This window comes from Terriglobia bacterium (genome assembly GCA_020072565.1).
Taxonomy (GTDB): Bacteria; Acidobacteriota; UBA6911; order UBA6911; family UBA6911; genus JAFNAG01.
Genome location: JAIQGI010000013.1, coordinates 1 through 115,343 on the forward strand (window position 1 = coordinate 1; position 115,343 = coordinate 115,343).

The 115,343-nt window shown below is 60.0% G+C and carries 94 protein-coding genes and 1 pseudogene; 46 read left to right on the forward strand and 49 right to left on the reverse strand.

Annotated elements, in window-relative coordinates; translation table 11 throughout:
• From LAP85_09590 to LAP85_09660, 15 genes are all read left to right on the forward strand, one after another.
• A partial coding sequence (locus tag LAP85_09590; GenBank protein ID MBZ5496644.1) for a hypothetical protein occupies positions 1-2,120 on the forward strand: 2,120 nt, incomplete at its 5' end.
• Positions 2,121-2,217: 97 nt separating this feature from the next.
• A complete protein-coding gene (locus LAP85_09595; GenBank protein MBZ5496645.1) occupies positions 2,218-3,339 on the forward strand; it encodes a hypothetical protein in 1,122 nt (373 codons plus the stop codon).
• A gap of 95 nt (positions 3,340-3,434) precedes the next feature.
• The gene (locus LAP85_09600; GenBank protein MBZ5496646.1) at positions 3,435-3,668 is read left to right on the forward strand and encodes a hypothetical protein; all 234 of its coding nucleotides are present in this window, start codon (positions 3,435-3,437) and stop codon (positions 3,666-3,668) included.
• A 115-nt stretch (positions 3,669-3,783) separates the two neighbouring features.
• Complete coding sequence (locus tag LAP85_09605) at positions 3,784-3,987, forward strand: hypothetical protein (GenBank protein MBZ5496647.1); 204 nt, start codon at positions 3,784-3,786, stop codon at positions 3,985-3,987.
• A 447-nt stretch (positions 3,988-4,434) separates the two neighbouring features.
• Positions 4,435-4,905, forward strand: a complete 471-nt coding sequence (locus LAP85_09610; protein ID MBZ5496648.1) for a hypothetical protein — start codon at positions 4,435-4,437, stop codon at positions 4,903-4,905.
• Positions 4,906-4,975: 70 nt separating this feature from the next.
• The gene (locus LAP85_09615) at positions 4,976-5,125 is read left to right on the forward strand and encodes a DUF6364 family protein (GenBank protein MBZ5496649.1); all 150 of its coding nucleotides are present in this window, start codon (positions 4,976-4,978) and stop codon (positions 5,123-5,125) included.
• 74 nt (positions 5,126-5,199) lie between these two features.
• Entirely contained in the window at positions 5,200-5,448 is a 249-nt protein-coding gene (locus LAP85_09620; protein MBZ5496650.1) for a DUF4785 family protein, read from the forward strand.
• Complete coding sequence (locus LAP85_09625) at positions 5,445-5,942, forward strand: hypothetical protein (GenBank protein MBZ5496651.1); 498 nt, start codon at positions 5,445-5,447, stop codon at positions 5,940-5,942. The genes LAP85_09620 and LAP85_09625 overlap by 4 nt, the downstream gene beginning before the upstream one ends.
• 15 nt (positions 5,943-5,957) lie before the next feature.
• Positions 5,958-6,173, forward strand: coding sequence for a hypothetical protein (locus LAP85_09630; protein MBZ5496652.1), 216 nt, complete (start codon positions 5,958-5,960; stop codon positions 6,171-6,173).
• A gap of 44 nt (positions 6,174-6,217) precedes the next feature.
• A complete protein-coding gene (locus LAP85_09635) occupies positions 6,218-6,427 on the forward strand; it encodes a hypothetical protein (GenBank protein MBZ5496653.1) in 210 nt (69 codons plus the stop codon).
• A 46-nt stretch (positions 6,428-6,473) separates the two neighbouring features.
• Entirely contained in the window at positions 6,474-6,758 is a 285-nt protein-coding gene (locus tag LAP85_09640; GenBank protein MBZ5496654.1) for a hypothetical protein, read from the forward strand.
• Positions 6,759-6,761: 3 nt separating this feature from the next.
• Positions 6,762-8,000, forward strand: a complete 1,239-nt coding sequence (locus tag LAP85_09645) for a site-specific integrase (GenBank protein MBZ5496655.1) — start codon at positions 6,762-6,764, stop codon at positions 7,998-8,000.
• A gap of 95 nt (positions 8,001-8,095) precedes the next feature.
• Positions 8,096-8,287, forward strand: coding sequence for a hypothetical protein (locus LAP85_09650; GenBank protein MBZ5496656.1), 192 nt, complete (start codon positions 8,096-8,098; stop codon positions 8,285-8,287).
• 173 nt (positions 8,288-8,460) lie between these two features.
• Positions 8,461-10,143: a carboxypeptidase-like regulatory domain-containing protein gene (locus LAP85_09655; GenBank protein ID MBZ5496657.1), complete on the forward strand. Its 1,683-nt coding sequence runs from the start codon at positions 8,461-8,463 to the stop codon at positions 10,141-10,143.
• Between the two features lie 271 nt (positions 10,144-10,414).
• Positions 10,415-12,865, forward strand: a complete 2,451-nt coding sequence (locus LAP85_09660) for a VIT and VWA domain-containing protein (GenBank protein ID MBZ5496658.1) — start codon at positions 10,415-10,417, stop codon at positions 12,863-12,865.
• Positions 12,866-12,934: 69 nt separating this feature from the next.
• Here the strand turns inward: LAP85_09660 and LAP85_09665 are convergent, their stop codons facing one another.
• From LAP85_09665 to LAP85_09685, 5 genes are all read right to left on the reverse strand, one after another.
• Entirely contained in the window at positions 12,935-14,854 is a 1,920-nt protein-coding gene (locus tag LAP85_09665; protein ID MBZ5496659.1) for an IPT/TIG domain-containing protein, read from the reverse strand.
• Positions 14,855-15,090: 236 nt separating this feature from the next.
• On the reverse strand, positions 15,091-16,407 hold the full coding sequence (locus LAP85_09670) for an APC family permease (GenBank protein ID MBZ5496660.1): 1,317 nt from the start codon (positions 16,405-16,407) through the stop codon (positions 15,091-15,093).
• A gap of 329 nt (positions 16,408-16,736) precedes the next feature.
• On the reverse strand, positions 16,737-17,735 hold the full coding sequence (locus LAP85_09675) for a D-cysteine desulfhydrase (protein ID MBZ5496661.1): 999 nt from the start codon (positions 17,733-17,735) through the stop codon (positions 16,737-16,739).
• A 240-nt stretch (positions 17,736-17,975) separates the two neighbouring features.
• Positions 17,976-18,968: a zinc-dependent alcohol dehydrogenase family protein gene (locus LAP85_09680; protein MBZ5496662.1), complete on the reverse strand. Its 993-nt coding sequence runs from the start codon at positions 18,966-18,968 to the stop codon at positions 17,976-17,978.
• A gap of 237 nt (positions 18,969-19,205) precedes the next feature.
• On the reverse strand, positions 19,206-19,976 hold the full coding sequence (locus LAP85_09685) for a hypothetical protein (protein MBZ5496663.1): 771 nt from the start codon (positions 19,974-19,976) through the stop codon (positions 19,206-19,208).
• A 310-nt stretch (positions 19,977-20,286) separates the two neighbouring features.
• On the opposite strand from LAP85_09685, the gene LAP85_09690 reads away from it, so the two are divergent.
• The 3 genes and pseudogenes from LAP85_09690 to LAP85_09700 all read left to right on the forward strand — a co-directional run bounded on the left by LAP85_09690 (position 20,287) and on the right by LAP85_09700 (position 23,002).
• Positions 20,287-21,336, forward strand: a complete 1,050-nt coding sequence (locus LAP85_09690) for an OmpA family protein (protein MBZ5496664.1) — start codon at positions 20,287-20,289, stop codon at positions 21,334-21,336.
• A gap of 123 nt (positions 21,337-21,459) precedes the next feature.
• On the forward strand, positions 21,460-22,440 hold the full coding sequence (locus LAP85_09695) for a VWA domain-containing protein (protein MBZ5496665.1): 981 nt from the start codon (positions 21,460-21,462) through the stop codon (positions 22,438-22,440).
• 315 nt (positions 22,441-22,755) lie between these two features.
• Positions 22,756-23,002: pseudogene (locus tag LAP85_09700) on the forward strand (transposase).
• Between the two features lie 339 nt (positions 23,003-23,341).
• On the opposite strand, the gene LAP85_09705 reads toward LAP85_09700, so the two are convergent.
• The 16 genes from LAP85_09705 to LAP85_09780 form a co-directional block, all read right to left on the reverse strand.
• Positions 23,342-23,599, reverse strand: coding sequence for a carboxymuconolactone decarboxylase family protein (locus tag LAP85_09705; GenBank protein ID MBZ5496666.1), 258 nt, complete (start codon positions 23,597-23,599; stop codon positions 23,342-23,344).
• 69 nt (positions 23,600-23,668) lie between these two features.
• Positions 23,669-23,881: a zinc ribbon domain-containing protein gene (locus LAP85_09710; GenBank protein ID MBZ5496667.1), complete on the reverse strand. Its 213-nt coding sequence runs from the start codon at positions 23,879-23,881 to the stop codon at positions 23,669-23,671.
• Positions 23,882-24,034: 153 nt separating this feature from the next.
• Positions 24,035-24,301: a hypothetical protein gene (locus LAP85_09715; GenBank protein ID MBZ5496668.1), complete on the reverse strand. Its 267-nt coding sequence runs from the start codon at positions 24,299-24,301 to the stop codon at positions 24,035-24,037.
• Positions 24,302-24,584: 283 nt separating this feature from the next.
• Entirely contained in the window at positions 24,585-27,704 is a 3,120-nt protein-coding gene (locus LAP85_09720) for an efflux RND transporter permease subunit (GenBank protein MBZ5496669.1), read from the reverse strand.
• A 3-nt stretch (positions 27,705-27,707) separates the two neighbouring features.
• A complete protein-coding gene (locus LAP85_09725) occupies positions 27,708-28,874 on the reverse strand; it encodes an efflux RND transporter periplasmic adaptor subunit (protein MBZ5496670.1) in 1,167 nt (388 codons plus the stop codon).
• Positions 28,874-30,232, reverse strand: coding sequence for a TolC family protein (locus LAP85_09730; GenBank protein ID MBZ5496671.1), 1,359 nt, complete (start codon positions 30,230-30,232; stop codon positions 28,874-28,876). The genes LAP85_09725 and LAP85_09730 overlap by 1 nt, the downstream gene beginning before the upstream one ends.
• A gap of 17 nt (positions 30,233-30,249) precedes the next feature.
• The gene (locus tag LAP85_09735) at positions 30,250-30,843 is read right to left on the reverse strand and encodes a TetR/AcrR family transcriptional regulator (protein ID MBZ5496672.1); all 594 of its coding nucleotides are present in this window, start codon (positions 30,841-30,843) and stop codon (positions 30,250-30,252) included.
• 199 nt (positions 30,844-31,042) lie between these two features.
• Positions 31,043-31,864, reverse strand: coding sequence for a VWA domain-containing protein (locus LAP85_09740; GenBank protein MBZ5496673.1), 822 nt, complete (start codon positions 31,862-31,864; stop codon positions 31,043-31,045).
• Between the two features lie 169 nt (positions 31,865-32,033).
• Entirely contained in the window at positions 32,034-33,740 is a 1,707-nt protein-coding gene (locus LAP85_09745; GenBank protein MBZ5496674.1) for an OmpA family protein, read from the reverse strand.
• A gap of 96 nt (positions 33,741-33,836) precedes the next feature.
• Positions 33,837-34,595 (reverse strand): PspA/IM30 family protein, encoded by a 759-nt coding sequence (locus tag LAP85_09750; protein ID MBZ5496675.1) that lies wholly within the window; start codon positions 34,593-34,595, stop codon positions 33,837-33,839.
• A gap of 246 nt (positions 34,596-34,841) precedes the next feature.
• Positions 34,842-35,495, reverse strand: a complete 654-nt coding sequence (locus LAP85_09755; protein MBZ5496676.1) for a DUF4164 domain-containing protein — start codon at positions 35,493-35,495, stop codon at positions 34,842-34,844.
• A 3-nt stretch (positions 35,496-35,498) separates the two neighbouring features.
• Positions 35,499-37,229: an AAA family ATPase gene (locus tag LAP85_09760; protein MBZ5496677.1), complete on the reverse strand. Its 1,731-nt coding sequence runs from the start codon at positions 37,227-37,229 to the stop codon at positions 35,499-35,501.
• 43 nt (positions 37,230-37,272) lie between these two features.
• A complete protein-coding gene (locus tag LAP85_09765) occupies positions 37,273-38,127 on the reverse strand; it encodes a hypothetical protein (GenBank protein ID MBZ5496678.1) in 855 nt (284 codons plus the stop codon).
• The gene (locus LAP85_09770) at positions 38,124-38,999 is read right to left on the reverse strand and encodes an ABC transporter ATP-binding protein (protein ID MBZ5496679.1); all 876 of its coding nucleotides are present in this window, start codon (positions 38,997-38,999) and stop codon (positions 38,124-38,126) included. The genes LAP85_09765 and LAP85_09770 overlap by 4 nt, the downstream gene beginning before the upstream one ends.
• Positions 38,996-39,820, reverse strand: a complete 825-nt coding sequence (locus LAP85_09775) for an ABC transporter permease (GenBank protein ID MBZ5496680.1) — start codon at positions 39,818-39,820, stop codon at positions 38,996-38,998. The genes LAP85_09770 and LAP85_09775 overlap by 4 nt, the downstream gene beginning before the upstream one ends.
• Positions 39,821-39,852: 32 nt before the next feature.
• Positions 39,853-40,167, reverse strand: a complete 315-nt coding sequence (locus LAP85_09780) for a hypothetical protein (protein MBZ5496681.1) — start codon at positions 40,165-40,167, stop codon at positions 39,853-39,855.
• Positions 40,168-40,295: 128 nt separating this feature from the next.
• Between LAP85_09780 and LAP85_09785 the strand changes: the two genes are divergently transcribed.
• Positions 40,296-42,104 (forward strand): hypothetical protein, encoded by a 1,809-nt coding sequence (locus LAP85_09785; protein MBZ5496682.1) that lies wholly within the window; start codon positions 40,296-40,298, stop codon positions 42,102-42,104.
• 59 nt (positions 42,105-42,163) lie between these two features.
• Complete coding sequence (locus LAP85_09790; GenBank protein MBZ5496683.1) at positions 42,164-43,006, forward strand: hypothetical protein; 843 nt, start codon at positions 42,164-42,166, stop codon at positions 43,004-43,006.
• Between the two features lie 160 nt (positions 43,007-43,166).
• Here LAP85_09790 and LAP85_09795 read toward each other — a convergent pair whose 3' ends face one another.
• From LAP85_09795 to LAP85_09815, 5 genes are all read right to left on the reverse strand, one after another.
• Positions 43,167-46,289, reverse strand: coding sequence for a CusA/CzcA family heavy metal efflux RND transporter (locus LAP85_09795; protein ID MBZ5496684.1), 3,123 nt, complete (start codon positions 46,287-46,289; stop codon positions 43,167-43,169).
• Positions 46,286-46,558: a hypothetical protein gene (locus tag LAP85_09800; protein ID MBZ5496685.1), complete on the reverse strand. Its 273-nt coding sequence runs from the start codon at positions 46,556-46,558 to the stop codon at positions 46,286-46,288. The genes LAP85_09795 and LAP85_09800 overlap by 4 nt, the downstream gene beginning before the upstream one ends.
• 83 nt (positions 46,559-46,641) lie before the next feature.
• On the reverse strand, positions 46,642-47,835 hold the full coding sequence (locus tag LAP85_09805; protein MBZ5496686.1) for an efflux RND transporter periplasmic adaptor subunit: 1,194 nt from the start codon (positions 47,833-47,835) through the stop codon (positions 46,642-46,644).
• Positions 47,836-47,847: 12 nt separating this feature from the next.
• Entirely contained in the window at positions 47,848-49,143 is a 1,296-nt protein-coding gene (locus LAP85_09810) for a TolC family protein (GenBank protein MBZ5496687.1), read from the reverse strand.
• A gap of 134 nt (positions 49,144-49,277) precedes the next feature.
• Positions 49,278-49,733, reverse strand: a complete 456-nt coding sequence (locus LAP85_09815) for a hypothetical protein (GenBank protein ID MBZ5496688.1) — start codon at positions 49,731-49,733, stop codon at positions 49,278-49,280.
• Between the two features lie 251 nt (positions 49,734-49,984).
• Here LAP85_09815 and LAP85_09820 point away from each other — a divergent pair, with 251 nt between their 5' ends.
• Positions 49,985-50,836: a rhomboid family intramembrane serine protease gene (locus tag LAP85_09820; protein MBZ5496689.1), complete on the forward strand. Its 852-nt coding sequence runs from the start codon at positions 49,985-49,987 to the stop codon at positions 50,834-50,836.
• Here LAP85_09820 and moaA read toward each other — a convergent pair.
• On the reverse strand, positions 50,833-51,846 hold the full coding sequence (moaA, locus tag LAP85_09825) for a GTP 3',8-cyclase MoaA (protein MBZ5496690.1): 1,014 nt from the start codon (positions 51,844-51,846) through the stop codon (positions 50,833-50,835). The two genes, LAP85_09820 and moaA, sit on opposite strands and share 4 nt — an antisense overlap.
• Positions 51,847-52,028: 182 nt before the next feature.
• On the opposite strand from moaA, the gene LAP85_09830 reads away from it, so the two are divergent.
• The 3 genes from LAP85_09830 to LAP85_09840 all read left to right on the forward strand — a co-directional run bounded on the left by LAP85_09830 (position 52,029) and on the right by LAP85_09840 (position 56,319).
• Positions 52,029-52,748, forward strand: coding sequence for a CPBP family intramembrane metalloprotease (locus LAP85_09830; protein MBZ5496691.1), 720 nt, complete (start codon positions 52,029-52,031; stop codon positions 52,746-52,748).
• Positions 52,749-52,976: 228 nt separating this feature from the next.
• On the forward strand, positions 52,977-55,538 hold the full coding sequence (gene glgP, locus LAP85_09835; GenBank protein ID MBZ5496692.1) for an alpha-glucan family phosphorylase: 2,562 nt from the start codon (positions 52,977-52,979) through the stop codon (positions 55,536-55,538).
• Between the two features lie 100 nt (positions 55,539-55,638).
• Positions 55,639-56,319, forward strand: coding sequence for an HAD-IA family hydrolase (locus LAP85_09840; protein MBZ5496693.1), 681 nt, complete (start codon positions 55,639-55,641; stop codon positions 56,317-56,319).
• On the opposite strand, the gene trxB is transcribed toward LAP85_09840, so the two are convergent.
• From trxB to LAP85_09860, 4 genes are all read right to left on the reverse strand, one after another.
• On the reverse strand, positions 56,316-57,284 hold the full coding sequence (trxB, locus tag LAP85_09845) for a thioredoxin-disulfide reductase (protein MBZ5496694.1): 969 nt from the start codon (positions 57,282-57,284) through the stop codon (positions 56,316-56,318). The two genes, LAP85_09840 and trxB, sit on opposite strands and share 4 nt — an antisense overlap.
• 201 nt (positions 57,285-57,485) lie before the next feature.
• Positions 57,486-57,956, reverse strand: a complete 471-nt coding sequence (bfr, locus tag LAP85_09850) for a bacterioferritin (GenBank protein MBZ5496695.1) — start codon at positions 57,954-57,956, stop codon at positions 57,486-57,488.
• 122 nt (positions 57,957-58,078) lie between these two features.
• Entirely contained in the window at positions 58,079-59,962 is a 1,884-nt protein-coding gene (locus LAP85_09855; GenBank protein MBZ5496696.1) for a hypothetical protein, read from the reverse strand.
• Between the two features lie 14 nt (positions 59,963-59,976).
• Complete coding sequence (locus tag LAP85_09860; GenBank protein ID MBZ5496697.1) at positions 59,977-62,124, reverse strand: hypothetical protein; 2,148 nt, start codon at positions 62,122-62,124, stop codon at positions 59,977-59,979.
• A gap of 305 nt (positions 62,125-62,429) precedes the next feature.
• Here LAP85_09860 and LAP85_09865 point away from each other — a divergent pair, with 305 nt between their 5' ends.
• The gene (locus LAP85_09865; GenBank protein MBZ5496698.1) at positions 62,430-63,488 is read left to right on the forward strand and encodes a mannose-1-phosphate guanylyltransferase; all 1,059 of its coding nucleotides are present in this window, start codon (positions 62,430-62,432) and stop codon (positions 63,486-63,488) included.
• 88 nt (positions 63,489-63,576) lie between these two features.
• Positions 63,577-65,220 (forward strand): bacillithiol biosynthesis cysteine-adding enzyme BshC, encoded by a 1,644-nt coding sequence (gene bshC / locus LAP85_09870; GenBank protein ID MBZ5496699.1) that lies wholly within the window; start codon positions 63,577-63,579, stop codon positions 65,218-65,220.
• A 76-nt stretch (positions 65,221-65,296) separates the two neighbouring features.
• Here bshC and LAP85_09875 read toward each other — a convergent pair whose 3' ends face one another.
• From LAP85_09875 to LAP85_09890, 4 genes are all read right to left on the reverse strand, one after another.
• Positions 65,297-66,508 (reverse strand): MFS transporter, encoded by a 1,212-nt coding sequence (locus LAP85_09875; GenBank protein MBZ5496700.1) that lies wholly within the window; start codon positions 66,506-66,508, stop codon positions 65,297-65,299.
• Positions 66,509-66,669: 161 nt separating this feature from the next.
• Positions 66,670-68,241: a DHA2 family efflux MFS transporter permease subunit gene (locus tag LAP85_09880; GenBank protein MBZ5496701.1), complete on the reverse strand. Its 1,572-nt coding sequence runs from the start codon at positions 68,239-68,241 to the stop codon at positions 66,670-66,672.
• Between the two features lie 89 nt (positions 68,242-68,330).
• Complete coding sequence (locus LAP85_09885) at positions 68,331-69,602, reverse strand: HlyD family secretion protein (protein ID MBZ5496702.1); 1,272 nt, start codon at positions 69,600-69,602, stop codon at positions 68,331-68,333.
• Between the two features lie 41 nt (positions 69,603-69,643).
• On the reverse strand, positions 69,644-70,984 hold the full coding sequence (locus tag LAP85_09890; GenBank protein MBZ5496703.1) for a TolC family protein: 1,341 nt from the start codon (positions 70,982-70,984) through the stop codon (positions 69,644-69,646).
• Between the two features lie 368 nt (positions 70,985-71,352).
• On the opposite strand from LAP85_09890, the gene LAP85_09895 reads away from it, so the two are divergent.
• Both LAP85_09895 and LAP85_09900 read left to right on the forward strand, forming a co-directional pair.
• Positions 71,353-72,723, forward strand: coding sequence for an NAD-dependent succinate-semialdehyde dehydrogenase (locus LAP85_09895; GenBank protein ID MBZ5496704.1), 1,371 nt, complete (start codon positions 71,353-71,355; stop codon positions 72,721-72,723).
• 201 nt (positions 72,724-72,924) lie between these two features.
• On the forward strand, positions 72,925-73,515 hold the full coding sequence (locus LAP85_09900) for a Fe-Mn family superoxide dismutase (protein MBZ5496705.1): 591 nt from the start codon (positions 72,925-72,927) through the stop codon (positions 73,513-73,515).
• 23 nt (positions 73,516-73,538) lie between these two features.
• On the opposite strand, the gene LAP85_09905 is transcribed toward LAP85_09900, so the two are convergent.
• Positions 73,539-73,814: a hypothetical protein gene (locus tag LAP85_09905; protein MBZ5496706.1), complete on the reverse strand. Its 276-nt coding sequence runs from the start codon at positions 73,812-73,814 to the stop codon at positions 73,539-73,541.
• 114 nt (positions 73,815-73,928) lie between these two features.
• Between LAP85_09905 and LAP85_09910 the strand changes: the two genes are divergently transcribed.
• Together LAP85_09910 and LAP85_09915 are read left to right on the forward strand one after the other, a co-directional pair.
• Positions 73,929-75,278: an amino acid permease gene (locus LAP85_09910; protein MBZ5496707.1), complete on the forward strand. Its 1,350-nt coding sequence runs from the start codon at positions 73,929-73,931 to the stop codon at positions 75,276-75,278.
• Positions 75,265-76,260: an amidohydrolase gene (locus LAP85_09915; GenBank protein MBZ5496708.1), complete on the forward strand. Its 996-nt coding sequence runs from the start codon at positions 75,265-75,267 to the stop codon at positions 76,258-76,260. Before LAP85_09910 ends, LAP85_09915 begins: the two co-directional genes overlap by 14 nt.
• A 70-nt stretch (positions 76,261-76,330) precedes the next feature.
• Here LAP85_09915 and LAP85_09920 read toward each other — a convergent pair whose 3' ends face one another.
• Positions 76,331-77,068: a hypothetical protein gene (locus tag LAP85_09920; protein MBZ5496709.1), complete on the reverse strand. Its 738-nt coding sequence runs from the start codon at positions 77,066-77,068 to the stop codon at positions 76,331-76,333.
• A gap of 226 nt (positions 77,069-77,294) precedes the next feature.
• Positions 77,295-77,801, reverse strand: a complete 507-nt coding sequence (locus LAP85_09925) for a hypothetical protein (protein MBZ5496710.1) — start codon at positions 77,799-77,801, stop codon at positions 77,295-77,297.
• Positions 77,802-78,780: 979 nt separating this feature from the next.
• On the opposite strand from LAP85_09925, the gene LAP85_09930 reads away from it, so the two are divergent.
• The 4 genes from LAP85_09930 (at position 78,781) to LAP85_09945 (ending at position 84,676) form a co-directional block, all read left to right on the forward strand.
• Entirely contained in the window at positions 78,781-79,437 is a 657-nt protein-coding gene (locus tag LAP85_09930; GenBank protein ID MBZ5496711.1) for a hypothetical protein, read from the forward strand.
• A 6-nt stretch (positions 79,438-79,443) separates the two neighbouring features.
• Entirely contained in the window at positions 79,444-80,913 is a 1,470-nt protein-coding gene (locus LAP85_09935; protein ID MBZ5496712.1) for a hypothetical protein, read from the forward strand.
• The gene (locus LAP85_09940) at positions 80,910-82,271 is read left to right on the forward strand and encodes a sigma-54 dependent transcriptional regulator (GenBank protein MBZ5496713.1); all 1,362 of its coding nucleotides are present in this window, start codon (positions 80,910-80,912) and stop codon (positions 82,269-82,271) included. The genes LAP85_09935 and LAP85_09940 overlap by 4 nt, the downstream gene beginning before the upstream one ends.
• 197 nt (positions 82,272-82,468) lie before the next feature.
• On the forward strand, positions 82,469-84,676 hold the full coding sequence (locus LAP85_09945) for a peptidylprolyl isomerase (protein MBZ5496714.1): 2,208 nt from the start codon (positions 82,469-82,471) through the stop codon (positions 84,674-84,676).
• Positions 84,677-84,688: 12 nt separating this feature from the next.
• Here the strand turns inward: LAP85_09945 and LAP85_09950 are convergent, their stop codons facing one another.
• Entirely contained in the window at positions 84,689-85,792 is a 1,104-nt protein-coding gene (locus LAP85_09950; protein MBZ5496715.1) for a peptidylprolyl isomerase, read from the reverse strand.
• Between the two features lie 367 nt (positions 85,793-86,159).
• Here LAP85_09950 and LAP85_09955 point away from each other — a divergent pair, with 367 nt between their 5' ends.
• Positions 86,160-87,611, forward strand: coding sequence for a sodium:solute symporter (locus LAP85_09955; protein MBZ5496716.1), 1,452 nt, complete (start codon positions 86,160-86,162; stop codon positions 87,609-87,611).
• A gap of 3 nt (positions 87,612-87,614) precedes the next feature.
• Here LAP85_09955 and LAP85_09960 read toward each other — a convergent pair whose 3' ends face one another.
• The 3 genes from LAP85_09960 to LAP85_09970 are packed head-to-tail and all read right to left on the reverse strand — an operon-like array spanning position 87,615 to position 90,175.
• Complete coding sequence (locus tag LAP85_09960) at positions 87,615-88,997, reverse strand: sodium:alanine symporter family protein (protein MBZ5496717.1); 1,383 nt, start codon at positions 88,995-88,997, stop codon at positions 87,615-87,617.
• 5 nt (positions 88,998-89,002) lie between these two features.
• The gene (locus tag LAP85_09965) at positions 89,003-89,185 is read right to left on the reverse strand and encodes a hypothetical protein (protein MBZ5496718.1); all 183 of its coding nucleotides are present in this window, start codon (positions 89,183-89,185) and stop codon (positions 89,003-89,005) included.
• A 9-nt stretch (positions 89,186-89,194) separates the two neighbouring features.
• Entirely contained in the window at positions 89,195-90,175 is a 981-nt protein-coding gene (locus LAP85_09970; protein ID MBZ5496719.1) for an aldo/keto reductase, read from the reverse strand.
• 218 nt (positions 90,176-90,393) lie between these two features.
• Here LAP85_09970 and LAP85_09975 point away from each other — a divergent pair, with 218 nt between their 5' ends.
• Entirely contained in the window at positions 90,394-91,221 is an 828-nt protein-coding gene (locus LAP85_09975; protein MBZ5496720.1) for a hypothetical protein, read from the forward strand.
• A 127-nt stretch (positions 91,222-91,348) separates the two neighbouring features.
• Here the strand turns inward: LAP85_09975 and LAP85_09980 are convergent, their stop codons facing one another.
• Together LAP85_09980 and LAP85_09985 are read right to left on the reverse strand one after the other, a co-directional pair.
• Positions 91,349-93,802, reverse strand: a complete 2,454-nt coding sequence (locus LAP85_09980) for a TonB-dependent receptor (GenBank protein ID MBZ5496721.1) — start codon at positions 93,800-93,802, stop codon at positions 91,349-91,351.
• Between the two features lie 18 nt (positions 93,803-93,820).
• The gene (locus tag LAP85_09985; protein MBZ5496722.1) at positions 93,821-94,696 is read right to left on the reverse strand and encodes a CoA ester lyase; all 876 of its coding nucleotides are present in this window, start codon (positions 94,694-94,696) and stop codon (positions 93,821-93,823) included.
• 364 nt (positions 94,697-95,060) lie between these two features.
• Between LAP85_09985 and LAP85_09990 the strand changes: the two genes are divergently transcribed.
• The 6 genes from LAP85_09990 (at position 95,061) to LAP85_10015 (ending at position 99,338) form a co-directional block, all read left to right on the forward strand.
• Positions 95,061-96,044 (forward strand): cytidylate kinase family protein, encoded by a 984-nt coding sequence (locus LAP85_09990; GenBank protein ID MBZ5496723.1) that lies wholly within the window; start codon positions 95,061-95,063, stop codon positions 96,042-96,044.
• A gap of 9 nt (positions 96,045-96,053) precedes the next feature.
• Positions 96,054-96,596 (forward strand): hypoxanthine phosphoribosyltransferase, encoded by a 543-nt coding sequence (hpt, locus tag LAP85_09995; GenBank protein MBZ5496724.1) that lies wholly within the window; start codon positions 96,054-96,056, stop codon positions 96,594-96,596.
• Positions 96,597-96,904: 308 nt separating this feature from the next.
• Positions 96,905-97,192, forward strand: a complete 288-nt coding sequence (locus LAP85_10000; protein ID MBZ5496725.1) for a hypothetical protein — start codon at positions 96,905-96,907, stop codon at positions 97,190-97,192.
• A 69-nt stretch (positions 97,193-97,261) separates the two neighbouring features.
• Entirely contained in the window at positions 97,262-97,567 is a 306-nt protein-coding gene (locus LAP85_10005) for a hypothetical protein (protein ID MBZ5496726.1), read from the forward strand.
• 189 nt (positions 97,568-97,756) lie between these two features.
• On the forward strand, positions 97,757-98,626 hold the full coding sequence (locus tag LAP85_10010) for an ABC transporter ATP-binding protein (protein MBZ5496727.1): 870 nt from the start codon (positions 97,757-97,759) through the stop codon (positions 98,624-98,626).
• A gap of 13 nt (positions 98,627-98,639) precedes the next feature.
• A complete protein-coding gene (locus tag LAP85_10015) occupies positions 98,640-99,338 on the forward strand; it encodes an ABC transporter permease (protein MBZ5496728.1) in 699 nt (232 codons plus the stop codon).
• A gap of 393 nt (positions 99,339-99,731) precedes the next feature.
• On the opposite strand, the gene LAP85_10020 is transcribed toward LAP85_10015, so the two are convergent.
• Together LAP85_10020 and speY are read right to left on the reverse strand one after the other, a co-directional pair.
• On the reverse strand, positions 99,732-100,868 hold the full coding sequence (locus LAP85_10020) for a type III PLP-dependent enzyme (GenBank protein MBZ5496729.1): 1,137 nt from the start codon (positions 100,866-100,868) through the stop codon (positions 99,732-99,734).
• A 134-nt stretch (positions 100,869-101,002) separates the two neighbouring features.
• A complete protein-coding gene (gene speY, locus LAP85_10025; GenBank protein MBZ5496730.1) occupies positions 101,003-102,115 on the reverse strand; it encodes a deoxyhypusine synthase in 1,113 nt (370 codons plus the stop codon).
• Positions 102,116-102,428: 313 nt separating this feature from the next.
• On the opposite strand from speY, the gene LAP85_10030 reads away from it, so the two are divergent.
• The 3 genes from LAP85_10030 (at position 102,429) to LAP85_10040 (ending at position 109,211) form a co-directional block, all read left to right on the forward strand.
• Positions 102,429-103,553, forward strand: coding sequence for an agmatine deiminase family protein (locus tag LAP85_10030; protein MBZ5496731.1), 1,125 nt, complete (start codon positions 102,429-102,431; stop codon positions 103,551-103,553).
• Positions 103,554-103,571: 18 nt separating this feature from the next.
• The gene (locus tag LAP85_10035) at positions 103,572-106,280 is read left to right on the forward strand and encodes a beta-propeller fold lactonase family protein (GenBank protein ID MBZ5496732.1); all 2,709 of its coding nucleotides are present in this window, start codon (positions 103,572-103,574) and stop codon (positions 106,278-106,280) included.
• Positions 106,281-106,571: 291 nt separating this feature from the next.
• The gene (locus tag LAP85_10040; GenBank protein ID MBZ5496733.1) at positions 106,572-109,211 is read left to right on the forward strand and encodes a fused MFS/spermidine synthase; all 2,640 of its coding nucleotides are present in this window, start codon (positions 106,572-106,574) and stop codon (positions 109,209-109,211) included.
• A gap of 170 nt (positions 109,212-109,381) precedes the next feature.
• On the opposite strand, the gene LAP85_10045 is transcribed toward LAP85_10040, so the two are convergent.
• The 3 genes from LAP85_10045 to LAP85_10055 form a co-directional block, all read right to left on the reverse strand.
• Positions 109,382-110,836 carry a glycosyltransferase family 39 protein gene (locus LAP85_10045; protein MBZ5496734.1) on the reverse strand — a complete coding sequence of 485 codons (1,455 nt, stop codon included), beginning with the start codon at positions 110,834-110,836 and terminating at the stop codon, positions 109,382-109,384.
• A gap of 132 nt (positions 110,837-110,968) precedes the next feature.
• The gene (locus LAP85_10050) at positions 110,969-111,460 is read right to left on the reverse strand and encodes a DUF5658 family protein (protein MBZ5496735.1); all 492 of its coding nucleotides are present in this window, start codon (positions 111,458-111,460) and stop codon (positions 110,969-110,971) included.
• Positions 111,461-111,600: 140 nt separating this feature from the next.
• Positions 111,601-112,860 (reverse strand): tetratricopeptide repeat protein, encoded by a 1,260-nt coding sequence (locus LAP85_10055; protein ID MBZ5496736.1) that lies wholly within the window; start codon positions 112,858-112,860, stop codon positions 111,601-111,603.
• Between the two features lie 210 nt (positions 112,861-113,070).
• Here LAP85_10055 and selD point away from each other — a divergent pair, with 210 nt between their 5' ends.
• Positions 113,071-115,332: a selenide, water dikinase SelD gene (selD, locus tag LAP85_10060; GenBank protein ID MBZ5496737.1), complete on the forward strand. Its 2,262-nt coding sequence runs from the start codon at positions 113,071-113,073 to the stop codon at positions 115,330-115,332.
• Positions 115,333-115,343 lie beyond the last annotated feature (11 nt).

Below are 115,343 nucleotides of genomic sequence, written 5' to 3' on the forward strand. Positions count from 1 at the left end.
AGCACGAAACCGCCGTGAGAAGTGCGCTGGAAGCGGGAGAGTCTGTCCCGCCCGACGTCCTGAGAGATTACCCGGAACTCGCCAAGCCGCGCCCGGTCTCCGAAGCCGCCGGCCAGTTCGCACAGACTGAGGTGGACCGTCGCGCCGAAACGTCGGCCACCTTCGTTGACAGGGTAATCAATGGCAAGGGCAGTTGGTCCGACAAGCGCAAGCAACTCGGCCTTGAGAACTACGGTCGCTATGACATTCAGCGATTCCCGGATGTCCCTATCAGCAAGTATGAGCGGCAGAGCTTGATTGACAGGATGATGGCCGAGACGAAAGAAGTCACCGGCCTGACGCCCACGGGCGAGCGGGCAAAATCCGCTCCGGCCAAGCCGACCGTCCGCAGCCTCTTCGGGGACGATGCAGGGTTCTTCAAGTTCCGCGATCGGCCGGGAATAGACGATGATCCGCAAATGAAGGTGATCTTTGATCGGCTGGAACGAGCGGAAAAGAATGCCCGCCACCTGACGCTTGACGCGCTTCCACGGGCCGGGGAAGAGGATGTCCCGGGCTCACACATGCACGTGGTCAGCTGGATCAGGTCGGCGGATCAGGCTCTCTCTCGCCAACCGGAAACCGCTCCGGTTGCCAGGGAGATCAAGTATGCTGCGCGTGACAAGAAGCGGGCAATGCAGCATTACGACGACGTGGCGAACCGGATCATAAAAGGCAACGGCATCAAGAAAAACTCTCAAGAGGATCGGATGGTAAAGGACCTCCTGGACGAGTCCTACACTCACCTGACGCCCGACAAACTGCTCCGGAGCACAATCTACAGCGGCAACAAGCTGGCTGCCATCAAAGCGGCTGAGCAGCTGAGAAACGAGGTCTTCGAGCCGATCATCAACGAGATTCGCGGAGACGCCGAGCTTATCGAGATCATCGGCAAGCGCGGTTACATCCACGGCTATTTCCCGCACTGGGAGGCGGACATGCGCGCGAAGTTCGGCTCGGGTGCGCCCGCGATGATGCGGAATCTCCTGCCGCAGCGGTTCATGTCGGCTTTTCTCAAAGAGCGCGAGGCCGAGGACTGGACCGGGAACGTCTCAATTTATGACGTGGTGCCGGCCTACATCAACAGCACCATGAAGACCATCCACGACATCCCGGCCTATAACCGGGCACTTGAGCACATCAAGACCCTACCCGAGGGATCGGCCAGGGACTTCGCGCAGTGGTACGCGGATAACTACATCGGCCAGCCCAAGAAAGAGGGCCTGCTCCACAACTGGGACGCCTACCAGAAGTTCAGCCGATGGCTGGCGAACCGCTATTACGATAACCTGATCGGCCTGAACTATAAAACTTGGTTTCTGAACCTCGGGCAGACGATGACAAACACATTCCCGGAGCTGGGCGCGAGGTACACGGCCAAGGGCATCGCAGCGCTGTTTACCAAGGAAGGGCGCGAGAAGTTTCACGATAGCGGGCTTCTGTTCGACTATCCAGGCATTGAGTCGGGCATTCTCAAGGAAGGCCTGAAGAGAATAATCCTCCACGGAGGCATGGCAGCAGGCGAGTACGTCAATCGCGGGATCGCCTACCTCGGGGGACTGGAGCAGGCAAAGGACATACACTTGGTCGGCCGTGCGGCTGAGATGCACGCGATGGACGTTGTGGACAAGACCCAGTTTGCTTACGGCAAGGAATCCGCGATTCGATACCTCGAAAACATTCCGCCTGACCTGCGCACGTTCCAGACCTTCCCGCTTAAGGAAGCTGAGTTCGTGGGGAATCTGGTGTCTGATGCCGTCCACGGCGGCGCGAGGGAGCGGGCGAAGCTGACGCGATTCCTCATGGTGAACGTTGCGCTGCCCGTGGGCCTCGCGGCTGCCGGTGTGCCAGTGGGCAGGATGTTCATCGATATCTTCGATCTGATTCCAAAGCCGTTTCGCACGTTTCAGCTGCAAGCGAAGTTGATGGCCTGGTTGAGAGCCGTGGGCGTGGGCGTCAAGGAAGCAGTCACAGGTGAGCACGTCAAGGGGGTTCCAAAGGTGGACCCGGCTGACATACCGATGGACATTCTCATGGGGCTCTGGAACGCCTTCGGCCCGGCGGCCAACATAGCGAGATAGACGGCGCAGCAAACGGGATTGATCGAGCAGAAGAAAAAGGCGGCGAAGTGAACGAACGGTTTTTGTTAACAGAATTCGGACCGAAGGGAGTTGCCTAATGACTCAGATTCCGGCGCCGCCCCTGCGCACGCCGATCACGGTCAGCAAGAGCGGGCAGGTCGACCTCTCCGCAAATCAAGTGTGGGCGCGCTGGCTTCAGTCCATTTCGGCCTGGATCGCGGATAATGACGTTGATGTGTACACGGATGCCAACCATTTTGACGATAGCCATACGGACGGCCACGGCGACGTGGATCATGGAGACACAGCTCACAGTGACGGAGTCCATGGGGATGCGACCCACGGCGATACCCATTCGGACACGGCCCACAGCGACGTTGCCCATGGGGATGGAAGCCACAGCGACAGCCATACCGATGAGTCCCACAGCGACAGCCACACGGACACGGCGCACACCGACAGCCCCTATGTGGACACGCCCCACTGGGATGAGGTGCACTGCGATACGGCGCACACCGATACCCATGGCGACGAGGCTCACGATGATACGTCGCACTCGGATACGGCGCATTCAGACGAAGATCATGTGGATGACGCCTATCAGGATGTGGCCTATCAGGATGTGCCTTATGGCGATCACAACGACGGCGAGATGGTGCCGACTCATACGGACGACCCCTATGTCGATGTCCCCCATGATGACGTGGCCCATGGAGATACACCTCACTCGGATGTACCCCATGAGGATACGGCCCACAGCGACGGCGCGCCGCATTCGGACACCTACTTCGACGCGCCGCATTCCGACAATGCACATGAGGACGTGCCCCATGCCGACATCGGGTATTCAGACATCCCCCATGAAGACGTTTACTCCGATGGCGCTTATGGGGATAGTCACGAAGACAGTGCGCACCTTGACACCTCGCACCTCGATTCGGCCCACGTCGACACACCCCATAGCGACTCAGGGCACGCCGATGCGCATACGGACAGCGCCCACACCGATTCGGCGCATTCCGACAACCCGCACGCCGACCAGAGCCACACGGACGGGGCTTACACGGATACCGCCCACACCGACACGCCGCATGACGATGGGCATGGGGATGCCGTGCACATGGATCACACCGACACCGGGCATGAGGACGTGATCCATCAGGATTTCCATAACGACGCGGCCTATGACGACGTGGCGCACGGAGACAGTTACGCATGACTCTTGACCTAACCACCTATCGAGTGAAAAGGGGAGGTGCTCAGGTACAGGCGGGGGCGAGATCGCGCCTCCTGAGCCAGTACAGAGGCCAATTTATGGCAATTCGACAAGCAAAACTCTGCAGCACGCCCGGATGCGGCAAGTTGACTCATTCTGGGCTGTGCGTCGACTGCCGGCGGCGGAAGCGGGCGAGCTCGGGGAAAGACCGGCGCGGGGCCGTGGGGTACTGCCAGCACTGCGGGCAGAATATCTATGAAACGTTCAGCGCGCACCTGGACAAGTGCGAGGCATACCGCACCTGGTCGGGGCCGTCTCGAATTGTCGTGTAAAGCCCGCCACTGAATCGAGGCGACGAAGCCATATGATGAGCCGTAAAAAACGAGAAGTCTTCTCACAATGCGTAGCTACGCATTATTTCGATATTCTGGAGGCAGGCAGAGAGGTATGGAACCACAGAAAAAGATCCCGTGCGAGAATTGCGGCAAGCTTTTCTATCCCGAACGCCCCTGGCAGAGGTTCTGCTCGACGCACTGCCGGGTCATAGCCTGGGGCCGGCGACATCCCCGGTTGCCGATCGCAGAGGGTTTCCATGTAGAGGTGGTACCGGATGAGCCGGCCGGGAATCCGGCGGCAAAAGAGAGGACCTGACATGCGGGATTCTGTGATACGCTTCCGCCATGCCAGAAGCTGCCGCTTACACGCGCAGCACACCACAAGACCGCTGCTCTCTCTGCAGGAGCCGGGAGGGGCCTTTTCACTTCGAAGAGCGACCTACCGGGTTCAACCTGGAGTTGCAATCCTGGCCGTACTGCGGAAACTGCTGGACGGATAAAAACACTTCAGGAAAATTACCGGAAGTGAAGGTAACCTCTCGCCCGTGCGCGCGAAAAGAAATGCCCGCGATCCTTGGTCAAAATGCAATGGATACTTGTCATCCCGCGTCACCGGCAAGGCGGCGTTGGTGAAAGAAACAGCTTGAAAAACCTCAACCATGCGCATACCATCAACGCTAGTTCCTTCGCGTGTGACAACGCGGAGTGAATAGCGTCTGGCAGGCGCGAACCTCTCAGCCCCGTAAAGGGCAAGGAGGAATCCATGGAGGAATCCATGACAATCAACTTTTCCAACCTCGAAAAACTCTCCAAAAAGATTAACGAAGCCTCGGACGAACTCACAAAAGCGCTGACATGCATCAATGAAAAACTCAATTCACTGAATCTCGGCCTAGAGGTTTGGTGCAGTGCCCCTCTCGATTCTGAGCCCGAATCATCTCAAAATCCCGACGAAAACGAAATACCCACGGAACAGATTTTCTATCTCGGTTATGGAAAACTGGCTGATAAATGGGGAATTCTTGTCAGAAATGAGAGATGGACAGACCCATCAAATTATCGGGATAGAGAACGGGTTTGTACGATCGAAACATCTTTTCTTCTCAGCTCTTCGCGGGCGTTGAGAATAAAGGCTATCAACGAGATTCCCGCCCTGATTTCTCTTCTGGAGGAAGAGGGTGAGAGTTTCACCAAGTCAGTCAGCAAAGCCAAGGAATTGGCCGACGAACTCTAAACCATAATCCGGTTCGCGCCTGCCAGCGATTTCGCTTGACATACAACACGGGTACACGTATCGTTTAAGTATGAACAAACAAAAACTTACCCTAACCGTGGATGATCGCCTGATAGAGCCCATGAAGATCATGGCCGTGAAGCTCAAGCGCAGCCTGAGCGATATCACGGAGGAACTCTATCGGGAATTTCTGAAGCGCGAAGGAAAACCGAAACGATAACCGCAGAGAGCGGGCCTGCCAGCTGGCGAAACAGCCGACAAGCCCTAACCCTGCATTCCTCACGAAAGGAAAGCATGGCTAGACCCAGTTTACACAAAGTCACACCCGCAGCAGAAGCAAAACCGCAGCAGACCTCGTTTGAAGCCGAATGGCTCGAAAAGATCGGCCATCGCCTGGAATTCCTGGGCGACCTGATGTATGACCGGCAAGACGAACTCGGCACCAGCGACCTGAGCGTCGGCATTGAATCCCTGGTTTCGTACTTCAGCCACGAAATTCTGCGTGGCGCCGAATTGCTCAAGCAGAAGGGCGGCGCGGCATGAAAACCAAACTATCAAAATCCGCACCACCAACGCCACAAAAACCCGCAGCACCCGAACCCCCGGCAGAGAGCAAGGGGCGTCCTTACGTCTCGGCCTTTTTCCCGCCTGCCCGTAAGAAGATGCTGGATGAACTGCTACGCATTCTCGGCAAAGCGATGCCGAACAAACGCGCATCGGAAGCCGAGCCGATCATCACGAAATTCATGGAAGCCTTCAACAGGCACATGGAGGAGGCAACGGGAATTTTCGCCCTGGACGACGTTGGGATCAATATCACCGCCCTTGATGAAATTGTGCACCTTTATCACTGCCTCGATGGCCTGCTGGACATGCTGGACCAACTGCCACAGGATAGCGCGGAGAACAGTCTTGCCGATATTCTCCGGCCTGCCGTCCACTGGTTCTGGTGTGTTGTGTCGAGCGACTTTCCGGACCTGAAGTTGATCCGTGAGCGTCTGGTCGCTGCTGGCTACGGTCCCCACATTCAAGGTTAGGAAAGGCGGCGGCGCATGAGCAAACCCAAACGGAAAGCAAAAGGCAAATCCGCTCTGAAATCAAGGATGCTCGCCGTTCTCGCGCTTGATGCAGCTATCCAACGGGTCAGGGCGCTCGCAAAGCAATGCGCGAGTATGACCGACGAATTGAACGGCCTGAATGGCTTTCTCGGCAACATGATAATTGAGGGCAAAGGGAACATTGTCGGCTGGACCGACGAAAAAGAGTAAACGACATTCCGGGCCCGGGGCGACTCGGGCTCTGGAGGGCCTGCATGAAGATCCGCCTTTTCTGCGACGTCGGGGAAACGCTCATAATCGACCACGCCCGGGGCTGTCTGCGCTATCGCGGATCTTCCCGAGTGGTCGACGGCGCCACCCTGCATGCAGACCCGAAAGCCCGGATCTTCACGGATTCACCCGAGCGGGTCTGCCTGGCTCTCGGGATACCGTTTCCCGATCCGCAGGTGATTGAAGAGCAGTGAACCATCAACCGGGGCTCTGGCGCCGGGCTGGAGCCCCTGGAGGACTATGGGAAACCTAATCCAGTTCCCGAACATAGACCGCAGCAAGATCGCTGAATGGGAGGGTGGATGTCCGAAATGTGGCGGCGTTGATGGCTTGCTGAACATCGGGCCAGACCACTTCTGCGTATGCCACAAACACAAGGCGAAATGGTACCGGGGCTCAAATCTACTCAGCGGGTGGCAGCAGGAAACGGAAGAGGATTGGCAGAAAAACGCCGTCCTGCTTGCTGGCTATCGGGAAGTTGAACCTATATTCCCACCAAGAGCGGGAGAAAGTGTTGAGGTCTAACCCATGGGAGTCAAAGTCAGAGAGAAGGTGAAAGGATCGGGCGTGTGGTGGGTGTTCGTCAACCACGACGGCGAGCGCTCCTCGACCCAGGTCGGAAGCTTGAAGGCCGCGAACCGGACCAAGGAAGACTTCGAGCACAGGGTTGCCCTCGGGCTGGAGCTATTCCCGGAGCGGAAGCCGGCGCCCACGGTTCCGACCTTCGAGAAATACTACGAAAAGTTTGAGCGCACTTACTTGAGCGCGTCCTGCCGGGAATCGACGGTTGACAGATACGACCAGGATTTCAGGCTACACCTCAAGCCAAAGCTCGGAGCCGTACCGCTCAACGAAATCGCGCGCGAGCAAATCAAGGAACTCATTGCCGACATGATGGCGAAAGGGCTGTCGCGAAACTCGATCCGGAACACGATGGCGACTCTTCGCGTGACGCTGAATCAGGCGATCGAGGACGAACTCATAATAAGCAACCCCGCAACGAAGCTCAGCAAGTTCTTCAAGCAGGCAAAGGCGAAACGCAAGTTTGACTTTCTGACAGCGGAAGAGGTACCGCCGTTGCTTCGGGCAGCCAGGGACAGGGACGCCAGACGGAAAAGCGACGCTCCGGAATACTTTCCCCTGTTTCTCTGCGCGATCCATACGGGGATGCGCGAGGGCGAGCTCGCCGGCCTGCAGTGGGCCGATATCGACTGGAACGGCCGTTTCATCCTGGTCGAGCGCAGCGTGGCGGATGGGAAGGTAAGTCCCACCAAGACGGACAAGGCCCGGCGCGTCGACATGTCCGATGATCTCATTGAGGAACTGTCCGGATACCGCCGGCGCCGGCTTGAGGCCGCGATGAGGGACGGCAGGAACGAATTGCCGGAATGGGTCTTTTCCTCCAGCCGGGGGACGGCGCTCGATGTTCGCAACGTCTCGAAACGGGAGTTTCCGAGGTGCCTTGCAAAAGCAAAGCTGCGCCGGATTCGCTTCCATGACCTGCGCCATACCTTCGCCTCGTTGCTGATCCAGAACGGCGAATCCCTGGCCTACGTGAAGGAACAACTCGGGCACTCCAGCATCAAGATCACGGTCGACGTCTACGGCCACCTGGTTCCCGGGGCGAACCGGCAGGCGGTCTGCAAACTGCCATCTTTGAACGGATCGAAGGCGAAGGAAGAAACTACCCGAACGGAGCCTGAATCCGCACCCCAGGCGCACCCTGCGAAGTTGGCGGCTGTAAGTGATACGCCCGACAGGACTTGAACCAGTGACCACAGGTTAAGCAGTCCCTCGTTTCCATTGGAGTCCCGGTGACGAAACCGGCCTAACTTGAGGTAGGTTACGGTCTCGAAACCCCTGTGCGGGTGCTCGGGAAATCCGGCAATGTAATCGTCGGGCTGGTCACTCCTGAATTCATCGAGCAGCAGGAAAGGATCCACGTAGTCGAGCCGCGGCGTCCCCAGGAGGCCGCTCAACTTCACACCGGCCCCTTCCTGGGTGGGAATGCCCTCGAGTATTCGATTCGCAATTCTGTTAGTCATGTAGTGTAAGATGTTCCTTCGCCCCGCAGAGTTACAGCCATGCCGGGATCTGGTGCGGGAGATTCAAACGCGAAAACGGCAGGCCTCAAGAGCTTTGAGAGCCTGACTACCGGCATGTTCTTCAGAGAGCCTTTGAGTCTGGACGCCCCGGCAGTTTATACTGTGCGTGGAGAATTGACATAGTGCCTGCTTATGGCCGGGAAAGAAGACCTCTTCATTGGATCTGGCTGCTGGCCATCCTGATTCTGGCAGTCCTGTTGTTTCTCTCCTATCGACAGGGGCTCTTCACGGGCAGCCGCGGGACCCGAGAAAAGAGCGGCACTGAGCCGCTTCAGCCGGCCTCGAAATCCGTTGCTGAAGGCCCGTCCACTGCGGCTTTGCAGCCTCAGGATTCCACGCTGGGGCAACAGGCCGCCCCCGCTTCCCCGGCATCGGATACCTGGTATACGTCCGTTGCATTCAAGGGGGTCGTGCTGAACGAAACGAACCGCACCCCCGTCGACGGCGCCACGGTTCGCATATTCGCATATTCATCCCCGTCGTCCGTGGTTGATAAGACTACCAGTGCCGGCGGAAAATTCGAAATCGTCGCGCCTCCCGCGTATCGTTATGGAGTGAAAGCCGAGGCCGATGGATTCAGATCCTACCAGGAAGATTCGTTCGTGATCACTCGTCCCTACTACGATCTGGAAATCCTGCTCACGCCGACTCTGCTGCTGCGCGGGCGCGTAGTAGACAGCCTTAATGCTGGAGTCGGCGATGCGCTGGTGCAGCTGCGGCGGGAAGACGACCGAACCCCGGCATTTCTCTCGGTGACCACGGACCAACAGGGCGTTTTTACCTTTACCGAGGTCCCGCGTTATGGGCGTTTGCGGGCCGAAGCCTATCATCCGGCGTTTGACTCGCTGGGCGCGGTAGCCGTCACTCTTCCCGCCGAGAGTGACGTGGTCATTCGAATGACGGCGACCCGAATCACGGGATCCCTCGCGGGCATTGTGACCGACACCGTGCGCAAGCCTGTCGCCGCGGCCAGGATTTCACTCTTCGATCCCAACCAAGGCAGGTTATTGTCTACGGTCCAGACCGACACGCAGGGGCTGTACAGATTCGCCAGAATGCGCGAAGGAAACTACCTCGTGAGGTGCGCGGCGGACGGCTTCGTCGATGCCCGCACCAATCAAGGGATCGCCGCCATCTCAGCCAACAGAGAGGCGCGGCTCGACTTCAGCCTGGAGCCGGGACTGCAGATCCGGGGAGTTGTCGTCAATCAGAAGGAGGAGCCTGTCGTCCAGGCACAGGTGATGTGCTCTCCGGGCAGCATGCAAAGGGGCCGCCAGGCAGGCGACCCCGGCGCCGGTCGCATGGCGATCATGATGAGAGACATGGTCGGTGACCCACAAAGGGGCCGCGGCCTGGAGATCGCCACTACAGACAGCGAGGGACGTTTCCAGATCTCAGGCCTGACCGACACTCAATACCAGGTCACCGTGAGCCACCGGGACTATCAGTCTCTCCTCACGCGCGTCCGACCCTCCAATGAGCCCCAGAAGCTGGTCATGGACGCCGGGCTATCCCTGCGCGGCACCGTGAGCGACGTTCGAGGCGCCGCGGTCGAAAGGTTCACCCTGACTTTCCAGTCGACCGCAGGCAGAAGCGAAAAATCCTACTCATTTACGACCACCGACGGACATTTCGAAATCCGCGGCCTCGCCCGCGACACTTATCAAGTCAGCCTGCAGACATCCGGACGCGGGCGGTTCTCGGGAACCCTCGACCTTTCCGCTTCCACCGAGGTCTTTGTCGTCCTGGATCCCGCGAACGGCGGCAGAGGCCGGAGTCCCTTGAACTTCCTCAAGGCCAGGTAAGACCGCCGGGACGTCGGGAAAGCCGGCCTCGCGTGACAGCGTTCTGTCCGTCCCCGTACCTCAGTCCTCTGCCCCAAAAACATACTTTGCCAGACGCGACCCTCCTCATGTCCCCCAACATCGCCACGATTTTCATGCGCCGCAGCCGTGGCGGCTTGAATTGTTCAAAATGACCCTGCAAGCAGCTCCTCCGGCTGCGTCTTTATAGCAAGAGCCTTCAGAACCATCACTCAGGCTCCGGAGGTTCCTCGACTTCAGAAGGGAGGCTGTCATGCAACTAGGCTCGTTTGCCGCCGTTTTGCTGTCCGGCTCGATGGCACTCGCTACCCAAGGAAGGAATACAACCGGAAGGGTTGTGGTCCCCGCTCCGCCGGCGTCGGCCAGAGTCACTCAGGGGGCGCTTCAGGTCATCGACAAAGACGGCAATGCCACCGCGCTTTGCCCACTCAAGCACACTGACGTCAAAGCATCGATCAGCGGATTTCTCGCCCGCGTGATTGTGACTCAGCAGTTTGTCAACCCAAGCACAGAGAAGATCGAGGCCGTATACACTTTCCCTCTGCCCCAAAATGCCGCAGTCGACGACATGACGCTGACCGTAGGCAACCGGATCGTCCGGGGGCACATCAAGAGACGCGAGGAGGCCCAGGCCATTTATGAAGCCGCCCGATCTGCCGGACATGTGGCGGGCCTGCTCGACCAGGAGAGGCCGAACATCTTCACTCAGTCCGTCGCCAACATCACGCCCGGGGCGCAAGTAACGGTCGAGATCAGCTATGTTGAGGCATTGAAGTATGCGGACGGAACATATGAATTCGTATTCCCGATGGTGGTGGCTCCCCGCTATATCCCGGGCACGCCGACCGGCAGAACCGGCGGCGGCTGGGCCCAGGATACCAATAAGGTTCCGGACGCCTCGCGTATCACGCCCCCGGTCGCGGGCAACCCTGAGACCGCCATGCCTACGCGGGCCGGGCACGATATCTCGCTGGAGGTTCTGCTTGAGGCGGGGGTGACGATCGAAGATCTCAAATCGGTCTTGCATGAAGTGACCGTCGATAGACCCGGCCCCCACAGCGCCGCCGTGCGGCTCAAGGATCAATCTGAGATCCCCAACAGGGATTTCATCCTCCGCTACGGCGTCGCCGGAGGCAGCATCAAGGATGCGGTCCTTGCCCACCAGGGAGATCAGGGTGGCTTTTTCACTCTCGTGCTCCAACCGCCCGAGCGCGTGAACGTCCAGGATGTCACGCCGAAGGAACTGATCTTCGTGCTCGACAGTTCCGGATCGATGAGCGGCTTCCCAATCGAAAAGGCCAAAGAGACCATGCGGCTTGCCCTCAAAGGACTCTACCCCAGGGACACGTTTAACCTGATGACCTTTTCCGGAGACACGCGCATTCTCTTCCCCGCGCCAGTGCCGGCAACACCCGACAATCTCCAGAAGGCAGAGCAGTTTCTTTCCATGCAAGGCGGGAGCGGCGGCACCGAAATGATGCGTGCCATTCGCGCTGCCCTGGCGCCGTCCGACGAACAGAGCCACATCCGCATTGTCTGCTTTATGACGGACGGCATGGTGGGGAATGATTTCGAGATCATTTCGGAGGTCCAAAAGCACCCGAACGCGCGCGTCTTCGCCTTCGGCATCGGGAACTCGGTCAACCGTTTTCTGCTCGACCAGATGGCGCAGCAGGGCCGGGGCGAAGTCGAGTATGTCACCCTGGGCGACGACGGCTCGGCAGCGGCGCGGCGATTTCACGAGCGGGTGCGCAACCCGCTCCTCACCGACATCACCATCGAATGGGGCGGATTGGCGGTTACCGATGTCTATCCAAAACGCATACCGGATCTCTTCAGTGCCAAACCGATGGTGATTTGCGGCCGCTACACGCGCGCCGGCAAAGGAGTCATCCTTGTGTCCGGCAACATGTCCGGCGGACATTTCTCGCGCGAAATACCCGTAAACCTGCCGGATCGCGAACCGCGCAACAGCGTGCTTGCCAAGCTGTGGGCGCGAACCCGCATCGACGATCTGATGGCGCAGGACTACCGCGGCATTCAACGCGCCAACATGCAATCCGATCTCCGGGAGCAGATCACCCAACTAGGGCTGGATTTCGGGCTGATGACTCAGTTCACGTCCTTTGTTGCAGTAGAGGAGATGACCATCACCGAGGGGGGCAAACCGCGCCGTATCGAAGTGCCCGTGGAATTACCCGACGGCGTGAGCTATCGGGGGATATTCGGCGCGCCCGGTGAGGGGATGCCGGCAACGTCAGCTGCAAACCTCTCGATGGTCAAAGGCCTTGCGATGGCCGGAGGGATGGGTGGAGGTGTAGGCCCCCGGCAGATGGCGCCAGCCCCCGTCATCGCGAATGCAGAAATCTCCCGTGCGTTATCAGCGGCTGAGTTGAAGCGCAATCAAATCGGCACCAAGTTTCACCCGGCAATCGCAGCCTTGATCGCGCGGCTTGGCGTTCCGGGCGCCAAGCCCGGCGCAGATGAAGGAAAGTTCGTTCGTGATGGCAAAGCCTCAATTCAGATCTGGCTCGCTGAGAAAAACACCGCGGTCCTGGCTGAATTGAAGCGGCTCGGGTTCGAGGTCGTCCTGGAACCGAAGAGCGCGATGATGCTGATCGGACGGCTGCCGATCGGTAACCTGGAAGCGCTCGCTAAACTGGATGCCGTCCGCTATATCGCCCCATCCGAGATCCAGAAGTGATAGGTCATGAGTCATGAGTGATGGGTCGCAGGTAAAGGAGGGTTTCACCCATCACTCATGACACTTTTCTTAGCCTGGGCAGCCGGTCAGGCCCAGAATCACATTTATCAGCATCTGCAGATCCAGGGCGTTTGTGACCCCGTCGCCGTTGATGTCGCAGTTTGTCGGGCTCCCCGGGATGCCCAAAATCGAGTTGATCAGCAACTGTATGTCCAGAACGTTTACCGATCCGTCGCCATTAATGTCGCACCGGCTGGCACTGACGGTAAACACTGCAGAGCTTGCGCCTGTTCCCACGGGAGTAGTGACGCTGATTCTGCCGGAAGTCGCCCCTGCCGGGACGGTCGCCGTAATTCGCGCCGGCGACACTACCGTGAAACCGGCCGCGGCGGAGGTGTTGAACTTGACGGTTGTTGCCCCGTTCAGATTCGTACCTGTGATGGTGACTACAGTTCCTGCGCGGCCGCTTGAGGGAGCCATCCCCGTGATCGTGGGCGGACTGGACAGGGTGGTAGCGGAAACCTCATTGGAATATGCAGAGTCGGCGGCAGCTCCAGTGGCCTCGACGCGATAGTAATAATTCGTGTTTGTGCCCAATCCCGTATCGCTGAAGGAAGTCACATTCGCTGCAGTCGTTCCAACTTGCGACCAGATCCCCCCAGCACCTTCTTTTCTCTCGACCGCAAAGCCGGTCTCGTCGGCGCTGTTGTCCAGCCATAGCAGGTTGACCTGAGAACTCGAGACTGCGATCGCAGTCAGGTTCGAAGGCGCAGCCGGTCCTGAGGTAAGGCAGGAGGAAGCCGACGCGACATGCGCTGCGATCTCCGCGCGCGAATAGGGACAAAATGTCGATCCCGTCCCAATGGTGCTGTTCATGATGGTATTGCCGCAATCCGTGGGTGCAGGGCTCGCCTGTTCCGTGTGTGTGGCGCCGAAGTTGTGACCGATCTCGTGAGCCGTGAGGAGGTATTTGCCGGGGGAGGAGGTGAGTCTCTGGGAAACGCCGTAGCTGTAGCTTCGGGCCTCGCACACCACCGACAGATAGGCGATGCCGATAGTGCTCCCGTCCATGTTCTTGCCGGTCCACATATGAGCGAGATCGAACGGCACATAGTAGAAGTTGGCGTTCCAGTGATCGCGGAACTCCGAAAGCATGGCGGACGGAGCAGTCGAGCTGTAAGGATCGGTCGGCGTAGACCAGACATGCTGGTAGACGACCTGAAGCGAAATCGAAAGCTGTGACTGATAGATGCCATCCACCTGGTTGAGAATGTCGAGAATCGTCGCATTCGCTTCCGTCGCTCCCCCGCAGGCGACCACGTACTCATAATCGGCTTCTGTCGCTACCTGGGCTGCCCGCACCCCGGAAGTCGCAGCGAGCATGCGGGGTTCGACCAGTTCCCGGGCTTCCCCAATCCTGTGGGCCAGCGTGGTGCCGCAGACACCGAGGACTTCGGGACGGATATCCGACCGGCGGTAAACCACCATCTCCGACGGATCCGACGAGGGGGAGAAATTGCGCAGCGGCTCGATGTAGTACCACTCATCGGGTGTCAGGATCACCCCTTCCAAAGTTGCGTCCCTGACAGTGAAACGTGCCTCCGAGTCCCAGAGTCGCGGTACCGTGCCACGGAAGGTGTGTGCCGGCGCCCTCGCGAGCTCGCTCCTGGCGCCTCCCGGCAGTTCCTCCTCAGCCACGCAGCCGGAGGCGCGCAGATCATAAGGCTCCAGGACGACATCAAAGATCTGATCCGGGGTGGCGATCCTGAATTCGCCGGTATCACGGACCTGCTGCGCCACTCGTGCCGTGTCCATCCTTACCCTGTCATAGCGCTGCAGAATTCTGTCGATCTGTTCCCGCGTTGCTGCAGAACGCTGCATTGCGCCGGCACTCTCGTGCGGAGCCATGCCCGGCAGAAACGTGACCAAGATGAGGCTGAAAATGCGAAACAGCTGCACCCGTAAACGACTGTAGGATTTCCATTTCATGGTCTGTTTCCTTAGCCCGGCACGGGGAAGGTCGTCGTTTGGGGGGGGATGGGATCTCGCGTGCGTGCAGACGTACCCGGAAAGTGCAGGGAGAGGTCCGCCTGCCTTCGTATCGGCACGTCACTGGACTTACAATAGACCCTCGGAGAAACAACCAACACACATATTCCAGGACTGCAGGACTTGCGGAAAGCCGTTGGCGATGAGTTACTTAGGGTGTCTGAGCCCTCGAGGTTTCAAAGCAGGCGACGGGGCCGTTGGTTGATGGCGAACAGGATTGCGCCCGCCGCCAGGGCCAGGCCGCCTCCCAGAATCTGTTTTCGTGTGGCGCCAAACAGGATCGCCAGGGAAACCAGGATAGCCAAAATGGGGACCAGCGGTCCCATTGGAATCACGTAAGTCGGCCGCTTTACCGCGCCCTCGAAGCGCCGCGCGCGCAGGATCAGCGTCGACGCGCTTGCGCCGGTATAGGTGACCAGGCGCGCCACGGCGCTGACAACCGCCAGTTTGACGAATGAGCCGGTCAGGGCCAGCAGCAGTGCCACGGTTGAGGAAAAGAGAATCGCGTTCGCCGGAGTGCGGAACCTCACGTGGATGCGGCCGAACCATTTCGGCAATTGCCCGTTCTCGGCCAGCGCGAACAGCATGCGGGATCCAGTCAGGATCTGGCCCGCATTGTTCCCGGTCATGGAAATCACCGACCCGATCCCGATCAGCAGGGCGCCCGCCGCCCCCATGAAGATGTGGGCAGCATCCGCCAGCGGCGTCGTGGAAGCTGCCAGACTGGGCAGCGTGCCCGCCGCGACCAACTGAGTCAATGTCATCACTACCGTTACGGTCGCAATCGTCATCACCAGCGCAAAGGGCACGTGGCGGCGCGGGTCGTTTGCTTCACCGGCAGGGACCGGCACAACGTCGTAACCGCCGTAGACGAAGATCATCAGCAGGGCTGCCGTGGTCCCCTGCTGCCAGGTGACCGGCCTCAATAAGCCCAGGTTGGCGGGATTGATGAAAAAAACGCCGATAGCAATGAATATTCCCAACGGCAGCAGCTTGCCGATGGTCAGCAGGTTTACTGCCCAGGAGCTTTGGCGAATGCCTACGACGTTGATCACGGTCAAGACGAGCGTCAGGCCGATGATGACAGTGCTGCGTCCCGGTTCTGCTGCCGCCGCGGGCCAGTAAAAGCCGAGCGCCACCGCAATACCGTTCACGACCGATGCGTGGCTCGCCACGCGCGTGAACCACTGCATGAAGCCTACTTCAAATCCTGCGAACCGGCCGAAGGCCTCGCGCGTGTACAGATACGGACCGCCCGTGCCCTCAAACCTGCTGCCCACCTCGGCAAAGCACAGTGCCACCAGGAGCGATGCCAATCCGGCCAGCACGAATGCCGGCACGCTCCAGGCACCCACCAGTGCGGCAACCTGCGAGGGCATCAGGAAAATCGCGCCGCCGATCACCTGGTTCACACCGATGGCCGTGAGGTCCCATCGGCTCAGTTCACGCCTTAGTGTCGGTGCCTGTACTGCAGCCTGCGTCGATGCTTCCATGGCGCAACGTTGTATCACGGCAGAGCCGCGATGCAAAAAACCTCAACGCGGAGCCCGTAGCCTGAGTTATTCATGAAGCAGAACCGCATGCCGGTGCAAAGAAACAGAATTGGACGCTGATAAACGCGGGCAGGAGCTTTTGCCCGCCGACCAGGACCGAACGGTCAGCATCTGTCGGAGTTTTTCCGCGTCCAAAACGGTCCTCTGATCGCATATTCATGAATAATCAGGGGCAAAGAGAAGCAGATGTAGGAACACATAGTATCTCCGCGGCCTCTGCGCTGAGATTTTGCTTTTCTTGATTACACCGCCATCATTCGTGATGGCTGTCAATCCACAAGATCCGGCATGTAAGCATACAAGGCCGGCGATCCCCCGGTGTGCACGAACAGGACATTTTCGTTTTTCTTGAAAAATCCCTTGCGGGCCAGATCAATCAAGCCGGCCATCGCCTTGCCGGTGTAAACAGGATCGAGAAGGATGCTCTCGGTTCTGGCCAGCATTTTCACGGCCTCGGCCATCTCCGGCGTCGGAATCGAGTAACCCCGGCCTACATAGTCGCCGAAACAGAGGACCGCATCTCTTGGAATCTCCCCTTTGATGCCGACACGCGCCGCGGTTTTCTGAACCAGGTCGTAGACGAGTTTTTCCTGCACTTCCTTGGGGCGGCTGACGTCGATGCCGACAACAGGGATGTTGCTGTTGTTGCCGTACAAGCCCGTGACAATTCCTGCGTGCGTTCCGGCACTGCCGCTCGCACAGACGACCCTATTGATGTTGATTCCCTTTTCGAAAAGCTGAGCGAGAATCTCCTCGGCGCAGGCCACATAGCCGGTAGCCCCAATCGGATTCGAGCCGCCTCCGGGGATGATGTAAGCCTTGCGGCCCGCGGCGGAAACCTCGTCGGCCACCATGAGCATTTCTTTCATCATATCGGAGCCGCCGGGGACCACCTTGATCTGCTCGACCCCCAGAAGCCGGAACAGGAAGTTGTTCCCGCTCGCATCCGGCTTGTAGCTCTTCGGAACCCTCTCTTCCAGGACGAGCCTGCACTTCAGCCCTTCCTTGGCCGCTGCCGCCAGGGTGAGCCGGCAGTGGTTGGATTGAACCGCTCCGCAGGTAATCAAGGTGTCGGCGCCTTGAGCCAGGGCATCGGCAACCAAAAACTCGAGCTTCCTCGTCTTGTTGCCTCCGGCAGCCAGGCCAAGGAGATCGTCTCTCTTGATGTAAATGTTCGGACCACCAACCGCGGCAGAAAAACGCGGTACTGCCTCCAGCGGTGTCGGTCCTTCGGTATAGCGCCTGCGGGGAAAGCGTGCCAGATTCATGCGAAACCTCCCGTCATAGTCGGATTATCGATTGCTAAAATGACTGGTCACTCAGGACCCCGGATATGATCTGCGGGTCCGGGCAAAAAGAGTGCTCAGCTTAAGCGATGCAGGGTGCCCGCTCAAGGGCTTTTTGTTTATCCATGGGAGCTCAATGGCGTGCCGCCGCTTTTCAAATCGAAACATCGCCAAGGGCGGCAGCAAGCTGCCGCACTCCAGCGCGCCTGGTGCGAGCGAGGGTTAGGAGCGGATCTTGAGGACGGCGGCGCCCTCCAGTTTCCCCTGCCTCACCCCGTCGAGGGCGTCGTTCGCCTTTTCCAGGGGGAAGAGCACGACCTCCGCCTTCACCTTCGCCCTGGGCGCGATCTCGAAAAACTCCAATCCATCCTTGCGGGTCAGGTTGGCCACCGAGCGTATCGAGCGCTCCTCCCATAGGATGCTGTAAGGGAAAGCCGGAATATCGCTCATGTGAATGCCGCCGCAGACAACTTCACCACCCTTGGCGGTGGCGCGCAAGGCGGCCGGCACCAGAGCGCCCACTGGGGCGAAGATGACGGCGGCGTCCAACTCCTCCGGGGGCATCTCATCGGAGGATCCCGCCCAGACCGCACCCAGCCTGCGCGCGAAATTCTGCGCTTCCCTGTCGCCGCGTTTGGTGAAAGCGTATACCTTTTTCCCCTGGTAAACGGCGATCTGCACCAGGAGATGCGCGGCAGCGCCGAAGCCGTAAAAGCCCAGTCGTTCGGAGTTCCTGCCAACCATGCGGTAGGATCGGTACCCGATCAGCCCGGCACACAGCAGAGGCGCCACCTCGGCATCAGTATACGATTCCGGCAGATGGAGGCAATAACGGTAGTCCGCGACGGTGAATTCGGCATAGCCGCCGTCGATGGAGTAACCCGAGAAGCGTGCGTGGTCACACAGGTTCTCACGACCCGTGACACAATAGCGACAAGTGCCGTCACTGTACCCGAGCCACGGCACGCCAACCCGGTCGCCCACCTTGAATCCGGCCACTTTGTCACCGAGCCGGATTATTGTGCCCGCGATCTCATGTCCCAGGATCAAGGGGAGCTTCGGCTGCGGCAATTCGCCATCGGCGATGTGCAGGTCCGTCCGGCACACTCCACAGGCGTGAATTTCGATCAGAACCTGCGTAGGACCTGGCGCGGGCACAGCCATTTCCATGTCCTGAAGAGGCTTCCGGGGAGCTACCAACACCATGGCACGCATCTTTTCCTGGATCGCCATCGATCACCTCCATATGCCCTCGCTTTGATCTTACCCGGGAATTACACATAACCACAGGCCAACGCCGGCAAACAGGGGCAAAAAGGAGACGTTGCTGTTTTCCACTCGGAACGGTTCATGGCTGCGCGGCAACTGGAAAACGAGGATGTCTCCTTTTTCTCCGGATATCTCGCCGCCTGTCTGCAGCGCTGCAATGATCATTGTCCATCGGCGAGTCGTTTAGCGGGCATACCAGGTCCTGACTCGGTTTTGGTCGAAAAACTCCATCCCGGGGGCTTCGGCAGTCAGCATCAGGATCGCGCGCGCGACGCCGGCACTGTCGTTCAGCACCAATCCGGGGGCACTGTCCTTATCCACGATCCCCAGCACGGCGCGCGCCCTCTCGGAAGCATCGAAGAAGCGCAGCACGGTCCGGTCCGGTGTCGCGAGCAACTGCGCGCCGCCGCGCTCGCGGGCGCCGAAGAGATGGAGGAAGGGATTGTCCTCGACGGTCAGACCCAGGGCTGCCTTGGCTTCGCTGTTCTTCCCGAGCAAGCCGACGGCAGGCCCTTGGCCGGTGACGCTCAAGTTCAGCCGCTTTCTGCCCGCGTCGTACAGTGTCATCACGGGCCCGCTCGAAGTGTAGTTCAGACCCGCCGCCTTCTGTGCATTTCTGTCGTAGAGAGTCAGCCCCGCACCTTCGGGCTCTACACCTAATGACAGGGTGGCGTTATCGGCATCATCATAAAAAACCAGGGCCGGCCGGTCTGCAAAAAGTCCCAGTTCCGCGCGCCTTTTCCCCCGCCCATCCTGGAGGATGAACTTGCCCGCTTCGAGCGCCTTGGCCGCTTTCACGGGCGGCGCCTTTGTCGCCTTTACTTGCGCCATCAGAAAAACGGAGCCGATCGCGAGAAGCATCAGAATCCCGGCCTGTTTGAGTCGCTGATTTTGGCGCTCCAGCCTCCTGATGCGTTCCGACAAGGTTTCCAGTGTCTGGATTTGTGTTTCCATGATTCTGCGCTCCTCCGCAAAGGTCCCGGCACGCCTGTTTCCACTCAGCTTCACAAAGCCTCAGTATCGGGATCGCAATCGCTATCGGGTTTTGCCGGTTAGGTGCTCCGATTGCGATGGCGATAGCACTACCGATTCCAATACCGATTTGTCTATTTGCAGGGCAGTGATGTTATCGTTTGTTTTCCCCAATCTTGATCATTTTCCCTCTCAAAGGAAATAAATGTCGACATCCTGCGAAGTTTATGCAAAATTAAGAGGTTAAAGCACTATAGCATTATAGTCGTTTGGAACTTCCGGAGGAATATTTATGAACACCGCTCACAACCGCTGGCGTACAGGCGTGCCGGTAACACTGCTGCCGTTCATCCTGATTGCCGCACTCCTGCATGCCCAGGCCCCGAATCAACCGGCAACGTCCCAAAGCAAGTCAGCCGCTGCCGGGCAGAAAATGACGGTCGAAGGTGTCATCGTCAAGCGCGACGCCGATTCCCTGACCCTGCGGGACGCCCGCGGCTCGAACATTGTTGTGGCACTGATCGACAGCACCCGGGTCAAGGAGAAGAAGAGCAACCCGTTCCGGCGCAGCCGGAACTATGCCCTCACCCAGCTCCTGCGTGGGCTGAGCGTCGAGGTCACGGGCAGGCAGAACAGTGGAGGGCAGCTTGTGGCGGATGAGGTCAAGCTCAAGGACAATGATCTCCGCCTCGCCAGTTCTGTAGAGACCAGGGTAGATCCGATAGAGACCCGCCTGGCCGAGGTGGAGACCAAGCTTGTGCAGACCGAACAGAACGCTCAGCGGCTCTCGGGCCAGGTGGAGGAGGTATCGGCCGTCGCCAAAGCAGCCCGCAGCGCCGCCAAGGCCGCCCAGGATACCGGGGATGCAGCCAATGCGGCCGCGAAAGACGCTGCACGCGAAGGGATCGAAGCCGCCAGGTCGACCGCCCGTGCCGCCGACGCGCGTATTTCTTCTCTGGACGATTTCGACGTCAAGAGCACGACGACCGTGCGCTTCCAGCTGAGCAGTGCCGTACTGAGCAAAGAGGCCAAGGCACAGCTCGACACGCTTGCCGGGGCAGCCAAGAACGAGAAAGGCTTCATGATCGAAGTCACCGGTTATGCCTCGTCGGAAGGGGATGCAGCCGCCAATGAGCGACTGAGTGAGCGCCGGGCCGACGCCGTCGTCCGCTACCTGACGGAGAATTGCTCGATTCCGCTGCGGCGGCTCGTGACCCCTTTTGGGTTTGGCGCCAAGCAGCCGGTGGCGGACAATTCCACTCTCGACGGCCGGAAGCAGAACCGGCGTGTTGAAGTTAAAATCCTGGTAAACAAGGGCTTAACCGGCCAGATCGCCAAATAGGGCTGGACGGCCCGGTCTGAGCATGGTACTTCATGAGAGGGAAGGAGGCCCGGCCGTACGGCGGGGTCTGCGCACCACAATCCATCAGGAAAGGAAAAGGCGGTCCAAAACAAACTGAGTCTTATGCGCTTTCGCGTCTTGCTTTTCCTGCTCATCCTGATCCCTCTGTCCTCGTTTGCAGGTTTGCACCCCGATGCCGGGATCCAGAGCCTGACGCCGCAGAATCCTGCCCAGCAGCCGCCCCCCAAGGCGGGAACCATCCGCGTCAATACCAGCCTCGTACTCATACCGGTGTCGGTTACCGATGCTGCAGGGCACGCCGTCAAGAACCTGCAGCTGGAGGATTTCGTCGTCCAGGAAAACGGTAGCCCCGTGACCATAGAACATCTGGGCCAGCCGGGGTTGACGCGGCTGGACATGGTCCTGACGTTTGATCTGACAGGCAGCACCCGCCCGCGCTTCGACTTCGAGCAGCAGGCGGCCACCAGTTTCCTGAAGACGATCTTCAAGCCGCGGGATGCCGTGTCGATTGTCGGCATCACCGCCAAACCGAAAATCCTGCTCGAACGAACCACGTCGTTGATCACGGCCATGGATGGTTTGAATCAGCTTCAGTCATCAGGAGCCTCCACGGCATTCTTCGACTCGGTCATCGCGGCAGCGCAATTGCTGCGCGGGCCCGCCGATCCCGACACCCGCCGCGTTCAGATCGTGCTCTCCGACGGCGAAGACAACTTCAGCGAGCAGAAACAGGCGGACGCACTTCGCGAGGTTCAGCAGGCCGATTGCATTTTCTACTCGATCAACCCGGGCGGGCCGTCGATCCGCCTGAACAACGTCAGCCTGCGCGGCCAGCAGGCGATGGAGGCGCTCGCGGAAGAAACGGGTGGGGCGGCGTTCCTGGCGGAGAAACTCGAGGACCTGGGTGAGATTTATGGCCGTATTGCCGCGGAACTGGAGGCGCAATATCTGCTCAGTTACTACTCGCCGGATCCCAAGTCAGACGGGAGCTTCCGTCGCATTACCGTGCGCGCGCCCAAACACCCGGAATTGCGTGTCCGCTCGCGCCAGGGCTATTACGACGGCAAACCTCCATACCGTTGATGCCGGGTAACAGCTCAGTCGTGCGTTTTCAACAGACCGTTCACCGACAGGTCTTCATCAATCAATGGCCAGTGGATCCCGGTTTCTGAAAACCATCTATACCTTCCTGCGCGGCACGGTAGCCTCTCGCTGAATCCCTGAGGGAAATCTATGAAAACCGGCCGCCATGCTGACTGCAGGATCCAGATACGGATCTTCGGAAGATCGTCGATCCTGGGGCTTGTCAGAGGGCGATTTCCTGGGCCTCGTCACGTTGGCAGCCGGAAAAGCCAGGAAATGCAAAATCGAGCCTTTCAATTCTCAAAAACGGGTGACGTCCCAAATAACTTTCGGCTCCCCGCATTCGTCATAGCGCAGCTGTATAAACACCGGTGGCAGATCGAACTCTTTTTTAAGTGGATCAAGCAACACTTGCGAATTAAGGCTTTCTACGGCACCTCTGAGAACGCGGTCAAGACGCCAGATTTTGAGCGTCACCTGTTTTGAGAAAACTTCGATTTATCAAATACTTACGGAATCAGCGCGCGAGCCGTCCAACGACGATTCCGGTAACCAATTGTAGCTATTCAACTTCTAATGGGACACTAGTGGGTGACGTCCCCGATTTCCATTCATCAGGCAAGGGAGTTGTCGGGATGCGGAGCGAGTCGACGAACCGGGTGAAGAATTCGTAGGCCGCCGCCACGGCCGCCAGTTCTATGATTTCACGGTCTATGAATGTGTCTCGTAGAGAGGCGTAGAAAGCGTCGTCAATCTCAAGCGCCGAACGATGCACGCGATCCGCGAAGCGGAAACCTAGCTTCTCGCGCTCCGTGAAGGGCCCATTCTCGAAGTCCCTCACGCCCTGGACCTGCTCCGCGGTTGCGCCTTTCTGCTTCGCCGAAGCAGAGTGGGCCGATGTTCAATAGTCGCAGTTTTGCAAAATCGCCACCCGGGTGGCCACGAGCTCTTTGTACCATCCCGGCAAAGCGCCCTCACCCATCAGCGGTTTTAAAAACGCAGCGATACCCATGGCGAGTTCGGGCGTATGAGCGATGGTCTTGAACATGTTGGGCACCACGCCCCGCAGCTCGAGAAGTTGATCGTAAAGGGCGCCGATCTCAGGTGTGACTTCACCCCGCTCCAACATCCGGATGCGGGCTTTGATATCAGAGTTCAAGACAAGCACCTCCGCAAAAACGGGGAGCGCCCCGCATGCGCTCAGACCCACGGTCTGAGCTTAAAGCCGTCACCCGCCCCCGCCGCCGCTGCTTGCGCCGCAGCCAATGCCCGAACCGGAAGAAATCCCGCCGCTTTTGCTGCTCCCGGACGTGGCAAAAGAAGAATAGATCTGCTCCAGTTCGCGACTGTGGCACATGGGACAATCAGGCGGTTCCGATCCGAAAACAAGGGCCTCGAAGCGGTGGCCGCACTTCTTACAGATATATTCGAACAATGGCATAAAGCCCTTCCTCCCAGGCTTGCCATATTATGCCTCGGATCGCGCCCCGAGGCAAAGCAACGGCAAGAAATAGACCACAAAGACCTGTAGACTCCAGGAAGGCATCTGGATCATGGAGTGTTGGAAGCTGCGAGGTAATTGTCTGATGCCGCGCTATTGGGTCTTGGCGGCCTTCCCGACCGGCTTTTCGGAGTCTTGCCGGGCAGGGGCCTGCGCAGCTTGAACCCTAGGTGCGAGCCTCGGCGTCGCCGGGATTGCAAACACCATGGGGCGGCTGGTCATGGCCTCGGCTTTGCCGTGGGCCGGCGCCCTGTGTGCCTGAAATGCGAGCACAAGGAACAGGGGCATGGGACCCAGAAGAAGCCAAACGAGCATCGGCCAGGGATTGGATCGAGCGCTGTCCGGGTTCTTTGGCTTCATGGTGACTACCTGCCCTTCGCCCCAGGGTAAATTCGCTGAGGAGCTTCAGTGAACCTCATGCAAATCTTATGCCGATATCGTCACGAAATGACAAGTGCAATAGATATAACACTGCCCCTCTGACTAAAAGTCCCATGAATTGCCGTTCGTCCGCTGAGGACCCGGGAAATTTTCCCCTGGCCATCGCACTTGGAGATTCATTGAGCCACGACGGGGCTCGTATTCGTGACAACGGGGGTTGGCACAGGCGAAATGCCTGTGCCAAAGAAACATCGAGGCCTCGCTATACTGGCGCTCCCTGGTTGGCCTTCGCCTCAAGCGGCTTCCTGGCCGGAAACACCTTGCGCATCAGGTCGTCGAGCAGGGAGTAGACCACCGGCACAGCCAGCAGGGTCAGCAGCGTCGAAGTGATCAAGCCGCCGATCACGGCTCTTGCCATGGGTGCCCTGATCTCGGAGCCGGCGCCGATCTGGAAGGCGAGCGGCAGCATGCCGAAGATCATCGCCAGCGTCGTCATGACGATGGGGCGCAGGCGCGTGTTGCCCGCTTTCCCCAGCGCTGCGTCCCGCTCTATCCCGCCCCGGCGCAGTTTGTTGGTGTAGTCGATCAGCAGGATCGCATTCTTGGTGACCAGCCCCATGAGCAGAATCAGCCCGATCATCGACATGATGTTCAGAGTGTCGCCCGTCAGCAGCAACATGCCGACCACGCCGATGAGGGACAGAGGAAGCGAGAGCATAATGGCGAGCGGATGCGTGAAGCTCCCGAACTGCGACGCCAGGATCAGGTAGATGAAAACGACGGCCAGAATGAGGGCGTCGTAAATATAACCGAAACTCTCGCGCATGTCCTCCGCTTCGCCGGTGTACAGGACTTCGAATCCCGACGGGAGATTCAGTGCGGAACCGCGCGCCCGAATGTCGTTGACGACATCCCCCATCGGCCGTCCCGCTGTGTTGGCCGAGACGCGCACCTCGCGGATCAGATCATAACGGCGGATCTGGGATGCGCTCGTGCTCCGCTGGAAGCCGGCCACCTGGCCGACCGGGATCAGCATGTCCTTCCCCGCCAAATCTTTTTTGGAGCTGAGGATGTCGACGTCATTGAGCGTCTCGAGCGCGCGCCGCTGCTGCGCCGCCAGGCGCACTCTGACATCGTAAGCATCCCCCTCGGGATCTTCAAACTGGGTCGCCACTTCCCCGTTGAGCAGCGCCCGGAGCGTCACGGCTACCGAGTCGAGATTGATGCCCAGGTCGGAGGCCAGCTTGCGGTCAATGCGGATTTTAACCTCGGGCTTGTCCCGGTCCAGGCTGCGGTCGACGTCGACCGCACCCGGCACGGCGCGGGCCAGATCGGCTACCTGCATCGAGAGTCGATCCAGTCCCGCCAGGTCTGGGCCGCGCACGCTGATCTGGACCGGTTTGGCGTCCCCCATCTCCGTCACCTCTTCCACGCTGGTGGTCGCGAGACCGTAGGAGGCGAATTGCGAGCGCAACAGGCTGCGCAGTTGGTAGTCGGATAGTTGCCGCACGGCTTTTGGCTTGAGCTTGACGTAAATCACTCCTTCGTTCATGGAACCGGAAGCTCCCGCCCCGATCGTCGTAAACGTGTAGGCGATCCCAGGCTGGCGCGCAATCGTGCCGATGATGTCCCCGGCTATGCTCTCGGTCTGCTCCAGGCTCGCCCCGGGCGCTGACTTGAAGCTCACCTGGAATTCCCCCCGGTCAAAATCCGGCATAAATGTGGTTCCCAGGCGCGGGAAAACCGAAAGCGCGGCGACGAACAACAGGAAGGCAATGCCGAGAACCCAGGCGCGATGGCGCAGCGCAAAGCCGATCGTCTTCTCGTACACGCCGTGCAGCCGCTCGAATTGCCGGTCGAACGCCTCCAGCACACGGCTCAGACCGCGGCGGCGCCCCGCGGTGATGGCCGGATCGTACCAGCGCGACGACAGCATCGGGTCCATCGTAAAGGAGACGAATAGCGAGACAAGCACGGCAAACGCCACCGTGATGCCGAATTCATAGAAGAAGCGCCCGACGATTCCCTTCATAAAGGCTATCGGAACGAACACGGCGATAATCGAAAAGGTGGTGGCCATCACGGCCAGCCCGATCTCCGATGTGCCGATGCGCGCCGCCTCATAGTGACCGCGGCCGTGCTGCATGTGCCGGACAATGTTCTCGCGCACGACGATGGCATCGTCGATCAGCAGGCCGACGGCAAGCGAGAGCCCCATGAGGGTCAGGATGTTCAGGCTGAACCCGAAGATCTTCATCACGATGAAGGCGGAAATGATCGACACCGGCAGCGTCAGCCCCGTGATCACCGTGCTGCGCCAGCTGTTGAGGAAAATGAAGACCACAAAGACCGTGAAGATGGCGCCGAGAATCAGAGTGTTGCGCACATCCTCGACGGAGTCGCGAATGAAGGTCGACAGGTCCTTGACCACGGCGATCTGCGCCCGGCCGGAAAACTCCTGGTTCAACCTGGGAAGCGCCGCCTTCACGGCCTCCGCGACGTTGACGGTGTTGCCGCCTGACTGCTTCCTGATCTCCAGCGCCAGCGCTCTCCGGCCGTCAATCAACGCCAGGGTCCGCTGCTCCTCGTAGCCGTCCGCCACGGACGCCACTTCATTCAGGTAGACCGGCACGCCGTGGATCGATTTGACAATCAGGGCCTGAAAGCCGTCCGCGTCGGCAAATTTGCCGTCGACGCGGACGAGCTCTTCCATCCGGCCGTGTTCGATCTTCCCTGCCGGCACTTCGAGGTTTTCTCTCCGCAGCGCGGTTACGACTTCCGGCACGGTGAGGTTGTAGCTCTTCATCCTGGCCGGATCGAGCAGAATCTGGATCTCGCGCCGTTGCCCGCCCACAATGGTAAGTGATCCCACCCCTTCGATGTTCTCGAGGCGCTTGGAGATGACTTTCTCAACCAGCGAAGTGAGCTGCTTCGGGGAGAGCTGCTCCGAGGTGACCGAGAGCGAGAGAATGGGAAGATCCGCAGGATCCAGGCGCTCGATCACGGGCTCTTCCACGCCGGTCGGGAAATCCCGGCGCAGGGCGCTCACCTTGCTGCGCACGTCCTGTGCGGCGGAATAGATGTTCGTGCCGAGCTGGAATTCGGCCACGACGCTCGAAAAGCCTTCCGAGGTAACCGATGAGATATGACGCACCCCCTGGATCGGGTTGATCGCCTCTTCGATGCGCTTCGTGACCTCCGTCTCCACTGTTTCGGGCGAGACCCCGGGATAGAGAGTGCGAACACTGACTACCGGAAGATCCACATTCGGGAACAGGTCCGTGGACAATTCCTTGTAGGAAAAGATGCCGAGCACTACCAGACCCACCATAAGCATGGTGGCAAAAACCGGCTGTTTTATAGAAAGATCCGAAAGCAGCATAGTTCATTGCTCCCCGGCAGAGCGGTCCGGGATGGCGCGCACCGGCACGCCATCCTTCAACGAGGGCCCTATGTCGACAATAACCTGATCGCCCTCCGCCAGCCCCCGCTGAATCCATAGCTGGTCCTGGCGGACCCCGCCCACCTGAACCTCGCGCTGGAGCGCGCGGCCGCCCGAGACCACATACACTCTCCCCGAAGACGACTGCTCCTGCCCGACGACCAGGGCCGATCGCGGGATCACGATGGCCTTGCTCTCGATGCGTACCTCGATTTCGCCGCGGGCAAACATGCCGCTGCGCAGCTCGCCCCCGGGATTCGCGATCTTCACAATGACCTTGACGGAGCGGTTGTCGGACTCGACCATGGGGTTGACCGCCGAGACATTCCCTCCGAACCGGCGCTCGCCCCAGGTCGGCGTTGTGAATGCGGCCCGCTGCCCCAGCCTGACGCCGGACAGCTGGTAGGAGGGCACGAGACACTCCAGTTCCAGACGGGCATTGTCGACCAGGCTGTAGACGGATGCTCCCGGCGCCAGCAACGATCCTCTGTCGAGGTACCTGCGGCGCACCTGGCCGTCGGCCGGCGCGACGATCCGGCAGTCCTTGAGGGCCTTGTCGGCAATGTTCACGGCCGAGCGCGCCTGGTCGATCTGCGCCTGGGCCAGACGCGCCTGGGACTCGGCTTCTTTCACCCCGGTAACCGCCGCCTGGTGGTCTTTCTCGGTGATGCCTCCGGTGCGCAGCAGGTTGTCTGCCCGCTCCTTCTCGCGCCGCGCATGATCCAGTGTGACCTGAATCCGGTCCAGCCCAGCCTGTGCCACCGCCAGCGTCGCCGCGGCTTGATCATAGGCCAGGCGGTAGTTGACGGGATCAATTTCGGCCAGCAACTGGTCCTTGTGCACCGCGTCGCCCTCCTCAAAATAGGTGGCCGTCAGCCTGCCTCCGACCTCGGACTTGATTTCCACGTTCGACTGCGAGCGCAGGCTCCCCGAAATCGGGATCGTAACCGGCCAATCCACTACGGAAACGGGTGCAACCTTGACTGCCAGCTCGGCGGCGGGCGCGGGGCCGGGAATGCCTGTGCTCACCGCAGTCCCGTTGCTGCTGCACCGCCACTGTGCGGCGGCCGTCAAGGTCAGGAACAAGATGATCCCTGCACATTTCTTCATCACTGTTTTACCTCCCCGTCGAGGATGGGCATTCCGGCCGCCAGCCTGAGCCGGCCTTTGGCGATCTGGTACTGATAGGTCGCATTGATCTCGGCATTGCGCGCGATGGTGAGCGCCGTCTGCGAATCCATGACATCCAGGGTGGTCGCCGCGCCATATTGATAGTTCGCCTGCATCATCTCGAGCACCTTCTCGGCCTGAGAGACGTTCAGGCGCGCCGCCGCGATTGCCTCCGCGGACGACTGCAGATCGTCCGTGGCCGCCTTGATCTCCAGCCTGACGTTGTTTTCGAGCTGCGCCAGGTTGTGTTCCGCTGCACGCTGCCTCGAATCGGCCTGCACCACCTGGCCGGCCTTGCGCCCCCCATCGTAAAATGGAAGCCGGAAGTTCAAGGTGACGTTCCACCGGTTGAAGTCCTGGTTGAACAGGTTTTTGGGATTGCGAATGTTGTATCCATAGCGTCCTTCCAGATCCACCTTCAGCTTGTTCTCACTTCGGGCGAGCGCTCCCAGCAGCCTGGCCTCCTGGAGGAGTCGCTTCGCAACCAGAACTTCAGGCCGGACCTCGAGTGCCTGCCCCTGGAGTTCGGTTGCCGGCGGCACAGTCCAGGGAAGATAATCGAGCTTCCCCTCGATCGCGGTTGGGGCATCGAGGTCGGCGACGATCAGATTGTTGAGCGCGGCACGTGCGAGCCGGAGCGTATTCTCCGCGCGGATGCGCTCCGGTTCCGTGTTGGCGAGGTTGACCTGGGACCGCAAAACGTCGGTCTCCGTGGCGACACCGAGCGCAAAACGGCTGCGCGCCTGCTCCAGGTGTTTCTCCCGCTGGCGGTAGGTCTCGCGCACCACTTCCAGGTTGGCCTGCGCCAGCAGCAGATCGTGAAACGCCTGGAAAACCTTGAACGCCACGCGCTGGCGCACGGCTTCGAGCGCGGCCTCTTTCTCCCGCTGCCCCTCAAGAGCCAGCTTGATAGCCGTCCCCACTTTCCCCGCGTTGTAGAGCGGCTGTGTTACGGTCAGTCCGACGTCGAACAGGTTGGCACCCCGCGGCACGAGCGCGGAGCGGAATTCATCGGGGAGTTTGTCGAAGCTGGCGCTGTTGAGGATGCTGGGATCGCGCAGGCGCAATCCAAATCCCTGCATGGTCACCTGAGGGTAGGCATCGGCACGTACCTCGGTTATTTTCCCCTTCAGCTCCTCCAGCTGTTCGCGCGCGATCAGAACTTCCGGATTGCGCTCCAGAGCGAGCCGGACGGCATCGGACAGGGTAAGAGTCGCGGGCACAGACTGCCCGAGTGCGACCGAGGCGCCAGGGACAGCTAACACGGCCGCGATGAGAAAATGCAAAACGGATTTCATATCCTCAGTCCTTTTTACTATACCGATCGGTCTAAGTCGTGCCGCACCGTGCAGCCCCGAAGCAGCACATCGACATACTTCTCGGCCCGCCGGCGCGTGAGCGTGGCGCGGCCGGTGAAAAGATGCTCGAGCGTCGCTATCAGCTGCATCCCTATCAGTGCCGTAGCCAGGTCGCGCGTGTTCCCCTTCAGGATGCCCGAGTCAATACCCTCCTGCAGAACCCGGGCAATGACATCCCGCTCCTTTTCCATTTCCTTGACGATATCAAAGAGCGGATGCTGATCCCCGGGTGAAAAAACCATGCGCAGGAGAAACATGGTCCGCACAGGATCGTCCCGGGTCGATCGGAAGTCGGTCTGAACCATGCGCACCAACCGTTCGCGCAGGGTGCCGCGGGTCTGCGCCGCGCTCAGCAGCAGCTTCTGGTAGTTGCCGAAGGAGTCGATCATCAGTTCTCGGTAGAGATGTTCCTTGCCGCGGAAGTGGTAATACAATACCGGCTTGGTCACCCCGGCCTCCCGGCAGATCTCGCGCGTCGAGGCTCCGGCATATCCCTTCCGGGCAAAGATTTCGATCGCCGCCTTCAGCACCGCCTCGCGCCCTCCGCGCATGACCCGCTCCGTTTTTGGATGAGATCACTTTACCGATTGGTCAAGAAAAGTCAAGGGGGGAAATCCATGCGGGCGAAGGCCGTGGATTTTGAATTGAAAAACTCCAGAACGGAAACTCAGGCGTCGACTTACCGCCACCCATCGTCGACCATCAATCCAAAATCCAAAATCCAAAATCAAAAATCCAAAAATCAAACTCCTATTTGCGGATGACCGTGGGAGGATGCGGCGGGCGCACGGGAGCGGGCGGCTGCTCGACCAGGATCTTCCCCGTCAGGATAAAATCGAGGGTATCGGTAAGCTGCTGCTCGCTGTCGGCGGCCAGAACCAGTCCTCCCGCATCTTTGACCGGCTCGAAAAGCTCGGCCCCGATGTCGAATGCGATGAAGTAAATCGCCGCGCGGGCCGTGTCGGGTTCCTGCGTGATGACTCTGGTCACATCTCCCGGCAGGTAGCCCATGTTGCTTTCACCGTCGGTTATGACCAGGATGTGGCGATGCGAGAGACCCGTGGCTTCAAGGTCACGTGCCGCGGCGATCATAGCGTCTCCAATGGGCGTGCTGCCCTCCGGCACGATACTTTTGATGCCGCTCTGGGCGGCTGCGACATCGGGCGGGCCGAGCTTTACGATCTGCCGGCAGGAAGCCTGGCCTCTGCGGAAGCTGAACTCGTAGATGCCCACCAGGAGTTTTTTGTCGGCATGCTTTTGCGCAAAAGTGCTGAACTGCTGGAGAAGATTGAGCAGGGCTTTCTGCGCCACCTGGATCTTGGGATGCGGCTTTTTATCTGAGCCCGTCACGGGATCCTGCATACTTCCCGAGGTATCGATAAGGATCGCCGCTGCGATGCCATCCTGAGGCGGCGCCTCGGCCGCAGGCTTCAGCAGCTTCCTGATCGCTTCGGGATTGTTGGGTTTGTTAAAAACCGGCGTCTTGGAGGTCGACGGCGATGAACCACAACCTCCGGTCAATAAGACAAGAGCAAAAATCGCCGCTGATGCGACACCGCTGAAATACCTCATGCCCGCTCCTCCATGGTGCAAATTTCGCTTGGGCGCCGGCAGTCCGACGGTGCCCTCGATATTCTCCCTGGAGTGCGGCGGCTTGCCGCCGCCTTCATTCTATCCTCATTTACGACCCGCACAGCCTGATAGCCAAGGCGCAGGCGAGCTTGCGCACCCCCAGCATGCCTCACTTCTGTTCGGGCGGGAAAACGCTGATTTCAACCCTGCGGTTGAGAGCCTGATTGTTGGGATCGTTGGGATCGGCGGGGACGTCCCAGCCTTTCCCCACCACGGTGAACTTGTTCGGATCAAACTTGAATTTGTCGATCAGCGCCCGCTTGATCGCTTCGGCCCGGTCCTGGCTGAGCTGGCGCACCATATCGATAGAAGCGTGACCCCTCAGGCTTGAATCGCAGTGACCCTCAACGACAATGACAGCGCGCGCAAACTGGCCGGCCAGCCGCGCCACACGTTCGAGCGTGGCGTCGACATTCGGATCGTACAATTTCCCGGCGATCGGATTGAGAAGGTCGTCGTGGGCCGGCTCATAGGGATTGGCCGAATTGGGATAGAAGTTGATCCGGATGGTCTGCGTCAGGATCGGCGCCTCGGCCGATGCTTTTCTGAAGCTTGAAGGGGTGAAAGAGGCGATGCTTTCATCTTTCTGGTTGGTGAAAAGTCCCTTCTTCTGGAGCCCCTGAATAAACGAAAAGTCCATGACCTGGTCGAATTGTACCGGGGCATCGATGCGGCCCAGTTCGCGATAGACGTAGCTGGCACCCTTCCAGGTGCGCTCGAAGTTGGTAGGGTTGGACGAGTTGAGGAAGAACTGCTGGTTTTCCGCGAAATTCGTCGAGTGGAAATCGTTGCGCATGCCCATGACGTCTTCCGGCTTCATGGCAAAGGCATCGGCCATCCACTTGCACGCCTGCTCAGGCTTGTCTTTGATGATATCCATCCCTTCAAAGATGCCGGAGACCAGCCCCTCGACGACCTCAGGGTGGTCGCGCACGAAATCGGCCCGGACGGCGTAGACATCGGCGATCAGCTTGTTGGCGTCCTTGGTGCTCGACAGGATGCGCGTCCCGGCGACCTTGTCCGGGATGTTGTAGATGTCCGGCGCCCACGAGACACAGCCATTGACTTTCTTGTCGGCGACGAAGGCGGCTGCGGCTTCGAAGGCCGTGGCCGTGTATTTCAGAGTGACGTCCTTAGGGCTCAATCCCGCCGACAGCAGCAGGGACATCAGGTAGTATTCGCTCGGCGAGTTCTGGGCCAGGGTTATGGCCTTGCCGCGCAGATCCGATACCGACTTGATGGCGCTGCGCACGACGATGCCGTCGCCGCCGTTCGACCAGTCGATCTGCTGCATGACACGCGGAGCCGTGCGGGAATCTTTGATCAGCTCGGGCGCCATCAGGACGATCATGTCGACCGTTCCCCAAAGGGTGTGCACCTTGCCCGCGGCGAAGGCATCACGCGCGGCAACCGGATCGTCCATCAGGTCCATCTGGACACGGAATCCGTACTTCTTGGCGAAAATGCTGTCGGGATTCGGCTTTGTACCCCCGTTGGCAGCGATGACGGGGAGCCAGCCGGCCCAGACGTTATAGGTGAAATGCAGGATCTTCTCGTTCGGATCCCACTGGTATTGGCTGACACCCTTGACCGGAGGCAGCCGGTCCGAAGGTACATACTTATATTCCTTTACCGTGGTTACGCCGGTCGTATCCGGAGCTTCGGTTTCGGGAGCTTGCGAGAACAGGCCGCCGCCCGGCTTGCCGCCGACGCCGCCGCGCATGACAATCCAGGCACCGGCGCCGATCACGCCGAGAATGAGGAGAATGGAGATAATCTTACCCAAAGGGGTCAAACGGGCACCTTGCTCAGCCATACGTCTTCTCCTTTTTTGTCTGCCGCTCAAACCGCAGATGAACGCAGATAAACGCCGATTGAACCTGCGTTTATCTGCGGCTCAGTGTTGAGACAATTACGTACCGGAGGGTCCGGTGCTCTGCGCCGGCCCGATTTCCTTGGCGGCAGCCGGAGCCTCGGCGGACGCTGGCGCCTGGATCCCCTGGCTGGCCAGAAATTCTGCGAGCGCCGCCTGCTCCAGCGCCTTGCGCTCGCCTTCTTTTTCCTGGATTTTTTCCATGTCCACAAGGTCTTTGGCCACGCGCGCCTTGCCTGCCGACACCTCATATCGTTTCGCCAGAATCTCTTCGACGCTCTTCATCGTGTCGCCCAGGTCCCCGACCTTGAAGGCGGTGCTCCCCAGGGCTGCCGCAGCCTCGGCCTGCGCCTCCTTGATCTTTACCTGGGAAAGCTGCTTTTCCAGGCCGCGCACTTTATCTTCGAAATCCTTCTGGACGATTCTTGCCTGGCGCAGATTTCCCTGGTAGGCCTCCTCGGTCTCCGCCAGCTCATGGGTATCCGTCGTCAAGTCGGCCTTCAACTCCTGCAGTTCCCGCGCCAGGCTCCCCGCCAGTTCCATGTTCCCCGCATGGTGATTGGCCAGAATACGGCGTTCGAGATCCTGCGCGCGCACCGTCTTGCCCTTGATCTGGCTTTTCAGCCGTTCTGCCACTCCTGCCATGCGGGCCAGCGCGAGGTTGTACTGTGTCATCCGCTCGCGAAACTCCTGGCGCGCGGCTTCCATCAGCGCCTCCGGATTGCGCGCCTCGATGCCGCTGATGAACAGCCCAAAGAAGCCCCTAAACAGCCTACCGATTCGTGCAAAAATGGCCATCTTGCTCTCCCTTCGCGAGTCAGAGACATCCGTCGAGAAAAATGTACGCCGGCGTTCGGGTGTCAGTTGACAATTCTAATGCATAAACGAGCCAAATGACGAACTACGAATGAGGAATTCCAGATCTCGGAATCACCTTGAGACTTCGAGTCCTGAAGGCGGAGTCCTCAGAGGCCGCCTCAAGCACTCCAAGGCTCGAAGACACAAAGCACGGCCGCGCAAACGGCTCGGCCTGACTTGCACTCGTCATTCGTCACCCGTCATTTCATCCGTCGTGATCACCGGGCGATCGGTCAGGTAGCCGATGGTTGCGGCCAGATCGTGTTCGTAGGCGCGCTTGCGCCGGCGCCACTCGCGCAGTTTTTCCTGATCGAGTTGCAGGCGCTCGGCAAGCCGCGCGCGTTCGCTCTGCAGCGCCTGGATCCTGGCGTCGAGTTCGGCAGTCTGGTGTTCCGCGAGTGCCATGTGATCCTCTACCTTCCTGCGCACGAAAACCTCGAACGCGTCCAACGCCTGGTCTTGCGCCATGGCCTCCTTGACCAGATCCTCCGCCTGGATGTGCTCGGAACTGAGCAGGCTCAGCAGCGCACGCTGAGCCGCCGCCCGGTCCTGGCTCCGATAGGGCTCCGTGTTCAGAAGAGATTTGAGCCGCGCCACATTCCAGCCGTGCGCGGGAGCGGTTACGCCTGCCGCCTCAAAGATCCTTTCGTACGGCACCGTAAGTTCCGCGGGCAACTCTGCGAGGGTACGCACTTCCTCGGATCGGATCTCCGACTTAAGCTCGGCAAGGGTCACGGTCCGGGTCACCACCTTTTCGGGCGCACCGGTCTTGGTCGTTGACGGCGCTTCCAGTATGCCGAGACGGCCCCCCATGGTCTGCAAGAGATCAAGAAAACTCATCTCCTAAATGAACCTCCGCAGCTCATCGATCCGCGTTTCCAGTTCCTCGGGCGTCAGGTGGCGGAAGCGCTCGGGCAGGAAACGCGCATCGGTGCATTCCTTGACCGCAACCAGATCCATGTATTCGAGCTTGCGCGTATGGGCGCTCGGCCGCACCTCTCCCAGGATTTGTCCGAGAATCTCCTTCAGCGGTTTTCCGGGTTCCGGAGCGAGAGCATGCACGCGCAGCGCGCGCACGAATACGCCCTCGATTTCATTGCCGCCCAGCGCCAGGCCCTCGGGCAGCACCGGCAGGTCGGAGTCCGCGACCGGCACTTTCAGTTTGCGCGCTACCGACAGCAACAGGTCGCGCATCTCGGCGGGGGTTTGAGGGGGGAACAACGGGATGTGCACATCGAGCCGGCCCTGGCGTTTCAGGTCCACCTCCAGCAGGTCCGGGCGGGAAGTGGCAAAAACCCAGATGATGCGGCCGCGGTTGCGCGTGTCGGACATCTCCTTGGCCAGCATGGCATAGACGCGCCCCGACAGACCGCCGTCGGAATCGCCCCCTTCCCGTTTCCCCGCGGCCTGATCCGCTTCATCCACGAAAACCACGACTTGTCCGAGCGCGTGCAGAACCGAGAAAATTTTCTCGAGATTGGATTCGGTCGCCCCGACCCAGCGGTCGCGGAAATTCTTGAATACCACGCAGGGAATCCCGAGTTCACCTGCCCAGCACTGGATCAGGAAGGTCTTGCCCGTGCCTATCCTTCCGGTGATCAGATAGCCCATCGGCAGCGCATTCAAAACGCCGCGCCGCAGCAATTGCGTGTCCTCGCGCAGCCACGCCTTGACAGCATCGAGGCCCGCCAGATTGTCCAGGGTGAAAGGCGACTCGAGAAACTCGAGCAATCCCTGGCACTCGCGCTCGATCATGTCCTTTTTGGTCAAGGTCAGCCACTGCGATGTGATCGGCCGGTCGTTCTTGATCGCCAGAGACAGGACCGTGCGCGCCCCTACGCGGCTCAGCCCGGTCAGGCGCCGCCCGAGCGCATCGATCGGCACCTCGCAATGGCCGGGGAGCTCGGGCAGCGTCGTGGCGACCAGAGCATCGACGTAATCCGACATCTCCTCTTCACTCGGCAGCGGGATGCGCAGGGCCGCGGCATGCGGATTGTCCACCACGAGCTCGTTGAGGTCGTGCAGCCCTTCCACCAGCAACACGCTGACGATGTTCGACTGCAGGATGGCGGGATCGTTTGCCCATCCCAGAACTTTGACCACGTTGGCGCTGAAGGCGCCGCCCAGCTGGATGGCGTCGCCGCGCGGCACCACGAATTCCGAGAAATCGATGACCACCGCCACCTTGTGAGCAGCGCCTTCCCGCCCGCGCAGCGCCTGCAGATTAAGCGTGCGCAGCAGGTAGCGGTCGATCAATTCCATGGCGACCCCGGGCTCGCGTGTTTGCGCGATTGCGTTGGCCTGATCACCCAACGCCTGCTTGAGCCACTCCCCCCAATCCTCGGCGCCTCGCGTCGCGCGGATGCCCCTGCCGCGGTCGTACTGCAGCACGATGTCGTAGGTAATGAACATCACTTCATCGAGGAAGGACTTCAGGGACAGGAGGCGCCGCTTGGCCGGAGCGCCGGCAGGAACAAGATCGAAGATGTTCCCGTGCAAAATAAACTGGGCCACCGATCCCGACTTGAACAGGTCGCGCATCTCCTGGGCCCACGCCGGCAAATCACCAGCCATACTCTACCTCAAAAAAAAGTGATGAGTCATGGTTCGTCACTCATCACTGTCTGACCGCCTGACTCGCGCTGATCGGCGGCGGCTCGGAAAGCAGGTCCTCGGTAGCGCCGTAGATCTTCTGCTGCTCCTGGATCCAATGGTTCGTGCCGTCGAGAGTCGCCGTAACCTGGTCGATGCGCGCGGAAAGCACCTGAGGGTCGGTGGAGAGGATCGCCTGCTCCCGGATCAGTTCCACCTGCTCCTGCAGCCGCGTCAATTCCGCATCGAGGAACACAAGCTTGTCGCGTGCCTCGCTGCGCTTCTGCAAGCGCTGCTTCAGGATCTCGATCTGCCCTGTGAGACTGCGGCGCAGCTCTTCGCCCACGGGACCCTGGGCCAGCTGGGCCTCGAGCTTGCGGATGCGTTCCTCCAGCTGAGTCCCCTCTTCGATCGACCCGGCTGATTCACGGACGATTCGGTCGATCGCCTGCCGGGTCAGGAGCAGGCGCAGGTACAGCCACAGCAGGCGGCTCAGGCCCTCGCCCTGGGCTTCGAGGCCGGAGGGCACCACAGCGGCCCGCTGCTGCTGATCGAGGATTGAGCCGCAGCGCGTCTCGAGATTGCGGTAGCGGCGCTGGTTTTCCGCGCTGAGCTGCTGCACGAGATCGTTGACCCGGGTTTGCCACTGGCGCCGTGCTTCCCACTGCCGTGACGCCACGACCGTCCGCTGGAACCGTTCATTGGTCGCCAGCAGGCCCAGGTAGGCGAGCTCGATCCCAAAACCCATGATCCAGAAGCCCGGGTTGAGCAGCCCCAGGAAACCAAAGGCCGCCACCCCCACCCAGTTGGGCGGCACGAACATGCCGATCGGGCGGGCGTTGAATGCTGCGCGTACATGATCCCAAAAACCAGGTTTCATGACCGAGCCTGCTGATCAGGTGCTACCGACTTGGAGGTTGCTTGACCCAGATGGCCCTCGGAAACGCGGCGGAAGGCCTCGGTCACAACAAAGACTGCCTCTTTGAATTCGGCGCGCTCCTGCGCTGCCAGCGGAGGTATCCCGACCGACGGAGGAATCGCGTCCCGGATATCATATGCGATTTGGCCCGGCGCCTGGGTAAAAATCCACACCCTTTCACCGAGGTAGACAGCCTCACTCACGCTGTGCGTCACACAGAAAATGGTCGGGTGAGTGCGATTCCAAAGCTCAACCAGGAGCTCCTGCATCTCCAGGCGCGTCGGTTCGTCGAGAGCCGAGAAAGGTTCGTCCAAAAGCAGGATCTGCGGCTCCATTGCGAGCGAGCGGGCAATGGCCACCCTCTGCTGCTGCCCGCCGGAGAGTTGGTGCGGATACTTGTCCCGGTGCGCGATCAGCCCGACCTGCTTGATCAGATCCTCGGCACGCGCTTTCCGGGCTTTCGCATCCAAGCCGAGCTTGCGCCCATTGATCTGGAGACCGAACATCACATTCTGGAACACCGTAAGATGAGGGAAAGAACTGTACTGCTGGAAGATCATGCCCCGGTCGCGGCCCGGGCCGGCGATGGAACACCCCCTGACGAGAATCTCTCCGCTCGTGGGACGGATAAAGCCGGCAAGCAGGTTGAGCAGCGTGCTCTTGCCGCACCCGGAAGGTCCGATGATCGCGATGAATTCGCCGTGATTGGGCACGTCAGGGATGGAGAAAGACACGTCATTGAGCGCGGTAAAGGAGCCGAAGCACACGGTCGCATGCTGCGCTTCCACAACGGGGGAGAGTCCTGGAGGATGGGAGACCGGGGGCATGGTCAAGTGCGACTCCGTCGATATGGGAAGAGGACATCGGCAAGGTACTTCCAGACCACATCGGCAATCCAGGCGATCAGCGTAATGATGACGATCACGAGATAGACACGACCTGACAGGGCGCGCCGCCGGGCGGTGTCGATCAGGTCGCCCAGACCGCCGGTCTTGACCACGACTTCGGCCAGTACGAGGTAAGTCCAGCCGACACCGAATGCCAAGCGCATCCCGTGCCAGATGTCGGGAAGCGCCACGGGTACAAGCACGCGCCGGATCACCTGCCACCGGCTCGCCCCCAATGTGTACGCCGTCCGCAAGTAGACATCGGGCACGGAATCAATCGCCTTGATGACCGTCGGTGCGAGAAAGATGCCGAACGCCATCGCCAGGAAAACGACCTTTTGAATCTCATCCAGCCCGAACCAGGACATGGTCAGGGGCACGAGAGTCGCGATCGGAATGTAGCCGCTGGCGGTCATGACGGGATCGAAGAGCGCGCGTACGCTGCCGAATGCCCCCATCAGGATGCCGAGCGGCAATACCATTGCCAGGGCGAGCAGAAAACCCAGGCCGATCCGGCGCATGCTGATCCAGATATGGGTAAACAGCGTGCGGCCTTCGGTGTCGCTCGTCGTCACCAGCTGATTCAGGCTCGAGATGACTTCCGAAGGACTCGGCAGAATGGTCGGTCCGAAAATGCGCTCTTCCGGCGCGCCCCGGGTCACAAACGTCCAGACCAGCAGCAGCACCACGATCGGCAGCAATCCCAGAATCAGTGAGGCTCCCCGCGGCACAAGCCCGCGGATCTCCATGAACCAGTTCAGCATCATGGACGTGACATTACGAAAACATGGGCCGGGAGTCAATAACGGAAGAAGATGTGCGTGAGCTGCCGTTCCCCGGTGCCGTCGATGCTCGCGATGGAGATCTCCGAAGGTGCCTCGAAGCGCCCGACAGTGAACGCCATCTTTGTCATGGCGCGGTCAAAAGAGATCCCGCCGACTCGCCGCTCACCTTGGGTGATCTGTTCGACTGCCCCGCCGCCCGCCGCGACGCGGAAGAGATGAGTGGTGCCGCCGATGCCGCCCGTGAAGTAGACGAATTTGCCGTCGGGGCTCCCGAGTGGTGCAATTGTAATCGTCCGTCGTGGATACACAAGAGGCAGATTGCCCGTCAACTGAAAAACCGTCACCGGGCGGCATAGGGCCGGGGGCGATGAGCATTCTGACTTCCTTTACGATATTGCTGTTTCCCAGGCGGCCCTTGCGCTAACCTGAATCATCCATGAGTTTGTGGGAGGGACGAATGCGAAGAACTATGGCATCGTGGATGGGCGGGATCGGCCTGGGCACGCTATTGGCGGCAGGTATCGAGCTTGCGCCTGCAGGCGACCTTTTTGATGTTGACGTGCGACAGCTGGCAGGGATCTGGGAAACGGAGCACGTCTCGCCGGCCAATCCCTACGCACTCAGGCACGCCGAGTTGAAACAGCGCCTGGAGACGCTCTCGTCCTCCTTCCCCGACCTAGTTCACACCGCACCTGCGGGGAAGTCCGTCGAGGGGCGCGAAATATTCCTCGTTACCGTGGGGAGCGGCACCGAGCGAATCCTGATCTGGTCCCAGATGCACGGCGATGAACCGACGGCCACCTGCGCTCTAATCGACATTCTCCAATACTTCGGCGCCCACCGCAAGGAACCCTGGATTTCGGTGATTCTCGAAAAGTACACGCTGCTCATCATTCCCATGCTGAATCCCGACGGCGCCGCGCGCATGCAACGCCGCAATGCCCAGGGGATCGATATCAATCGCGATGCCCGCGCGTTGCAGACGCCGGAGGGACGATTGCTCAAGGAGATCCGGGCTCGCTACCAGCCATTCCTCGGCTTCAATCTTCACAACCAGAACGCCGCTACGACGGTGGGGGACACCGGCCGGGTCGCAACCATTGCGCTCCTGGCAGTCGCAGCAGACGCCCCGGGCGCATCGGGATCGGTTCCGCTGGCCAAAGAGGTGACGGCGGTGGTGTACGAGGCTCTATCCCCCTTCATCTATGGCCACATCTCGCGCTATGACGAGGGATTCAATCCCCGGGCTTTCGGAGACAATCTGACGCTATGGGGAACCCCCGTAGTCCTGATCGAGAGCGGCGGCAATCCTGCCGATGAACCTTTGAACTTCGGGGTGAAGCTGAACTTCGTCGCCTTGTCGGCGGTCTTGAACTCGCTCGCATCCGGTCGAATCGGCAACGCAAATCCTGCCGTGTTCGACGCACTGAAATTGAACAGCGACAATCCCATCTACGACACCATGCTTCACAATGCCCGGATTTTTACCGGAACCGGCGTTCCCGTATTTCGAGGGGATGTGGCGATCCGGGCCGACACGCGGGCGGGCGGGCGCGGGCAGGCAGTCGTCGCAGAGTTGGGCGATCTTGGCGTGTACACGGCTCATCAGACGATCGACTGCACCAACTATCTGGTGACACCGGGGCTGATTGCCTGGAATCCGGACAGTTCCCTTTTCGCCGGCGACCAGACGCATTCCGGATATTTGGAGCGAGGGATACTCACGGTACTGGAGACCGCGCGCTGGCCTGACCTGGCCGGCCGGCACCCGGCGCCGCGAGAGTGGAGTGCCCGGGCGCGTCAGGTGAACTGGGGCTACCTGGTATCCGGCAACCCGCTGAAGAGCGCGGCACCAGACCAGGTCTTGCTGGCAGAGTGGCTGAGCGCAGGAGGCCGCGCATTCGTACCCGAGTCTGGCGCCGACGCCTCCGGGACGGAGGGAATCGCAGCCGTTCCCCGCTGGTTCGGGCTCCCCGCGCTTGCGCATCAGGAAGCTCTGCGATACAGAGTGCCGGCAGGCCTGGAGGGGGATGTAGCGGAAGTTCTGCCGCGATACACGTCAGAGGCCGCAAGTAAGTTCGGGCTCGGCCGACGCGGTGTGATCGCACAGGGAAATCCCGCCGATCTCGTAATCTGGGGCTGTCCGGCCGACAGGTCTTCCTTCGATCTGCGCGACTGCAAGCCGCGCTACGTGCTGATGGACGGACACGTCATTGACCTCGCCCGACCGGATCGCCCCAGCTACGGGCGCTTCCTTGGGAAATGAGCGAAATTCAGTGTATAGTGCTTCCTCAAAAAGACTCGCTCCCTCAAAAAGGAGGATGTATGCTCCTCTCCAGTTTCCGCCCGCTGATATTGCCGATGGCGATGTGGTTGGCTTCCTCAGTCTGCCCGCCTGAGCAGGAGCAACCGAACCTCACCGAAGAACAGATGAAAGAGTTCTTGCTGACTGCCGATGTAATAGCCAGCAAACACACGAAAAAGGGCGTTACCTCCCCTTACCAGCTCACATTGACTGATGGGAAGATCACCCACGATGCCGGCTTCCAACCCATCGATGAAACCAAACCCAGGTGGGAATCCTCCGACGGCCGCGTCGAACTTAATTTCCGTGACTGCTACAAGTTCGACATCGCGGCCTACGAACTGGCCAAGCTGCTCGGCCTCGGCAATATGATGCCGGTCACGGTCCAGCGCAAATGGAACGGCCAGACAGGTGCGATATCCTGGTGGCTCCCGGCAAAGATGGATGAGCACACGCGTTACACCAAGCACATCGAGCCGCCCGACGTGGATGCCTACAACAAGCAGATGTTCAAGAAAAGGATTTTCGCAGAACTCGTCTACGATGTGGACCAAAACCTCACGAACGTCATGATCTCCGAAGATTGGCATCTGTGGATGATTGACTTCACCCGTGCATTCCGTCTCTACAAGGATCTCTTCAACCGAAGGAACATAACCGACTCCAAGTGTGAACGGCATTTACTTGAGAGATTGCGCAAGTTGGACCGCAACGAACTTACGCAGAAAACCGACGGGCTCCTTGAAAAGAGTCAGATTGATGGGGTGATGGCACGCCGGGACAAGATCGTGGCGATTTATGACGCACTCATCGCCAAAAGGGGGGAGAAGGAGGTGCTGTACGATGATCCCATCGCCAAGTAAGTGAGAGAAAGAAGTGCTCTTGCGGGCAGTGCATGTGGCGGCACGAAGATTTCCCTTCAAGGGACGTGGAATTGCATCGACGGACGCCGCTACAACGGCCGATGTCTGCCGGCGTTCTTCTTTATCCCTCTATATTGAAACCGACGTCGGATTAAGCGGTTCACACCTGCTCACCGACTGGAGTTTCCGGGGCCGGGCCGTTGCGGTCGAACCAGCCGTACAGCGTAGGCAGGACCAGCAGGGTGGCCAGAGTTGAAGTGAACAGCCCGCCCACGACCACCACCGCCAAGGGACGTTGCACCTCGGAACCGGGACCCGTGGCAAACATCATCGGAATGAGGCTGAATACCGTGATGGAGGCGGTCATCAAGATCGGCCGGAGCCTCAGGGCGCAGGCGTTCTTTACCGCATCTCGCACACTCTGGCCTGCGCTGCGCAGCTGGAGAATGCAGGAGACCAGCACCAGTCCGTTCAGCACGGCGACCCCGAGCAGCGTGATGAAACCCACCGAGGCCGGGACCGACAGGTAAATACGCGACAGCCAGAGTGTGAAAACCCCACCCATGAGAGCAAACGGCAGGTTAAGAAAAACCAGAAATGAGAGCCGGACCGACTTGAAGGTCATGAACAGCAGCACCAGAACCAGGATGACGACCAGCGGTGTGATGATCATGAGCCTGCGCATGGCGCGCTGCTGATTCTCAAACTGACCTCCCCATGTGGTCGAATACCCGACCGGCAGCGTGACTGTCTGGCGGATTTTGCGTTGCGCCTCAGCCACAAACGATCCGATGTCCCTGCCGACGATGTTCAGCTCGATGCCTTTATACCTCATGCCGTTGTCCCGGCTGATCTGGACCGGCCCTTCCTGAAGCGAGATGTCGGCGAGCTGGCTGAGAGGAATGCCGATGCCGTCGCCGGTTCCGACCAGGGTATCCGCCAGTTTCTCGACGGAATTGCGCTGGTCTTCCGGGAAGCGGACCGTCAGATCGAAGGATCGGTTGCCCTCGTAAACCTGCGTGGCAGCCTTGCCGCCAATGGCGATGTCGATAATGGCGAGCACATCGCGGACGTTCATGCCGTATCGGGCGATTTTGCTGCGGTCGACGCGAATGCCGATGTAGGGCTGTCCGGAAACCTTCTCCACCACCAGGTCTTCACATCCCCGAATGTCTCCAAGCACTCTGGCCATCTCATCGGTCTTGGACTTGAGGACATCCAGATCCTCGCCGAAGAGCTTCAGGATCAGTTGGGCGCGGGTCCCGGCCACCAGTTCGTCGATGCGGCACTGGATCGGCTGGCTGAAGGTGAAGGTCATGCCGGGTATATCAGAAAGGGCATCGCGCATCCTGTCCGCAAGCTCCTCCCTGGTTTTTGCCGTCTTCCATTCTTCTTTGGGCCTCAGCATGCCTACGAATCCCGTCTTGTCGACGCCCCGGGCCTCCAGGGGAACTCCGGTCTGGCCCGTACGCGACACGAGCGATTCCATCTCAGGGAACTTCATGAGACGCTGCTCGATCAGGTTCGTGATCTCCATGGCCTTGTCCAGCGATACGCCGGGGATCAGGTTGAAGTCCATGTCAAAGGCACCTTCGTCCATGACCGGGATGAATTCCGTTCCCAACCGCGGAACCAGGAACACCGCCGCGGCCATGAGGACCACGGAAGCCCCAAGAATGAATGCCGGAACGCGCAAACCCAGATCCAGAACCCACAGGTAGAAATTCCTGATCAGTTCCAGAGGCACATTCCTCTTCTCAGCGCCGGGCTTGAGGAAATAGGCGCACAACACGGGAGTGATGAAAACCGAGAGAAACAGGGAGGCGAACAGAGCAATGGACACGGTAATCGCCAGTGGCGAAAACATCTTCCCTTCCATCCCCTCGAGTGTGATGATGGGAAGGAACGTGAGCGCAATGATCAGTTCACCGAAGATGCTCGGACGCCGCACTTCCATGACGGCCTGCAGGACGGTGGAGAGTTTTTGCGAACGATCCCGCAGCTCACCCAGGCGCCTTTGCACATTCTCCACCTGAATGATCGTGGCATCGATGATCATGCCGATAGAGATGGCCAGCCCGCCCAACGACATCAGGTTGGCGCTGAGCCCCGCCTGCTTCAACACCATGAAGGTCAGGAGAGTCGCCAGCGGCAAGGCCATGACAACCACAATGGCGCCGCGGATGTTTCTCAGCAGCAGGTACAGCACGATAATTACAAGCAGCGCGCCCTCGGCCAGCGTGTGCAGGATGGTCCGGATGCTCTCGCCGACAATTTCGGAACGATCGTAATACGGCACCAATTGGAGTCCCGGGGGAAGCAGATTGCTGTCGTTGATCGTCCGTACCCGGTTCTCGACCCGGCGGACCACATCGAGGCTGTTCTCGCCTTTGAGCATCATCACAATGCCGCCGACCACTTCTCCCCGGCCGTCTTTGAGCGCCGAGCCCTGCCTCGGAGCATAGCCGGTTCTGACCTCCGCGACGTCCTCCACGTAAATTGGAATCCCGTGAATGGGCTTGACGATGATTTTATCGATATCGGTCAATGATCCGATCAACCCGACGCCGCGGATGATGTACTCTTCCGAGGCGCGGTTGATGAAGCTGCCGCCCACGTTCTCATTGTTGTTTTTGATCGCTTCGAAGACATCTCCGATGGAGAGCTTGTACTTGAGCAGCTTCTCCGGGTCGACGACCACCTGGAATTCTTTCAGATAGCCCCCGAACGAATTGACTTCGTTGACGCCCGCTTCACTCTTGAGCTGTGGCGCCACCACCCAGTCCTGAAGGGTGCGGAGTTCGGTCAGATACCGCACTCTTTCCACCGGATCGGTGGGAGGAGTTCCCTCGATGGTGTATTGATAGATCTCACCCATCGCGGTTGCGACCGGGCCCATCTCGGTTTTCACCCCGTCGGGCAGGCTGCTCTCCGTAGCCGCCAGCCGCTCGTGCACCAGCTGGCGCGCGAAATAGATGTCGGTGTCGTCGTGAAAGACCAAAGTGATCACCGCCAGACCGTATTTGGTTACCGAGCGCATCGTGACCAGGCCCGGCAAGCCCCTCATGGCAGTTTCGACGGGATAGGTGACGAATCTTTCAATCTCCAGAGGCGACAGTCCCGGCGCCCCACACATCACCTCGACCTGGATGTTGGTCACATCCGGAAAAGCGTCGACCGCCGTGCTCCGGATAGAGTACGCGCCGAAGCCGACAATGATCACTACAAGCAACAGCACCAGCACGCGGTTTCGAAGCGCGCCTCCCATCAGTTTTTCAATCATGCCTTCTCTCCGCCTGACCCAGAAGGTGTGACCGCCAGGACGCCGGGACTCAAAGCTGCCAAGAGCAGCGGATTGCCGTAGCCCGGATAATTCATGAATGTGCGACCAGAATGCAGTTTTGGACGCGGAAAAACGCTGACCGGCGCCGACCGTTCGCTCTTGGTCGGCGTGCACAAGCTTTTGCCGGGCAGGCAGGATCGCAAAAGCTCCTGCCTGCGTTTATCCGCGTCCAATTCGTTGCTTTTCACGGGCGTGCGGTTCTGCTTCATGAATAATTCAGGATAAGTCCTCGGAGTCTTTGCGTTTTCGAACCTCGATGGCTCCATTCTTCTGCCGGTTTCTTCCCGGTTGGTCATTTCTCCTGTTCCGGTTTGCCCAGCTCCGACTTCAGCGTAAAGGCCCCTTTGGCCACATAGATTTGCCCGGGGGCCAGCCCCTCGGTGATTTCCGTTGAGGCACCGTTGGTTCGACCGGTGAGAACCGGCTGGAGCCGGAATCTGTCGCCTTCTTTGAGGAACAGGCAAGTTTTGCCGCCGATCATGACCAGCGCCTCATTCGGCACCAGCACCGGTATCTGGGCATCATCAACTGCAATGCGACCGGTGACGAAGAGGCCGGGGCGCCATTTGCCGCCCGCATTGGGAATGACCACCCGGGCATGAATAGTTCGATTGGTTTCCTCGGCCATCGGCTCCAGAAAGGAGATCCGGCCCTGCACGCTCGGCGCCATGTTGCCGACGCCGATCGCGGCAGTTTGACCGACCTGAATCAGGGGCAGGTCCTTTTGATGCACATCGAGGTTCACCCAGACCGAGCTCAAATCCGCAATCATGAAGGCGGACGATTCCTCCTTGAGAACCTCGCCCAGGCTGATGTGTTTCTCGATGATCGTGGCATCGAAAGGGGCCGCCATCTCATACAGAATTGCCGCTTGCCCCCCCCGGTCGGGCAGTTTTGCGATGTATTGCTCGGAAAAACCGAGAGCGCGCAGCTTCTGCTCGGTCGTGCGCAGCTCGATGCCGGCTTCCGCCAACGCGTTTTTAGCCTGGATGTAGTCCTGCTCGGGAGAGATCTTCTTCTGCCACAGCTGCTCCTCCCGGGCGAAGTTGCTTTGGGCCAGGTTCACGCGCTCACGCGCCGCAAGCAGCGCGGCCGTGCTGTCGGCCAGTTCCCGGCTCTCCAGCACGGCCATGATCTCGCCGCGCAGCACGGTGTCGCCCAGGTTCTTGCGCACCTCGCGCACGACCCCAGAAACCCGCGGCACGACATGGGCGACGCGATCGGCATTCAAGGCCACCTCACCCGGCAGGACGACCTCTATGCGAAGTCTTCCCTGCCCGGCCACGTCGGTCCCGACGCCGAATTGCCTGATCTGGGCGTCGCTGAAATGAACAATCCCTTCCGGGCCTTCGGGCTGCTTCGCTGCTGCCGTTGCCGGAGCGGCAGAAGGGGTTCCTGCCCGTCTTGCCTGCCAGATCGCAACTGCCCCGAGCGCCAATCCCGCGATCACTACCAGCGTCGCGATCGACACCAGATGCTTCTTCATACCTCGTCTCCTTTACTTTGCCGGGTTGGACGGAGCAGCCGGAGAATCACAGCGGGCGAGGCGCTGGATCTCTATCGCCGCCTTGAGGCCGGTAGCCACGGCTTCAATGTATCTTCCCTGGAGCTCGGCATAAGTCCGCTGGGCATCGAGCACGTTAAGGAACTCGAACTTCCCCAGCCGATACCCCTCCCCCACGGCTGCGGCCGCTTCCCTGGCGGCAGGCAAAGCGCTTTCGGTCAGGGTTCTCGCCTCCAGCAGCGCAGTGGCGTGATCGTGGCGGACCTGCGCCAGGGCTGCGCGCAGCCGCCACTCCACAGCCTTTTCCTCGGAGCGCGCCTGGTCGAGCCGGGCGCGTGCCTCCGCGATCGCGCCCTGCCGCTTGTCGAAAATCGGCAGCGGCATTGAGACTCCCGCAACCCACGCATCCTGGTTATCGAGATTCAGACGCCGGAAGCCGGCGCTGAAAGTGAGATCCGGCTTCCGGTTCGCCAGTTCCAGCGCAAGCGTTGCACCTCGTGAGTCGATCGCGGCCGCCGCGAGTTTCAGGTCCGGATTGTTCTGGAGGCAGGATTCGGAAACGTCCGAGGCAGCAGCAGGAATCTCAAACTTGCCTTGAACCACATCGATGTCCGCGTAGGATCCGCCCCACAGAACCGCCAGCCGGTCTTTGGCGGCAACCAGCGCGCGCCGATGTTTTTCCTCTTCAAGCTGTGCAGACGCCAGCGCGACCGCAGCGCGCGTCTGCTCCACGGGGGATACCTTCCCGGCAGCCACGCGCTCGACGACAATCGAGTGAGACTGCAGTGCCAGCCTGCTCAGCTCTTCCTGGTTGGCAACCCGTTCCTGCTCGGCCAGTACATCGGCAAAAGCCTGGGAAGTTGCGGCAATCAGCTGGACCTTTTTGGCTTCGAGCAGGCTGGAGGCGACGGTCACTTCCTTTTCCGCGGCACGAATCCGCAGATCCCGCTTTCCGCCCAGTTCCAGGCGCTGGCTGATCTGAAGAGTGCTCTCGGTGTAATGCAAGAAGCCGGAACCGGCACCGGGAATCGATAGATTCTCGGCCATGGCCTCGATCTCGGGATTTGGCTTGACACCGGCTTGAGACACACGAGCGGAGGCAGCCTGGATTTCAAGTTCCGACACCACCAGTTCCGGATTGCGCTCAAAAACGCGCGCCAGCGCTTGTGCCAGCGTCAATGCGGTGGATCGGACCGGTGCGCTCGACGGAACCTGGGCCTGAGCCGTGAGCCGTAGATGGCCCCAGCAAACAATAAGTGAAAAAAACAAAAGGAGCAATCGGGATCTCATGACTTCTCCGGAACATTCTGGCAGTTTCGAGCAGAGGCCTGAAGTGGGCGCCGCTCTACAAAATGGTGGTTCTGCGCTACAAGGGATTCGGGCGCCGGAGATGTGGGGGCCGCACCGGCGGAGCGGCGGTGGTTCTAGATCCGCAACGAGGATGTCAGACGGGGATCGCGGACAGCGCCAAGTGCTGGCTCGCGAGCCGGCTTGAAAATTGCGCCTGCTCCAGGTGTACTGATGAGATGCGCGGGGCAAGGAGCGGCATCGGCCAGTGCATTCGCCATCATCATAGGAGGCGACTGCACATCCATAACGTTCTGCGTCACGCCGAAATTGTCCAGGCTCAGATCCACACACGGATCTGCCGGATCACCCTCGCCGAGGAGAGCCACGGAGAAATCATGGGTGCAGCTGGTTTCCATCTCGCCGAAGGGGTGGTGGCAAGGATCCCGGCCTATCAGTTCCACCAGCGACCTGCCGTCCGCAGGGATGCATTCGACCATGAGCGGAGACGCGATCAGGCCGTAGACGAGCACCAGGCTGAGAAGCAATGAAGCCGGCAAGTCGAGAACCGCCGGTCGGGGCGCACATTTCATATATACGGGAAACCTCAACCCGCCACTCCAAACGCAAGTGCAGGCGAACCTGGGAACTTCAGCCTATTCAGACTGCCCTCTGAAGTCAAGGATGAAACTTTGTGTTCTTCATGTCGTTCGGGGCTGCTCTTTTGCCCGCGGTGTCTGAGTCGCAGACCAGGTTTCAATCAGGACCTGACCCGGCTCTCGTTTTCCTTTAGAATATGATCTTCCGGTTTGGCGTCCCTTCAACCCATAGATGCGAGGCGTTCATGTTCAAACGTCAAAAAACAGGATCGGTGCTCTGCACTTCCTGTGGCAAACTCGTGGGAGTGCGCGATCCGGTCTGCTGGAACTGCGGGCGCCGCAATCCCGGGCTCTGGGGCTTTGGTCCGGTTCTGCGCGGGCTTGGCCGGGACCTCGGCTACACTTCTATCGTCATTGCGGGCTGTGCCGTCCTCTATGCGGCAACGCTGGTTACGGATCCCCAGGGGATATCCGCCAGCGGCCTGTTCGGCTTGTTGTCGCCGAGCATGCGCAGTCTGTTCGTGTTCGGTGCCAGCGGGGCTGTGCCGGTGTTCGAATACGGGCGCTGGTGGACGGTTCTGAGCGCGTCCTGGCTGCATGGGAGCCTGCTGCACATATTCTTCAACATGCTCTGGGTAAGGCAGCTGGCCCCGGACGTGGTGGAACTGTATGGAGCGCCGCGCACAGTCATTGTCTATACCGCGGCCGGGATCGCCGGATTTGCCCTGAGCAGCTGCGCCGGATTTCTGTTTGGCGGGATGCCGATATTCTTCCTGCGCGGAGCCCAGTTGACCATCGGCGCTTCGGCGCCCATTTTCGGCCTGCTGGGGGCGTTGGTTTACTACGGGCGGCGCGGGGGCAGCCGCCATATCAGCGGTCAAGCCACCAGCATGGCCATTGTTCTGTTCATCTTCGGCTTCGTCATGCCCAACATCGACAACTACGCCCACTTCGGAGGATTCCTGGGCGGCTACGCAATGGCAAGGTGGCTCGATCCACTCCAGCCGGAGAAAATCGACCACATGGTATGGGCTCTCGTCTGCATGGCGGCTACCCTGGCGTCAGTAATCGCCTCGTTATTGATAAGGCCTTTTTAGCCGCCAAGCTTGATCATCTCGATCTTGGTGCGGTCGCAGGCCTGGTAGCCCTGCTCCGAATTCATCGCAGCGAGCCTCTCCTCAGAGTACCTGTCGGCCCGCCTGCTCCAGATAGAGCGAATGAACTCCAGGATTTCCTCGTCTGACGCGCCTCCACGCAACAGCGTCTTCACATCGTGCCCGCGTTCGGAGAACAGGCAGGTCACCAGCTTGCCGTCGGCCGTCAAACGCACGCGGGTGCAAGTCGAGCAGAACGGTTCCGTAACGGAGGCGATCACTCCGACGTCGCCGCACTCGTCGAAGAACCGGTAGCCGACGGCCGGCGCACTCTCGTGCTCCCTTCCCGCCTCACGCAACGGGAAACGGGCATGAATCGTCTGGAGAATCTCCTGCTTGGAGACGAGCTTTTCCGACTTCCAGTTATTGGCATTGCCGGCGTCCATGTATTCGATGAAGCGGATGGCGAAACCGTTGATGCGGGAAAACTCGACCAGGTCGAGGATGTCTCCGTCGTTCACTCCTCGCACCACCACGGTGTTGATCTTGATCGGCTCGAGGCGGCATCGCCTGGCGGCGAACAAGCCGTCAAGAACGCGGGACAGATCGGAGCGGCCGGTCATGAGGCGGAAAGTTCTCGGATTGAGCGAGTCAAGGCTGACATTGATCCGCTTTAGGCCTGCCGCAGCAAGCGCGGAAGCCTGACCGGCGAGGAGCGACCCGTTGGTGGTCAGGCAAAGATCCTGCACACCCGGCAGGTGCGCGATCTGCGCAACGAGTTCCTGAAGATCCCGCCGCAGAAGCGGTTCCCCGCCGGTCAGCCGGATCTTCTCCACCCCCAGCGTCATAAACAGCCGCGCCAGCCGGACGATCTCTTCGAAGGAAAGGATCTCTTTTCTCTCGATCCACTCATAGTGGGCCAGCGGCATGCAGTAAGTGCAGCGGAAATTGCACCGGTCCGTGACGGAGATCCGCAGATCCTTCAGCTGGCGATGGGAGACATCCTGAATCATCCATTCCTTTCACAGCAGATCGGACCATCCCATCTGCTTACGGCCGGGCCGCTGACGGATTGGCCTGCAAATGAATCATAGCATGGCCGGCGCCCTCCCGTGAAAAGGAAGGCGGGTACCAATTAGAATGTTTGTCCTTACGCCGGCACTTTGGCATAATCCGCGGCGCAGGAAGAATCGTGATGGCAAACGGTGTGCGCTCCTCATTGCGGAAGTACCTGAAGGAGACCAGGCGCCCGATTTACTCGGCGGCCCTGGTGCTGCCCTTCTTTCTCATTTACCACGTCGGCTCTCTGTTTCTCGGATCGACCTATATCAACGGAGCCGACGCCCTGATCATCCGCCTGTTGAGCGCGCTTTCTGTTCATTCCATGTTTGCCTCGGCGCTCGTCCTGCTCGCGTGCTTCGTCATCTGGCAACTCCGCACGCGAGCGAGTTGGGACATCTCTTCCCGGCGGCTGATCACGCTGTTTGGTGAGGGTCTGCTTTTCGCGGTGCTGCTATTCTTCATCTTTGCCCATTTCCCGGTGCTGCAAAGCCGCGCGCTCGCAAGCGCAGGCACACCCGGAGGATTGGAGAAGCTCGTGCTTTACTGCGGGGCCGGGATTTATGAAGAACTGGTGTTCCGGGGATTTCTGCTCGGGCTGCTAATGCTGGTTTCCACCCGGCTGATGCACATGAACAAGACCCCCGCGGCGGTCTGCTCATCCCTTGTGGCGGCCCTCCTTTTTTCGTTGTTTCACTATGTCGGGCAGGCAGGAGATCGTTTCGCGTGGGGGACCTTCCTTCAGCGCACCTGGGGCGGCTTGTATTTCTCCGCCCTGTTCGTGACGCGTGGTTTCGGCGTAACCGCGGCCGCGCATGCCTTCTATGACATGCTGGTGGGCATGCTGACCCCGTGATTGCCGGCTTCCGCGCAATCCAGGACACGCGCCCTGCACGGAAAGCGGCTTGGGGCCGGACGTGGTTTTTGTAGGGCCGCGCGTACACATCTCATAATCCATTCCAACCTATCACTCGATAAGGAAGAGGGGTGGGAAGCTTGATTTCCCGCCCGAACGGTTTCGTGTGCCAACTCGCCCTTCGAACTGTGCTCAGGGCACGCAGGATCCTGTAAAAGTGAGGCAAGTATGACCCGACCGATCTTCACGTATGCCGTGGCTCCGTCCCTTCCCAAAGAAATGGAATGCCTGAGGGAGATCTCTTTCAACCTGCTCTGGACCTGGGACCATGAACTGTTGGAGTTGTTCATGCGCCTTGATCCCGAGCTGTGGGAGCAGACGAACCACAATCCCGTGGAGATGATTGGCCGGATCAAGCAGGAAGTGTTGAATGCGGCCGTGCGCGATGACGCCTTCCTGGCGCAACTGGAACGGGCCGTCGAGCGCTGCCGGGAGTACATGAATTCCCGGTCGACCTGGTTTCAGAAAACCCACGACGGCACCGAGAGGCAGCCGATCGCATACTTCTCGGCTGAGTTTGGCCTGACGGAGAGCATTGCCATATACTCGGGCGGACTGGGACTGCTTGCCGGAGATCACTTGAGGTCGGCAAGCGACCTGGGCGTTCCGGTGGTTGGCGTAGGGCTGCTATATCAGCAGGGCTACTTCCGCCAATACCTGAACGCGGACGGCTGGCAGCAGGAACGCTATCCCGAGAACGACTTCTACACTCTGCCGCTGCGTCTGGAACGCACGGCCGACGGGAGCACCGTAACGGTCGCGGTCGAATATCCGGGCCGTACCGTACAGGCACAGGTCTGGCGCGCACAGGTCGGTCGAGTGCCGCTGTATCTGCTCGACACCAACATCCCGGCGAACCGTCCGGAAGATCAGGAGATGACCGACCAGTTGTACGGCGGTGACCGGGAGGTGCGGGTCAAGCAGGAGATCCTGCTGGGAATCGGGGGCTATCGGGCGCTCCGCGCCGTCGGCCTGGAACCGGTTGTGTGCCACATGAACGAGGGGCACTCAGCGTTCATGGCGCTGGAGAGATGCCGGCGGCTGATGTCGGAACAGGGCATGTCATTCGCCGAAGCCCGCGAGGCGACGATGGCGGGCACCGTTTTTACAACCCATACACCCGTACCCTCCGGCAACGACTATTTCGCCCCAGCCCTGGTGGAGAAATATTTCGGCCTGTATGCCACCCAGCTGAACCTCTCGATGCGCGATTTTCTGGCCTTGGGCCGGCAGAATGCCCATAACGACGGCGAGGACTTCTGTATGACAATCCTGGCCCTGCGCATGGCCGGGCACAGCAACGGCGTCAGCAAGCTGCACGGCCTGATCTCGCGCAAGATGTGGCAGAATGTCTGGCCGGGAATTACCCTCGATGAAGTCCCGATCACCTCGATCACAAATGGCGTCCACGCGCCTACCTGGGTCAGCCGGGATATGGCCGGGCTCTTCACCCGCTATCTCGGGCCGCGCTGGCGCGAGGACCCCGGCGACTACGCGCTCTGGAGCCGCATTCATCACATTCCGGACGAAGAGCTCTGGCGCACGCATGAGCGGCGGCGCGAGCGCCTGGTCGCCTTCGCGCGCCAGCGGCTGCGCGCGCAAATGGAGGCCGTCGGTGCTCCGCCTGCCGAAGCGGCCCAAGCCGATGAGATCCTTGATCCTGAAGCTCTCACGATCGGCTTCGCGCGCCGCTTCGCAACCTACAAGCGCGCCACCCTGCTGCTGCGCAATCCTGAGCGCCTGATCCGCATCCTGAATGAGAAGAACCGCCCCGTTCAGCTCATTTTCGCCGGAAAAGCCCATCCCCATGATGCTGCCGGCAAGGAGCTCATCCGCAAGATCATCCACTTCGCGAGAAACCCGGAGGCACGCCGGCGCGTTGTTTTCCTGGAAGATTATGACATCACCGTTGGACGCTACCTCGTTCAGGGCGTAGACGTCTGGCTCAACACGCCGCGACGGCCCCTGGAAGCCAGCGGCACCAGCGGCATGAAAGCAGCGCTCAATGGCGCCATCAACCTCAGCATTCTCGACGGATGGTGGGACGAGGCGTACAGCCCGGAGACGGGGTGGGCCATCGGTCGCGGCGAGGAATATGGCGACGAGACCTATCAGGACGAAGTCGAGTCGAATGCTCTCTACGATCTTCTCGAGAAAGAGATCGTGCCCCTGTTCTTCACCCGTGCGGCAAACGGGCTGCCGCGGGCATGGCTCGGCAAAATGAAGACCTCGATGCGCGTTCTCGGGCCGCAGTTTAACGCCAAACGCATGGTGCGCGAATACGTAGAAGAGTTCTATCTGCCTTCTCAGGAACGTTACACAGCTCTGGCCAACGACCGCTTCCGGCGGGCCAAGGACCTGGTTTCCTGGAAGGAGCGACTGCGCTACCGCTGGCAGGACATCAGAATCGTCGAGGTCAAGAGTGATCTGCACGACAACTTCAAGGTCGGCGATCCGCTGCAGGTGCACGCCTATCTGAAACTCGGACAGCTGTCCCCGGACGATGTGTCGATCGAACTGTATCACGGGCCTCTGGATGCCCGGGGCCACATTACGCGCCCCAGGCTCATCCCGATGGCCCCGAACGGCACCGGCAACGGAGACGTGCACGAGTTCTGCGGCACCATCGAACCGAGCACAAGCGGCCGGCACGGCTATACGGTGCGTGTCCTACCCAAAAACCCGGATCTGGCGGCACCCCACAAGGAGGGTCTGGTCTTGTGGACCTGACCCCTCCTCTGATACCCTTCCGTGCTCGATTTACGAACGACGCTGGATGAATCGGATCCAATTGTCATTCATCTTTCCTGGCGGATAGGGGTACGGCCGGATGGCTCCACGCAACCATGTTACATGCGTCATCTACGATATGGATGGATTGCTCCTCAACACGGAGCCTTTCTATACCAAAGCCTCCCAGCTTATTGCCGCCCGCTACGGCAAGGTATTCGACTGGTCCGTAAAGTCCCGTATGATCGGCCAGCGTGCTGCGGATTCCGCACGCATATTCACAGAGGCGCTCGGGCTGCCGATGACGCCCGCAGAGTACCTGCTGGCACGTCAGGCGGTGCTGGAGGAGCTCTTTCCCCAGGCGGAGCCCATGCCCGGCGCCATCCGACTCACGGAGCATCTGCATCAGCACGGGGTGCTCCAGGCAGTCGCGACCAGCTCCGATCAGCGGCATTTCGGGCTCAAGACCAGTCGTCACCAGCGCTGGTTCGGCATCTTCGATTGCATCGTCATCGGCGACGATCCGGCGGTCTGCGAAGGGAAACCTGCGCCCGACATCTTCCTGATTACGGCGGAACGGCTCCGGATTTCGCCTTCAGCTTGTCTTGTTTTTGAAGACTCGCCCGTGGGTGTGGAGGCCGCGCGCGCTGCAGGCATGTCCGTGATTGCGGTCCCCGATCCGCACCTGAAACCCGAGATCTTCCAGGCCGCCGATCAGGTTCTTCGGAACCTCAACGAGTTTGAACCTGCGGCGTGGGGCCTTCCGCCATTCCAGCACTAGGGAGTCCCGGGAGGCAATGCAAACCACTGGTCGATGGGTTGGGATTCCAGCCAACGCTGGGCACGCAGTGCCGCCATGCAACCGAATCCTGCCGCAGTAATGGCCTGGCGGTACTCGTGGTCGTGAACATCGCCGGCGGCGAAGACCCCTTCCATGCTGGTCTCCACGTAATCGTGGGTAACGATGTATCCGCGTGGATTCAGCTCGAGGGCGCCGACGAGAAATCCGGTGCGCGGACTGTGCCCGATGCCCATGAAGACTCCGTCGATGCGCTCGACTCTCTCGGCACCGGTCGGAAGGTCTTTCACGCGCACGGCCTCGAGCACATCACCGCCCAGGTATCCAGTCAGAGTTGTGTTCCAGAGAAAGCAGATCCTGGGATTGGCTCTTGCGCGTTCTTCCATGATCTTGCTGGCACGCAGCTTGTCGCGACGATGCACGACCAGCACCTTCGCCGCATGATGGGCCAGCGTCAGGGCCTCCTCCATCGCCGTATCTCCCCCGCCAATCACCATGACTTCTTTGCCGCGGAAGAACAGGCCGTCACAAACGGCGCAGGCCGAAAGCCCACGGTTGCGGAACTTCATTTCATCCGGAAGCTGGAGCCAGTTGGCGGAAGCCCCGGTCGCAACGATGACGGTGCGCGCCGAATGCCATTCATCCCCAATACGCACCCCGAAGGGCCCGCGCGCCGCGAAAGCGACTTCGTCGACATCCCTCTCCATGATCTCGGTGCCGAAACGCTCGGCCTGCTTGCGCATCCGATCCATCAGCTCCGGGCCGGTAATCCCCGAGGGAAAGCCCGGATAGTTCTCGACCTCGCTCGTGAACATGAGCTGCCCGCCGGGCAACTGGAGGTCCTTGGGTTCCGAGGCAATCAGCAAAGGCGACAGGCTGGCGCGCGCGGCATAGATCGCCGCCGTATAACCGGCCGGCCCTGAACCGATAATTATCAGCTTTCGCATAATCCTCCCCTTGCGATTTCAATATCCTAGCAGGATTTGCCGGGAGCTTCAGAAACGATTGAGCACCGGCGTGCTCGGGCTCATCATCGCAGTCGAATGCCGCCGCAGCGGCTTCAACGGCGACAGCGATCCCCACCCATTGCCGTCCGCCACCAGCTTTCGTAGTGTTCCACGGGCACTGCGACTCAGGCACGCGTTACTTCACTTGCCGGCCTGCAGCGCCAGATAGTTCTGGAGTCCCATTCCCTGGATCAGATCCTGCTGTTCCTCGAGCCCGTCGACGTGAGCCTCTTCGTCTTTCAGCAGCTTCTTGAGCAGCTCGGCTGTGCCGTTGTCCTTGGCCTCGATCGCCAGAGCGATAAGTTTGTTGTACATCGCAACCGCTTCCAGCTCGAGGTGCAGATCATTCTCGATCATCTCGGGCACGGTCTGCCCGACATTGAGTTTTCGATATTTAACCATATTCGGTGCGCCTTCTAGGAAGAGGCTGCGCTCAATGAGTGCCTCGGCGTGCTTCATCTCATCCATCGATTCCTTCTTGATGAAGCCGGAAAGCTTACTGTACCCCCAGTTCTCACACATCTCCGAATGCAGGATGTATTGATTGATCGCTGTCAACTCTTCACTCAGCGCCTCATTGAGCGCTTCCAGGACTTTTGGATTTCCTTTCATGGAGAACCTCCCTTTGAGAACGGTCTCGAATTTGCGAGGGAGCCCCTGGAGTGTGCCAGCTTGCACGCGCCTTGCCGTTCACCCAAAGGGGGCAGCAAGTTGCCACACTCCAAGAGACCCCATTACTGATTCTTGATGGTGATGCGCTTCTTGTCTTTCCCGCCGTATTTGGAAACAGTATTGAACTCTATCCAGCCTTCGCTGCCCGACATTTTCACCAGGCAGCGATATCGTCTGGCATCCTTGCCGCGCAGCCGGAAATCGGCTCCTTTCGTGGCCAGGGCCGGAACCGCGCTCGCCGCATTCAGCACATCCAGTCTCGGCGAGCCCGCGGGGATTTCCACTATCGAGATGTTGTCCGACGATGAGACCGTCAATCTGTCGTTCACGGCCGTTTTGAGCAGGACCGCCCGGTCCGAAGAAGTCGGATAGACACGGTCGTTCTTGACCGTGACGTCAATCCAGTAGAGATCTCCAGTAGCAGGCGTGACCAGGATCCGGTCGACCTGCACCCTGGGGAATTGGCTTGCACAGTACAAAATGAAGTTCGCCTGCTTGAGCGCCTCCCCTTCCATGTAGCGGGCGGGCGGAGTCCGGTCCACGTGTTTCTTGGCCGTACCGCCGATCCAGATTTCCCCCAAGTCGGGATGGTTGAACTTGTGAGGAGTAATCCAGCCTTCCCCGGTCAGCTCGGTATCGATCCACTTCATGTACTCGTCATCATCGACCCTGCCGTCGTTGTTCAGGTCGGCTTCAGAAACGGCGCTGCCCCACAATTCAATCAGATAGGAATAAGCGCCCAGCATGTAATACGAATTTGCTTGCGCTTGGCCGGAAAGGCCGCTGATGGTCGGAGTGTAATCTTTGAGTATACGTGCGCCCTGGGCGACAATGGCAGTCTGGGTGTCCATGTCCGTCTGATACTCAGGCGCCACGGTCCGGCTGAAGAGCTGCGCGTACTTGTTGGTCTTGCGCATCTCCTGCAGCTGCTGCGCGATCCGGGCATCGGCCTGCTGCCGCTGTTCCGGGGTCTGATTGGCGGGACGCGAGTCCGGTGGGGCGGCAAACATGATCAGCCTGCCGGTGTTGTGGAAATGGAAGCTCGCAAAGATGTTGGGATGCCTGCGCTGGAATTCGAACACGTTGCGGGTTTCTCTCTCCGACAACGGGTACGGCCAACTGGAACTCAGGTCCCATCCGTAAGGGAAGTTCCGGTTGGGATCCGGCCCCCCGATGTCGTCCTCGTTGATGCGCCCGTCGCCGTCATTGTCGTAGCCTTCCTCGCCCATGCGCCGGAAGCGCTTCGCCGCATCGCTCGGATCGGTAATCCGAACAAACCGCCTCTGGTCGGCTGACAGCTTGTAGTCTCCGGCCGGATCCTCGATCCACATTGCGGAAATCTCGCCGTCACCGTCGACATCTTCCGTCCTGTCCTCGTCGTACAAGCCGTCGCCGTCGTTGTCCTCCATGCGGTAGGGCTCACGGGGGTTGTTGGCGGTGTTTGGAAAGGAGGCGTAGGAGTCGTTGGCATCGACGTTCAGGCCGGGAAGGACATAGAAAGTTCGAGTGTTGAGCAGATCGTACACGTATGGGTCATAATCGTAGCGGGTCAGGAGATACCAGGCGGCATACAACGAGCAGGTGATGCCATTGATCTCATTTCCGTGAATGGCGCCGTCGATCCACATCGCCGTTTTCTCTTCCGGCTTCCCTGTGGACTTCGCCGTAATGGTCAACAGGTACTGGTCCCGCCCCATTCGGCTCTTGCCGATGCTGCTGATATCGGCCAGCTGGGGATACTGCTTCGCCAGGTCCTGCATGATCTTCGTCCACTCGGCGTAAGAGTAGTAGTGTTTCCAGCTGATGGGAAAGTCAAGTTCGCCATGGTAGCCGCCGGGACTGTTCTGCAGTTTTTTCTGCGCCACCGCCGGACTAAACCCGATAACCGTCACCAGGGCGACCAGGAGAAGAACCGGCACCGATATGAAATGCTTTCTCGTACGCATGATGGGCCCCCGATCTATTTAATTGGAAGTTCCTTGACTCTGGTACCGCCCTTTTGTGACGTCAACACAACCTGGAGCGGCGTGTCGCCCTCGATTGCGACGAGCCAGGAAATATCTCGAGTGTTGCCGGAGCCTCGAACCTGCAGTTGTTCCGGAGCAGCCCCGCGTCCTCTGCCCTGAGGAGGCGCACCCGGCGCCCCAGCACCGCCGCGGCCACCTCGCCCCGCGGGCGCCCCCGCATCAGCAGCCGGAACGCTGTAGGCAGGAATCTTCATGACTCCCTCGAGAATGCCGAGTCTTGTCCACGGAGTGCCCTCCAGAAAATGGATCTTGTCCCGGTCGCCGATCAGCCAGATCACGTCCTCGCGATTGCCTCGCAGCTGGGCCCCTCCGGCGATCTGTGTGGCAAGCTCGCCCATATTCTTTACAGTTGCCGTCACCTGGACGACCTTATATTTCCCCACAGGCTTTCCCTTCTTGATGGTGAAGGTATCCCCCTGCTGCTCGACCCTCGCGTCGCTGGCATTGTCGGTGGTGTAAAGGACGGTTGCCTTCGCGTCGCTGATCTCCAGGCGGGGCAGCAGCTTCGCCTTGTAGAGTTCGAACTGCCAGTGGGTCTCACAGACGGCTGCGAGCGAGGGACCCGGGACGGCATTGCCGGGACTGTATTTAGCCACCCAGCCGCCGATCTCGCCTTCGCCCAATCCAGGATGGTTGAATTGCTTCCAAGGGAGGAACGCTTTCCCTCCCAATGCCGTCTCCTGATATTTGATGTAAGCACTTTCCCAAAGCCCTCGGTCATTTTCACCCGAGTAGCCCGGGAGGCCCTTGGAGTCTTTCTGCCAGTTCCAGAGCTCGGTGCTCAGAGCGTACGCTCCGAACTCGCCGTACGCCCAATCGAGGAAGAGGCCGTAACCGTAAGGGCTTCTCTGATCCTCGTTGTAAGGATGGCGCCACCCTTGCGGACCTCGCGCAGCGGCCGCAGGCCGCGTAGCTCCCCGGGCTTGCCCCGGCTGGGCCACTGTTGCGGGCCGGCTCTCCTCGGTGCCGGGTGTCTTCCAGGCTTCAGGGATCTCCTCGCCGGTCAACTCGAGGTACTTCCTGCCCAGGACCCTGTCAAATATGGCCATGTCTTTGGGAGCCATCCGACTATCGGGATAACGCGCAAACGGGCGGTAAGTGAACCCGCCTGAGGTATGCAACGACTGCACCATCAGGATGTTCGTGTGATTGGTAAAGAACTCGAGAAGCGCGTGAGCCTCGGGGGAAGAGGAAGGATAGTAGCCGCTGCCTCCCTGAAAGCCGTCATCCCTCCACCAGCCTTCCGGGAAATTGAGGTTGACGTCGATTCCCCCTGCCTCTGGGGCCCCTTCAGGCCGTTGGCCTTCACTGGCCCTCGCCTGCCCTTCCCAGACGACCGAATAGCGTTCTTTGGCCGTACTGTCGCCCGCTGCCAGGGGCACCATCACTCGGGGATCTCCGTCATACATGACATAGCGGCCTCTGGGATCCTTGTAGCGGAACTGCGAAATGATCCCGTCCCCGTTGACGTCCCTGGCGGTGGGGGCGCTTGCCTGGCCCCCGGGAATCTCGTCCGAAGCCGCTGAATTCTGGAGCTGCAGGATGCCGGCTTCTACGCTGCTGAACACACCATCGGGATTAACGATGGGACAGATATAAAATGAATTATCGTCAATCAGCTTTGTAATCTCCGCATCCGACCCGTAATTGGATACGAGCTTGTTTACGGCATACAGGCAGACTTCCGTACCGGTGAACTCATTTCCGTGTATGCCGCCGTCGATCCAGATTCCGGGCTTGCCCTGATACGACTTCATCGGAATCACGTTTTGAGTGTTTGGTTCATTGCGCATGTTGCGCAACGTGACCTGCTTGTCGATAGTCGTCCCGGTCTTCATGTTGGAGACTACCAGAACATAAATGGGACGATTCCTGTTGCTCTTTCCGATCTCGATCAGCTCTGTGATGTTGGGGTAGGCAGCGGCAACTTTTTTTAGATAGTCGACCGAGCCGGTATAGCCGTGATAGTCGTTGAACGAAATTGGAACCTGCTGTGCCGGTGATACCGGCGCAACCCCGAGCAGGAGACTGATCCCCAGGATGAATCCAATTCCGCCCCACCTGCCTGGTAGTGGCTTCATCGATGTGTTCCTCCCAGCGAGTTAGAATGAAGTGCCGTTATGCGTGTGAATCCTGTCTGGCAGGGCCTAGTGTGCGATAGCCGGGGACCAAATCTCTAGCAAATTCTTCAGGAGCGCGGCACGGTCCGTGGAGTGCGGCAGCCAGCCGCTGCCTTGGCGCTGAGCGATCTGGGTTTGAAATGGACAAGGCCCAAGCCGGCTTGCGTGCTTTGGGGACCAGGTCACCAACACGGAGGTTTGACATAGGCAAAGCCTCGGTTCATCCCGTACAATGACCGTCGTCATTGCATTTCGAGGAAAGCGCTATGTCCAGTGTCTATGCCGTCATCATGGCCGGAGGCCGGGGAGAACGCTTCTGGCCGCTGAGCACCGAATGCATCCCCAAGCCGTTTATGCCGCTTCTCGGCCCTAAAACTCTCATTCAACAGACTGTCGATCGCCTCCTCCCGTTGCTGCCGCCGGAGAGGATGCTTATTTCGATCGGCGAGGCACACAGAGGGATTGCCGGCGAGCAACTGCCGCAGATCCCGCCGGAGAACTTCATCGTCGAACCTGTCGGCCGCGACACGGCGCCGTGCCTCGGTTATTGCGCGCTTCACATCGAACGGCACGAGCCGGACGGCACCATGATCGCCATACCTGCGGATCACTATATCGCCGATGCCGCAGCCTACCGCCGCACCTTGCAAAAGGGGATCGACGCTCTCCCCGGAGCCACCGGCGTGGTTTTCGGCATCCGCCCCGGAAGGCCGGAGACTGGGTACGGCTATATCCAAACGCAGATATCCGAGTCCGGCAACGAGGCCCTGCCGGTCATCCGCTTCGTGGAAAAGCCGGATGCGACGCGCGCCCGTGGGTATGTGGCGGCAGGTAATTACTATTGGAATAGCGGCATTTTTCTCTGGCGCAACCGCACCCTGCTCGACCTTTTACGGCAGCACATGCCGGAGTTGTATCGGGGCCTGGAGGCTCTTCGCCCGTTTATCGGACGCGAAGAGGGCCGTGCGGAGGCGCGTCAAACCTTCGCTGAACTGCCGCGCATCTCGATCGACTTCGGCGTGATGGAAAAAGCTTCGGGGCTGCGCCTGGTACCGGCCGAGTTCGTTTGGGATGACATCGGCAACTGGGGCGCCCTGGAACGGGCGCTGCCACACGACGCCGCCGGCAACGTCGCCATCGGTCCGAATCTTGCCCTTGAGGCCGGAGACTGCGTTTCGTACTCGGATGCGGGTACCGTTGCGACCTTCGGCGTATCCAACCTGATCGTTGTCCAAGCTCAGGGCAAGGTCCTTGTCTGTCCCAAAGATCGAGCAGCAGATCTGAAGCGCCTGATCGCCGCACTCGGCAATGAGGGTCAGTCATAAGTGATGAGAAATAAGACTCTTTACTCATGACTTATCACTCATCAGTGAGCTCTTGCTTTAAGGGGTGGAGTCTTGGGAAGCTGATATCATGGATCGTTCCCCATTCGCGAAGAGCCTGCCATTCCGAAAGATTCCGCGCCAGCCCGCGGCATTTCTGAAGTACCTGGAGGCATCGCCGGATGTTCTGGCCTTTTATCGGCAGCCTCCAACCCCTGCAGCCCTGACCGAAACAGCGCGTGAGGCGCGTCAAAGCGAGTTTCCCAGGCGCGAGATGGCTGAGATCCTCAGGAGCCAGAATGAGGCCTTCGGCAGCGATGACACGGTCCGGCATTCGATCGCGGAGCTGGAAAGCACAGACTGCGTCGCCGTCTTGACGGGCCAGCAGGTGGGCCTTTTTACGGGTCCCATTCTTACAGTCTACAAGGCGCTCACCGCTCTCCGCCTGAGCGCGGAGCTGCGCCACAAGGGGTTCAACTCCGTCGCCGTCTTCTGGATGGCATCCGATGATCACGACCTGGCCGAGACCACACGCCTCACTATCCAGGATTCTGATCACCATACTCGCACGCTCGATTCCAGGGAACTGCTCTTCAGCACCACTGAATTGCCTCCTCATCCGGTCGGAGCCATCCGGCTCCCTGAAACCGTCAGGCAGGTGGTGGACGCGTATTCAGCTTCCTTCTCCGGCGACTGGAGCAGTGAGATCAGGGCCCAGTTGGCGTCGTCTTGCCGGCCGGGGGACACTTTTGCCGAGGCTTTTGGCCGGCTCATGGCCCAGCTCTTCCGGGGGAGGGGCTTGATTCTATTCGACTCCCGAGACCCGGGCGCCAAGAGGCTCGCGGCACCGATGATTAGGAAGGCCCTGGTGGAAGCCCGGAAACTGCGCACGGAGCTTATGGAACGGAGCCGCGCGCTGAAAGGTGCCGGCCTTGAGCCGCAGGTCGCTGTGCTCCCGCGCTCAACGCTCGTGTTCCTCCAGGATGAAGGCGGGCGCAGGCTCCTGGTCACAGGGGACGACGGCTTCGTGCTCAAAGACGCCGGCAGGCGTTTCACGATCGAAGAATTGTTGCTGCTCACAGAAGACGAGCCTGATCGCTTCAGCCCGAATGTGCTCCTGCGACCGGTGGTGCAGGATCGCCTCTTCCCGACTGTGGCTTACGTCGGCGGCCCTGCCGAGGTCTCCTATTTCGCACAGGTCGAGCCTCTCTACCGGTTCTACGGCCGGCCGATGCCGCTTATTTGGCCGCGGAGCAGCTTTACAGTCCTCAGTGCGCAGATCTGCACGGCCATGGAACGTCACGCCATGCGCCTGGAGGACTGTTTTCAAGGAGAAGCCCGGGTAATTCGGCAGATTCTGGAAGCGCAACCCGCGCACTTTGAAGTCCTGCTGGCTGAGCTGCGCCGAGACGCGGATCGGGGCATCGCGGAGGTAAAGCCGGCCATGGCAGCTGTAGACGCGTCGCTCGCATCGGCAGCCGACACCGTACGACGCAAACTCCTTCATCGCATAGCGTCCCTGCAGTCGAAGTTTCACAATTTCGAAATGCGACGGAACAGCGCCCTCCGTGCTGAGGTTTCACGCCTGCTGAACAGTTGCTATCCGCACGGGAACCTGCAAGAGCGCGAGCTCGGGGTGTATCCCCTGCTGGCCCGCTACGGCCCGTCGCTGCTCGACGCAATCTACGAATCGGTCGACCTCGAAACCTTCGCGCACCAGATTCTGTGTATCTAAGACATCTCCACGCAGAGGGCGCTGAGGCAAGATGTGAATTTCTCCGCGTCACCTGCGTGCAGAGGTTTGGATACGATTATTGCATGAGGTGATCGTCGATCCGCAGGGCGGGGCGTCTCAGCGAGAAGATTGCGGCGGCGATCATGGAAGCGGAACCGCAGAAGAAAACTGCAACCGGGGCGCCGAGATGCTGGGCCATGAATCCTGCAATCAGGCTGCCGAAGGGCGCCAAGCCCAGGAACATCATGCTGTAGATTCCCATGACGCGGCCACGCATCGTGTTGCTGACAGTGGACTGGATCAGCGTATTGGTCGAGGCCAGTTGCGTCATGATGAAAAAGCCCGCCGGCACCAGCAGGAGCAAGGAGAGCCAGAGGATTCGGGACAACGAAAACAGGATCAGGCTCGCGCCGAATCCTGCACAGGCTCGGCCTACGACACGGTCCAGGCCCAGCACCCGTTGGCGCCTTGCCAGCCAGAGCGCTCCGATCAGAGCACCGACTCCGGCACTGGTCAACAGTTCCCCCAAGCCGCCGGCTCCGCTATGCAGCACCTTGTCCGCAAAGATGGGCATCAGCACCGTATAAGACATGCCGAGCAGGCTCACGATGCCGAGCAGCAGGAGGAGGGTGCGGATTGCCGTATTGCCGCGCACATAGACGAAGCCTTCCCTGAACTGCTCGAGTTTCGGGGCATGGTCTCGCCGGACCGCCAGCTGATCGATCCTCATCATCAACAGGCCCGCGATCACCGCGATGAAGCTTAGCCCGTTGAGCAGAAAGCACATTCCTTCGCCCAGCGCACCGACCAGGATCCCTGCAACCGCCGGCCCGATGCTGCGGGCGGCGTTGAACGTGGAGGAATTGAGGGCAATCGCGTTCATCAGGTCATCACTGCCGACCATCTCGACGATGAAGGACTGCCGTGCAGGAATATCAAAGGCATTGCATATTCCCAGAAACAAGGCCAGGACGAAAATCTCCCAGACCTTGATCGTGTGGGTCAGGGTCAGTGCGGCCATGACCAGCGCCTGGATCATCATCAGCGTCTGGGTGACGATGACGATCCGCTGGCGGCTGTGGCGGTCGGCAAATATGCCGGCCACAGGTCCCAGGAACAGAACCGGGATTTGAGAGGCAAAGCCGACTTCTCCCAACAGCGCTGCCGAATGGGTCAAACGATAGACCAACCAGCTTTGCGCCAGCATCTGCATCCAGGTCCCAACCAAAGAGATGAGCTGGCCGCCGAAGAACAACTGGAAATTGCGGTGTCGCAACGCACGAAACATGCTTCCACGGCGAGGTCCGGGCTTCTGGCTGAGAGGTGCGGCAGGAAGTGTGCTCACGAAGATCGGCGCTCAGGTCTGATATCAGATCCAAATCCAACGTGCAATTCCTTATCGTAGCACAGCGGAAATCGCTATCGGGTTCAAATCCGTGAGCTCGGGGATTAGTGCGCCTCGGCATCGCCTGATTCCTCGCGCTGCTTCGGACTCTTCATAATAAGCACAAGCGGCAGCATCAACAGAAAGACGAGCCCCAGAAAGCGGAAGACATAAATGAAGGAGAGCATGGCGGCCTGCCGCTGTACCATGCCGAAGAGGGCGGCATTGGCTCGGATCTTCGCGGCCGCCGGATCGATGCCGCGCATGATGAACGCCGAGCGCAGGCGCGCGCGGAACGACTCTGTCAGCGGACCGCCGGCATTCACGTGCCTCCCGAGAAGGTCGGTGTTTTTCTGAATGCGGCGATCCAATATCGTAGTACCGGTGGCGATGCCGAAGCTTCCGCCCAGGTTGCGCATGAGGTTGAATATGCTGGTGGCGTTCCCCATCTCCTCTTTGGGAATGGGACTCATCGTCACAGTCGTCAGCGGAACAAACAGCAATGCGAGGGAGACCCCTTGAATGAACTGCGGCCAAAAGAAGCTCCAGTATCCCGCGCTCAGATTGACCGAGCCCAGCCAGAAAAGCGTGGCCGCGCCCGCGGCCAGTCCCAGCGCCAGCAGCTTGCGCGGCCCCACGCGCCCGACCATGACGCCGACAATCGGGTTCGCGATAAAGGATCCCATGCCGCGCGGCGCCATGGCGATTCCGGCCTCGAGCGCAGGGTAGCCCATGAGAGTCTGCAGGAGGATCGGGACCAGTATCAGGCTTCCATACAAGACAAAACCGAGCATGGTCATGAGGAACACACCCGCACTATAGGTCGCGACCTTAAGAACACGCAGCCGGACCACTGGATCCGAAGTGGTGAGCTCGCGTATGACAAAAGCGATCAAGCCGACGGCTGCGATCAGGGTCAGGTACCTTATTGCTGCAGATCCGAACCAGTCCAGCTCCTGTCCCTTGTCGAGCAGGACCTGCAGCGAGGCGATTCCGACGGCGAGGAAACCGATGCCCCAGAAGTCGATGCGTGCCGAGCTTCGCCGGATGTAGGCCGGGTCGAAGATGAACGTCTTCGTCATCAAAAGCGAGAGCAGACCGACTGGAATGTTGATATAGAAGACCCAGCGCCAGGTGTAGTTATCCGTAAGCCAGCCGCCCACGACCGGGCCCAGAATGGGCGCCACAACGATCCCCAACGCCCAGAAGCCCATCGCCTTGCCGCGTTCCCGGGGCGGGAAAGTTTCGAGCAGGACAGCCTGCGACAGGGGCTGCAATGCCCCGCCGCTCATTCCCTGGATGACGCGAAAAAGGATGAGTGAGGCCAGGTTCCAGGCGAGACCGCACATAAATGACGCGGCTGTGAAGCCGGTCACCGCCATCATGAGCAGTCGCTTGCGCCCGAGATAGTTCGCCAGCCAGCCTGTCAGCGGCAGGATGATCGCATTGGCAACCAGGTAGGAAGTCAGAGTCCAGGTTGCCTCATCGACCGACGCGGACATGCTGCCGGCAATGTGCGGCAGCGAGACGTTCACGACCGTGGTGTCGAGCACCTCCATGAAGGTCGCAAGCATCACCGAGATGGCGATGATCCAGGGATTTACCGGCGTGGGCACCTGCGGAATTTCGCTGCGCATCGTTTTCAAATGCAAATCAACCGCGGATTTCCAGGATTGCCCGCAGGAGAAAACTCCTGTGGCACCCGTGGCCCGGTTTTTCGGTTCGACTACCTGATTATGATGGTTGGCTCCACGGACAGCCCGATGCGGAGGAGGTGCTCCGGGTCCTGCCCCTTCTCGAGTGCGATTTTTACCGGTACGCGCTGGACAACCTTGACGAAGTTGCCCGACGCGTTCTCGGGCGGCAGCAGGCTGAAACGTTCGCCGGTCGCCGCCGCGATACTGTCGACATAGCCATTGTACGTGCGCCCGTAAGCGTCGACACGAATCTGCGCGCGCTGGCCCGGCCGTATGTTTTTCAGCTGCGTCTCCTTGTATTGAGCCGTTACCCAGATGTCTTCGAGCGGAACGATGGCCAGCAATCCCTGGCCTTCCTGTACCACCTGTCCGATCTGCACCGTTTTGCCGGTGACCCATCCCGTGACAGGAGCCTTGACCGATGTGTATTCGACATGAAGCTGTGCCTCTTCCACGGCCGCCCTGGCCTGCTGCACCCTGGCATCGGCCGAGCTGGCCTGCGCCTTGCTGATGCGCACTTGTTGCGGTGCGGTGCTGGCCGCTCTGATTGCGGCCTGCGCCTCCGACACGACGCTTTGGGCCTGGTTCAGTCGCGCCGCCGCAGCTCCGACTGCCTTGTCAGCCTCGTCCACCAGCGCCTCGGCCGAATCGCGCACGGCGCGCGCCGCTGCCGCCGCCGTCGCCGCCGTGTCGTACTGCTGCTGCGAGATCTCGTCTTTGCCGATCAGTTTCTTGTAGCGCTCCAGATCCTGCTGAGCCCTGGTGTAATTCGCTTGAGCTTCGCGCTGCCGTGCGCGGGCGGAATCGAGTCGCGCCTGTGCGCTGTCGACGTCCCGCGCCGCTGCCGCGACACCTCCTTCTGCCAGCCGCAGTGCGGCCTCGGTGGTGCTCACCTGGCTCGCCGTGGCAATCGACTCGACAGGCACTCCCGTGCGCGCAGCTTCCGAGGTTGCGATCGCTGACGCCAGGTTCGCCTCGGCCTGCGCCAACGCCACCCGGTAATCCCTGGGATCAAGTTGCACCAGGACCGTCCCGGCCTGCACCAGCTGGTTGTCGCTCACGTTGACGGCGACAACCGTGCCGCTGACGCGCGCGGCGACCGGGCTGATATTGCCGTCGATCAGCGCGTCGTCTGTGCTTTCGCGCAAGGCATAGTAGTGCCAGAGCAACCAGGAGCCGGCTGCAACGACAACCAGAACGGCGAGCAGCATTGAGCGGTTAATGCGATTCAGGGACAGATGGCCCTGCACCCGATTCCGCGCCGCCGGCGTTTGGGGCGCGACAGGGAGCGGCTGTTTCATTTCAAGGTCTTCCCTGGAGCTGTTCTCCACTTGTCTTTCCCTCACTTGCCTCGCAAGAGCTTCTCATATCCGCTCTCGGCCATGCCCATCGCCTCGGCCAGAGTGGCTTTGGCAATGTTATGTGCATAGAGACTGGAGATATAGTCCTCCGTGGCCGTCGCGAGAGCGTCCTGCGCCTGAACCACCTCTATGTTGCTCACCACGCCGGCAGCGAATCGATCCTGCGCCTGAGTTACCTGCTCGGTGGCGAGGTCGAGGCTGCTCTGGGCCACCAGAACCCGATCCTCGGACGACTTCAAATCAAGAAGCACCGTCCGTATCTCATAGTAAATGCGCGCGCGCAAACTCTCAAGGTCCGCCTTCTGCTGTTCGAGTTGGGCATCGGAAGCCAGAATCTTCGACTCGGTTTCCCTCCCTTGAAAAATAGGGATGCGCAGACTCATCGCCACGAGAAAACTACCGTGCGAGTTGAAGGGACGCTGCCCGATATCGCCATAATTGGCATTCAGATCCATACTCGGCGCTCTCTGACGGACTGCTGCCTCACGCGAGCGTTCCGCCTCCTTTACCTGTGCCATCGCGCTTTGGTAGTCGCCCCGATAGCGATAGGCATCCTGCAAAGCGTCCTCGATGGCAATGGGGGCGAACGGCGTGTACGGGATCTGATCCGTAAGTTGAAACTCCTGCCCCAGCGGCAAGCCGATGGCCTGCGCCAGATTGAGCTTCTGCTTGGCAAAGTCGTTCTGGGCCACAATAAGACGCTGTTGCTGCGCCTGCATCTGGACCTGCGCCCGCAGCACTTCGATCCCGGGGACCAGCCCCGCGCTGCGCCGGCTCAGTGCAAGTTCGTAAAGCACCTGCGCCGTCTTGAGCTGGGCCTGATTGGCTTCGACGCGGCTGCCGCCGGCCACCGCCTGCATGTACAGCTGAAGACAGGCGAGAGCCACCAGATCACGGGTATTCTTATATGCGTGCTGGGTCGCTCTCACATTCTCCGTCCTTGCCTGGAGCTCACTGACCTTGCTCAAATCCAACAGCGATTGGGATACGTAAGCCCTGATGTCGAACACCCCGAAGGGTCCGACCATCTGCGGGATCCCCGGGAAGCCGGAGAACCCGACACTGGCAAGATTCACCTGCTCGACGGTCTCAGAAGTCTGAACCGTCACGTGGGGAAGCAAATCGCTGAGCGTGCGCAGTCGCGAACTCTGAGCGGCCCGGATACTCTGTTGGCCGAGGATGATGCCGAGGTTGTACCTCAGTCCTCGATCGACAACATCCTTGAGAGACAGAGACAGGACCTTCGCTGTGGCTGTGCCGGAGGGAACGCCTGCCAGCAGCTGGCTTTGCGGCCCGTCCGGTGAGGCAGCACCGGACATCATGCTTTGCCCCTGGGGCGCGGGACCCGTATATTGGGCCCAGGCACTGCTCAATGCACATAGGATAACTGCAACAGTTGAAACGGTAGCGGTCGGTTTCATCAGGGTGAGATTCCTTTCCACATCAGATCAGGCCTCGAGCTGATCGGGATATGCACCTTTCCGAGGCGGGCGCGGCATTCCTTCCGCGCCTATGAAAACCTTACCGCAGAGGGCGCAGAGAACGCAGAGAAAAAAGAGGTGGTAACCAGGAAGGAATCACCCTTCCCATGATCTTTGTCTTTGCCTCTGGGATCTATTTCTTTGCGCCCTCTGCTCCCTCTGCGGTTATATTGGAGGAGAATACCGTACTCTGAAAGGAGGGCGAAGTCATGCAATCGATCAACCCGGCAACCGAAGAGGTGTTGAAGTCCTTCCAGATTCACTCCAAAGAGGATATCGACCAGGCGCTGCAGGATGCCTCCCAGAGCTTCCGGAGTTGGCGCAGGACCCCCTTTGAGGAACGCGCTGCCCTCATGCGGCGTGCAGCCGCCGGTCTGCGCGGGCACGGCGCGCGCCTGGCGGCCCTCATGACCGCAGAAATGGGCAAACCGATCGTCGAAGCCGAAGCCGAGGTCGAAAAGTGCGCCTGGAATTGCGACTACTATGCCGAGAACTCGCAGCGCTTTCTTCAGGATGAATCTCGTGCCTCGAATGCCGCCGAGAGCTACATCCAGTACACTCCGCTCGGGGTGGTGTTGGCAATCATGCCGTGGAACTTCCCCTTCTGGCAGGTTTTTCGATTTGCCGCCCCGGCACTGATGGCGGGTAATGCCGCTGTTCTGAAGCATGCGTCGAATGTCCCACAGTGCGCACTGGCCATTGAAGAGGTCTTTCGCGAGGCCGGATTTCCGGCGGGAGTTTTCCGCACGCTGCTCGTGCCGGCTGCGGCAACTGCCGGTTTGATTGAGTCCCCGCAAATCGCGGCTGTGACGCTGACCGGCAGTGAGGCGGCCGGCAGTTCGGTGGCCTCCCGCGCCGGGCGTGTCTTCAAGAAGACCGTGCTCGAGCTGGGTGGGTCCGATCCATTTATTGTTCTGGAGGACGCTGACCTCGCAGTTGCAGCACGCGTCGGCGTGCGTGCGCGGTATCAAAACACCGGCCAGAGCTGCATCGCCGCCAAGAGATTTATTGTCGTCGATGCAGTGTGGCAGGAGTATCAGGAACGCTTCCTCGCGGAAGTCCAGGCGCTGAAGATCGGGGATCCAATGGATCGTGAGACCCGCGTCGGCCCTCTGGCGCGCCGCGATCTGATGGATGATCTGGATCGCCAGGTGCGCGATTCCGTGGCACGCGGCGCCCGGGTGCTCCTCGGAGGCCGCCGTTGCGGCGGGCGCGGCTATTTCTATCATCCGACGGTAATCTCGGAGGTCCCTCTGGATGCTGCCGCGGCCTGCGAAGAGGTTTTCGGCCCGGTCGCGGCCCTGATGAGGGTACGCAACGCGGACGAAGCCGTTCAGGTTGCCAACAGTTCTCCTTACGGCCTGGGCTCGGCTGTTTGGACGTCCGATCTCGCGCGGGCGCGACGCCTGGCCCGCGAAATCGAAGCAGGACAGGTTTTCATCAACGGCATGGTGGCTTCGGACCCGCGTCTCCCCTTCGGCGGCGTCAAGCGCTCAGGCTACGGCCGCGAACTCTCCGAGTTCGGCATCCGCGAGTTCGTGAACATCCAGACCGTCTGGATCGGCCCGCCCAGCGGTTGATTTTGGATTGCGGCTCGCACACTGAGGTTCGTCGATTCTGTCGTCACCCCGTACTGCCAAGTCGGCGGACTTTCGATCCAAAATCCAGATTCCAAAATTACATTTTTCCTTCCACTCTAGCCAAAGCACATTTTCCAGGTTACGATTTCCTGGTACGGTTGGTTTGTCTCGTAAGCATCCAAATATCGTTGAGGGGCGAAGATGAAATACGAACCGAGGAATTTCGAGCATTTGCTGGGAACCGAAGGGTTCAGCAACACCCTGTTGAACAACCACTTCACTCTCTATAAAGGCTATGTGGCGAACACAAACAAGCTGGCTGAAATCCTGGACTCGTTGCTGAAGGAAGGAAAGATCGCAACCCCGGAGTATGCAGAATTGAGCCGCAGGTTCGGGTGGGAATTCAACGGCATGAGGCTGCACGAATACTATTTCGAGAACATGATCAAGGGCGGGTCGAAACTCGACAAAGGGTCGCCGCTGTCCACCAGGATCGCGCAGGAATTCGGCAGTCTGGAAAACTGGGAGAAGGATTTCAAGGGCACCGGGACGATGCGCGGTATCGGCTGGACCGTCCTGTATTACGACAGCATCAGCAAGCACCTCTTCAATGTCTGGGTCAACGAACACGACGTCGGTCATCTCGCGGGCTGCGCTCCACTCCTGATCATGGATGTCTTCGAGCACGCCTTCATCACCGACTATCAGCTCAAGCGCGCGGATTACATCGAAGCGTTCCTGAAAGCCACAAGCTGGAAAGCCGTCGGCGACCGGTTCCAGGCTGCCTCCTAGTGAAACGCCGGAACGGCCCACAATCAAACCACGAAATACACGAATGCCCTTTCGTGTATTTCGTGGTTGATAGGACTCCTTAACATCTTCGGCCGCTTTCTGCCTTCTCGCTCAGGAAAGCCGCTCGCGCCGCACGTGGCGCGCAGCTCGAGGCTCCAGGCGAGCCCCGTGCGTGGCTCGAACGCCTGTATTGAAACAGCCTGTTTCCCAACCACGACGGCAAAGAAGGAATCGGAGCCTTCCACGCCCACCGCACTCCCAGATGGGACGACCGTTGAACCGCGGAAACCGCGAAACATACCAAACCCCCTTTCGTGAGTTTCGCGTATTTCGTCGTTGCTGTTAGATTGATTCCGGGTTTTGATTTGTGTTACAAGCCTTGCTTCACGGCACTCGGGAAACCAAGACATCGGATGAATCCTCTCAACCCACCCCAACTCATGCGCGCAATCACTCTTCCGCGGGCGACTGCGATGGTGGTCGGCATCATCATCGGTGCCTCGATTTTCGTCCAACCTTCGGAAATCACCGGACGAGTACCCTCCGTTAGCGGCGTATTTCTTGTGTGGTTGGTTTCGGGAACGCTCACGATCTTCGGCGCTCTCGTGTGCGCCGAACTGGCTTCGATCTTTACGCGTTCCGGCGGTGTCTATGTGTACCTGAGTGAAGCCTTTTCCCCCGCGGTCGGATTTCTCTGGGGTTGGGCCATGTTCTGGAGCATGCATTCGGGCATTATCGCTGCCGTGTCGGTCGTCTTCGCCCGCTATGCCGCCTATTTCCTGCCTCTGAGTGCCGGGGACGTCAAGGGGGTAGCCATCGCAGCCATCTTGCTGCTCTCGGCGGTCAACTATGTCGGAATCAAACAGGGGAGCCTCCTGCAGGCACTCTTCACGGCGGGCAAGCTGGCCGCCATTGCTTTCATCATCGCCTTCGGCTTTATCCGAGGTGCCGGCCTGCCCGCTCATTTCGCAGCCGGAGACCTCAGCAACCTCGGCAGCGTCTCCGCCAACAGCTTTCTGCTGGCTATGATCGCGGGGCTGTTTGCATTCGGCGGCTGGCACATGGTCACCTACAATTCCGAGGAGACCCACGATCCGCGGAAGATTATTCCGCGCGCTCTCATTCTCGGAACAGTTCTGGTGACGGTGTGCTATCTGGCACTGAACGCAGTATATATGTACGTGCTGCCGCTCTCCACGGTCGCATCATCGACCAGAATCGCGGCCGACGCCGCCAATGCCCTGGTCGGCTTCGGCGGCGGTGCCTTCATGTCCGCGTTGGTCGTGTTCTCCACATTCGGGGCGATGAGCGGCATCATACTTTGCGGCCCCCGCGTCTACTATGCCATGGCCCAGGATGGCCTGCTCTTTCGCTGGCTGAGCGCGATCCATCCGCGCTTTCACACGCCTCACAAGGCCATCCTGCTGCAAGCGGTATGGTCTTCTGTTCTCGTCGCCACCGGAACTTATCGGACGCTGTTCACCCGCGTTGTCTACACGGAGTGGGTTTTCTTCGGACTCATGGCCATCGGTTTGTTTGTGCTCCGGCGCAGGCCTGGGATCAGACGCGGCTACGGCATCTGGGGCTATCCGGTCACGCCGGCGCTTTTTGTGATTTCTTCTTTTGCCATAGTCGTCAACCAGATTGTATCCAGCCCGATCGAGAGCCTGTCCGGATTGTCTCTCGTGCTGCTGGGACTTCCCGCCTATTGCCTTCAGGCAAGATTCAACAGAGAAAGGAGACAGGCAAGTGCCATTCATTGATTTTCACAACCACTTTTACCCGCCGGAGTATCTCGAGGCCATCCAAGCCGGGCCCAGCAACGTAAGGGTGACCTTCGACTCGGAAGGCAATCCACTGGTTCACTACCCCGGAGATTACAACATTCTTGTGCCCGGGCACCGGGACATTTCCTATCGTGCCGACGCCCTGAGCCGTGCAGGTGTGACCAAGCAGATTCTGAGTTTTACCACGCCGGGCACCCATGTGGAGACGCCGGACCGTGCGGTCGAGCTGGCCCGCATGGTCAATGACGCAATGGCCAGGATCGTGTACGAACGCGGCGCTCGCTTCGCGGCACTGGCAACGCTCCCCATGAACGCACCCGAGGCCTCGGCGGCCGAGTTTGATCGCGCGTTTGACGATCTTGGCTTCAGGGGGGTGATGGTTTTCAGCAACATCAATGGAGTGGCTCTGAGCGACCCCTGCTTCTGGCCTCTCTACGAACGCGCCGACCGGAGGAAGGCGGTGATCTACATTCATCCCTCCTTTCCCGTCGGGGTCGAGGCCATGACCGAATACTGGCTCACACCTCTGCTCGGCTTCACCTTCGACACTACACTCGCCGCGGCCAAACTCGTCTTCAGCGGCGTCACCGAAAGGTTTCCCGGAATCCAGTGGGTCCTCTGCCACCTCGGCGGAGCCATCCCCTACCTGGCGGAACGTTTGGATCGGGGGCACTCCGCATTCAAGGAGTGCAGGAAAAACATCAGCAAGCCGCCGAGCGAATACTTGAAGCGGTTCTATTTTGACACCGTCAATTTTGACCCGGCGGCCCTGCAGCTCGCGATTGATTTTGCCGGTGCAGATCACCTCGTGGCTGGGAGCGATTATCCGCATCAGATCGGGAGTCTGACGCAGATGATCGCCAGCATCGAAAAGCTGAGCATCCCCGAGGAACAGAAAGCGGGCATTCGATGGGGGAATGCGGCTCGATTACTGGGACTTTACAAATATGACGCATGACGAGTGACAAATGAAGCAGGCATCATTCGTCACTCTTCGTGCCTTATTTCTTTCGCGGAGCCAAAATGAGCTAGAACTCGAGAATGCCCTCATACATCAGATCTTTAACCTTGAAGCGCATGTCGAGTTTGATCAGCTGGTTGTTGCCCGCCGCCTTCGGAAATTCAGCATAAAAGCGCACGTCGCCGGTCTTGGCGTCGAGGATGGGTTTGTCGTCGACGATGCGCGGGAAAATAAACTTTGCCCCCAAGCCCTCACCGGGGATCGGGGCCTGGTACTCTTGCAGGAACACGCGCTTGCCGCCTTTGATGTCGAGATACGTGTTGTTCTTCATGGTGGCGGTGATGGCAACGCCAAAAGCCTGGAAAACAGGCTGGGTGAAACGACCGTCCTTGGCCAATCCCTGCTGATCGTAATCGACCGCGATAACGACAATCTTCTCGAATTTGCGGTCAACGTACTGGCGCATGAGCTCGGTCTGCTGCGGGGTGGACTTGGTCGGGTTGAGTTCCAGTATTCGCAGAAAGGCCTGGCGAATGGGCTTTGCGGAAAGAAAACGAATGCGGTAATTCACGCCGGTAGCCTGGTTCATGGCACCCCGGCTGTCGATAGGGCGGGCACCGGGAGTAAAGTAGGTTTCCGTGGTATCGGTTTCGGTTTGCGTTTGCCCCCAGCCAGATTGATTAAGTATCTTTTCGGCGTCCTGCATGGTCCATTCGGTCCAAGGTTTGTTCTTCTGCGCGGCCGCCACACCGATCGCCAATGCCAGGCCGAGCAATACCAGGAGCGCCATTGTTTTGCTCTTCATTACACCTTCCTCCATACAATTTCCGCTGATTAGATCTGGATGAAACTGGAATTTCGCGAAGCAGTATACTCCCAATTAGACGGGTCTGTCACAAGAAGGGTTCAGAAAAGCAACCGAGGCCGGTGGGAAACGAGGACGGACGTGACGATCACACAGGAAACTGCAAGCTGAAGCCGATCCGGCCTATCCGATCGGGAGGGCCGGCGACTTTGTGGCGATCTCCAGTTCAGACTTCATCGAGATCCTGGAGCTTTCCCCGAATTCGCAGCATGGCCGTCGCATGAATCTGGGCAACGCGCAGTTCCGAGATTCCGAATATCTCGGCGATCTCTTGCATGGAAAGATCTTCGTTGTGGTGGAGGGAAACGACCAGTTTCTCATTCTTGGGCAGTGCCTCGAGCGCGTGAGCCATCGCAATGCGAAATCCGGACTTGGAACAGACGCGGAAGGATTCCGCCTTCTCCGGGTCCGGGACATATTTGATTCTGGGCCCCAAACCCGCGTCCCCGTCGGCCGGCTCAAAATCGTTCATGCTGCCCAAGCCTATCCCCTTATGGAGATCGAGCAGGACATAAAACTCCCTCAGGCTCAATCCCAGCTCGTCGCAAACCTCCATATTGGTAGCGGGCCTCCCCAGGCGGGCCTCGCAGTCCCTGAAAGCCTTCTCTAATGCTCTGAGCCCATTCTCCGGCAATACCGGATCGGGATTCGCGGAAATCGTTTCTTGCAACATACCGATGCTCCGTCAAATGATTTAAGAAAGCGTCTGATTGTCTGCCAGCACATACTTCTATGCAGGATTCGTGCCATCGGGCAAAAAATCCTCGCACAAACCCGGGCCGGACGCAGTCGTCTGATCTTGCGCGGCGCGTGCCATCCCAAACACCAATACCCCCACTGCAATGCCGACGACGGATATCCCGCCGCAATGATCCGCGGCGATTCAAGAGAAGGCCGGCTTGGCTCCCTTGTAATCATCTGAAAAGACAATTGTTAGCCTGTATCCCTCGTCGAGCTCCGCGGGCCTGGGCATCCTTAGGCAACTCCCTTCGCGGACAAAGATGCCGGTCGGCGGCGACGGTGCCACGGGTCGCCGGGATGTCTCAACGTGGTCAGCTGGAAATCATACGTTGAACAATTCGATGGATTGTCAGGCCGGCAGGCTCACCCGGAGGATGTCATTTCTCATCACAGTTGGATGCTCATTTTCATCAACCTTGGGCAAGCAATTTCTCAAGGACGGCCCTGAACTTGATCCAAGTTCCCCGGCACGCGTAAGCGTGTTTCGAAAATAGAATTTGCCGGGAGCGGTCGGGCCCCCGCTCCCCTCCTCATGTCTCCCAACATTGCCCCGATTCTCATGCAGGGTGCGCTCCTGGGCGCATGAGAGACTGCTCTCTCACTATGATTGAGAGCGGCTCTGAGCTGCCCGACTGCGCGACGGTGGGCAAGACTTTCACACTAGGTGTACAGAAACCGCACAGTACGGGAGGACCCTTGCGTTGAAGCCATTGAGTTTACAGAAGTTCATTCATGGCACACGGATTGCTCCCCTTTTGTGGATGGGTCTGTGATGTCAGGTGTTTCGGGCTTCCGAATCGAGAGTCGGAGTGATTCGGGCTGCAGGCATTCTTCAGGTCAAGGAGTCATTCACTGCGGTCACAGGGTGCGGAATTCTCAGGTGTCTTTGTTCCGAGGCGGCTGTGCTGAAAATGAAAATTCTTATTAATACGGCAGCAGCGGCGCTGGCGCTGGCTGCAGCGGTCAGTGCTATCGCAATGCAGTCCGGTTCTCAGGATCCGCCGCGAGGTCAAAGAGGGCAGTGGGATCAGGGCGGACGGGACGGCAAGGGTTGGACGGAGCGCGACAAGCAGGAGCGGTTGGAGCGCTTGAGCAAAACGCTGGCCTGGAGGATGAACGCTCCTGATCCCGGTCCGGAAACCACTTTCCTGCACGCTCGCGCAAGCGAGTTGTTGGAACGTACCAGGCAGGCGCGTGCAAACAACTTCCAGTTTGACCGGCTCGCGCGTGCCATGGATGCCCTGCTCCGGGCCAGCGAGAGGATTTTTATGTCTCGCAAAGCCGGCGAGATCGACGATAATGATAAGCGCGACGCCGCAGAATTTTTGCAGCGCTGCTACTTCCGCGTGCAACAGGCGGGATATTTCGCCGAGCTGAGCGGGGAGAAGCTGGCAAACCAGTACGTAACTTACACGCGCAGCCTCTACCAGCAGGCGCGCAGCGCTTACGATGCCCACCAATATGACAGGGCTCAGATGCTGGGAGACGCGTCTTCCATGATCGTGGCGGCTTTGGAGAACATTGCTCATGCCTCGCTGCGCATTCCCGATCCGCCTGTGATCAAGTAGGCAAAGATGTTCTGGCCGGCCCCAGCGAGTTTCCGCGCCCAAGCAGCAATCATCGCCGCCGCCTCCCTGGCCGTCTTCGGACTGGCGGCATTCATCGTGAACAACATCATCACGACGACGGAAGGCGCCCTGCGGGCGGATGCGCGACAAACTTGCATCGCCGCATGCCAGGAACTCCGAACTCAATACGATGAGCGGACCACTTACGGGAGCGATCTGCTGCAGATGCCCCCGGAAGCACAGGATCTCTCTCTCACCGGAATGGCAAAAACAGTCTTGCGGGCATTCGAGGGGGTCGACGGAGGCATCTATCTGGTGAAGGAGGATCGTCTGTCGGGCTATGCCAGTTCCTCCGAGACGACCGCTGCGAGACCTCGCCCAAGGGGTCCAAGAATGGAGTTTATCCGATCCCTGGCCGCGCGCGCCGCTGCGACCGACGAGATCATATCCCAAGAAAACCAGTTCGACACCAATTACGTCGTCTGGGCCGCCGGGCGCACGAAATCCGGCGGTGCGGTCGCGTGGACGGCGAGACGCATCTCGTTGGCTCGTGAACCAATCGCGGAAACCGTGCGCTGGTGGCTTGCCGCCCTGGTTCTTTTTACCCTCCTGGGCATGCTTGGGATCGTCTCCATCTGGTACATGCTCCACTCGGGCGTGGCCGGCATCCGCCGCGGCCTGCACAAACTCGAGGAGGACTTCACCTATCGCCTGCCCATGATCAGGGGCGATTTGGGCCAAATTGCCATGGCCATCAACGGCATGGCCGAACGGCGCGTGGCGCTCGAGGCCGAACTGCGCCGTCAGGACCGGCTGGCCGCACTTGGAAAGGTAGTCTCCGGCGTGGCTCACGAAGTGCGCAATCCATTGAACTCCATGAAGCTCACACTGCAGCTCCTCGACCGGCGGCTGAAGAAGGGAGCGCCCGTCTCCCATGAGATCCAGGAATCCCTGCGCGAGATTGACCGTCTTGACATGATCGTGGGGCGGCTCCTGGCTTTCGGCCGTCCCGCCATGATCAATCGCCAGGTCCAGAAGCTGGCGCCCCTGGCGGAACAGGCGGTCAAGATGGTGCAGGAACCCGCACGGCAGAAAGGGGTGCTCATCTCGATCCGGGGACTCGAAGAGGGCCAGGCTGCGGATGTCGACGGCCCACAGATCGTGCAGGTGCTGATCAATCTTCTTCTCAACGCCATAGACGCATCCCCCCCCGCCGGCACGGTCGCCGTCGAAGTGACGCACCAGGATTCGAGTTTGCGCATCGTGGTTTCGGACCAGGGTCCCGGCATCGCGGAAGAGGCTAAGCCCCACATTTTCGACGCCTACTACACCACCAAGCCGAATGGCAGCGGACTGGGCTTGGCCGTGTCGCGCGAGATCGTGGCGAATCACGGAGGTGTGCTCGAGTTCGAAACCGGTCCTTCGGGTACGAACTTCATCCTGCAGCTTCCGATCGACAGGAGTCGCCCGCTTTGAAACACGATGTTCCCATTTTGATCGCCGAAGACGAGAAGCAGGCGCGGGAGTCGCTCTCCGCCCTGCTCGAGGATGAAGGATACAAGGTCATCTGCGCGTCAGATGGAGATGAGGCCGCCCGAATCCTCACTACGACGACCGTGGAGGCGGCACTGATCGATATTCGCATGCCCGGCAAAGATGGCCTGGTGCTGCTGCGCGAGTTGCGTGAGAATCCCAATCCCCCCGCCGTCCTGATCATGACTGCTTATGGCACCAGCGCCGTCGCCATCGAAGCGATGGCTCTCGGCGCTTTCGACTATCTGATCAAGCCGCTGAATTTCGACGAACTGCGCATCCAGCTCCAGCGAGCCATTGAAAACCGGCGCCGCATCCGTGAGCTCGAGGCCTACCGCATCGAGGAGGACACGCTCCAGGAGTCCGAGATCGTCGGCAGCAGTCCTGCCATGCAGAAGCTGTACAAGCTGATCGGCCAGACGGCACCGACCGACTCGACCGTGCTGATCCGCGGCGAATCCGGAACGGGAAAGGAGGTGGTCGCGCGCGCCCTTCATCGGCACAGCCCGCGCGCCGCACTGCACATGGTGAAGGTCAATTGCGCGTCGATCCCGGAAACACTCCTGGAGGCCGAACTGTTCGGGCATGAACGGGGCGCTTTCACCGGAGCCACTCAGCGTCGTATCGGCAAGTTCGAGTTCGCGGATGGCGGGACCATCTTTCTGGACGAGATCGGTGACCTCAGCCCCTCAACCCAGGCAAAAATGTTGCGTGTGCTCCAGGACCACTGCGTGGAACGACTCGGATCGAATATAACCATTCCGCTCGATGTCCGCGTCCTCGCCGCCACCAACCGCGATCTCGAGGGCGCCGTTCGCGAAGGACGCTTCCGCGAGGATCTGTATTATCGCCTGAATGTGGTTGCCATCGTCATTCCCCCGCTGCGCGAGCGGCGCGAAGACATCTTTGAACTGGCACAGGTCCTGCTGCGTCGCAGCGCAGCACGCCTCAGGCTGCCGACACCCACGATCTCCGAAGAGGCGCGCCGGGTCCTCTACCAGAACGACTGGCCTGGAAACGTGCGCGAACTGGAACACTGCCTCGAGCGCGCCCTGATTCTCAGCCGCTCGGGAGTGATCATGCCCGAACACGTCAAGCTCGCCGCCGGACCGCTTACCGCCGACCCCCTCGATGCCTTCAGCCTCGAAGAGGGGCTCCATGGGGCGGTCCACAAGCTCGAACGCCGGCTGATCGAACGCGCCCTGGCAACCGCGGCGGGGAATCGTACCCGCGCCGCGCAACTGCTGAAGATCAACCGCAGGCTCCTCTACGACAAACTTCGCGAGCACGGCCTCGAATAAAAACGACCGATGACAGATGACACCCCGTAGATTCGTCAATCTTCATTTTCCCTGCGGTTTGGATAGTTAGATGATTTTGTCCATATTTCGGTTCATCAGGCGTGCGCCACCACGGGCGGAAAAGACGCGAAAACTCATCTCGTCTAGTTCGTGTATTTCCTGGCTCCCGGTTCTAGAATAGGTTCCCGGAGGATCGCATGGATCGAAGATATTCGCTGCACCGAGGTGAGCCGATGGGTGGAGATCGACGCGTCAGTCATCGTCGCGCTGCCGCAGACCCGACCCGGGCGGTGGCGCTCTTCCTGTTCACTGTCATGAGCCTGCCGGCTCTCGGCCGCGCGGCCGCGTCCGATGCGGCTTTGCGTCAGGCGATCCTCAGCGCAGAGCACAACCGTGCTCGCTCTGAGACAGATCTTGCCGTCCTTACAGACGCGGCCGGAAACAGCGATCCCGCGATTCAGTGCCTGGCGGTGCGGGCTCTCGGCCGTCTGGAGCGGCCCGAGCTGGCGGATCACATTCGCCCGCTGTTGGCCGCGCCGTCGCCTGAGGTGCGCTGCGAGGCCGCCACTGCATATGGCCGCGCTCTCCTGGCTGACCGGCTCCGGGCAGCCGAGGCGGGCGCACATTTGCGCGAGCGGCTTGCGGGGGAGGGGGATGCAGAGGTGCGTGCTGCCTTATGCCAAGTGCTCGGCCGCCTTCCCTACCAGACCGCAGGAGATTACCGGGCCGCCGAAGCTGCATTGGTCGCAGCGACGCGCTCTGCAGCTGGGCACGACGCGCCTGCAGCCGTGCTGCTCGGCGCGGCCAGAGGCATCGAGTCACTGGTCCGTCTGAGCCTCAAGCTCTCACCTCCGGCGGCCGCAACCGTTGAAAGACTGCAGGAACTGGCCTCATCCGCAAAGGAAGATGTGGTGAGACGGCTGGCGCTGGCGGCGCTGGTGGCATCAGCAAAAGCGGACGCTGCGTTTCTCACCCGTGTCCTCCAGGACCGGGATGTCCAGGTGCGCCGTCAGGCAGTTCGGGGCGCGGCATCACTTTCGACTGACGACCGTGGCGCCGATGCCATCATAAGCCGCTCCCTGAAGGATCCTTCTTCGACAGTCCGCTACGAGGCACTTGCGGCCTACGGCCGCCGTGGCCGCGCAGAGGGCTGCAGACCGATTCTCGCGGCCGTGAAGGACCCAACGCCTTTCGTGGCGTTGCAGGCTGTCGATCTGCTCGCTGGCGTGTGTCCTGCCCACCAGATGGTTGTCGACACCCTGGCACAGATCGCCGACAAGCTGCCGGCGAAATCCGTCGCCAGGGGCTGGCACGCGCCTGCGCACGCTCTTGTCGCACTCTCCAAGGTTGCGCCTGAAGCCGCGCGCTCCAGGTTGACGCGTTTCGCGGAACATCCGCAGTGGCAGGTACGGGCTTATGCGGCGCGGGCAGCCGCCAACACCCGTGACCACATGCTACTCGAGAAGCTGGCATGCGATCCGGTCGACAATGTCAGGACCGCAACGCTTGGGGGGCTCATCACCAACCGGCGTCACGAAGCGGACGCTCTTTATCTGCAAGCCCTCGCAGCGCGCGACTATCAGCTGATCAGCACGGCGGCGCGCGGCCTGACAGCTGCGCCGGACAAGGCCGGTGCCGTGACGGCACTCATTGCTTCTCTCGCCAGGCTGACTGCGGAGCACCGCGACACGTCGCGCGACCCACGGATCGCCATCCTCCAGCGCCTGCGGGAGCTGGGATCCGCAGAGCATGCCACTGCCCTGGAGCCCTATCTGGCCGATTTCGATCCCAGAGTGGCTGCGCTGGCCGCCGAGGTGCTGGCATCCTGGACCGGCACCCGGCATGTTCCCGTAACCAGGGCACTGGATCCGGGTCCGGCTCCCCGGCTTGCCGAGATTGAAGCACTCGCCAACGCAACGGCCATAGTGAGGATGCGCACCGGCGGGAGTTTCGAGTTGCACTTGCTCTCCGCCGACGCGCCTGCGACCGTGTTGCGTTTTGTGCAGCTGGCGCGATCCGGATATTACGCCGGACTGACGTTTCACCGGGTCGAGCCCAACTTCGTCATTCAAGGAGGCAGTCCCGGGGCCAACGAGTATATGGGGGATGCGCGCTATATGCGGGATGAACTGGGACGACTCATGCATGCGCGTGGCACCGTCGGCATTTCAACCCGCGGGCGCGACACGGGCGACGCCCAGATCTTCATCAACCTGGTCGACAATCCCAGGCTGGATCCGGATTACACGGTTTTCGCGGCAGTCGTCCGCGGCATGGATGTGGTCGAGGGCGTGCTGGAGGGTGACGTGATCGATCGCGTCGAGATCCGTACCGCCCGAGCCGGCGCGCGCGCTTGCGGCACCAGCAACCATGAAACGCACTCACCGCATTTGTGCGGCTGGTGAGTATCCGGGTCTTTATCCCACAGACCCGGCGGTAATCAGCACTTCGATCTTTGCCTGGCTCTGCAGAGTCTTGACCAGTTTCGCCACCTCGGCATCTTCTTTCTGGTTTTTCAGAAACTCGGTGAGCTGGCCGCGAACCTCATCTAGCGTGGATGTCCCCGCCGTCTTCCTGTCCGTCAGCTTGATGACGTGATAGCCGAACGATGTCCTCACAACGCCGACCTCGCCCACCTTCAGTCTGGCGGCCGCCTGTTCATATTCGGGGGCGAGTTCGCCGTTGGTGGTCACGCCGATATCGCCCCCCTGCGAGGCGGAGGGGTCCATGGAGTTTTCCTTGGCCAGCTTAGCGAAATCTTCCCCCTTTTTTGCGCGTTCCAGGAGCGCTTCGGCACGCTGTTGGGCGATCTTGTCCTGCTCGGCCGAGGCACCTTCCGGCACACTGATCAGAATGTGGCTGGTCCGGATGATATCCGGATGCTTGAACTCATCGGGGTGGGTGTTGTAGTAATCCAAGACCTCAGCCGGCGTGACGACCAGCTTCTTGGTGATATTCTCCCGAATGTATTTCTCGACCACCAGGGTCCTGGCCAGCTCCCGGGAGAGCGCCTTACGATCCATCCCGCGGTTTGCCAGATCGGTGTTCAGCGCGGCGTCGTTCGGATATGTCTTGGCAACCTGGTCGAATTGCGCCTGGATTTCGGCCTGCGTGGCCACCACGCCGCTGCCGATCGCTTTCTGGTACAGGAGCTCATCTCCCACAAGCTGGGCCAGCTGGCGGCTCGTGACTTCACTTCGGTAGTCATCACGCAGGTCCTTCCAGGCCGGGCTGCCGATGGTGGCCAGCTCCGCGCGGACGCGCTGCTCGAGATCCCTACCCAGAACGGGCTTGCCGTTCACGCGCGCGACCACTGCAGGGAAAAGTGCATTAGGAGCCGCCGGAGGAATCGGCTCGTCCGGCTCGGCCGCCTTGGCAGGAGGTTTGGCCGCCTGAGCCGGCGGGGTTGGGGGCTTTTTTGTTTGGGTCTGACCAGTCGCCTGACCCTGGGTCTGAGCCACGACATAACTGGCTGACAGGATTACAGCAACCACAGCCGCCAATCTGATATATGTTTTCACGGGGTATAAAGCGCTCCTTCAATTGATTTCGATATGGGTAATCCACCGGCGCTGGTGCTCGTGGGCCGGGCCTCGCCGGGTGCCGGCAGATCCGCCGGAAATAATAGCATACCGGTGGGAAAAGGGGACAGCCAAGAATGGCTCTCAGTCAAGCTGCATGCTCGTCCCTCCATATTCTGCGTTCATCTGCGTCTATCTACGGTCAATGTTCCGCCCTCGGCGCACTCTGCGTTGAGACTTTTGGGTTGCCGCCAGGCTGCGCCGTGTCATTCGTGGCTCCTTTTGGCCTGCCGTGTGTGAATCGCGGGTCCATCCTCCCGGCTCTTGCAATCGCATTCCATTTGAGTTATTCCTGAACCCCACCCGAATGGGGGATGCCTTGCGTCTCAACTGGCTGGACGGCCTCATTGTCGTCTTCTATCTGGCCGCGATCACACTTTTTGGCGTCAGCTTCCGCAAAAAGCAGCGGTCTCTGCACACTTATTTTCTCGGAGGCCAGGATATCCCTGCCTGGGCTCTGTCCCTGTCGATCGTGGCAACGGAAACCAGTACGCTCACCATCATCGGCACTCCGGCCATTGCTTTCGGCGGGGACCTCTCGTTCCTCCAGCTGGTGATGGGCTATCTGGTCGGACGCGTGTTCATCTGCCTGGTCCTGATCCCGGCCTATTTTAAGGGGCAGATGTACACCGCCTACGAACTCATGCAGCGGCGCTTCGGGTCCACGATCAAGCATGCCACGGCCAGCATGTTCCTGATCACGAGGGCGCTGGCGGAGGGCGTGCGGGTGTTCGCCATCGCCACCGTAGTCAGTGTCGTGCTGGGAACCGGGGACGTGTGGTCGATCCTGATCATATCGGCCCTGACACTGATTTACACGTTCGAAGGGGGCCTCACGGCCGTCATCTGGACCGATGTGGTCCAGCTCTTCATTTATATCGGCGGCACGCTGGTTTCGTTCTTCGTGATCCTGAGCTTGATCCCCGGCGGCTGGCCCGGCGTCATGGCCAATGCCGGGCACAAGATGGTCCTGTGGAACTTCTCTTTCGACTATCACATCACCTACACTTTCTGGGCCGGAGTCATCGGCGGCGCCTTTCTCAACACGGCAAGCCACGGCGTGGACCAGTTGATCGTGCAGCGCCTGCTCGCCGCCCGGAACAAGCGCGAAAGCAGGCTGGCGCTCCTGGGCAGCGGCCTGCTCGTCTTCTTCCAGTTCGCGCTTTTTTTGATTGTCGGCGTCATGCTATTCAGCTTTTTTCTGTATCACCCGGAGGAAACCGTCCCGGCGGTTCGCGACCGCATCTTCCCTTCCTTTGTTGTCCGGCACCTGCCGCACGGCGTGTCCGGGCTCATGATCGCCGCGATTTTCGCCGCCGCCATGTCCAACTTGAGCAGCGCCCTCAACTCGCTGGCCTCGACGACCGTGGTGGATTTCTATCGGCCGTTCCTGAAGAAAGGCGCCACTGCGGCCGAGCAGGTGCGCTTTTCGCGCTGGATGACCGTGCTCTGGGGCGTGGTCCTGGTCGGGCTTGCGGTGATGTCGCGCAAGGTCCAATCGGTCCTCGAGGCGGGGCTGACCATCGCGGGAATCACGTATGGCAGCATGCTGGGCGTGTTTCTCCTGGGCGTGCTGACGAAAGAGGCCAATGAAAAGGGCTCGATCGTGGGCATGGCCACAGGGCTCGCGACGATGCTGGCGGTGTGGAAATTCAGCACCATTCCCTACACCTGGTACGTGCTCATCGGCACCGTCATCACCTTCGCGGTGGGCTATGCCGCCAGCCTGCTCTTCAAGCGCGCGGAAGCCCAGGCGTAAAGCCTACGGGCTGCGCACCGCGCCGCTCCCGGTTGCCTTCGCGCCGTTGAAGTAGCCGCGGGTGGCAGATACCACCAGGGGCGCCAATACAAGCAACCCGATCAGGTTGGGGAAAATCTGGAGGCCGTTCATAGTGTCGGCATAGTCCCAAACGGTCTTCACCTCGGTGACGGCGCCCACGAATATCAGACCGCAATAGATCCAGGCGTAGATCTTGAGGACGTTGGACCGGAAAATGTACCCGAAGCAGAGTTCCCCGTAATACGCCCACCCCACAAGATTGGAGTAACCAAACAGAAAGGAGCTCACGGCCACCATCCAGCCTCCCGCGACCGGGATGCTGGTATTGAAGGCCGACGCCACCAAGGGGGTGCTCAGGGCACCGCTGGTCCACTTCCCTGTGATGGTGACCACGAGGGCAGTCATCGTGCAGGTGATGAAGGTGATGACGAAAACATCCACCGTTGCGATCAATCCCTGGCGCACCGGGCTGCGGCTGCGGGCCGCGCCGTAGGCCATGCCGGCAGTCCCGAGCCCTGCTTCATTGGCATAGAGTCCGCGCGCGGCGCCCAGCCGGGCCGCATCGATCACACGGGCTCCGACGAACCCGCCGATGGCGGCCGCCGGGGTGAAGGCGCTCTCCAGAATCAGGGCCACGGTCTGGGGCAGCAGGTGGGCGTGCGCGAGGATGACGTAAAGACAACCGCCTACGTATAGGGTCACCTTGACTGGGACCAGCTTTTCGGCAAAGCGGGCGATGCTCTTGATGCCCCCGATGACGACCAGCCAGACGCCCACGGCGATGGCCGCCCCGGAGAGCCATCTCGGGATTTGAAACTCGGTGTTGAGCACCAATGCCATCGAGTTGGTTTGAGCCAGCGGCCCGGTGGTCATGGCGGCCATTCCGGCCAGAAAGGCAAACACCCATGCGAGCACCGGCGACCGGACGCCATTCTTCAGGTAGTACATGGGGCCGCCCGCCATGCTGCCGTCCGGAAGTCGCTCGCGCAACTTCAGCCCGAGAACTGCCTCGCTGTACTTGGTCGCCATGGCAAACAGGCCGCTGGCCCACATCCAGAAAATGGCGCCCGGCCCGCCTATGGCAATGGCAGTGGCCACGCCGGCAATGTTGCCGTTTCCGATGGCGCCGGCGAGCATCGTCATCATCGACTGCCAGGGCGAGATGTCGCCCTGGAGTGCGGCGCCGTCCTGCCGGGCTTCAGCCCGGGCGGCGGCACTCTGGAAGGCGAATTGCCAGCCCCATTTGAACTTTCGCAGGTGTGCAAACCTGAGGCGGAAGGAAAGGTAAATGCCGGTGCCCATCAACAGGATGATCGTCGGCGGCCCCCACACCCACGCAGCTGCCAGTGCCCAGAACTCGCGCATCTGATCTACCCGGCCGCCTTTATGATGCTACGACGATGCAATCTCTCTCCGATCACCTGGTTTCCCTGCAGGACTCGCACTTCGAACAGCAGCCTGCGGCCATCGGCTTCGAGCAGCCTGGCGCAGGCCGTCACCTCGGTCCCGAGCAACGCCGGAGCCTCATGTCTTACATGCACCTCATAACGCATCACTTGCATTCAGCGGTTGTATTTTGGCGCGGCGCCGCGCAGTTTTTCCCAGACGACAGTGCATTCCTTGAGCACGTCAGCTGTTAGCACGGGGCCCTCGCAGGCCTTGAGGTTTTCTTCGAGCTGTCCGATACCGGAGGCTCCGAGCAGCACAGAATCAACCGCCGGCTGCATCAGGAGCCAGCGAAAAGCGAGTGCAATCGTCGACATCCCTGCCCGGTTTGCGATCGCGGACACTTCATGTTGGGCGTCAAAGTAGGAGGAATGCCAATACCGGTCCTGATATATCTTGTTGCTGTCAAAACGCGTGCCGGCAGCCGGCGGCTTCTCCTGCAGGTGCTTTCCGGTGAGAAGCCCACCGGCGAGCGGATTGTAAACCACGACGGCAATACCGTACTCCTTGCAGCAGGCCAGGTAGTCCTGCTCAATACCCCGCGCCAGCAGGTTGTACATGGGCTGAGAGACGGTCGGGGGAGCGAAACCATGATTCTCACAGTACCAGAGCATCTGAACCAACTGCCACGAAGCGTAGTTGGACACCGCAGGGTAACGGACTTTCCCTTCTCTCACCAACTCGTCCATTGCGTCGAGGGTTTCTTCGATGCGCGTATCCCAGTCGGGAGCGTGCAGGTAGTAGAGGTCGACGTATTCCGTGCCCAGGCGTTTGAGGCTGGCCTCAATGGCTTGGCGTATCGCGGGACGCTTGAGGCCGGCATCGTCCGGTTCCTCCCCCATCTTGCCTCGCACCTTGGTAGCCAACACTGCTTTGTGCCGCCGCCCGCGCAGCGCTTTCCCTAGAATAATCTCGGATTTCCCCTGGTTGTAGACATTGGCGGTATCGAAAAAATTGATTCCATGTTCCAGGCAGCGGTCGACCATGAGGATCGCCTCAGCCTCGGGTGCCTGGCCGCCAAATGTCATGGCGCCCATCGCGAGGCGGGAGACCTTCAGGTCGGTCTTACCGAGAGTCCGGAATTCCATCGCTTGCATGGCTGACTCCTGCCGTCAAAATTCACACCCAGATCTGCCGGCGGCAAAATGATACTATGACATTTGGGGCCAGCGCTCGAAAATCAGTTGGCAGTCTGGAGCAGAAACTGCACACTGCTTCTTGCCAACTGCATGCTGCCTGCCGGGCTTTGTGGTATCCTGAGCCATCGATCGTGGAGTTGGCTGTCCGACCTGCACACCTTGGAGATCTGGACCCGATGCTCTACGCCATAGGTTCTCCGCTTCCCGAGTACCGAGTGAAGGCAGTCAAGAGCGGTGCAGATGCCTGCAACCTGATCTGCGATGACACCCACGCCCGCCGCCATGGCTACAAGGCCGGGCTGGTGCCTGGCGTGACGATATACGCCTACATGTCCCGCAGCCTGGTGGAGTCGCTGGGCAGGGACTGGCTGGAGCATGGCTTCGCGGAGGTCGCATTCCACCACCCGGCCTACGAAGGAGAAGAGATCCGGGTAGCCGGTCACATATCCTCCGTGACCAAGGAAGGCACCCTTTGCATCGAATACCGTGCTGAGAATCCACAGGGCATGGCCTGCGGTACCGGCGTTGCCAGGCTGCCGACCCATCCCCCTGTTCCGGAACCGTCGCCCGACGACTATCCGCCAGGCCAGCGCGAATTGAAGCGCCCCATCTCGCTCCACTCGCTGAAGGCAGGCGAGCGCCTGACCGCGGTCACATCTGAGTTCGACCGCAAAACTCACTGGGAGTACTGCGAAAAGACGGTGCGCGACCATCACCAGATCTATCAACAGCTCGTGCATCCCGGATGGCTCCTTTCCCAGGCCAACCTCCTTCTTACCGCCAACTATGATCTTCCTCCCTGGATTCACGTGTCGAGCGCCGTGCAGAACTACCACGCCCAGGAGCAGGAGTGCACGGTGGAAACGCGAGGGTGCGTGCTCGAAAAATTCGAACTCAGAGGCAACCATTTCATCGTCCTGGATGTGGCCGTTTTCGCCGGCCGGCGCTGTCTGGCTACCGTGCGCCACACCGTGATCTTCCGCATTGCTCCCCGCGTCGCATGAAGAGGAAGAGTCAGGAGTCAGAATAAAAGCCAGGTTACTCAGCGCAGGCAGACGATGGAATCATGCCGAAGTTGTCATTCAGTAGAGCAGCGGTTTTGATAACGCCCTTGCCCTGACTCCCGTTTTCTCAGTTTTTGCCCAGGAAGCGGATTCGTCCCGTGAACACCCGTCCTTCGGAACCGCTGAAGCGGCCGAAATCCATCGCATCGATGTTGTTGTTGACGACGGTCGGATTCAGATGGCCGGTGATATTGTTGAAGCCCGCACGCAGGGCCCACTCCGAGCGCCAGATGCGAACGCGCCGCTCCAGATGCAGGTTCAGACTGAAGTAGTTGGGGAATCGGCGCGAATTTGGCTCGCCTACAAGCTGCTGAAACTGGTTCACCCGGCTCCAGGGCATGCCGGTATGCCACTCGGCAAAATAGGCCAGCGAATACTTCTTGAAGTGCGGAAGCGGGATGACGGACCAGGAAATGAGCCGGTTGGGCGTGTCCCAGTCGAGCGGCCCTCCAGCCTGCCGGGCAAAAATCGGATTATCCTGGGAGAAGTTGATCACCTGCGTGGTGCGCGTGCTGGCGCGCGCGTAGGAAAGAAGCCATGGATACTTTCCTTTGAAGGTGCGCGAGAGCTCGATCTCGACGTAAGAGTAACTGTCCCGTCGTGCGCTGCCCAAGTAGTAGACATACTGTGTGGGGAGTGATGGGATGGAAGGCCCGAGATCATAAGCCCAGCCGTGTCGCCCGTTCTTGCGGATGAAATTGGTGTCTAAATAAAAGCCCCGTCCCAGCTTTTGCTGCCAGCCCGCGCTCCAGTTCAGGTAAAATGGCGCTCTCAGGCCGCGCTCGTCGACCATAAACCGCGTGACGAGGGGCCCCCCTGGCACGGGGGCTCCTGACTGGTCGAAGAAAATATCCGAGCGCTCCTGATCGAGGGCTTGCGCCAGGATCGCGAGATTGGTTGCATCATGAAAAACACCGATACCTGCCGAAAACTTGGAGTCGGGAAAGCGCGCCGGGCCCCAGGTGAAGGCCAGGCGCGGTGACCAGAGCCGCTGGCGCAGCACCTGATCCCAGTCGAAGCGTATCCCGGCTTCCACAAAAACTTGATCGTTGAGCATCCAGCTATCCTGAAAATATCCGCTGAACTCGGAGCTGTTCCGGCCGAAGCGCGGATTGCCCTGGAAGCTGACCTGCCGGGAAACCGTTCCTGTGCTGCCCGCGATCTCGAAGGGGCGGCGATCAGAAAACTGCCGATAACTGATCCGGTTGGCGTCGATACCGAATTTGAAACTGTGGCGCCCGTGCCAGTCCCACAACGGAGCCATCACCGAGGCAAGAGCCTGCGTGCGGCCCACTTTCCCTTCCGATTGCAGGTAGTAGTTTCCAGATCGACCCTGCGGACTGAGGACATAGGGGAGTCTGCCGAGGGGCTGCTGCCGCGTATTGATCTGATTCATGGCAACGCCGGTCTCCAGCACCCAGCCTCCGCTGAAATAAGCCTGATCCTTGAGGTTTAAGAAATAAAAGTGCTCGCTCAGACCGCGGGTGGTCTCCACAGGGTCCAGCGGGCTCAGACCAAAGTGCGGGGAGTCCCGGAAGTCGAAGAGCAATCCGCCGGTGAGGATGTTCTTGCCGGCCAGGTTCACCTGGATGCGCGTCAGGTTGCTTCCCTGCCAGCTGTGGTTGGTATTTCCTCCCGGAGGTAGTTCCTTGATGACGTTCAGGTCGTATTGAAGATCGAGCGCGTTGTAGTACCAGGCCCGGCCCTTGACGATCGGCCCCGAGATCGTGGCGCGTGGATTCCAGTTGCTGAGTTTCAATCCGTCGTTGACCGAAAAGGACGGCAGGAAGTTGGTGGAGGAAAGACGGAAGTGGTCATCCCCCTGAGACGACTCGAGGGCCATTACACCTGCCGAGCCTTTGCCGTACTCGGCCGAGTAGCGGCTGGTTTCGATGCGCAGGGCACGAATGGCATCCACGGAGATCCGGTTTTCGAGGATGCCGGATACCGGGCTCGTGATGTTGAAGCCGTCCAGGCTGTAGAATGCCTGGTTTTCCCTGCCGCCGTTCATGTGCATGCGCCCGTTGTTGTCCTTGACGATGCCCGGGATCAGTGGCAGGGAGTTGTGAAAATCGTGGGTTGCGATCGTCGGGAGGTCGACAATCTCCTCGGCTGTGATCGTCGTTGCCTTGGATGCTTCCTGGCGATCGACAACGGGGGCGGAATAGACCACGTTCACCGTTTCCTCGAATTCCTGCTGATGGTTCAAAACCACCTCGAGGGAAGTGGCGCGTTCCTTGATTTGCAGCGCGCGCGAAATGGTCGCGTAGTAGCCCGGTTTCTCCGCCTTCAGCTCATAGGTTCCGGGCTCCACCGCAGGCAGTTGGAAGCGCCCGGCATCATCGCTCACGGCTGCCAGCGGCGCCTTCAAACCGCCTCCATTCAGGCTGACCTTGGCGCCGGCCACGGCCAGACCGTTTTCATCAATCACCTTTCCAGACAGTTCCTGCGCAAGGCCAGACGTTACCAGGGCGACACACAAAATGGCGGCAAACGCACAGTGAAGGGCGATCGGTCGCATGTGAAGCATGGCTTCGTGTTACTTTCGTGAAAGCCGCGCGCGGCGAAGTATGCGTTGCGCCGCATTGCGGTGCGGATTGTCGATGAGGTGCCCTTCGAGAGTCGACAATGCGCGTCCTCTGTTCTCGGCATCCTGCAACTCGGCCACCACCTTTTCGGCCCAGATTCTTTCCTCCGGCGTCACATCGAATACTCCGTTGATGGTGCCCAGCTGTCCAGGATGGAGCGCGCTCTTACCGTCAAAACCAAAGCGCCGCGCCTGGGTGGCCTCCCGGTGCAACAGGTCCTGGTTACTGATGTCGAAACAGGGCCCGTCGATGGCGTCGACGGCAGCAGCGCGTGCGCCGGCCACAACCATCTGCAGGGCGAACCACAATTCGATGCGATCCTCTCCAGGCTGGCAATGTACGTCGTCGCAGTAGTCGGCGGATCCGAAAATGAGCGACGCCATCCGGCTCGATGAGGCGGCGATGTCACGCGCGCTCAACACCCCTGCGGCCGACTCGATCATGGCGTGGAGCCGCACCCCTCCTTCAGGCGACTCGTGGCCGGATTCCAGTTCCAGAATCGCGGTTTCGGCCGCCCGCACAGCCGCAGGCGTTTCGATCTTGGGGAGGCATATGCCGTCGGGGCGGCAGGGCAGAACAGCCGCAAGATCGCACCTTCCGGCTTCCGACTCCAGGCTGTTGATACGCACTACTACTTCACGAGCGCCAAAGTCCAGCGCCTTCAGCGCCCCAACAGCGTTGGCGCGCGCAGTATCTTTGCTGGATGCCGCGATCCCATCCTCGAGATTGAGCAGAAGGAGGTCCGCCGGATACTCGACGGACTTCTCGACCATCTTCCTGCGGTCGCAGGGGATGTAAAGCGCGCTGCGCCTGAGCCCGGTGATCATGAGAACAACCGATCTTCCACGGCAAGTCCACTTCTGGGCCAGTCATGGAATGGCACGTTCACCTCTAACCCCGCGAAGTATTCGCGAATCGCATTGTGCCCCGAGCTTCCGATGGCCCCCTGACCTTATAGCACCACCGCGAGATGCTTGCAACTGAGCGCTGCCACAGCCGAAGCCGCGAGGCCTCGTACGCCCTCTGGTGGCGCCGTTATGTCGAGCACGAAATATGCGCGACAGAAAAATGGTCTGTTCGCGGGGTTCACATATAAGACGGCCTTCGTTTGGATTGCAGCCGCCCGTCGCGTTGCGGTATTATTTTCTTTTTAGAGGTTCATTCGATCCGCTCCGTCGGGACGGCACACCTTTGGCTATCATCACGGTTTCCTATCAGTATGGCACCCGCGGCGAGATCCTGGCCTCTGAACTCGCCCAGCGTCTCGGATTCTCCCTGGTCACTCCGGCCAAAGTCGATGAGATCATCCGCACGCGGTATCAGCTCGATTACTCGCTGTCGGGGGAGATCGGCCAGACACCCCGGGAGCTAGACTCCAGCAAGCTCTTCGCCAATCTGATTTCCGCAATCCTGACTGACATGGCGGTGCTGGAAGACCTGATTGTGCTCGAGTGCGGCGGCCAGTTTATTTTCCGTGCTTTCCCGAACGCCATGCACGTGCGCCTGGTTGCGGCAAGGGACATTCGCGTCCACAACATCATGCAGGACAAGGGCGTCTCATTTGAACAAGCCCTCAAGGACATCGACGAGCACTACCGCCGCACGCTGCGGTTTCTCCACTCCACCTTCCGGCGCCCAAGCGAGACGCCGGAGCGCTACGACCTCGTCCTCAACGCCGGCGGCTTCGACATCAATCAAGCGGTGGAACAGGTGATGTTCGCAGCGCGGGAGAAGAAACTGGCCGACTTCGGGATGGTATCCAATGAGGCCGCTGAGCGCGCGCGCTTGCGCAACCAGATCCGCCTCGTGCGCTCCCTCACGAAGCTGTCCATCGAGCAGAACCAGTCCTTGATGCAATTCGCCCATCCGAGCGAAATGGTGTTCGCGCGCCTGCTGGACTTCTACGGTATTCAATGGCAGTACGAACCACGTACTTTCCCTCTGAGTTACGACGAAAAGGGGAATATCAGCGAAGCCTTCTCCCCTGATTTCTACCTCCCCGACAGCGACCTGTATGTCGAACTCACCACCATGAAGCAGTCGCTCGTAACCAAGAAGAACAGGAAGGTCAGGCGGCTGCTCGAGCTTTATCCCGAGATCAAAATCCGCCTTCTCTACCAGAAGGACTTTGAAGACCTCCTGTTCAAGTACGCCACCAAGAGCACGCGAGGTTAGATCGAGCCCATGCACGAAGACCTGGAAAAGGTATTATTTACTCACGAGCAGATTCATCAGCGCATCCGCGAGGTCGCCGGGGAGATATCACGGGATTATCAGGGGCGCCAGTTGATGCTGGTCGGAGTTCTGAAGGGAGCGGTCTTCTTTCTCTCGCACCTGGCAGAGTCGCTGGATGTGCCGGTCGAGATCGATTTTCTGGGCATAGCAAGCTTCTCACCCGGCAGAGCGCTGCCGGGCGTGGTCCGCATTTCCAAGGATCTCGACCTTGACATCCTGGACAAGGACGTGCTGGTGGTGGAAGACATTGTGGATACCGGGTTGACGCTGCGCTATCTGCTCAACATCCTCTCGGGACGTCAACCGAGCAGTCTGGCTGTCTGCACCTTCCTGGACAAGCCCACCCGGCGGCTCGTCGAAATCCCTGTGAAGTACCGCTGCTTCGAGATCCCTGACCGCTTTGTCGTGGGATTCGGTCTCGATTACGATCAGCATTATCGCGCACTCCCGTACGTCGGCATCCTCAAGAGCCAGATCTACCAGGGGAAGTAGCCGGCGGCGCTGTCGTGTCGCAGAGGCACGCAGCACAGCAGAGCCCCGTGTTTCTGCCATCCCTCAGTCAAGATCTTCCTTTGCAGTATCGGCAATCTGGCGATACCGTCCCTCAGCACGAATTCGCCTGAAATAGAAACCCTCTCCGCGAAACAGTAAGGGCAGACCGGAAGCGAAAGAGTTTCCCGGCTGCAGCAGTCCTGTGATTCCGAGCTAGCGCAGATTCGGCAGGGGAATGAGGGACGGTCCCTCGATCGCTTCCGGGCAACTGCAAGTCTCGTTCACATGCATAAAAGGAGGTCTTAGAAATGAAGAAACTACTGTGCCTTGTGCTGAGCATGTCGGTGTTGCTGATTCTGTGTTCCGCGGCCCCGGGCGCGAACCTGCTTCAGGGATCCGCTTCGATCCCCTTGACCGATCGTGACGCCGCCTCGATTGCGGGAGGCGGCGCGTGGGGCGACTTTTTCGCAGGCGTTGGCTGCGGCATAGGCTTCACCCTGCTGGTGAGCGGCTATGCCAGTGGCGTGGGCGCTCCCGCCGCCGCGCTGTTGACGGCGACAACCCTCAAGGCATGCGCAACCGCATTGGGGCTCTAGCGCGGATTCCTGCGTGCGCAGCGGCATATCCGCAGGATGTGAAGTATTCATTCAGCAAAGGAGGTTCCCATGTATCGGTGGTATCAAAGCAAAGGAGTTCTCGGCAAGATCAACTGCCTGGCTCTGGCAGTGATCCTTCTGGTGAGTCTCGCCTCGTATGGCTACGGCACCGGATGGATCGACTCTTCCCAGCTACTCTCGGATTCAGAGGCAGCCGGGCTGGCCGGCGGAATCAATGTTGGAGCATGCGGGATTCTGGTCGGCATCGGCATCGGGGTGCTCGCCCTCGGAGTGGCAGGCGTCAGCGTCGGCTTGGGCTCCGCGGCTGTGATCTCGGTGGGCGCCCATGTGGCAGCTGCCATATGCATTGACTAGACCAGGCCAGTCCAGGAGTCTGGAATTCCCAAGACGGATCCGCGGCGGGACCGAAATACATCGATAACAATGCCCGGTTTGACTCATACCGTCACCGGGGGCCTAGCAACGCCCAATTCGGAAGCCGGTTCTGCCGCACCTCAAAATTGCCGCTAACGCTGTACAGACATATGGAATCGAGTCATAGCCATGAACCTCGCAGCAGAGATATCCTCAGTTTCGAAATTCTATGGCAGTTTCAGGCTGCAGGATGTGAACCTGGCCGTTCCGGCTGGCAACATCCTCGGACTGATCGGACAGAACGGCGCCGGCAAGACTACTCTTTTCAAGTGTATCCTGAACTTGATCGGTCGGGACTCCGGCAGCGTCCGGATGCCCGGCATCGGCCAGGACATCTCGTCGGAGAAGATTCGCGGCCTCGTAGGCTACGTCCCCGAGAGGCTCGCCTTCTACGAATGGATGACGGTCGATGCCGCCCTCCGGTTCACGTCGAAGTTCTACCCGAACTGGGACGCCGGGCGCTGCCGGGATCTGATGAGCAGATACGAACTGGATTCGGGCAAGAAAATCAAAGAGCTGTCTATGGGGATGCGAAAGAAACTGGGCCTTCTCCAGGCTCTGGCAATACAGCCCCGCCTGCTGATCCTCGATGAGCCGACATCAGGACTGGACCCGGTGATGAAATTTTATTTCCTGCAGGATTTGCGCCATGTCATCGACACCGGTGCGACCGGGGCGGTCATGATTTCCTCGCACAACCTGGACGAGGTCGAGCGTTTGGTGGACTCGATCGCGATTCTCAAGCTCGGCGTGCTGCGGTGTCACGAACCCAAACGACGTTTTCTGGAGGCATGGCACAAGGTCGAGTTCACGCCGCCTGCGGAAGTGGATTGGGTGCGCGAGTTTGAGAACACGGCACATCCCATAGCCGCCAACCGGGCCATGTTCGTTACAAGGGAAGAAACAGGATATCTGACCCGGAAACTCGCGCTCCTCGGAGCAGGCGCAATTGAGGTAAGCCGCCCCAATCTGCAGGAGATATTCCTGCAGGTGGCGTGAAAGGAGGCATGCCGTGATCCGGACTCTGTTTTGGAAAGATGTCGTACAACATGCCCGGGGATTATTCGGGCTTGCCGCATCCGCGCTGGCGCTGCCGCTCGTCTTTGCCCTGCTCACCGGGTCAGGGAAGGATAGTGCAGGGTACGTCGGATTTGTGTTCGGCTATCTGGGTGTGAGCGCGCCGATGATGCTCGCGCAGTGGTTCATCGGCCAGGAGAAAATCAAAGGGACTTTCCGAGTGCTCAGACTGCTGCCCGTTTCCGGATTCCGCATCATGATCACAAAATGCCTGGGCGCGATGCTGCTTTGCCTGATTCTGATCAACACCACGCTTGTCCTCGAACCTGCCGGGTGCCAGGCCTTGGGAATCGGAATCGCCCAGCCCAGGGCAGCGCTTGTGCTGTGGACGAATACCGCAGCAGTGTTCTTCCTCGGCATCAGCATGGCGCTTTTTACGATACTCGACACTCGAATCGCAATTCAGGCAGCTATCTGGACGCTCTGCGGCCTCATGATCCTGGGCTATGGGGCACAGAAATACCTGGGCAAACAGGATTTCAATGCCTTTACGGAGCGGGCCGGCCCGCTCGCAGGCAACATTGGCCTGCTCTGTGCGGCAGCGTTGCCGGTTGCTCTGGCGGCGCTCCTCCTGGTCGGTCTTTCGGCATGGTTTTTTGAGCGGAAAGAATGGGCTGACCTGGAGGAGGATTAAACACAGGAGCCGTCGCTCGGGCGCAGATCTGTCCCGGCGAAAGAGAGGGATGTCTGGTGCATAATCGGGAACGCTTTGTTTACCTTTTCATCTTGGCAACGGGAGTGGTTCTGCTGCTGGGCGCACTGGCCGATCCTCCGCACGGATGGTGGCGGGCATTCCTTAACATCATCATCCCCATTTTACTGATCCTGGTATCCGCCTGGCGCATGACTGCCATCCGTAGTCGCCGATAGACCGGATTATTCATGAGTGATTGCCCAAAACAGATCTCTGGACGCCGACGGTTTTGATCTTGTCGGTGCGCAGAAGCTTTTGCCGTCCAACTTCATGAACCATTCAGGCCAGGTCGTGTGGGTCTCGCGATCTTCAGGATAGCCTGGAGTCGATATCCTACTGGTTCACGTGTACCACTTTCGCGGGCGAGAAACCGTTGAACCAGGTTGATGAAGCGTTGCTGTAGGCGCCTATGTTTTCGGAGAAGACCAGGTCGTCGAGCTCCAGGTCAGGCAGTTCTTCAGACTGAGAAATGGTGTCGAGCCCGTCGCAGGTTTGCCCGAAAACCGCGCAGATTTCGGTCTTACCCTTCGTGAACGCCTTGAGGTGATACTGGCAGTGATCGAAGATGATGCCGGAAAAGGTGTGATAGACGCTGTCGTCGATGAAGTAAGAAGTCTTGCCGTCCCGGACGGCTTTCCCGATGATCCGCGCGACCAGCGTGGCCGCTGTGGCCACGAAAAACCGGCCGGGCTCGGCGAGGATTTGAATGTCTTCCGGGAACAACCGATCGATTTCCGCGTTGATCACTCTTGCCAGCGCGCTGAAGGGCTTGACATGCCGATCGTAGGCCACCGGAAAACCGCCGCCGATGTCGAGGATTTTGATCTCGTGGCCGCGGGCCTTGGCTTCCTTCATCACGGCGGCGGCCATATTCAGGGCCTGCACGAAGTTTTCGAAATTCGTACACTGGCTGCCGACGTGGAAGCTCAGTCCCTCGACCTCCAATCCGATGCGGAATGCCTCCAGGATCAGGTCCACCGCTTCACCGGGATCGCAGCCGAACTTCGACGACAGCTCTACCATCGAGCCGGTGTTCGGTACGCGCAGCCGCAGCACCACGCCGGCGTGGGGCGCGTATTGTTTGATTTTGCGCAACTCGTTCACGTTGTCGTAGGTGACCAGCGGTTTGTACTGGTCGAGAGCTTGGAGCGTTTCCTTGGTTTTCGTTGTGTTGGCGAAGATGATTTTGTCCCAGATGAAGTCCTGCTGTTCCTTGGGGGGGAGGTGCCTGATGTTTTCGTACACCAACATGAACTCCGGCAATGAGGCGACATCGAAGCTGGCGCCGGCCTCATAAAGGGTGCGCACAATCTCCGGCACGGGATTGGCCTTTACGGCGTAATAGGCCTGCACCTTGGGCAGATGCTTTTTATACTGCGCGTAGTTGGCGCGGATGATGTCGTGGTCAATGACCACCACAGGTGTGCCGTCGTCTTGGGCAATGGCTTGCAGCTGTCTCATTGTGGCCATGCCAGCCTCCGAAATAAGGTCGCGGCCGGCCGACGCGACCTGCATCCCCGCAGATAAGACATATTTCAATCTCAGGCCTGGCCGGGCCCGAATCATCGCAGCGCTGGGCGGCGCCGGGCCGCCGGCGCCCACGTTCAGTCGAGAATCGGGTCAGAACCGTCGATCATCTTCACCTTGTTGTGGAGGAAATATTCCTTCGTCAGAGCCTTCATCATTTTGGCGCGCTGGTCGTAAAGGCGCCGCGGTTTTCGCGGCTTGTGCTTTGCCAGCGCATAGTGAGTAAGGATCGGCATTGCGATCGTGGTGTCGGTATAGCAAACCACGGCATCGGGCAGACGGTCCGGATCCACCTTTCCCCAGCTCACGGCCTCGCTCGGCGTGGCGCCGCTGAGACCTCCCGTGTCGGGGCGGGCGTCGGTCACTTGCAGGAAGTAGTCCTGGCCGTACTCCTTGATTCGGAGCACCTCCTGTATTTGGGGTTCGGTCTGGAGCATGAAGTTTTTGGGACTGCCGCCGCCCCAGAGGACCACAGCGCTCCTGCCCCCTGCGCGTTTGGCTGCAAGCACGAAGGCCGTGGTTTCGTTGACATCGATGGACGGATTGACACGCAGCTTGTTGCCGCGCAGTTGCACGCCGGCCACATTCATGCCGATGGTCGAATCACCAGGCGAGGACGTGTAGCACGGAACACCTGCGCGATATGCGGCAGCCAGCACGGACACGTCTCTGAGGCCGGCCGTGCGTTCCCATTCGGCCGCATATTTGCCCAGCAGGTGATGAAGCTCGGCGGAGCCCATTTCCTTCTGGAATTCCGGCTGGATGAGAATGCTGCGCAGGATCTCATCGGTGGCCATCAGACAGTCGCTGTATCCGAGCAGCACGTCATACACTCGGACGATGTCATTGTTGCGCAGGTCAGTGTCGTCCATCTTGAAACTGCCGACGCGCACAGGGTAGTTCAAAGCGAAATGGAGGTCGTGATAGAGGTTTGCACCGGTGGAGACGATCCAGTCGACGAAACCGGCCTTGATGAGCGGTACGATGGAGGAGCAACCGAGGCCTGCCGGAGTGAGAGCGCCCGAGAGGCTCATCCCCACGGTCACATCCGGCTCGAGCATCTTCTGAACGAACAGCTGGCAGCCCTCTTTCAACCGCGCCGAGTTGTATGCGAGAAAAGCCTCATCCACGAGGTCAGCGAGCTTTTCCCTCCCCGTAAGGTTTTGGGGCAGGATGCGTTTTCCCGACATATACTTGTCCCGGTGAGGGCACTTCTTCTTTCTCATCCAGTCCGGCATCTCCGTAAGGTCTTCACGGTAGCGCCGCTGTGTCTTTTGAGCTTTCGCCATAGTTCCAATCCATTTTCTCGCGCACGCAAGACCGGTGCGGCACGCATTGTCGACAAGATCCGGGCGGGATTAGACTAGCACAGCTGACCGGCCGGGAAAAGCAGGCGCAAGGTCTTGCCGCGCATTTCGCGGAACGCAAGAATTATCTTCGCGCGTTCCGTGAAATTATCCGTGGCAAGTTCGGGCGCGGCGCATTATCCTCCAATCGATGCCTATGCCGAAAGCACATGCCATCAAGAATCCGGCACCCGCGGCGCTTGGTTTTTCGATGCCGGCGGAGTGGGAACCACACGAGGCTACCTGGCTGGCCTGGCCGCACAATCCCACCGATTGGCCGGATAAGCTCGACACCATTCGCTGGGTTTATGGCGAGATCGTGCGCAGGATCGTGCCGGGCGAAATCGTGCGCATGCTGGTCAATTCAAAAACCGAGGAAAAACTGGGTCTACGGCACCTTAAGCGCGCCGGAGCCGATGTGAGCCGCGTGGAGTTCATCGTGCACCCCACCAACCGCAGTTGGACGCGCGACAGCGGTCCCATTTTTGTGCGGCGGCGCGACAGCAGGAAGCCGGAGACGGCGATCGTCCATTTTCACTTCAACGCCTGGGCCAAATATCCCGACTGGCAGAAGGACCGCCGTGTGCCGGAAACCGCAGCAAGACGGCTGGCGAAGCGGCTGTTCGACGCACGGTCCCAGGGGCGCCGTTTCGTCCTGGAAGGAGGCGGCATCGATGTCAACGGTCGCGGCACCCTGCTGACGACGGCAGAATGCTACCTCGACTCGACGACGCAGGTGCGGAATCCGGGACTGGACCGAAATGACATCGAGATCGCGCTCAAGGAAAATCTCGGCGTGACCAATATCTTCTGGCTCGGCGGCGGCGTGGCGGGCGACGACACCCACGGACACGTCGATGATGTCTGCCGCTTCGTGAACCCAAACACGTTGATCCTCATTAAGGAAGATGATCCTGGAGACGCCAATTACCGTTCGCTCGCAGAGAACTGGGAGCGGATTCAGGATCTCAGACTCGAGGACGGCTCAAAGCCCGAGATTGTGGCGCTGCCGACGCCGGAAGCTGTCTTTTTCGATGGTGACCGGATGCCGGCCAGCTATGCCAACTTTTATATCTCCAACGCGGCGGTGCTCGTGCCCACTTTCAACGACCCGAAGGACCGCATCGCGCTCGGCATTCTGAGTGAACTCTTCCGGGACCGCCCCGTGATCGGCATCCACGCCGTCGATCTCGTGCTCGGGTTCGGCACGCTGCATTGCCTCACCCAACAACAGCCGGCAGAGTGCTCAACAAAACAAAATTGCTTGCTGCCTCCATGTTGAATGGTCTAACTTCACCCGATGCCAAGATGCAAATCAATTAACTCACGCGCGGCCGTTCTGCGGGCTGGCCTGCTGGCGGTTGTTGCTTTGAGCATTCCACTCGCCGGCGCGCAAAAGAACCCGCAGTCACCCCGCGAACCGGTCGGCCGCCTCGCTCCCAACCGCTTCTACACGCCGGTGAATCAAATCCTCACCCCGGTCGGCATCCAGTTCGACTTGCCTGGACTCAGGCCGCAAGCTCTGGCACTCAGCAGGGATGGCAGACTTCTAGTCGCAGCCGGCCTGACACATGAACTGATCGTGCTCGATCCCGTCAGGGGCACAATACGCCAACGCCTGGCCTTGCCGTCGGATGCGCAAAAAGTGCCGCTTCCCGAGCCGGACAAGCAGGGCCAAGTCAGTTTTACGGGTCTCATTTTCTCTCCGGACGGGTCCCGTCTCTATCTGGCGAACGTAAACGGCAGCATCGAAGTATTTGCTGTGCGCAAGGACGGGAACATCGCGGGACAGTCGGCTATAGCGCTTCCGGCCGCCGCTGCCCCGCGACGCAAGGAAGAGATTCCTTCCGGCCTCGCGGTCTCCCCTGATGGCAAGCGGCTGTACGTTTGCGGCAACCTGTCAAACCGTTTGCTGGAATTGGACGTGGCGGCCGGGGTGGTCTTGCGCACATGGTATGTCGGAGTAGCACCATACGACGTCGTGCTGGCGGGCGGCAAGGCCTACGTGAGCAACTGGGGCGGCCGCCGCCCCGATGTCGATAGCGTCACCGGTCCCGCCGGTCAGGGCACTCTGGTGCGCGTGGATCCGTTGCGCTACATCGCGAACGAAGGATCGGTCTCGGTCATCGACCTTGGGAGCGCGGCGGCCGCCCCCGCCGTACCCCAAGAGGCAAGGGATATCCTCGTCGGCCTGCACGCATCGGCAATCGCGGTGTCTCCAGACGGACGCCATGTCGTGGTAGCCAACTCCGGCAGCGATACACTCAGTGTCATCGACGCCCAGGCGGATCGTGTCGTCGAGACGATCTGCGCACGTCAGAACCCGGCGGATCTTTTCGGCGCGCAACCTGACGCCCTGGCCTTCGACAAGTCAGGGAAAAAGCTCTTCGCATGCAACAGCACTCAGAACGCCGTCGCAGTTTTCAGCTTCAATCCGGGCAGGTCGAAGCTGCTTGGATTGATCCCTGTCGGTTGGTTCCCCGGCGCCATTGTGCACGACGCCGGACGGAATTCGCTTTACGTCGCCAACATCAAGGGCCTCAGCTGGGGCCGGCCGCGGAAGTCGAATGGCGAACCTGAATTCAACTCATACCAGTACCACGGCTCGATCTCGCTGGTGCCGTTGACGTCGCTGTCCAACCTTGTGACTTACACCGGCACCGCGCTGTCAAACATGCGTTACCCGCTGCTGAAGCAGGCCGCGCTGCCCCCACGTCCCGGCCAGCCGCCGCGGCCTGTTCCCGAGCGCGCAGGCGAGCCGAGCGTGTTCCAACACGTCGTTTACATTATCAAGGAGAACCGCACCTACGACCAGGTGCTCGGCGACGTCCAGGAAGGCAACGGTGATCCGGAACTCTGCGTTTTCGGCGAGAGCATCACTCCGAACCAGCACAAGATGGTGCGCGACTATGTCCTGCTGGACAATACTTATTGCTCCGGCATCCTCAGCGCCGACGGGCACCAGTGGGCCGACACGGCGATCGCCACAGACTACATGGAGAAATCCTTTGCCGGATTCCCGCGCAGTTATCCGGATGGCATGGCCGACAATGAGGTCGATGCGCTGGCATACTCGCCCGCGGGCTTCATATGGGACAATGCCCTGGCGCACGGCCGCACGCTGCGCAACTACGGCGAGTTTGCTATCACGCGGAAGAATTGGAAGGATAAAACGCGCAAGGGCGAACCGCACTTCCTCGACCACTACCGCGAATTCATCGCGGGCACCGACACCATCGCGCTCTGGAGCGAACCAGGCATCGAATCGCTTCGGCCCTATACCTTGACCAGCACCGTGGGGTGGGACATGGACGTGCCGGACGTGTTTCGGGCGGCTCAATTCATCCAGGAACTGGGAGAGTTTGAGCGCACCGGCACGTTCCCCAACCTCGTGATCATCTGTCTGCCGAACGATCACACCAGCGGAACGAAGGCCGGCACCCCCACACCGGCCGCACAGGTGGCCGACAACGACCTTGCCTTTGGCCGGATCGTCGAGGCTCTGAGCCACAGCCGGTTCTGGCGGGAGACCTGCATCCTGGGCATTGAGGACGATCCGCAGGCCGGCTGGGACCACGTGAGCGGATACCGCACGACGGCCTACGTCATCAGCCCCTACACCAGGCGCGGCCAGGTCATCAGCACGCAATACAACCAGACCAGCCTGCTGCGCACCATCGAGCTGGTCCTCGGCCTGCCGCCGATGAACCAGCTCGATGCCACCGCTACGCCGATGTCGGATTGCTTCATGAACACGCCCGACCTTACACCGTTTGTGGCGTTGAAGAACAACATTCCGCTCGATCAGATGAACCCTGATCCGAAGCGGGTGTCCGATCCACTGCTGCGCCGATATGCTTATGCCTCGGCGCGCCTGCCGTTGGACCGCGTGGACCAGTGCCCGGAAGATCTGCTCAACCGGATCCTCTGGCACGCAATGAAGGGCCCGCACACGCCGTATCCTGTGTGGTCAGTGCGGGCCGTGAAAGATGACGACCGGCGGGATTAGGAGCCCTCGCGTGCCCTGCAATTCAGCGCAGTGGGCTGCGGTTGCCCGTCGGAAACAGGCGCTTACAATCTCGCGCCCTGCATGCCGGATAAACCGCGGTTCTTTTGCTGCCGCCATGGTACGCCGAGTCTCCCGTCCTGCAGGTTCCGCCGGGCCACTGAGACCTATCGCAGCCGGCTGGAGATCGAAGGGGTTTCGCTTCCCTCGGAAATGTGGTATGAGATCGTTCGCACTCAGAAGTTTTGCATTTATTTAACATCGGGTTCTACCGTCGGGAGTTACCATCACCTCATGACAAAACTGAACGTCGAGCAATCGACGAGCCCTCTCGCCTCGCGGCGCTATCTCCCCTGGCTGCTCGTGCTGTTTGTTGGCAGCGGATGTGCGGCCCTCATTTACGAGATCGTCTGGTTGCAGCTGCTGCAACTGGTGATCGGTTCGTCCGGCATCTCACTGGGCGTGCTGCTGGGAACCTTCATGGGCGGGATGTGCCTGGGCAGCCTGCTGCTGCCGCGGCTGATCTCTGACAAGGTCCATCCGCTTCGGGTCTATGCGTTTCTCGAGCTGGGGATCGGGATCATCGGCATCCTGGAGCTGTTCGGCATGCCCTTGATCGCGGATTTGTATACGTACTACCTCGGGCACGGCGTGGCCATGCGAGGGTTGGTGGCAGCCGTATGCCTGCTGCCCCCGACCTTCCTGATGGGCGCGACGCTTCCGGCCATCGCCCGCTGGGTTGAAACCACGCCCGAAGGTGTTTCCTGGATGGGCTTCTTCTACGGCGGGAACATTGCCGGAGCCGTTTTCGGGTGTCTGCTGGCGGGCTTCTTTCTGCTGCGGGTTTACGATATGCCCACCGCCACCTATGCTGCGGTCGCTATCAATGTTGCAGTCACAACGGTAGCTCTGTTCCTGGCCTCGAGGACATCCTCTCGTGTCATGTCCACCGACCCGGAGCAATCCCGCACCAGACGCGCACCGGGAGCCGGGGCTGCATATCTTACGATCGCCATGTCGGGCCTGTGCGCATTGGGTGCCGAGGTTGTCTGGACGCGCCTGTTGTCGCTGATGCTCGGCGCGACGGTCTACACGTTCTCGATCATTCTTGCGGTTTTCCTGGTCGGACTCGGCATCGGCAGCAGCGTGGGTGCGCTGATGTCACGCACACTCCTGAGGCCGCGTATTGCCCTGGGTGTCTGCCAGATGCTTCTCGCCGGCGCCGTCGCCTGGGCAGCGTTCATGATTGCCAGGTCCCTGCCCTACTGGCCGATCAATCCCAGCCTCTCGACGGGGGAGTGGGCGCCGTGGCTCACCTTCCAGCTTGATATCCTGCGCGCCGCCTGGGCGGTGCTGCCGGCGGCAATGCTGTGGGGCGCAAGCTTCCCCCTGGCGCTGGCGACCGTGGCATCGCGAGGCCAGGATCCGGGCCGTATGGTGGGCGGAGTGTATGCTGCCAATACGGTGGGAGCGATCGTCGGTTCGCTGGCGTTCAGCATGCTCGTCATCCCCATGGCCGGCACGCAGTGGGCCCAACGATGGTTGATTATTCTGTCCGCGGTGTCAGCCCTCGTCGCACTCGCGCCCTTGTTTACCCCTGCTCGACGAGGCGCGCCGCAGGAAAAAGAACCCGCGCCTGTTCTGGCATTTTCGCCCAGGGCGGTCATCTTCACGCTGCTCTCGCTGGTGATTGTCGGCTTCCTGGTCAATGCCCTTGCCCAGGTTCCATGGGTGGCGGTTGCCTGGGGCCGATTCTCCGCAACCTGGGTTTCGCAGTCGGTGCCCGGAGTGGTTGCTGAAAAAGATGTGCCTGTGGACCGAAGCGGACCGGTGTACCGCTATTGCACATATGTCGGCGAGGGGATGAACGTCTCCGTTGCCGTTACGAAATCGACTTCGGGCTGGCGCTATTTCCACGGCGCGGGCAAGGTGCAGGCTTCCAGCGAAATGCAGGACATGCGCCTCCAACGAATGCTCGGACATCTCTCGGTTCTGGCTCGCAGGAATCCTGACGATGTGAAAGACGTATTGGTGGTGGCCTGCGGCGCCGGCGTCACGGCCGGCTCGTTTGTACCCTACCCCAACATCAAACGCATCATCATCTGCGATATAGAGCCGTTGGTTCCCAAAGTCGTGACCCCGATGTTCGGCGCTCAGAACTACCATATCGTCGACGGGATCGACAAAGAAAACCCCCACATGGTGCAAGGAAAACAGGTCCAGGTCGCCTACGACGACGGCCGGCACTACATCCGCACCCTCCCCAAAGACGCAAAATTCGACATCATCACCTCCGATCCGATCGACCCCTGGGTCAAAGGCTGCGCTGCACTGAACACGATCGAGTATTACCAGATGTGCAAAGATCATCTGAATCCAGGCGGCGTGATGAGCCTGTGGATACCTCTGTATGAGAGCAACACCGACACCGCAAAGAGCGTCATCGGTACGTTCTTCAAGGTCTTCCCCAACGGGATTCTTTTCAGCAATGACTTGAACGGCGAGGGATACGACGCCGTTCTCTTGGGCCAGGCGGAGCCGACCCAGATCGACGTTGACAGACTGCAGCAGCGACTCGACAGCGACGAATATCGGCAGGTGAGAGAGTCGCTGACTGAAGTGGGATTCGGCATGGTCGGGGCCAATCCGGCACAGGGGCCCGACGATGGGGGTGTCGCGGTGGACCTTCTCGCCACTTACGCCGGCCGTGCGGCCGACCTGCAGGAGTGGATGAAAAACGCGCAGATCAACACCGACAGGAACCTGCGCCTCCAATACCTTGCCGGCATGTGGCTCAACACCTACATCAACACGGTAATTCTGGACGGCATCCTGCAGTATTACAGGTTCCCCGACGAGGTCTTCGTCGGTTCCGAAGAGCGTATCCAGGCGATGAAACAGGCGCTCGCAAATGCAGGCCGGCGCGGAAGGTAGATCGGGAAAAAGCGCTTAGGAGATGAGCATGACAACCAAGGAACTGCTCATTACGGCCGATAAGCGCCCGCTGCACTGCCTGTGATATGCCCCGTTCGCCAACAGGTGGGATCGGGCCGGCGCCGACGAAGAAGGACCACCGCGATCAGGTGAATCCCGGGTGCTGGGACCTATTTCCCTCGCAGAAACACAGTGAAGCTCGTGAACTGGCGCTTGATCCAGGCCGGATCTTTCAGCGCGGCAGGTCGGAAGGAACTGCAGGGGTCCGGCCACAATTTGTCATAGCAGACGACGATGCGACGCTTTACCTCTTCAGCCGCCAGAGAGCCCCGTCCGGGATCGAGATCACCGACGCGAAAAGGCTCCAACCCGGGATAGTAGTACTCAAGCAGAGGATAAACCACCGGGGCGGACACTGCATCCCCTTCTCGAACGGTGTTGCTCAAAAAGGTGGCCGTGCCGAGCCAATCTGCGGGTTCGCTGCGTGCATGGATCTGGCCGATCCATACTGAACCGAGTACCAGCAGGCCCGCAAAAGCCATAGCCGGAGAGCTCAGTTGATAGGGGAGATGCGGCAGGATCGTGAGCCTTTCTCCCACATAAGACAGGCCATAACCGATAATAAGCAGGAGGGGTGGCGTGGCATGAAGGATATGCCGGATGGCAAAGAAGTATCCCGCCCAGACCTCTATCAGGAGCAAGGTTGGGATCGGGATGAAGAACCATGTCAGCAACCACATGAGCGACTTGCGCCGGCCGTGGCGGAGCAGCGCCCGGACCCCCGTGATGGTTCCGATCAGAAGCAGGCCGGCCACCGGATAACTGTTGTCTCCCAACTCCTTGATGAGCCTCAGGACCAGCTTGGGATTCATAATCTCGGAAGCCGGAGCGAGGAGCGGTTTGGCCCATACAAACCTCATCCAGGGGTAAAAGAGCGCGAAGGCGGCCATAGCCGTCAGTGAGTACATCACCACTTGAGACCACCGGGTGGGACTAAACTCGAACCTCTGCGTCCCATTTTCTTCCCGATCCTGGATCGCTCCCGGCCGCGGATTCTGAATCGTTGCCAGTACCAGGCCGGCAAACTGGGAGACGAGAATCAGACTTCCAAGAAAGCTCGTGTAGAGGAGCAGCGCAGATACGCCGGCAATGGGTAGCCAGCCCTGCCATGGCCGATCCTTATCGTATAGCTGGCGCAGCAGCAGGTCGTAGGAGAGCAACGACAGAAACATGAGCAGGGAGTAAGGCCTTGCCTCCTGGCTGTAATGGTAGGCAAGCGGGAAGAAGGTGAACAGGGTGGTAGAGTAGAGGGCCACACGATCGCCGAACAGGAAGCGGGCGAGGCGGAAAAAAATCCAGATGGAGAGGGTGCCGAAGATAGCGGCGTGCAGGCGCAGGGCCCAGGTGGAATCCCCCAGAAGAAGTGTCATCCCTCTCTGCACGAAAAAGTCGAGAGGCGAGGCCAGGTCCATCCCCCCTCGCAGGCGTGACAGAATCTCCGCGGGCGAGGCGAACTTGATGATGCGGGCCTGCAAGAGTTCGTCCGTCCAGAGCTGGCGCGTGCCCAAAAACATGAGGCGATGCACCAGACCGATTCCCATGATGACGGCAACAAATTTCTTCATGCGGATTAAACCAGAGCGAGATGGTCAAACAAGCACTAGAGCCTAACCTCTTCTTCCGTGGAATTCAAGCACTCACCACGGTTTAGGCACTGGAATGGGCAATCCGGCCGGAAGACCGGCCGGAGAGTGCGATCAGAGGAAGGCGGTCACGCCGCCGTGAGCACTCACCAGATACATATGGTAGAACAGGATCAATATGTAGCAGCAGAGACAGACCCGCGCCATGTAGCGGGCGAGCGCCCATTCCTTGTGGAGAATGATGATCGCCAGAGCAAAAGCAGTCATGGCAGCCTTGAGGCTGAAAAAAGCGTAGATCCCTCCCCACGCGATCACCATATTCATGATCGGATTGGCTTCCTGGATAAATCCTCTCTGGATCTGGAGAACGGTCAGGATGGCGTCCAGGAATGAGAGCCCCAGCACGGCCAGAGCCAGGCTCCAGCTGCCTCGATCATAGATATCCACGTACCCGCCGCGGTCAGTCTTGCGCCGTCCCTTGCTGCGCCTGCGACGCTGACTGCTGAACTGGGGCGGAAAGCCAGCCGGCTGTCGACGATCCACGCTGCGGCGCCGTTCCGGAGACGAAGGCATGACCACAGTGGACTCAGGAGGCGATGTTTTCATATCCACGATAGCATATCGGCGTGCGCACCACGGGCATTAGCCGCAGAAAACACCTACAGGGCGCGGCTGTCGCATGCTCAACAGAGGCCATGCAATCCCCGCGGAAAGAGTTAGCTTCCCTTCGAAAATTTTAGTGGCTATTATCCGCGGTACGGTCTCTGAAGGAACTTCCTTGCCATATCCTGGGAATTATCAACATCCTTCATCTTGAGCACTGCCTGATACCGCTGGACTGCTTCGGCTCGCTTTCCCTGGAGATCCAAAACCTGTCCCAACCGCAGTTGCGACAAGGCCTGTTCCCGCTCCGGGGTGTTCGAATTCGCAATGGATTTCCGCAGTTGATCTTCCGCAGCAGCCAAACGTCCCATCTTGAAGAGCTTGTTCCCCAGGGTGTAGCGAAAGGTCGCCAGGGGAAGCATGCTGTAGTTGGGCTTCCCTGTTTCCGCCTGGTGCACAACCTCGAGGTACTCGGAAACGGCTTGATCGGCCTGGCCGAGCTTTTCCTGGATCTGAGCAATGTTGATCTGAAAGATGTAGTTTCGTGGAAAATCGCGATGCAGTTCCTGCGCGTCACGGAGCGCATCCTTGGGTTGCCCTTCATGCATGAGCAGAACCATCTCGAGGATTTTGGCATCGGTCCTTACATACTCGCCCTTGGTGACCGCGAGGTCGAAGGCTTTGAAACCTTCTTCCTTGGTGCCGCGATATCCGACGAGGGTTGCGAGCCATTTTATGTACCAGGGTATGCTGCCGACGATGTACTGGTACAAACCGACGGTCATGAAGGCGTCGTAATACTTGGGGTCGAGCTTGAGAACCTGGCGGTCATAATCGTAGGCCTTGTTGCCAAAACTGAACGCCTTGCGCACGCTGTGGTCAATCGTAATGGAGAAGGATCCCAGGATGCCCTGGGCCGCCCCGAGAAAATAGATCGCATCCGTGTTCTTGGGGTTCTTGCCCAGAATCCCTTGCGCCAGGCTGCGGCACTCATCGAGATAGTCGAAAAATGCCTTGCGTTGCTCCGGAGGCATGACTTGGCTGGTTTCCTTAGTGAAAAAAGCCGGCGAGAGAAACAGGTCGAGGTCCAGGTCCTGCCGGCGAAACAGTTCTCTGAGCCAGGCAATGACGCCCAAGTAGAGCGGAGGCGCAGGATGCTGCGGATGTTGCTTTCGCAGTGTGAGAAAGATCCGCTCCGCCTGATCATAATCCAGGTTGTAGATGCAGTCGAAGCCCGGGCTGGCCTGGGCCATGAATTCAGGTTCCCGCAGGCTCTGGGCCGGGAGCGTCGACAGGAAGAAGCAGGCTACCAGGAAGCCAGCTACGAATTTGCGTCTGAACGGCACACGAAGCCCGGGGCGGAGCGGCAAGTTAGTTGAAAGGCGGCTGATATCTGGGTTCACGGGATTTCCCACCTCGCAATTATAGATTCAAGCCTGCTATCATTCATATGAAATTGCGATCATGGCTCCCGGAATACTATACAATCCGGAATATTCCGGGAGAGAACGCAAGCTCATCCAAATCTGCAGCCACAGGATGTGGCTTGGAAGCGACGCCCGCTGTGGAATTTTTCGTGTGGCTTGCGGCTCGCAGAAACGCAGGTGCAGTTTATGAAACAAGACCGGCAAGCGGCCCGACCGGCCCAAGAGGATGGGATTCGCCAGCGGTCCCAGGCTCCGATTTATCTCGATTTCAACGCCACGACCCCAATCGCTCCCGAGGTGGCCGATGCGATGCTCCCCTATCTTTATGAGCATTTCGGCAATCCGTCGAGTGCCCACCCGTTGGGCGCGGCGGCCAAGCTGGCAGTGGAGCGCGCCCGCATTCAGGTTGCACGGCTGATTGGAGCCCATCCGGAGGAGATCCTCCTGACCAGTGGCGGTTCTGAGTCGAACAACACGACGATAAAGGGCGTGGCCGCCGCTCTGAAATCTCGCGGGCGTCATATCATCACGTCCGCCGTCGAGCATCCCGCGGTGCTCGAACCGTGCCGCGCGCTCGAGGCCGATGGCTATCAGATCACCATCCTGCCTGTGGATAGTGCCGGGCGCGTCGATCCTGAGGATGTTGCCCGCGCCCTCACCCCTGAAACGATCCTCGTCACGATTATGCACGCGAATAATGAAGTGGGCACGATCCAGCCGATCGCGCGGATCGTGGATATTGCGCACCGGCAGGGCGCGCTGGTGCACACAGATGCCGCCCAGTCGGTCGGCAAGATACCCGTGCGCGTGGATGATCTTGGCATCGACTTCCTGACTATCGCCGGGCATAAGCTCTATGCCCCCAAGGGAGTCGGCGCGCTCTACATGCGTTCAGGGATCCGCCTGCCGCAGTTGATCCACGGAGCAGCCCACGAACTGGGCCGGCGTGCCGGCACCGAGAACGTGCTGGGCATCGTCGGGCTGGGCAAGGCATGCGAGCTTTGCGCCGAGCGTTTGGACGGCACCATGGCCCATTGCCGGGCAATGAGGGATCGCCTCTGGCACGGGTTGGAACAGGGCCTGGATTCGCTCCGCCGCAACGGTGACCCGGACGAAGGGCTGCCGAACACCCTCAGCGTCAGTTTTCGAGGCATCGATGCCGCAACCCTGCTGGCTGAGATCGGTGATCGAGTGGCAGCCTCGGCGGGCGCGGCCTGTCACGCCCAGGGGGTAACGGTGTCCTCAGTGCTGGAGGCCATGAAAATCCCGTTGGAGTATGCCATGGGCACCGTGAGGTTCTCTGTGGGTCGCAGCACGACTGCGGAGGAGATCGACGCTGCCGTCGGCATCGTTGTGGCAGCTGCACGACGCCTGATGCGCAACGATAGCGCCCCGTCCGTCATCGAGAGTGGAGGGACGATCCGGTTGACGCGCTTCAGCCACGGTATGGGCTGCGCCTGCAAGCTGCGCCCAAAGGAACTCGAGCAAGTACTGCGCGCTTTGCCTGCGCCCGTGGATCCTGCCATTCTCGTAGGCACCGCCACCTCCGACGATGCTGCCGTGTACCGGCTCGGCGAGGACCTCGCCGTGGTCCAGACCGTCGACTTCTTCACGCCGATAGCGGATGATCCCCGCCTCTTCGGCGCCATCAGCGCCAGCAACTCGCTCAGCGACATCTACGCCATGGGCGCCCGGCCGCTGTTCGCGCTGAGTATTGTCGCATTCCCCACAAACCGGCTCCCCCTTGACGTCCTGCAGCAGATCCTGCGCGGCGCCGCAGACGCGGCACGCGAGGCAGGCATCGACATCATCGGTGGCCACAGCATCGAGGATCCCGAACCAAAGTTCGGACTGGCGGTAACCGGCATCGTGCGGCCTGATCGCATTATCACAAACGCCGGAGCGCATCCACGGGACGCGCTCGTGCTCACCAAGCCGCTCGGCACAGGAATCGTGGCCGCCGCCGCCCGGCGCGATGCCGCCGATCCCGGGCTGATCGACCTGGCCTTCAGGACGATGCGCTCGCTTAACCGCGCGGCAGCCGAAGTCATGGTCGAGGAAAAGGTACATGCCTGCACCGATGTGACCGGATTCGGGCTGCTCGGGCATCTGAGGGAGATGTGTGCCGGCGCCGGTCTTGACGCCGAGTTGGATCTCCCGGCCGTGCCGCTGCTGGAGGGCGTTCGCGAACTCGCGGAGGCCGATATCGCGCCCGGCGCCACCCTGGATAATCTTGAGCACTTTTCCCCTCATGTGAGCTGGGCCCGCGAGCGGTCGCGCGCCGACATGCTCATCCTTGCCGACGCACAGACTTCCGGAGGTTTGTTGATTGCGGTCGCGCCCGAAAGAGCTGCCGCACTCGTGGAAGCTCTCCATGCACGCGGCGTGTCTGCCGCAGCCGTTATCGGCAGATTCCTCGGCCGTGGCGCCGGCCAGATTTGCATCTAACGCCGCCGGCC

Coding starts and splice junctions, on each gene's coding strand:
- LAP85_09595 (MBZ5496645.1), top strand. CDS start 2,218: ATGACTCAGATTCCGGCGCCGCCCCTGCGCACGCCGATCACGGTCAGC.
- LAP85_09600 (MBZ5496646.1), top strand. CDS start 3,435: ATGGCAATTCGACAAGCAAAACTCTGCAGCACGCCCGGATGCGGCAAG.
- LAP85_09605 (MBZ5496647.1), top strand. CDS start 3,784: ATGGAACCACAGAAAAAGATCCCGTGCGAGAATTGCGGCAAGCTTTTC.
- LAP85_09610 (MBZ5496648.1), top strand. CDS start 4,435: ATGGAGGAATCCATGACAATCAACTTTTCCAACCTCGAAAAACTCTCC.
- LAP85_09615 (MBZ5496649.1), top strand. CDS start 4,976: ATGAACAAACAAAAACTTACCCTAACCGTGGATGATCGCCTGATAGAG.
- LAP85_09620 (MBZ5496650.1), top strand. CDS start 5,200: ATGGCTAGACCCAGTTTACACAAAGTCACACCCGCAGCAGAAGCAAAA.
- LAP85_09625 (MBZ5496651.1), top strand. CDS start 5,445: ATGAAAACCAAACTATCAAAATCCGCACCACCAACGCCACAAAAACCC.
- LAP85_09630 (MBZ5496652.1), top strand. CDS start 5,958: ATGAGCAAACCCAAACGGAAAGCAAAAGGCAAATCCGCTCTGAAATCA.
- LAP85_09635 (MBZ5496653.1), top strand. CDS start 6,218: ATGAAGATCCGCCTTTTCTGCGACGTCGGGGAAACGCTCATAATCGAC.
- LAP85_09640 (MBZ5496654.1), top strand. CDS start 6,474: ATGGGAAACCTAATCCAGTTCCCGAACATAGACCGCAGCAAGATCGCT.
- LAP85_09645 (MBZ5496655.1), top strand. CDS start 6,762: ATGGGAGTCAAAGTCAGAGAGAAGGTGAAAGGATCGGGCGTGTGGTGG.
- LAP85_09660 (MBZ5496658.1), top strand. CDS start 10,415: ATGCAACTAGGCTCGTTTGCCGCCGTTTTGCTGTCCGGCTCGATGGCA.
- LAP85_09665 (MBZ5496659.1), bottom strand. CDS start 14,854: ATGAAATGGAAATCCTACAGTCGTTTACGGGTGCAGCTGTTTCGCATT.
- LAP85_09670 (MBZ5496660.1), bottom strand. CDS start 16,407: ATGGAAGCATCGACGCAGGCTGCAGTACAGGCACCGACACTAAGGCGT.
- LAP85_09675 (MBZ5496661.1), bottom strand. CDS start 17,735: ATGAATCTGGCACGCTTTCCCCGCAGGCGCTATACCGAAGGACCGACA.
- LAP85_09680 (MBZ5496662.1), bottom strand. CDS start 18,968: ATGCGTGCCATGGTGTTGGTAGCTCCCCGGAAGCCTCTTCAGGACATG.
- LAP85_09685 (MBZ5496663.1), bottom strand. CDS start 19,976: ATGGAAACACAAATCCAGACACTGGAAACCTTGTCGGAACGCATCAGG.
- LAP85_09690 (MBZ5496664.1), top strand. CDS start 20,287: ATGAACACCGCTCACAACCGCTGGCGTACAGGCGTGCCGGTAACACTG.
- LAP85_09695 (MBZ5496665.1), top strand. CDS start 21,460: ATGCGCTTTCGCGTCTTGCTTTTCCTGCTCATCCTGATCCCTCTGTCC.
- LAP85_09710 (MBZ5496667.1), bottom strand. CDS start 23,881: ATGCCATTGTTCGAATATATCTGTAAGAAGTGCGGCCACCGCTTCGAG.
- LAP85_09715 (MBZ5496668.1), bottom strand. CDS start 24,301: ATGAAGCCAAAGAACCCGGACAGCGCTCGATCCAATCCCTGGCCGATG.
- LAP85_09720 (MBZ5496669.1), bottom strand. CDS start 27,704: ATGCTGCTTTCGGATCTTTCTATAAAACAGCCGGTTTTTGCCACCATG.
- LAP85_09725 (MBZ5496670.1), bottom strand. CDS start 28,874: ATGAAGAAATGTGCAGGGATCATCTTGTTCCTGACCTTGACGGCCGCC.
- LAP85_09730 (MBZ5496671.1), bottom strand. CDS start 30,232: ATGAAATCCGTTTTGCATTTTCTCATCGCGGCCGTGTTAGCTGTCCCT.
- LAP85_09735 (MBZ5496672.1), bottom strand. CDS start 30,843: ATGCGCGGAGGGCGCGAGGCGGTGCTGAAGGCGGCGATCGAAATCTTT.
- LAP85_09740 (MBZ5496673.1), bottom strand. CDS start 31,864: ATGAGGTATTTCAGCGGTGTCGCATCAGCGGCGATTTTTGCTCTTGTC.
- LAP85_09745 (MBZ5496674.1), bottom strand. CDS start 33,740: ATGGCTGAGCAAGGTGCCCGTTTGACCCCTTTGGGTAAGATTATCTCC.
- LAP85_09750 (MBZ5496675.1), bottom strand. CDS start 34,595: ATGGCCATTTTTGCACGAATCGGTAGGCTGTTTAGGGGCTTCTTTGGG.
- LAP85_09755 (MBZ5496676.1), bottom strand. CDS start 35,495: ATGAGTTTTCTTGATCTCTTGCAGACCATGGGGGGCCGTCTCGGCATA.
- LAP85_09760 (MBZ5496677.1), bottom strand. CDS start 37,229: ATGGCTGGTGATTTGCCGGCGTGGGCCCAGGAGATGCGCGACCTGTTC.
- LAP85_09765 (MBZ5496678.1), bottom strand. CDS start 38,127: ATGAAACCTGGTTTTTGGGATCATGTACGCGCAGCATTCAACGCCCGC.
- LAP85_09775 (MBZ5496680.1), bottom strand. CDS start 39,820: ATGATGCTGAACTGGTTCATGGAGATCCGCGGGCTTGTGCCGCGGGGA.
- LAP85_09785 (MBZ5496682.1), top strand. CDS start 40,296: ATGCGAAGAACTATGGCATCGTGGATGGGCGGGATCGGCCTGGGCACG.
- LAP85_09790 (MBZ5496683.1), top strand. CDS start 42,164: ATGCTCCTCTCCAGTTTCCGCCCGCTGATATTGCCGATGGCGATGTGG.
- LAP85_09795 (MBZ5496684.1), bottom strand. CDS start 46,289: ATGATTGAAAAACTGATGGGAGGCGCGCTTCGAAACCGCGTGCTGGTG.
- LAP85_09800 (MBZ5496685.1), bottom strand. CDS start 46,558: ATGAAGCAGAACCGCACGCCCGTGAAAAGCAACGAATTGGACGCGGAT.
- LAP85_09805 (MBZ5496686.1), bottom strand. CDS start 47,835: ATGAAGAAGCATCTGGTGTCGATCGCGACGCTGGTAGTGATCGCGGGA.
- LAP85_09810 (MBZ5496687.1), bottom strand. CDS start 49,143: ATGAGATCCCGATTGCTCCTTTTGTTTTTTTCACTTATTGTTTGCTGG.
- LAP85_09815 (MBZ5496688.1), bottom strand. CDS start 49,733: ATGAAATGTGCGCCCCGACCGGCGGTTCTCGACTTGCCGGCTTCATTG.
- LAP85_09820 (MBZ5496689.1), top strand. CDS start 49,985: ATGTTCAAACGTCAAAAAACAGGATCGGTGCTCTGCACTTCCTGTGGC.
- moaA (MBZ5496690.1), bottom strand. CDS start 51,846: ATGATTCAGGATGTCTCCCATCGCCAGCTGAAGGATCTGCGGATCTCC.
- LAP85_09830 (MBZ5496691.1), top strand. CDS start 52,029: ATGGCAAACGGTGTGCGCTCCTCATTGCGGAAGTACCTGAAGGAGACC.
- glgP (MBZ5496692.1), top strand. CDS start 52,977: ATGACCCGACCGATCTTCACGTATGCCGTGGCTCCGTCCCTTCCCAAA.
- LAP85_09840 (MBZ5496693.1), top strand. CDS start 55,639: ATGGCTCCACGCAACCATGTTACATGCGTCATCTACGATATGGATGGA.
- trxB (MBZ5496694.1), bottom strand. CDS start 57,284: ATGCGAAAGCTGATAATTATCGGTTCAGGGCCGGCCGGTTATACGGCG.
- bfr (MBZ5496695.1), bottom strand. CDS start 57,956: ATGAAAGGAAATCCAAAAGTCCTGGAAGCGCTCAATGAGGCGCTGAGT.
- LAP85_09855 (MBZ5496696.1), bottom strand. CDS start 59,962: ATGCGTACGAGAAAGCATTTCATATCGGTGCCGGTTCTTCTCCTGGTC.
- LAP85_09860 (MBZ5496697.1), bottom strand. CDS start 62,124: ATGAAGCCACTACCAGGCAGGTGGGGCGGAATTGGATTCATCCTGGGG.
- LAP85_09865 (MBZ5496698.1), top strand. CDS start 62,430: ATGTCCAGTGTCTATGCCGTCATCATGGCCGGAGGCCGGGGAGAACGC.
- bshC (MBZ5496699.1), top strand. CDS start 63,577: ATGGATCGTTCCCCATTCGCGAAGAGCCTGCCATTCCGAAAGATTCCG.
- LAP85_09875 (MBZ5496700.1), bottom strand. CDS start 66,508: ATGTTTCGTGCGTTGCGACACCGCAATTTCCAGTTGTTCTTCGGCGGC.
- LAP85_09880 (MBZ5496701.1), bottom strand. CDS start 68,241: ATGCGCAGCGAAATTCCGCAGGTGCCCACGCCGGTAAATCCCTGGATC.
- LAP85_09885 (MBZ5496702.1), bottom strand. CDS start 69,602: ATGAAACAGCCGCTCCCTGTCGCGCCCCAAACGCCGGCGGCGCGGAAT.
- LAP85_09890 (MBZ5496703.1), bottom strand. CDS start 70,984: ATGATGTCCGGTGCTGCCTCACCGGACGGGCCGCAAAGCCAGCTGCTG.
- LAP85_09895 (MBZ5496704.1), top strand. CDS start 71,353: ATGCAATCGATCAACCCGGCAACCGAAGAGGTGTTGAAGTCCTTCCAG.
- LAP85_09900 (MBZ5496705.1), top strand. CDS start 72,925: ATGAAATACGAACCGAGGAATTTCGAGCATTTGCTGGGAACCGAAGGG.
- LAP85_09905 (MBZ5496706.1), bottom strand. CDS start 73,814: ATGTTTCGCGGTTTCCGCGGTTCAACGGTCGTCCCATCTGGGAGTGCG.
- LAP85_09910 (MBZ5496707.1), top strand. CDS start 73,929: ATGAATCCTCTCAACCCACCCCAACTCATGCGCGCAATCACTCTTCCG.
- LAP85_09920 (MBZ5496709.1), bottom strand. CDS start 77,068: ATGAAGAGCAAAACAATGGCGCTCCTGGTATTGCTCGGCCTGGCATTG.
- LAP85_09925 (MBZ5496710.1), bottom strand. CDS start 77,801: ATGTTGCAAGAAACGATTTCCGCGAATCCCGATCCGGTATTGCCGGAG.
- LAP85_09930 (MBZ5496711.1), top strand. CDS start 78,781: ATGAAAATTCTTATTAATACGGCAGCAGCGGCGCTGGCGCTGGCTGCA.
- LAP85_09935 (MBZ5496712.1), top strand. CDS start 79,444: ATGTTCTGGCCGGCCCCAGCGAGTTTCCGCGCCCAAGCAGCAATCATC.
- LAP85_09945 (MBZ5496714.1), top strand. CDS start 82,469: ATGGATCGAAGATATTCGCTGCACCGAGGTGAGCCGATGGGTGGAGAT.
- LAP85_09955 (MBZ5496716.1), top strand. CDS start 86,160: ATGGGGGATGCCTTGCGTCTCAACTGGCTGGACGGCCTCATTGTCGTC.
- LAP85_09960 (MBZ5496717.1), bottom strand. CDS start 88,997: ATGCGCGAGTTCTGGGCACTGGCAGCTGCGTGGGTGTGGGGGCCGCCG.
- LAP85_09965 (MBZ5496718.1), bottom strand. CDS start 89,185: ATGCGTTATGAGGTGCATGTAAGACATGAGGCTCCGGCGTTGCTCGGG.
- LAP85_09970 (MBZ5496719.1), bottom strand. CDS start 90,175: ATGCAAGCGATGGAATTCCGGACTCTCGGTAAGACCGACCTGAAGGTC.
- LAP85_09975 (MBZ5496720.1), top strand. CDS start 90,394: ATGCTCTACGCCATAGGTTCTCCGCTTCCCGAGTACCGAGTGAAGGCA.
- LAP85_09980 (MBZ5496721.1), bottom strand. CDS start 93,802: ATGCGACCGATCGCCCTTCACTGTGCGTTTGCCGCCATTTTGTGTGTC.
- LAP85_09985 (MBZ5496722.1), bottom strand. CDS start 94,696: ATGATCACCGGGCTCAGGCGCAGCGCGCTTTACATCCCCTGCGACCGC.
- hpt (MBZ5496724.1), top strand. CDS start 96,054: ATGCACGAAGACCTGGAAAAGGTATTATTTACTCACGAGCAGATTCAT.
- LAP85_10000 (MBZ5496725.1), top strand. CDS start 96,905: ATGAAGAAACTACTGTGCCTTGTGCTGAGCATGTCGGTGTTGCTGATT.
- LAP85_10005 (MBZ5496726.1), top strand. CDS start 97,262: ATGTATCGGTGGTATCAAAGCAAAGGAGTTCTCGGCAAGATCAACTGC.
- LAP85_10010 (MBZ5496727.1), top strand. CDS start 97,757: ATGAACCTCGCAGCAGAGATATCCTCAGTTTCGAAATTCTATGGCAGT.
- LAP85_10020 (MBZ5496729.1), bottom strand. CDS start 100,868: ATGGCCACAATGAGACAGCTGCAAGCCATTGCCCAAGACGACGGCACA.
- speY (MBZ5496730.1), bottom strand. CDS start 102,115: ATGTCGGGAAAACGCATCCTGCCCCAAAACCTTACGGGGAGGGAAAAG.
- LAP85_10030 (MBZ5496731.1), top strand. CDS start 102,429: ATGCCGAAAGCACATGCCATCAAGAATCCGGCACCCGCGGCGCTTGGT.
- LAP85_10035 (MBZ5496732.1), top strand. CDS start 103,572: ATGCCAAGATGCAAATCAATTAACTCACGCGCGGCCGTTCTGCGGGCT.
- LAP85_10040 (MBZ5496733.1), top strand. CDS start 106,572: ATGACAAAACTGAACGTCGAGCAATCGACGAGCCCTCTCGCCTCGCGG.
- LAP85_10045 (MBZ5496734.1), bottom strand. CDS start 110,836: ATGAAGAAATTTGTTGCCGTCATCATGGGAATCGGTCTGGTGCATCGC.
- LAP85_10050 (MBZ5496735.1), bottom strand. CDS start 111,460: ATGAAAACATCGCCTCCTGAGTCCACTGTGGTCATGCCTTCGTCTCCG.
- selD (MBZ5496737.1), top strand. CDS start 113,071: ATGAAACAAGACCGGCAAGCGGCCCGACCGGCCCAAGAGGATGGGATT.